This window comes from Pelomonas sp. Root405, assembly GCF_001425165.1.
GTDB lineage: Bacteria > Pseudomonadota > Gammaproteobacteria > Burkholderiales > Burkholderiaceae_C > Pelomonas.
In genome coordinates this window covers 1-114,801 of sequence record NZ_LMDU01000004.1, presented here as the reverse complement: position 1 = coordinate 114,801, position 114,801 = coordinate 1, and the positions used below count along the sequence as shown (strand labels likewise).

Genomic DNA, 114,801 nt, shown 5'->3' with positions numbered 1-114,801 from the left:
CTACAGACTCCGTCCGCCTAGTCATATTCACAGTCCTACTCCTATCCTCAAAGATAAGCGATGGACCGTGTCCGGTCATTCAGGGGGCTAGCTCAGCCGTGTGGAAGGCTCCCAGACTGACCATGAGCAGACAGGCGGATAGGGTCGTGGTCTTCATGCATGTCTTCCTGTGGTGCGCTCAGTTGAGGCAGCGCCGTTTTGGATCGACCATCGAAGCCAGCTGTCAGCCGCCCCCGTCGTCAGGTGGCGCAATGCCTCGCAACGCCTGGGTCATGTGGTGGTGGACAGCGTCGGGCCCGAGTAGTTTGCGGCCGTGCGCCACGACGCGTTCTGCCTCTGCATCCCGCTGGCTCTTGGCAAGCACGAGCACGACGCGGGCGAGTCGAACATCGAGATAGCGTTGGCTCGCGCGCGTCATCAGTGCCCGTTCAGCGTCCGACAGCTTGCGTGGCATTTGCTGCATCGATTGATACACGCGTTCCAACCGGTCGAGCACGGCGTCGGTGTCGAGGTGACGTGCTGCCAGTTCGAACTCATTCAGCTTGATCAGCGCGGGCAGTGCATCAAGGGCCTGGTCTTCAGCCAGCGCGGGGTCACGTTGGGCGAATCGCGTGAACGCTTCGCGGGTGGATTCAGGTTGGCCCAGATACGCGTTGATGCGGAGGACATCGCTCAGTGCCCGCTGGCCACGACTTCCTCCGGCTTCGACCTGTTCGACCGCACGGTCGCGCACGGCAAGGAGCTGCGCCATGGCCGGTGGATGACGCTGCGCCAGGGCTACCCAGTCATGCAGTGCGAAGGACACGCGCACCCCGACCAGCGCCGGGTCTCGCGCAAGTGCATGCTCGTGGAACCACAGGTGCTTCTCCGCTGCCTGGTCAAGCCGGCCTTCAGCGGCGTCCTTGCGCGCATCCCGCAGCACCTGATGCGCTTCGGCATCCGGATGCGGCTCCCAGGCCATGGCAGCTGGCAGGGTGGCGATCAATGCGGCGGCAAGCCAGCCGGCGCGCAAGTGGCGATCAAGCATCGTCGATTTCTCCCTGTCAAAGCCCGGTGAGGGTGCCAGTTCAGTTTAGGCTTCGGTCCGCCGGAACCTGCCCGACCGCGAGGGGAATAGGCACCTGATGACTGAACTGAACGCGACCTATCTGCTGCATCTGCTCTGGCTCGCCTCGCCCGCGCTGCCAGTGGGCGGCTTCAGCTACTCAGAAGGGCTGGAAGCGGCCGTCGATGCCGGCGTCGTGCATGACGAGGCAAGCGCTGGCGACTGGCTGCTGAACCAGCTCGAACTTGTGCAGGCGCGCGCAGAGCTGCCGGTGGCGGCGGCCGCGCATGCGGCGACGCTGGCCCTCGACGGCGCGCGGCTGGCCGAACTGAACGCCTGGGTGCTGCAGACGCGCGAGACCAGCGAGAGCCTTCAGCAGGCCCAGCAGATGGGCCGCAGCCTGCTCATCTGGATGCAGGGCCTGATGCCCGAGGCGACAGTGTTGCCGCTGCTCAAAGCCCTCAAGCCGGCGCCTACCTGGCCTGTCGTCATGGGCGCCGCTGCGGCGTCCCGCGGCGCGGCGCTGGAGCCGGCGCTGCAGGCCATCGCCTTCGGCTGGGCCGAGAACCTGATGCAGGCCGCCATCAGGGGCGTGCCGCTCGGCCAGACCGCTGGCCAGCGGCTGCTGGCAGGCCTCGTGCACGCGATTCCACAAGCCGTGGCCGCCGCCATGGCCGCACCCGAACCGATGGCCTTCGCGCCCTTGCTGGGCATCCACGGCGCCCGCCACGAAACCCAATATTCGAGACTGTTCCGCTCATGACCGCACCCCTGCACGCCATTCCGAATCGAACGAAAAAACTGCCGCCGCTGCGTGTCGGCGTCGGCGGCCCCGTCGGCTCGGGCAAGACCACCCTGGTCGAGATGCTCTGCAAGACGATGCGCGAGCGCTGGGACCTCGTCGTCGTCACCAACGACATCTACACGAAGGAAGATCAGCGCCTGCTGACCGTGGCGGGCGCCCTTCAACCCGAACGCATCATGGGCGTGGAGACCGGCGGCTGCCCGCACACCGCCATCCGCGAGGACTGCTCGATCAACCTCGAAGCCGTCGACCGCATGTTGGACAAGTTCCCCGACGCCGACATCGTCTTCGTCGAGAGCGGTGGCGACAACCTGGCGGCGACCTTCAGCCCCGAGCTGAGTGATCTGACCATCTACGTCATCGACGTGGCGGCCGGCGAGAAGATCCCGCGCAAGGGCGGCCCCGGCATCACCAAGAGCGACCTCTTCGTCATCAACAAGATCGACCTGGCGCCGCACGTTGGCGCCGATCTCGACGTGATGCGCAGCGACACCGCGCGCATGCGCCCCGTCAAGCCCTGGGTGATGACCAACCTCAAGACCCGCGAGGGCCTGGCCGAGGTGGTCGCTTTCATCGAGAAGAAGGGCCTGCTTGTCGGCTGACCCCATACGCTGGCCCGCCCGGCTGGTTCTGACGGCGGCGCGGGACGGCGCGAACGCGACGCGCGTGCATGCCCGCCACGACGGCCCACTGCGCCTGCTGAAGACGCTCTATCCGGAAGGTGCCGGCATCGCGCATGCGGTGCTGGTTCACCCACCCGGCGGGCTGGTCGGCGGGGACAGGCTCGACATCACGCTGGACCTGCAGGCGGGCAGCCATCTGCTGGTGACGACACCGGCAGCGACGCGCTTCTACCGTTCCAACGCCGGCGAGGCCGCCCAGGTGGTCCACGCCAGCGTGGGCGAAGGCGCGCGGCTGGAGTGGCTGCCGCAAGAGACGCTGGCCTATCCGGGTTGCCTGGCCCGCAACGAGGTCAAGCTCAGCCTGGCAGCGGGCGCCAGCGTGTTCGCCACCGAGGTGCTGGGCCTCGGCCTGCCCGCAGCGGGCCAGCCCTTCGACACGGGTCGGCTGCTTCAGCATCTGGAGGTGGAAGGCCTGTGGCTGGACCGCGGCTGGATTGATGCCGCCGACACGGCCTTGCTCGACGGGCCCTGCGGCCTGGCAGGCCAGCGTGTGCTGGGCACGCTGGTCTATGCGCAAAGAGCGGCGCTGGCAGAGGTCGAGACGCTTCTGACCGACAGCCGCGCCTTGCTGGACGGCGTACCGCGCTGTGGCATCACCCATCTCGCGAGCCCGCGCGGAGCCGTGCTGCTGGCACGCGTCGTCGGCGACGAGGTCGAGGGCGTGACACTGGCGCTTCGACGCGTCAGCGCGTTGTGGCGCGAGCGGTTTTGGGGGCTTCCCGCCAGCGCCCCGCGCATCTGGGCCACCTGAGCAGCCTTGCGCTGCCCAGGTGCCGCCTGGTGCCTCAGTCGTCGCCGCCGGGGATCTGCTGGCGCAGCTTGATCTTGGTTTCGGAGTTCTTGCGCAGCTTGATGTTGATCATCTCGACGCCCAGCGAGAAGGCCATCGCGAAGTAGATGTAGCCCTTCGGCACATGGTGGCCAAAGCCTTCGGCGACCAGGACCACACCGACGACGACCAGGAAGGCCAGCGCCAGCATCTTGATGGTGGGATGCGCGGACACGAAACGACCGATGGGACCGGCGAACAGCATCATCAGGGCGACCGAGGCGATGACCGCGCAGATCATGATGCGCACGTCGTCGACCATGCCGACGGCGGTGATGATGGAGTCCAGCGAGAAAACAAGGTCGATGACCATGATCTGCAGGATGACGGCGGTGAAGGCGGCCTTGGCCTTGCCGCCGATGCCGTCGTGGCTCTCGTCTTCGCCCTCCAGCGAGCCGTGGATCTCGGCCGTGCTCTTCCAGATCAGGAACAGACCGCCGCCGATGAGGATGAGGTCTCGCCCGGAGATGGGCTTGTCGATGACCGGCAGCGTGAACAGCGGCTCCACCAACCCGACGATCCACGCCAGCACCAGCAGCAGGCCGATGCGCATGAACATGGCCATGAACAGGCCCAGGCGCCGCGCCACTTCCTGGCGAGCCTTCGGCAGCTTGTCCACCAGGATGCTGATGAAGATGATGTTGTCGATGCCCAGCACCAGTTCCAGCGCGGTCAGCGTGGCAAGGGCGATCCAGGTCTGTGGGTCGGACAGAAGTTCGAGCATGGCAGGGGCGCTTATTTTTTGATAACTCGGCATTGTCGCCAGTTCGCCCCGAAGGCCAATGCCCCGCGGTGCCTGAACGACAGTTCGGTTTTACTTGCGGTATGCAAGGGGCGCAAGTCCTACCCCGGCCGGTCAAGCGCCTAAGCCGACTTCCGTGCGGCGAGCTGCCGACGGTGTGCCCGGCCAGCCCGCCGCCGCCCAGGCCCGGCGCAATTGCAGCTCGGAGTTGAAGCCGGCTGCCTCGCTGGCGGCGCCAACGCTGGCGCCGGCCTCCAGCGCTCGTTTGGCCACGGCCAGCCGCACGCCGCGCAGGTAGGCCTGCGGGCTGGTGCAGGCGTGCTGCGCAAACAGGCGGCTCAGCGTGCGCGGCGTCGTGGCCGCCAGCGCGGCCATGCGCGCCAGCGGCCAGTCCTCCGCCGGGCCGACGCTCAGAGCATCTTGAACGCGGTGCAGCCGCGCGTTCAGGTGCTGGCGGTGGGCCAGCAGCGGTGACAGCTCGGGGTCGGCCGGGCCGCGTCGCAGCGCCACGGCCATCTGTTCAGCCACACGGGCAGCCACCAGTTCACCGGCGTGTTCAGCAACGAGATGCAGGGCGAGGTCGATGCCAGCCGTCACGCCGGCGCTGGTGAACACCTCGCCGTCGCACACGAAAACGCGGTCCTGGAGCACCGTCGCGCGCGGTGCGAGGCGGGCGAGGTCGTCCAGATGCTGGTGGTGGGTCGTCGCCCGCCGGCCGTCGAGCAGCCCCGCCTGGGCGGCCAGCAGGGCGCCAGAACAAACGGTGACGAGGCGCAGCCCCGGCCGGCCGGGTGCCAGGCGGGACAGCCAAGCAACGAGCTCGCGCTGTTGTCGGGGCTGCCGTGCCTCGGCGGCCGAGGTGCGGCCGACGAGGAGGATCCAGCTGCCATCGGGCAAGGCCGACGGCAGTGGCTCCAGCGCCTGCAGCCGGATGCCGACGGAGCCGGTCGCCTCGGTGCGTGGGGCAACGAAGCGCAGCTCGAAGGGCGCGACCGCCAGCTTCAACGCGGCGATCTCCAGGCTGGCCAGCCGCAGCGCCTCGGCGGGGCCGGCCCAGTCGAGGACGAGGCTGTCGTCCTGCAGGACGAAGAGGACCTGTTTGGGTTCAGGCAATCGCGGCTTCCTGTTCAGTGACGGCTTGCAGCGCCGCCTCTGCGTCCATGACGCGCGCGAAGCGGCCATCCAGCACGGCGGCCGTGCGGGCGCGGAGCTGGGCGGGTGTCAGCGGGCTGCCGTCGGGGTGCTGCATCGTGAAGGTGAGTGTCGCCTCGGGCACGTAGATGACGTCCCAGCCGAGGTCGCTGGCATGCCGCGTCGTCGTCTCGCAACATTGCTCGGTGCGGATGCCGCTGATGACGAGCTGGCGGATGCCGCGGCTGACCAGCCACACGTCCAGGCCGCTGCCGACGAGGGCGCTGTGGCGGGTCTTGTGGACGGTGGTGTCTGCCTTGAAGTCGCGCAGGCCTTCGAGCGGGCGTACGTGGCCGCTCTCCAGGCTGAAGGGGTCAGCGCCGGTCGCATCAGGCTGCACATGGAAGACGCGCACGATCGGCAGGCCGGCGGCTTCGAAACCTTCGATGAGGCGGTTCTGCGCGGCGAGATAGGCGGGCAGGCCGTCGATTTCGAAACTGGGGCGCTGGGTGAAGGAGTGCTGGACGTCGATGACGATCAGGGCGGTGGTCATGCTGGGCCTCGTTGCGTTGTTGAGGCCGCCAGTGTTCCGCTGCCAAGCGTCTGTCGCCACGCGCTGGCAGACGGAGATGGATCAATTCAGGACAAGCCGATGGCCTGAAGCAGGTCGTCGGGCGAATAGGGCTGTTGGCGCTTGGGCCAGTCGCGCACCAGGCCTTGCATGCGCAGGTTCAGCGGTGCGCCGCGCCCCTGGGCGCGCCCCAGGCGCACGACCTCGCCGCAGAGCGCATCGATCTCGGTCGGGCGGCCGGCCGCCAGGTCGTCGGCCATGCTGGAGCGGGCCTTGGCGTCGATGCGCAGCATGCGCGACGCGGCCATGCGGAAGACGAAGGTCGGCATGCGCAGCAGGGCCAGCAGCCGCCGCGGCGGCAATGGCGTGAGCTGGGCGACCGGGCGGTGGGCGGCATCCAGCAAGTCCAGCGCTTCTTGCTGCAAGGCGGCCAGCACGCGCCGGTAGCCGCGTAGCAAGAGCTGCTCGCGCAGCGGCAGCCCGGACAGCGCATTGACCGGGTTGTTCAGGTTGAGCAGCAGCTTGCCCCATTGCACCGGCGCCAGGTCGGCGTGCAGCGTCAGCCCCATGCCGACGCCGGCCAGTGCGGTCTGCCAGGCGGCCAGCGTCAGGTCCCCGGCCGAACCCTCGGCGGCCAAGGCCCCGCCGGTGCCGCGGTGGTAGTGCCCGGGGCCGATCTCGGCGATGTTGTACGGCACCATGCCCGCATGCCAGTGCAGCTGCGGCGCCGCCTGGCGCGCCGCGGCGGCATTGCCGATGCCGTTCTGCAGGCTGACGACGGCGCTGCCCAGCGGCAGCGTCAGGCCCAGCGCCGTCGCTGCCTCCACCGTGGCACCCGACTTCACGCACAGCAGCACCAGGTCCGGCTTGAGTGTTGCCGGCGGCTGCTCGTGCAGGCGCAGCGCCAGCGGCGGAATGCGGCGGTCCAGCCCGTCGAGGTCGGTCAGACGCAGGCCGTGCTTGCGAAGATTGGCCAGCACGCGTGGCCGGCCGACGAAGTGCACTGGCACACCGGCCAGTTGCGTCAGGCCGCCGACAAAGCAGCCGACGGCGCCGGCGCCCATGACGAGAACGCCGGTCATCGCCCGAGACGTTCAGTGGCGGTCGTCGTGACTGTTGCGGGATGAGCGCCGGGCCGCTCCCAGGCCAGCTCGCGCTGGCGATGTGCGAGCGGTTTGACGCCGCGAGCACCGCCGTCCCCGCGGGGGACAGGCCGAGGTACGCCTTGGACGAGGGGCGTCACGTTCTAGACGGGGTGGGCCAGATCGCGCAGATGCGTCGGGCCGACGCGGCGTTCGATCTCTTCGAGCAGCGGGCGGCCCCAGCCGAGCATGAACATGGCCTCGCCGACGACGAACATCGGGCCGACCAGCAGGCCGACGAGGTCGTCGACGAAGGCGGGCTTCTTGCCCTCGTAGTAGTGGCCGATGAACTGGAATACCCAGCCGACGACAAAGCTGCCGATGCCGATGACCAGCCAGCTCGTCATCGACCCCTGGGCTGCGGTCATGGCCAACGCCGTCAGCACACCATTGACGATGGCGGTGGCCGCGCCGAGCACGAGGTTGCCGCGGGTCAGGTACCAAAGCGCCGTGATGCCCCACAGCAGGATGGCGGCGTTCATCGGCGTGTCGGTGAGCGTGAATTCGACGCGCGCCAGCAGCACGCTGATGGCGAACACGATGAGGGGAATGCCCACGAAGTGCGTCGCGATGTTGCGGCGGTCGCGGTGGTAGGCGGCGTATTGCGCCATCAGGTCAAGGGCGGGGCGGAACAGGCTGGCCATGCGGGGGCTCCGTTGAGGAGGATGTGGCTATGCTAGTCCAGCCCGGCGCAGCAGCGCCGTGCGCCGCCGGACAAAACCCTCCTGAAAACCCCTGACTTGCACCCGCAACCCACGGCAACCCGCCGCTTGCTGCTGCTGACGGCGACGGCCGTGCTGGTCGGCTGCGCGGTCGTGCCGCAGCCGGTCACCCCGGCTGCAGAAGCCGCTGGCAATGCGTTGCGCATTCTGGTCTTCCGCGGCGGCACGGCGGCGCGGTTGGGACACAACCATGTGCTGGCAGCAGGCGACCTGCGCGTGGAATGGCCGGCCGCCGGGCCGGTGCTGCGCTTCCGGCTCGATGCATTGGACGTCGACCCGCCCGCCTTGCGCGAGCGCCTCGGCCGGGCTTTTGCCAGCGCCGTCGACGACGCGGCCCGCGCCGGCACGCGCAGCAATCTGCTGAAGGCGCTGGATGCTGCAACGTACCCCGAGGTGAGCGTGCGCACGCTGCAGCAGGTCGGCGAAGGCGGGCGGCGCGCGGTGGAAGCCGAGATCGCGCTGCATGGCACCACGCGGCGGCAGTGGTTCGCGGTCCAGGTCGAGGGCGGACGCGCGCGCGGCGAGGTCGTCATCCGGCAAAGCGACTTCGGCATCCAGCCCTTCACGGCGCTGGGTGGACTGCTGGCCGTGCAGGACGCCCTGGTGGTGCAGTTCGACCTAATCCAGCCTTAGCAGCATCAGGGCCTTCTCTAGACGCCGGCCGTCCGGCAACCGGATCGCATCCGGCAGGCGGCCATAGCGCACAAAGCCCTGGCTTTCGTAGAGGCCGATGGCGGCGCGATTGCCGGCGGTCACGGTCAGGGTGACCTGGGCCAGGCCCGGCATGGCCCGGAGCTGGGCGATGGCCGCCATGAGCAGAGCCCGGCCGATACCGCGACCACGGTGGGTGTCGGCCACCATCATGCCGATCAGGTGGGCGATGTGCTGCACCTTGCGGCGCGGTTCGCGTTCGCAGGTCAGCGCGCCGACTAGGCGGGCGCCATGCAGCGCCACCAGTGTGAACAGCGTGCCGCCATTGGCGCCGCCGGCCAGGCGGTTGCGGTAGCTGGCCAGGTCGCGCTGGCCTTCGGTCTCGGCGTCGGACGTGAAGGCCTCGGGGTGGCCGGCCAGCATCGCGTCGCGCAAGGCCTTGTAGGCGAGCAAATCGGTCTCGGCCATGGCGCGCAACTGGATATCAACCATGCAGCTGCGCCAGGTCGGCCGGATGGTTGAGGTTGGCGAAGGCCACTTCGTCATCGAAGCGGGCCACGCCGTGAGGCTGGGACCGCATCCAGCCCAGCACGGCGCGTGCGCCGGCCTGCAGGTGAGCCGCCAGCGGGCCGCGCAGCCGCGGGTGCAGCAGCGCGTGGGTGGGATGTTCGCGCGCCGCCTGGGCGAAGGCGAGGCCATGGGGGCGCGCGGCTTCAAGCAGGCGCTCTGCCAGGTCCAGCGGCAGGCGAGGGCAGTCGCAGGGCGCGGTCAGCAGCCAGGCGTCGTCGGGGATGGCGTGGAGGCCGGCCAGCATGCCGGCAAGCGGGCCGGCGAATTCGAGCCCGGCCGGGTCGGCCAGCACCTCGTGGCCCAGGGCGGCATAGGCATCGAGGTTGCGGTTGGCGCTGATCCGCAGCACGCGCGCCTGCGGTGCCAGGCGCGCGATGACGTGGGCGACCAGGGGCTGGTCGCCCAGCAGCTGCAAGCCCTTGTCCACGCCACCCATGCGGCTGCCGCGGCCGCCAGCGAGGACGAGGGCGTGGAGTTCAGCCACCGATGTAATGCATCTCGACGCGGGCCTCGGTCACCGCGCCGGCCGTGCCACGCAACTGCGAATAGCGGTCGTCGCGGCCGCTCCAGACACCGGCCACGGCGCCGGCCAACTGGGCGTCGCTGACCGGCTCGGTCCCGCGCAGCAGCCCGCGCAGGTCGTGCCCGCGGTGGGCGAACAAGCAGGTGTAGAGCCGCCCCTCGGTCGACAGCCGGGCGCGGTTGCAGTCGCCGCAGAAGGCCTGCGTCACGCTGGAGATGAAGCCCACTTCGCCGCCGCCGTCGGCATAGGCCCAGCGCTCGGCCGTCTCGCCCGGGGCGCTGTGGGACAGCGGCGTCAGCGGGAACTCGGCCGCGATGCGGCGCTGCACTTCGGCAGACGGCAGTACCTGGTCCATGCGCCAACCATTGGTCGCGCCGACGTCCATGTATTCGATGAAGCGCAGCACGACGCCGCTGTGCCTGAAGTGGCGCGCCATGGCCAGGATCTGGTCGTCATTGACGCCGCGCTGCACCACCATGTTGACCTTGATGGGCCCGAGGCCCGCGGCCTGCGCGGCGCGAATGCCGTCCAGCACCTCGGCCACGGGGAAGCCGACGTCGTTCATGCGCTGGAAGACCGCGTCGTCCAGCCCGTCCAGGCTGACCGTCAGGCGGTTCAGCCCCGCAGCCTTCAGGGCGGCGGCTTTCTTTACCAGCGTCGAGCCGTTGGTGGTCAGCGTCAGGTCGAGTTCGCGGCCGTCGGGCGTGCGCAGCCGGGCCAGCATCTCGATCAGGGTTTCGAGGTGGCGGCGCAGCGTCGGCTCGCCGCCCGTGATGCGCAGTTTTTCGACGCCCAGGCCGACGAAGACGCTGGCCAGCCGCGTGATCTCCTCAAAACTGAGGAGGTCGGCATGGGGCAGGAACTCATGGTGCTTGTCGAACACCTGCTTGGGCATGCAGTAGCCGCAGCGGAAGTTGCAGCGGTCGGTCACCGAGATGCGCAGGTCGCGCAGCGGACGCCCTAGCGCATCAGCCAGCGGGAAGCCCGGCAGCCCAGTGGGCAGCGGCGCGATGCGCAGCGGGCGGGCGTCATGCAGGGGGATCACACGGGCGGGCATGGCGCAATTGTGTCAGCCGCCGAAAGTCCAGGGGCTTGCGGTGGAAGTGCGCTCGCGCTTGAATCAGCGCGACATGAGCCAGATCCTGCATCCCGACCTGCCGCACTTCGTCGCCTTCGGTGAAGCGCTGACGGACCTGATCCGCATTGGCCCCGACCGCTGGCGCAGTGCCTGTGGCGGCTCGCCCTGGAATGTGGCGGTGGCGATGTCCACGTTGGGCCAGCTGAGCGCCTTTGGCGGCGCCATCAGCCAGGATCACTTCGGCGCCGAGATCTGGCAGTGCAGCCAGGAGGCCAACCTCGACATGCGCTTCATCCAGCAACTGCCGCGGCCGCCGCTGCTGGCCGTCGTGCACGAGGTCGACCCGCCGCGGTATTTCTTCATCGGCCAGGACAGCGCCGACCTGCATTTCCGCCCCGAGGGCCTGCCGATGGGCTGGGCGCGATCCGTGCGCTGGGCCCATTTCGGCAGCCTGGGCCTGGTGCGTGAGCCGCTGGCCGGCCGGCTGCTGGCGCTGGCGCAAGCGCTGAAGGCCGAGGGTCGTCTCATCAGCTACGACCCCAACTTCCGCGCGCCGCCGATGGATGCCAGCTACGACGACACGCTGGAGCAGATGTGCCGGCTGGCGGATGTCATCAAGGTGTCCGATGAAGACCTGCGTGGCCTGTTCCGCCTGCCGGACCACCGTTCCGGCCTGGCCCAGATTGCGGCATGGAACCCTGGAGCCTGGCTGTTGCTGACCCGCGGGGAGGCGGGGGCGACGCTGTATCACGGCGTGGAGGAATGCAGTGGCCTGCCGCCGCGCGTCGAGGTGGTCGACACGGTCGGCGCGGGCGATTCGGCGATGGCCGGGCTGCTGGACAGCCTGATGCGCAACGCCGGCGCGTCCGCCGAGCACCACCTGCGCGCGGCCCTGGCCGCCGGGGCGGCTGCCTGCACGGCACCGGGCTTCTCGCCGCCCAAGCCCGAGCTCGTCGCTGCCCTGGCCGACGGGGTGGAAATCGTCAAGGGCTAGGGTTTTCCCGCCTGCGGCTTGCTGTTCGCCCCGGCCGCCCGTACGATTAACCGACCGGTCGGTAGAGGAATTCCATGACTGAGCCATTGATCCAGATCGAACAGCACGGCGGCGTGCGCCTGCTGCGGCTCAACCGCCCCGAGGCGCTGAATGCGTTCACGGCGGCGATGCTGGGCCAACTGCGCCATGCGCTGGAGGCGGCGGCTGAGGACGGACAGACGCGCTGTGTACTGATCACGGGCGCCGGCCGTGCCTTCAGTGCGGGACAGGACCTGGCCGACCCACAGGTGGCGCCGAGCCGCGAGGTGGGCGCAGCGCCGAAGGACATTGGCCACATGCTGGACCATTACTACATCCCCCTGGCGCTGCGCCTGCGCAGCATGCCGGTGCCGGTGGTGGCGGCCGTCAATGGCGTGGCAGCGGGCGCCGGGGCCAACCTGGCTTTTGGGTGCGACCTGGTGCTGGCGGCCGAAAGCGCGAGCTTCATCCAGGCCTTCTCCAAGATCGGGTTGTTGCCGGACTGCGGCGGCACCTGGCTGCTGCCCCGCCTGGTCGGCCGCGCCAAGGCGCTGGAACTGGCGCTGCTGGGCGACAAGCTGCAGGCGGCCGAGGCCGAGCGGCTGGGGCTGATTTCGCGGGTGGTGCCCGACGCCGAATTGCAGGACACGGCCATGTCCATCGCGCAGAAGCTGGCCGGCATGCCGACGCGGGCCTTGGTGGAAACGCGCCGGGCGCTGGATGAGGCGATGAAGCTCGATTACGAGCCGGCTCTCAAGCGCGAAGCGGTGCTGCAGAGCCAGCTCGGCTTTGCCTACGACTACCTGGAAGGCGTGGCGGCTTTCATGGACAAGCGCAAGCCCGAGTTCAAGGACCGTTGATGGACGCCCAAGCTGTTGCCGATAAGGTCCGCGACGTCATGCTCGCGGACGATGCCGCTACCAAGATGCTGGGCATGCAGATCGCCGATGTCTCGCCCGGCCGCGCGGTGGCGACGATGACGGTGCGGGCCGACATGCTGAATGGGTTCGCCATCTGCCATGGTGGCCTGATCGCGACGCTGGCCGACTCGGCCTTTGCCTTTGCCTGCAACGCCCGCAACGCGCTGACGGTAGCGTCGGGCTTCGGCATCGACATCCTGAAGAGCGCCAAGCTGGGCGACGTGCTTACCGCGACGGCCGAGGAAACCTCGCTGGCGGGCCGCACCGGCCTGTACGACATTGCGGTACGGAACCAGCACGGCGACCTGATCGCGATGTTCCGCGGCCGCTCCTACCGTTTGGGTGAACGAAAGGTGTTCGAAGCATGACCGTCAAGACACCCGCTCCCGGCGACCTCGAACCCATCGAAACGGCCAGCCGCGACGAGCTGCAGGCGTTGCAGCTCGACCGCCTGCGCTGGAGCCTGCAGCACGCCTACGACCACGTGCCGCACTACAAGGCGAAGTTCGATGGGGCTGGCGTGCATCCGTCCGACCTGAAGACGCTCGCCGACCTGGCGAAGTTCCCGTTCACGACCAAGCACGACCTGCGCGCCAACTACCCGTTCGGCATGTTCGCGATGCCACGCCAGCAGTTGGCGCGCATCCATGCGTCGTCAGGCACCACCGGCAAGCCCACGGTGGTCGGCTACACGCTGAAGGACATCGACCACTGGGCCAACCTGGTGGCACGCTCCATCCGCGCCGCCGGCGGCCGTGCGGGTGACCTTGTGCACGTGGCCTATGGCTACGGCCTGTTCACCGGCGGCCTGGGCGCGCATTACGGCGCCGAGCGCCTGGGCTGCACGGTCATCCCGATGAGCGGCGGCCAGACCGAAAAGCAGGTGCAGCTGATCACCGACTTCAAGCCCGACATCATCATGGTGACGCCGAGCTATATGCAGGTGCTGGTGGAGGAGTTCACCCGCCAGGGGCTGGACGCGCGCGAGTCGTCGCTGAAGGTCGGCATCTTCGGCGCCGAGCCCTGGACCGAGGCGATGCGCCGCGACATCGAGGCCAGCGCCGGCATCGACGCGGTGGACATCTACGGCCTGTCCGAGGTGATGGGCCCGGGTGTCGCCAGCGAATGCATCGAGAGCAAGGACGGCCCGGTCATCTGGGAAGACCATTTCTACCCGGAGATCATCGACCCCGAGACCGGCGAAGTGCTGCCCGATGGATCGGAAGGCGAACTGGTGTTCACGTCGCTCACCAAGGAGGCGATGCCCGTCATCCGCTACCGCACCCGCGACCTGACACGGCTGCTGCCGCCCACCTCGCGCAGCATGCGCCGCATGGGCAAGATCGTCGGCCGCAGCGACGACATGCTGATCATCCGCGGCGTCAACCTGTTCCCGACCCAGGTCGAGGAGCTGGTCCTGCAGGAAAAGGGCCTGGGCGGGCAGTACCAGCTCGTCGTCAGCCGCAACGGGCCGCTGGACGAGCTGCTGATCCGCTGCGAGCTGGCACTGGGGGCGACTGATGACGGCATCGGCAGGCGACTCTCGGAGCGCATCAAAAACCTGATCGGCGTGACCGCGACCATTCAGGTCGAGCCGAACAACTCCATCGAACGCACGCTGGTCGGTAAGGCCCGGCGCGTGGTCGATCAACGCAAAAAGTAAGGAGCCCGCCATGTATACCCAAGCCATGGATCTGATGGCGCGGGAAGCCAAGCCCAAGGTCGTCAAAAGCGCCGAGGAACTGGCCCGCGAGGAAGCCTTTGAAGCCCGCATCGACGCCGGCGAATTCATCGAGGCGAAGGACTGGATGCCCGAGCATTACCGCAAGACGCTGGTGCGCCAGATCAGCCAGCATGCGCACAGCGAGATCGTCGGCATGCTGCCCGAGGGCAACTGGATCACGCGGGCGCCGACGCTCAAGCGCAAGGCCATCCTGCTGGCCAAGGTGCAGGACGAGGGCGGCCACGGCCTCTACCTCTACGCCGCCGCCGAGACCCTCGGCACCAGCCGCGACGAGATGACCGAGGCGCTGCTGTCGGGCAAAGCCAAGTACAGCTCCATCTTCAACTACCCGACGCTGACCTGGGCCGACATCGGCGTCATCGGCTGGCTGGTGGATGGGGCGGCCATCATGAACCAGGTGCCGCTGTGCCGGTGTTCATATGCGCCTTATGCGCGGGCCATGATTCGCGTCTGCCGCGAGGAGAGCTTCCACCAGCGCCAGGGCTATGAGAGCCTGCTGACGATGATGACCCACGGCAGCGCCGCGCAAAAGGCGATGGTGCAGGACGCCGTGAACCGCTGGTGGTGGCCGTCGCTGATGATGTTCGGCCCGGCGGACAAGGACTCGCCGAACTCCGAGCAGAGCATGCGCTGGGGCATCAAGCGCGTCACCAACGACCAGCTGCGCCAGAAGTTCGTTGACGCGACCATTCCTCAGGCCGACATCCTCGGCGTGACCGTGCCCGACCCGGCGCTGAAGTGGAACGCCGAGCGCGATTCGTACGACTTCGGCGAGATCGACTGGCCCGAGTTCTGGCGCGTCGTCGGCGGGGAAGGCCCCTGCAACCGCGAGCGCCTGGCCGCCCGCAACAAGGCCTGGGACGACGGCGCCTGGGTTCGCGATGCGGCGCTGGCGCATGCGCGCAAGCAAGCCGTCAAACAAGAGGCAGCGTGATGAGCAATCCGAAGAACGAATGGCCGCTGTGGGAAGTGTTCGTCCGCAGCAAGGCGGGCCTGGACCACAAGCACTGCGGCAGCCTGCACGCGCCCGACTCGGCCATGGCCATCCAGATGGCGCGCGACGTCTATACGCGCCGCCAGGAAGGCACCAGCATCTGGGTCGTGCGCTCCGAGCAGATCGCCGCCAGCGACCCGACCGAGAAGGGCAGCCTGTTCGACCCGGCCGACGACAAGGTCTACCGCCATCCGACGTTCTATGAACTGCCGGACGAACTGAACCACATGTGATGGACGCCAAGACCACCTACGTCCTGCGCCTGGCGGACACCTGCCTCATCCACAGCCAGCGCCTGTCCGAATGGGCTGGCCATGCGCCGGTGCTGGAGGAAGACCTCGCGCTGTCCAACATTGCGCTGGACCTGCTGGGTCAGGCGCGTGCGCTGCTGACCCATGCGGGCCAGCTCGAGGGCGCCGGCCGCGATGAGGACCAGCTCGCCTTCCTGCGCGAGGAGCGCGACTACCGCAACGTCGTGCTTGTCGAATTGCCCAACGCGGCGGCCAGCCCGAGCGACGGCGGCGGCGGGCGCGACTTCGCGCTGACGACCCTGCGCAATGCGGCCATGGCGATCTGGCTGGAGCTGCTGTTTGATCGGCTGCAGGCGAGCTCGGACACCGAGATCGCCGGCATTGCCGCCAAGTCGCTGAAGGAGGTGCGCTATCACCGCCAGCATTCCAGCGACTGGCTTGTCCGGTTGGGCGACGGCACCGACGAGTCGAAGGCGCGCATGCAGGTCGCGCTGAACGTGCTGTGGCCTTACTTCAACGAGCTGTTCGCCGCCGAAGGCGCCGATGGCGTCGGCCCGGCGTGGAACGAGCTGGAGCCCGAATGGCGCGAACGCTGGGCCACGCTGATGCAGGAGGCCGGCTTGAACTTGCCCCGCGACAGCGCCATGCAGCCGCGCGGCATCGACGGCATCCACAGCGAGCACATGGGCCACATGCTGGGCACGATGCAGCACCTGCAGCGCATGTATCCAGGCGGCGTGTGGTGATGAACCTCGTTGCAGCCCGCGAGCGCCTCGCTGCCGTGCCCGACCCGGAAATCCCGGCCGTCAGCCTGGTGGAGCTGGGCATCGTGCGCGACCTGCGCGAGACGGCGTCCGGCGTTGAGGTCGTGCTGACGCCCACCTACAGCGGCTGCCCGGCCACCGAGCTGATTGCCGACGACGTGCGCGCGGCGCTGGCCGAGTTTGGCGACGTGACCGTGACCATGCAGCGCGCGCCCGCGTGGAGCACCGACTGGATCACGCCCGAGGGCCGCGAGAAGCTGCAGCAGTACGGCATCGTGCCGCCGCAGTGCAGCGGCGAGCAGGCCATCCGTATCGTGCCGCGGCTGCGTTGCCCGCGTTGCGACAGTGGCCGCACAGAACAGTTATCCCGCTTCGGCTCCACCGCGTGCAAGTCCACGTGGCGCTGCATCGAGTGCCTCGAACCCTTCGAATACTTCAAACCCATCTGAGATGGCACTCCACTTCCACCCCTTGCGCGTGAGCAGCGTCGAACGCGACACCGACGACGCGATGGTCGTCGGCTTCGAAGCGCCCGCCGACAGTTTCGGCTTCGAGCCCGGCCAGTACCTGACGCTGCGCGCCAGCGTCGGCGGCCAAGAGCTGCGACGCAGCTACTCCATCTGCTCCGACCGTCAATTGCGCGTCGGCATCCGCCGCGTCGACGGCGGTGCGTTCTCGAGCTGGGTTCATGAGCAGCTCAAGGCGGGCGACGTCATCGAGTCCTATCCGCCGCAAGGCCGTTTCGTCCTGCCCAAGTCCGAGGCCGGGCGCCATGTCCTCTTCATCGCTGGCGGCTCGGGCATCACGCCCATCATTGCCATCCTGACGGCGCTGCTGGAGCGGGAGCCGAGTGCCCGAGCGACGCTGATCTACTCGAACCGCCGTACCGCGTCGACGATGTTCAAGGAAGAACTCGAAGACCTGAAGAATCGTTTCATGACGCGGCTGTCGCTGCACCTGATCTTCAGCCGCGAAGTCGTGGACGCACCGCTGTACGGCGGGCGGCTCGACGCCGGCAAGCTCAGCGCCTTCCTGGCCGGCCCGGTGCCGGCCAGCAGCATCGACGAGGTGTTCGTCTGCGGCCCTTTCGAGATGAACGACCAGGCCGAGGCCGCGCTGCTGGGCTCGGGCATCCCGGCCGAGCGCATCCACATCGAGCGCTTCGGCACACCGGAGACGCTGTCGGGCAGGCCGGTGCCGCACGAGGTCAAGCCGGGTGATGCGCCGCAGGCCCGCGTGACCGTCATCCGCGACGGCCTGTCGCGCGAGATCGAGTTCCATGCCAGCGACCCCAGCCTCCTCGACGCTGCCGCGCGTGAGGGCATGGATGTGCCGTTCTCCTGCAAGAGCGGCGTGTGCTCGACCTGCCGTTGCAAGCTCATCGAGGGCGAGGTTCGCATGGACAAGAACTTCGCGCTCGACAAGGCGGAAGTCGCCAATGGCTTCATCCTCAGCTGCCAGGCTCATCCGCTGACCGAGCGAGTGGTCATCAGCTTCGACGAGCGATGAAACTTCCAATGCAACCACAGAGGCACGGAGACACAGAGCAAATGCAACGACTTTTGAATTCCTCTGTGCCTCTGTGCCTCTGTGGTTGCATCTCTGCTTGCTGCGTTCCGGTCTGACATGGCCCGCAAACGCGCCCCCGGCTTCGAAGCCCAACGCGAGGACATCCTCGCCGCCGCCGCCGACCTGTTCGCTGAGCAAGGCTTCAGCGCCACGTCCATGAACCAGGTCGCCGAGGCCTGCGGCGTCGCCAAGCCGACGCTGTACCACTACTTCCAGGACAAGCAGGACCTCCTCGCGCAGATCTGCGATGCGCACGTGCATGCACTGCTGGCCTTGGTCGAAGAGGTCAAGGCGCAGCAGCTGGCGCCGGACGCGCAACTGCGCGCGCTCATCGAGCGCTTCACCCGGTCCTATGCCGACGCCCAGGCCCAGCACCGCGTGTTGACCAGCGAGATCAAGTTCCTGGCTGACGCCGAGCGCGAGCGCCTGCTGGACGTGGAGCGTCGCGTCGTCAGCGAGTTCGCGGCTGCCGTCAGCCGCGTGCGGCCCGAGCTGCGCGAGGCCAATCTGCACAAGCCGCTGACCATGCTGCTCTTTGGCATGATCAACTGGACCTTCACCTGGTTGCGGCCGGAGGGCGAGCTCTCTCACGAGGCGCTTGCCACCCTGGTCAGCGATCTGTTCTTTGGCGGTCTCGGTGCAGTGCAGCTGCGCCAGCCGGCCCTCATCCAATAACCCCCGAGGAGACGACCCATGAAGCCATTCAAGCAACTCGCCCTGGCCATCGCTGCCACCCTGAGCCTTGCAGCCCAGGCCGACATCAACGTCGGCGTCACGGTCTCGGCCACCGGCCCGGCCGCCTCGCTCGGCATCCCCGAGAAGAACACCGTCGCGCTGATGCCGACGACCCTCGGCGGCCAGAAGGTCAACTACATCGTGCTGGACGATGCGTCTGACACGACGACGGCCGTGGCCAACACGCGCAAGTTCATCACCGAGAACAAGGTCGACATCATCATCGGCTCGACCGTCACGCCCAACTCGCTGGCGATGATCGACGCGGTGTCGGAGGCGCAGACGCCGATGATCTCGATGGCCGCGTCGGCCCGCATCGTCGAGCCTATCGATGCCAAGAAGCGCTGGGTCTTCAAGACCCCGCAGAACGACATCATGATGGCCCTGGCCATCGTGACCCACATGGTCGACAACGGCATCAAAACGGCCGGCTTCATCGGCTTTGCCGACGCCTACGGCGAGGGCTGGTGGGGCGAGTTCAACAAGATCGCTGCGACCAAGAACCTCAATATCGTCGCGAGCGAGCGCTACAACCGCACTGACACGTCGGTCACCGGCCAGGTGCTCAAGCTGGTCTCGGCCAGGCCCGACGCCATCCTGATCGCCGGCTCGGGCACGCCCGCCGCGCTGCCGCAGAAGGCGCTGAAGGAGCGCGGCTACGCGGGCAAGATCTACCAGACCCACGGCGTGGCCAACAACGATTTCCTGCGCGTGGGTGGCAAGGACGTCGAGGGCACGTTGCTGCCGTCGGGCCCGGTGCTGGTCGCTGCCCAGTTGCCTGCCGACCACCCGGTCAGGAAGAGCGCGCTGGACTACATCTCGAAGTACGAAGCGGCGCACGGCAAGGGCTCGGTGTCGACCTTCGGCGGCCACGCCTGGGACGCCGGCCTGCTGCTGGCCGCCGCCGCGCCCGAGGCACTGAAGAAGGCCCAGCCCGGCACGCCCGCCTTCCGCGCAGCGCTGCGCGATGCGCTGGAGAACGTCAAGAACGTGGCCGGTGCGCATGGCGTGTTCAACATGTCGGCCGGCGACCACCTCGGCCTGGACCAGCGTGCCCGCGTGATGGTGCAGATCAAGAACGGCGCCTGGGTGCTGATCAAGTAACGGCAGGCCTTTGCGGATGTCCTTCATGGGGCCGGTCATGCCCGGCCCCGTGGCGACCGCTGGATGAACGGCCTGCGCGTGGCGCGGCCCAGAGGATTTGAAATGGCAGTTTCCACACTCCAGAGCTACATCGCCGGCCGCTGGGTCGGCGAGCGCGCGGCCAAGCCGATGGCCAGCGCCATCAACGGCCGCGTCGTGGCCTACACGCACGAGGAGTCGCTCGACTTCTCCGAGGCCATGGCGTTTGCGCGCGGCACGGCGCTGCCGGGCCTGCTGCGCACCCACTTCCAGGACCGTGCCCGCGTGCTGAAGGCGCTCGCCGCCTACCTCATGGAGCGCAAGGAAGAGCTTTACGCGATCAGCGCCCACACGGGCGCGACGCGCAGCGACTCCTGGATCGACATCGAAGGCGGCATCGGCACGCTGTTCGCGTACGCCTCCATCGGCGGCAAGGACCTGCCGAGCAGCAACGTGCTGCACGAGGGCCCGCCAATGCGTCTGGGTGCCAACAACCACTTCATCGGCAGCCATGTGATGGTGCCCAAGCGGGGCGTGGCGCTGCACATCAATGCCTTTAATTTCCCGATGTGGGGCATGTTGGAGAAGTTCGCGCCGAGCTTCCTGGCCGGCATGCCTTGCTTGGTCAAGCCAGCCACAGCGACCAGCTACGTCGCCGAAGCCTGCGTGCGCATGGTGGTCGACTCGGGCCTGGTGCAGGTCGGCGCGCTGCAGCTCATCATCGGCGGTACGGGTGATCTGTTCGAGCGCCTCGATGAATCAGACGTCGTCACCTTCACTGGCAGCGCCGACACCGCGCTGATGCTGAAGGCGCACCCCAACCTGTTGAAGAAGAGCATCCCCTTCAACGCCGAGGCCGACAGCCTGAACTGCGCCATCCTCGCGCCCGACGTGACGCCGGACGACCCGGAATTCGCCCTCTTCATCAAGGAGGTCGCGCGAGAGATGACGGCCAAGGCCGGCCAGAAGTGCACGGCCATCCGCCGCACCATCGTCCCGGCCCATCGAGTCGATGCGGTCGCGGCTGCGTTGAAGGCGCGGCTGAGCAAGACGGTCGTCGGCGACCCGGCCGTCGAAGGCGTGCGCATGGGCGCGCTGTCCAGCAAGGCGCAGCAGGCCGACGTGGCCGAGCGGGTGGCCCAGCTGGCGAAGAACTGCGAGCTGCTGCTGTCCGAGCGTGACGGCTTTGCGCCCAAGGGCGAGGGCGTTGCCGAGGGTTCGTTCTTCGCGCCGACGCTGCTGCTGGCACGCGACTCGGCCGGCAGCGACGCCCATCACCTGGAAGCTTTCGGCCCCGTCACGACGCTGATGCCCTATGGCGATTTCGACGAGGCGCTGCATCTGGCGACGCTCGGCCGCGGCAGCCTTGTCGGCACGATCTGCACCAAGACCCCGGCGCTGGCGGCCCAGGCCGTGCCGACCTTTGCGGCCTGGCACGGCCGCATGCTCGTGCTGGACCGTGAGGCTGCGCTGGAGAACACCGGCCACGGTTCGCCGCTGCCCAAGCTCAAGCACGGCGGCCCCGGCCGCGCGGGCGGCGGTGAGGAACTGGGCGGCCTGCGCGCCGTCAAGCACTACCTGCAGCGCTGCGCAGTGCAGGGCTCGCCGACGATGATCTCGGCCATCACCGGCGAGTACCAGCGCGGCGGCACGGTCACCGAGAGCGACATCCATCCCTTCCGCCGCTACTTCGAGGACGTCGAGGTCGGCATGAGCCTGCTGACGCACCGCCGCACCGTCGGCGAGGCGGACATCGTCGCGTTCGGCGGCCTGTCGGGCGACTACTTCTACATGCACTTCGACGAGGTCGCCGCAAAGGCATCGCCCTTCGGCCAGCGCATCGCCCACGGCTACTTCGTGCTGTCGGCCGCGGCTGGCCTGTTCGTCAGCCCGGCGCCCGGTCCGGTGCTGGCCAACTACGGCCTGGAGAACCTGCGCTTCGTCACGCCGGTGGCGATGGGCGACACCATCCAGGCGCGCCTGACCGCCAAGCGCAAGATCGACCGGCCGCCGCGCGACGACCAACCCGCGCAGGGCGTCATCGGCTGGGATGTGGCGGTGACCAACCAGCGTGGCGAGCTTTGCGCGAGCTACGAAATCCTGACGCTCGTCGCCAAGCGGGTCGCAGGCTGATGGATGCCGCCAGGGCCCGCGAACTTGCGCTGGCCTTGTCGGGTGCGGTCGAGAAACCGCATCACGAGCTGACGTCCTTTCGCCTGCCTGGTGCCAAAGGCAGGATCTTCGCGACCATGACGCCCGATGGCGCGGAGTTGCGGGTCTTCATCAAGGACGAAGCAGCCCGCGACGCATGGATCGCGCGCGAAGCTGGCGCGGTCGAACCACTGTTCTGGGGCGCCAAGCGCTGCGGCGTGAAGGTGTTGCTCGTGAAAGCCAGGCCGGCCTGGGTCAAGGAGTTGCTCGCGCAATCCTGGCGCGACAACGGTGGCGCGGTCAGCGGGTGACGGGCGCTTCGGCCGCAGCCTTCAGATCCGCGCGCCGCGCGCCGGTGAAGCGCTTGGCCCAGTAGGAATCGCGCATGTCCTCCACACGCACGGCGCTGCCGGTGCGCGGGGCGTGGATGAACTTGCCCTCGCCGACATAGATGCCCACGTGGCTGAAGGTGCGCTTCATGGTGTTGAAGAACACCAGGTCGCCGGGTTTCAGCTCGTCACGCTTGATGGACAGCAGGCTGCTGTCCTTGGCCTGCTCGTCGGCACGGCGCGGCAGCACGAGGCCCACGCTCATCTCGAAGATGTGGCGCGTGAAGCCGCTGCAGTCGAAGCCGTTCTCGACCGAATTGCCGCCGCGCGTGTAGCGCACGCCAAGGAAGTTCATGGCCGACAGCACCAGGTCCGATGCGGTGTCGCGGACGCTGGCCAAAAGGCGAGATGACCCGCCCACTTCGCCGACCTGCATCGTCAGGCCGCGCTCGCTCAGGAAGCGGCTGACGGCATCGCTGGCATTGCCCGGCTGGGCCGGCTTGCCGGCTGCCGGCGCGGCCTTGTCGATGGCGGCTTGCTGTTGCAGGCTCTGCCCATAGGCGCCGGTCATCGTGCCCGGCGGGGGCGTCGTCGTGGCCGCCTGGGCCACACCCTGCGCATGCGCGGCACAGCTGGCGACCAGAACGGCGGCAGCAGCAAGGCGATTCAGCGGGGCAGTGGACAAAGGCATTCAGGACTGGGAGAACCGGGGCAGACCGCGGGCGGTCGCGATAGCGGAGAAGGGACAGCGGCGCGGAGGGTAGAAGTGCGACCCGGCACCGTCAACCGCAGCAGGCGCAAAGGGCGCGATTTTCAGGGCAAACCCCGGCATGGGCGACGGCAAACTCCGTAAAAACCCTGCAATTGATCACGACAAGGTGTTGCGAAAGGTCAGATTGCCGTCAGTGCCTCGGACGCACACTGCCCGCATGACGCAGACCTATGCCGACTTCCATCAGCGCTCCCTGACCGAGCGCGACGCCTTCTGGGCCGAGCAGGCCAAGCGCATCGACTGGCAGACGCCGCCCCAGCAGATCTGCGACGCCAGCCGGCCGCCGTTCGCGCGTTGGTTTGTCGGCGGCACGACCAACCTTTGTCACAACGCGGTGGACCGGCATGCGGCCGTGCAACCCGGGGGCCGCGCGCTGATCTGGGTGTCGACCGAGGTGGGCGAGGAAAAGGTCTACAGCTTTGCTGAACTGCTGGCCGAGGTGGAGGCTTTTGCCGCCATGCTCGTCGCGCAGGGCGTGGGTGTTGGCGACCGCGTGCTGATCTATATGCCCATGATCCCCGAGGCGGCTTTCGCGATGCTGGCCTGCGCCCGCATCGGCGCAATCCACTCGGTGGTGTTCGGCGGCTTCGCATCGGTGAGCCTGGCCAGCCGCATCGAGGATGCGAGCCCGAAGCTCATCGTCAGCGCCGACGCCGGCAGCCGCGCGGGCAAGCGCATCGCCTACAAGCCGCTGCTGGACGAGGCCATCGGCTTGTCCACGCACAAACCCGCCAGCGTGCTGATGGTGGACCGCGGCCTCGTGGCGTTCGAGCGGGTGGCCGGGCGCGACCTGGACTACGCTGAACTGCGCCGTCAGCACTGGGGCCAGCAGGTGCCCTGCGCCTGGCTGGAGTCCAACAGCATCAGCTACACCCTCTACACCAGCGGCACCACGGGCAAGCCCAAGGGCGTACAGCGCGATGTCGGCGGCTATGCGGTGGCCCTGGCGGCCAGCATGGACTGGATCTTCGGCGGCAAGCCGGGCGAGACCTATTTCTCGACCAGTGACATCGGCTGGGTCGTCGGCCACAGCTACATCGTCTACGGCCCCCTCATCCATGGCATGGCGACGCTGATGTACGAAGGCACGCCGGTCAACCCTGACGCCGCCGTGCTGTGGAGCCTGGTGGAGAAATACCAGGTGACGGTCATGTTCAGCGCACCCACGGCCGTGCGCGTCTTGAAGAAGCACGATGCCGCGCTGCTGAAGCGCCATGACCTGTCGTCGCTGCGCGCGTTGTTCCTGGCTGGCGAGCCGCTGGACGAGCCGACCGCGCACTGGATCGCCGAGGCCTTGAACGTGCCCATCATCGACAACTACTGGCAGACCGAGACCGGCTGGCCGCTGCTGACCGTGGCCCATCACATCCCGGGTGTGGAAGCCGTGCCGACGCGTCTGGGCTCGCCGGGCGTGCCGATGTATGGCTATGACCTGAAGCTGCTGGACGAGGCCACCGGCGCGACGCTCGAAGGCCCGGATCAGAAGGGTGTGCTGGTCATCGAGCACCCGCTGCCGCCGGGCGCACTGCAGACGGTGTGGGGCGACGACCAGCGCTTCGTCAGCACCTACTGGGGCAGCGTTCCGGGCCGGCAGGTTTACTCCACCTTCGACTGGGCCACGCGGGACGCGGAGGGCTACACCTTCATCCTCGGCCGCACCGACGACGTCATCAACGTGGCCGGCCACCGGCTGGGCACGCGCGAGATCGAGGAGTGCATCTCCGGCCATGCCGCTGTCGCCGAGGTCGCCGTCGTCGGCGTGGCCGATCAGTTGAAGGGTCAGGTCGCGCTGGCCTTCGTCGTGCCGCGCGAGATGCCCGACACGCCCGAGGCGGCGCTGGCGCTGGAGGGCCAGATCATGAAGCGTGTCGACGGGCAGCTTGGCGCTGTCGCGCGGCCCTCGCGCGTGCTGTGTGTCAGCCTGTTGCCCAAGACACGCTCGGGCAAGCTGCTGCGCCGCGCACTGCAAGCCGTGGCCGAAGGCCGCGACCCTGGCGACCTCACGACGTTGGATGACCCGGGTGCCTTGATGCAGGTACGAGCCTTGCTGCAGAAATAGGGCATGGCGAATGGCTGGGTGCCCGCCCGGCCGAGAGAATCGCGGCCTTCCCACAAGGAGACGCGATGAAACCCGTCCTGACGACCCTGGCCGTGCTGGCGCTGAATGCCGCCGCCGTCCAAGCTCAAGCCCAACCCCAGCTTCCCGCACCCAATCTGCCGACCTATAGCAGTGCGGCCGATGTGCAGACCCGCTGCGACAGCGGCCTCAAAGGCGCCAAACAGCGCGTCGGCCAGCTTGAAAAACGCAAAGTCGATATCGGCTGGCTGGCCGCCTATGACGACCTGACCGTCTATCTGGAAGACCACCAGGCCCCCAACGACTTCATCCTCAATGTCCATCCGGTCAAGGTCATCCGCGACGCGGCCCAGGCCTGCTCGCTGCGCTGGGCCGACTTCGCATCGAGCCTGGGCCAGAACGAAAAGCTCTACCGTGCGCTGCAGAAGGCGCCCAAGCAGGACGGCATCGATGCCGAACTGGTGCGGCTGGCCTCCGGCCAGTTCGAAGACAGCGGCGTGGCCCTGCCCGCGCCCAAGCGCGCCCGCGCCAAGCAGATCCTCAACAAGCTGACCGAGCTGGACCAGCAGTTCAACAAGAACATCCGCGACGCCGGCACCCGCGTGGCCTTCACCGAGGCCGAGCTGAAGGGCGTGCCGCCCAGCGTCTGGGAGAAGGCGAAGCGCGACGAGCAAGGCCGCGTCCTGCTGGGCGTGGATTACCCGAGCTATGTGCCGGTCATGCGCAGCGCCGAAAGCGCCCAAGCCCGTCAGCGGATGTGGCTGGCCAAGGTCAACGAGGGCGGCCCCGCCAACCTCGACCTGCTGGCGCAGATCGTGACGCTGCGCGGCGAGTACGCCCGGCTGTTCGGCTTCGACAATTACGTCGACTTCAACCTGCGCCGCCGCATGGCCAAGGACGGCGCGACGGCCACGCGCTTCCTCGACTCGGTGACCGGGGCCGTCACCGCCCGCGAGAAGGATGAACTGCAGGAGCTGCGCGCCGCCAAGGCCCAGCACCTGGGCACGCCTGCCGAGCAGACCCAGGTCGAACGCTGGGACGCCACCTTCTACAGCGAGCGCGTCAAGCTGCAGAAGTTCAGCGTCGACCAGAACGCCTTCCGCCCCTATTTCCCGCCCCAGGCCAGCCTGGAGTTGTCGATGCGCATCATCGAGAAACTGATGGGCGTGAAGTACCAGCGCATCGACAACAAGCTGTGGCACGAGGAAGCACAGACCTATGTCGTCAGCGACGCGGCCACCGGCAAGCCCATCGCACAGATGTATGTCGACCTCTACCCGCGCGATGGCAAGTACAACCACGCGGCGGTGTGGCCGCTGCGTGGCAGCGCGACGCGCATCGGCCGTGCGCCGGTGGCGTCTCTCGTCGTCAACTTCGACCGCAACGGGCTCACGCTGGACGAAGTCGAGACGCTGCTGCATGAGCTGGGTCATGCGGTGCACGTGAACCTGTCAAACACGCGCTACGCGGCGACCGCCGGCACGACGGTCATGCATGACTTCGTCGAGGCGCCGTCGCAAATGCTGGAGGACTGGGTCTACGACAAGCAGGTGCTCAAGCTCATGCAGGAGGTCTGCCCAACCTGCAAGCCGGTGCCCGATGCGATGGTCGAGCAGGCCCAGGCCGCCAAGCACTATGGCAAGGGCGGTCAGTTCGGCCGCCAGCACCTCTACGCCAGCTACGACATCGCGCTGCACCGCGCGACCAAGCCCGAGCCCCTGCCGCTATGGGCGCGGATGGAAGGCGCCACGCCGCTGGGCCATGTGCAGGGCACGATGTTCCCGGCCGGCTTTGCCCACATCGCGGGCGGCTACGGCTCGGGCTACTACGGCTATCTGTGGAGCCTGGTCGTGGCGATGGACCTGCGCAAGGCCTTCGAGACCGACAAGCTCGGCGCCGACGTCGGCAAGCGCTACCGCGAGCAGGTGCTGGGGCAGGGCGCGCAGAAGCCCGCGCCGGAGCTGGTCGAGGACTTCCTGGGACGTGAGTCGAATTCGCAGGCGTTCTTCGAGTACCTGAAAAAGTAATCAGCCGCAGCTGCCCGAGCCACAGCCGTGGCTCGCGGCGGCCTCAAGCGCCACGTCACGGCACTCGCCCGTCACCGGGTCGAAACCGCGCTGCTCCATCGTCCAGACCAGGGCCGCATCCATCATCTCGGCATGCTGCGGAAACCACCCCGCCAGCTCCGTGCGCAGGATGTTCAGCGGCTCGCGGTCATTCAGCTCGTTGGCATAGCGCAGCGCCTCGCGCATCACGTTCAGCACCATCGCGTGCTGGCTGCTGTGGCAGTTCTGCGCCTCGAAGCCGCAGCGCGCCATCCAGTCCTCTTCCATCGCGAAGTGGGCCTCGGTGTGGGCCAGCAGCGCCTGGTAGGCGGGCAGGGCGTCGCCGCCGCCTTCCAGCGCGGCGCCGAAGGCATTCAGCAGGCCGACGAACTCCTCGTGCGTGGTGTCCAGCGTCGGCTGGTTCAGGACCAGCTTGTCGGTCCAGGCCAGCGTACTCATGCCAGACGGGCGCGGTGCCGCGCCACCTGCGCCCGCACCTGGGCCGGCGCCGTGCCGCCCAGCACGTTGCGTGCGTTCAGCGAGCCTTCCAGCGACAGCACCTCGAACACATCGGCCTCGATGCGGGCATCGAAGGCCCTCAGTTCTTCCAGCGACAGCGCCGCCAGGTCCACGCCCTTGGCAGTTGCCGTCTTGACCGCATGCGCCACGACCTCGTGCGCGTCGCGGAAGGCAGCGCCCTTCTTGACGAGGTAGTCGGCCAGGTCGGTCGCCGTGGCATGGCCGCGCAAGGCAGCGGCGCGCATGGCCTCGGGCTTGGGGGTCAGGCCGGCCAGCATGTCGGCAAAGATGCGCAGCGTGTCCTTCAAGGTGTCGACCGTGTCGAACAAGGGCTCCTTGTCCTCCTGGTTGTCCTTGTTGTAGGCCAGCGGCTGGCCCTTCATCAGCGTGACGAGGCCGACCAGGTGGCCGACCACGCGGCCCGTCTTGCCGCGCGCCAGCTCGGGCACGTCGGGGTTCTTCTTCTGCGGCATGATCGACGAGCCGGTGCAGAAGGCGTCAGGCAGCGCGATGAAGCCGAAGTTCTGGCTCATCCAGAGAATCAGCTCCTCGGACAGCCGCGAAATGTGCAACATGACGAGGGTCGCAGCCGACGAGAACTCGATGGCGAAGTCGCGGTCACTCACCGCGTCCAGGCTGTTCTGGCAGACGCCCTCCATGCCGAGCGTCTTGGCCACGCGCTCGCGGTCCAGCGGGTAGCTGGTGCCGGCCAGCGCGGCGGCACCCAGCGGCAGGCGGTTGACGCGCTTGCGGGCATCCAGCAGCCGCTCGGCGTCGCGGGCGAACATCTCGACGTAAGCCAGCAGGTGGTGGCCGAAGCTGACCGGCTGGGCGACCTGCAGGTGCGTGAAGCCGGGCAGGATCACATCGGCATGCTCGCTGGCCTTCTCGACCATGACGGTCTGCAGCGCCTTGAGCAGGCCGGTGATCTCGTCGATCTCGCCGCGCAGCCACAGCCGCACATCGGTGGCGACCTGGTCGTTGCGGCTGCGGCCGGTGTGCAGGCGCTTGCCTGCGATGCCCACGCGTTCGGTCAGCCGCGCCTCGATGTTGAGGTGCACATCTTCCAGGTCCAGCTTCCACTCGAAGTTGCCGGCGTCGATCTCGGCCGCGATCTCGTTCAGGCCGCGCTGGATGGCTTCGTGATCTTCCGCTGACAAGATGCCCTGGCTGCAGAGCATCTCCGCGTGCGCCAGACTGCCGGCAATGTCCGCTCGCCACAGGCGCTTGTCGAAGCCGACGCTGGCCGTGTAGCGCTTGACCAGGTCGCTCATCGGCTCGGAAAACAGGGCGGACCAGGCTTGGGATTTGTTGGCGAGTTGGTTGTCTGACATGGGGCAGGCGTGAAATTCAGCGCGCAGAATGCGCCGCAGCCCGGGATTATCGAGCCCCTCGTCCAAGGCGTACCTTGGCCGGTCCCCCGAGGGCACGGCGATGCTTGCGGCATCTAGTCGCAAGCACATCGCCAACGCGGGCCGGCTTGGGAGCGGCCCGGCGCTCGGCCCGCAGAACAGAGTGCGCCATGGAAACCTGATATGCCCTTCTTCAAACGCCGCGCCCCGGCGCGCCACAGCGTCTGGCACGAGTCCATGCAGCTCAGTCAGTGGCTGGGCTTCGCGCCCAACGAGCTGCCCGAGCTGCCAGAGCTGAACACGCCGCCGCTGCTGGACCCGACGCGTGCCTTCGATGTCTGTCATGTTGGCCTGGTGCTGCGCGCCGTGCTTGGCGTGCAGCTGCTGCTGGCCCTGGGTACAGGCCTCGTGGCGGTGGATGCCGCGCAGTGGCTGACGCTGACCGCCAACGGCACGGTGGTGACGATGTTTGCCGTGCTGTCGTGGTTGCTCGCCGTGTGCGCGGCCAGGCGCCTGTGGCCGCGTCTCGCCGAGCCGGTGCAATGGCTGGCGCTGATGACGCTGGGGGCCGTCAGTGCACTCGCCGGCTATGGCCTGCTCAGCCTGACCAGCGAAGATCCCGTCAGTTCGTGGCGTGTCGCCAGCATTGCCGCCTGCGGTGCCAGCGGCGCGGCCCTGCTGCTGGCCTGGCTCAAGCTGCGCGAGCACACCCAGCGCCCGGCCGACGCGCTGGCCCAGCTCGTCGAGCTGCAGTCGCGCATCCGGCCGCACTTCCTGTTCAACACGCTGAACAGTGCCATTGCGCTGGTGCAGGTGGACCCGGCACGTGCCGAGAACGTGCTGGAGGACTTGGCCGAGCTGTTCCGCGTCGCGCTCGCCGATGCCAGCGCCTCGGTCACGCTGGTCGAGGAGGTCGAACTGGCGCGGCGCTACCTCGCCATCGAGCAGATCCGCTTTGGCAAGCGGCTGCGCATCGTCTGGCATCTCGACCCCGAGGCCGGCGCGGCGCGCGTGCCGCCGCTGCTGCTGCAGCCACTGGTGGAGAACGCCGTGCGCCATGGCGTCGAGCCCAACGAGGATGGCGGTGAACTTGAAGTCAGCACGATGCGCCGCGGTGCCGAGGTCGAGATCCGCATCGTCAACACGGTGGGTGCACCGGCCCGCACCGTCGGACACGGCCTGGCGCTGCGCAATGTGCGCCAGCGCCTGAAACTGATGCACGATGTCGCCGCTCGCTTCGAGCTGGAATCTACCGAGCAGCGGTTTGCGCTGCGCATCCTGGTGCCGTTATGAGCAGTGCATTGCGTGTCCTTGTCGTCGACGATGAGCCCTTGGCCCGGTTGCGCCTGCGTGGCCTGGTTGACGCCATCCAGGAGCCGCGCTGCGAGGTCATCGCCGAGGCGGCCACCGGCTCGCAGGCCGCGAGCTGGCTGCGCGAGCATGGCTGCGACATCGTTCTGCTGGACGTGCAGATGCCGGGCGTCGACGGCCTGCAGTTCGCCGATGCCTTGATGCAGCGCCAGCAGGGCGTGCCCGCGCCGCTGATCATCTTCGTCACGGCGCATGCCATGCATGCGCTGCGCGCCTTCGAGCTTGATGCGCTGGACTACCTGACCAAGCCGGTGCGCCGCGAGCGCCTGCAGGCCGCCTTGGCCCGCGCCGCCCAGCGCCTGTCCGAGCGCGCCGCCGTGCAGGCCGCGCTGCCGCCCGATGCACCGAGTGCGCCCGACCATGCCGACTTCATCACGCTGACCGACCGCGGCCGCCTGCTGCGCATTCCCATTGGCGAGGTGCTGTACTTCAAGGCGGAGCTGAAGTACCTGACGCTGCGCACTGCCAGCGAGAGTCATGTGATGGATGGCGCGCTGTCCGACCTGGAACAGCGCCTGGGCGAGCGCTTCCTGCGCGTGCACCGCAACGCGCTGGTGGCCCGCTGGGCGGTGCGCGAACTGGAGCGCCATGCGCCGACTTCGTTCGGCGACCTGGACAGCGGCGACCCTGCCGAGGCGGTCGACAGCTGGGCCGTGCGCATCGTCCATGTCGACGAGTGGCTGGCCGTGTCGCGCCGGCAGGTGGCGGCGGTGCGGGAGGCACTGGCGGGCCTGGGACGGTAAGTCGATGAAATGGGGATGAGCCGCCAGCGCTGGGTGATGGGTCTTGCCGTGGTCCTGGCCGTGGCAGCCCTGGGCGGCGCGGCCCGGCGTCATCTGGGGGAACGCGCGCTTGTTGTAGGCGGCGAGGTCTCCGCTGCGGTGACTGCGGCGCCGATAGATGCCGCGGCATCCACGAACGCCGAAGCCTCCACTCCGCCTCGCCTGGCTGCCGCTGCTTCGGGTACGCAGGACCGCCTGCGCGCGCCCGCGACCGCTGCATCAGCCTTGGCGCAGGGCATGGAGATCTGCGGTGTGGGCGTCATCAGCGAGGCCGTCATGCAGCGCGTGGAAGCCGGCTCGGCACCTGGCCAGGCCGGGCCGAAGGAGATCGAGGCGCAGGTGCAGCGCCGTGTGGACGCCAGCCTTGCGCGGATCGCGGCGCGTTTGGCCGCCGGCACGGATCGGCAGCAGGTTGCAGCGCGACTGTTGATGCAGGACCGCGATGGCGCTGCCATGCTGGCGGAGCGCAGTTCCGACGCGCAGGCCTACCAGTTGGCGCTGACGGCCTGCGGCGCCGCGAGCGCAGACGTCCCCCACTGCGCGCGGCTGAACCCGCGCCGTTGGGCCGAGCTGGACCCGTCGGACGCCCGGCCCTGGCTGCGCATGATGGAAGCAGCGCGGCGGCGCAAGGATGCGGCCGGTGCGGACGCGGCGCTGGCTCAGGCAGCCGCGCGGCCCGGCTTGTCGCGTGGGTCCTTCCTGCTGGAGGCACAGGCCGCGGCGGTGGCGGACGTCATCCCCGATGCCGACGAACTCGGGCTGGCGCTGGTCGCCGTCATCGGCATGGACGCTGCGATGCCGGGCATCGACATGGGTGCGCCGGCGAGTGCCTGCAGAGGCGACGCATTGCGTGACCCGGTGCGGCTGGGGCATTGCCGCGCGCTGGCCCGCCAGTCGCTCGCGAATGCCAGCGACCTTCTCGATGCGACGCTGGCGCAGCGGCTGGCCGAACGCGTTGGCGTGCCGCGCGAGCAGCAGGCGTACGACGCAGCGACGTTGAAGGCTGCGGAAGGTCGATTCGCCGAGCGCGCAACCAACGACGTCGGCATGGGCTGCGCGGCCTTGCGGCGGATCAAGCAGCTCTCCACCAAACGCGCCGCCAGTGGCGAGCTCGCCATGGCGCTGGCCTTGCTGCCGCCGCACGAGCCGGCCTCGGGCCCTTCACGATGAGCCGAAGCAGCGCGCGCCGGTTGGGCGCCATGGTGCTCGCACTGCTGCTGGTATGGGCGGGCTGGCGTTGGGCACGACCGCAGGCTGCGACGGCGCCGGAAAGGGGCATACCAGAGCCGGCCGTCCCCGCAGTGGCGGCCCCGGCGGCGTCGACTGCACCGCATCCCCAGCGGCACATCACGACCGACGTCCCGCCGCCCAATCCCCGCGCCGAGCTGGCACAGCGCATGAAGGCGGACTGGTGCGGCTTTGGCGCCGCCGAGCACGACCGGCAGATCCAGGCGGTGTTCGACAAGGCAGCCGCCAGCACGGGAACAGTCGGCGGGGATGAGGTCGCCGAGCTGCGCGAGACGGTGGCGGGCCGCTTGATGGAGGAGGCCGAGGCCGAGGTGCGGCGCCGTTGGGTGGCGGCGCTGGTGCAGCGCGGCGATGTGCGCTCCCTGGCCGTGGCTGACTATCTCGAAGGCGGCAAGGTCGGGGACGCGTCGACCGCCGCCCGCGCCCGCCTGCAGGCCCGGGCTCGGACGTCTGGCGACCCGATGGTGACGGCGCTGGCGCTGCTGCGCCCATGCGCTGGCGACGCCTGCATCAACATCGAGGCGTCGCAGTGGTCGCGGCTGGAGCCGGCCAATCTGCAGGCCTGGCTGGCGATGGTGTCCGGCGCGGCGGGCGCCGCTCGGCAAACCCACGCGTCGTATGTGCTGGATCGGCTGGCGCAAGAGGCGCAGTTCTCGCGGAACTACCAGCGTGAGTTGCTGGCCCTATTGCAGAGCCTGCCGCAGACCGACACACCGGGCCTTCAGAACGAGGCCGAGATCCAGCTGCTGGAAGGCATCGCGGGAGCCTGGCCGATGTCCATGATGAGGCCGGTCCTCGACCTCTGCAGGGGCGGTCTCATGGAACCGGGGACGGCTTCGCAGTGCGAGGCGGTGGCCAGGCTGCTTTGGCGACAGGACGATCTCTTGAACCGTGCATTCGGCCTCGGCATCGCGCGGTCGCTGGTGGCCGCACGGCCGGCGCTGCGGCAGCAGTGGGAGGCGCAGGCGCTTGAGTACGAGGCGGTCAGCGAGTGGAGCAGCGGCGCGGCGATTCGCGCTGCCGAGCGGCTGGTGCAGCAGTCGACCGAGTCGCGCTGTGGCTGGCAGCCCGAGATGCGCAGGATGCAGCAGGACCACCTGTCGCTGACGGAATGGGACAGGCTGCGCGCCGGGATGCCCGAGGCGCGCGCGGACCAAGCCGCGCTGTCGACCCGCTGGCGCGAGCGCGAGAGGCGCAGCGTGCTGGACCCGCTGCCCGCGCACAGGCCGGCCTCGGCGCCGGCCACGGGCGGCTGAACTCAGCCTGCGGGCACGCGCTGCATCGCGCCCAGGCTCTGCAGGATCAACGCATTGACACGCCCCGCTTCGGTCATTGGCGCCATATGCCCGGCGCCCTCCAGCATCTGCAGCGTCACGCGTGGCAGCCTTGCCGTGAGGGTTTGTGCCACGCGCCGGGCGCTGGCTCGCGTCGCGCTGCCGCAGATCAACTCCACGGGCATGCGCAGCAGGTCAAGCTGGCTGTCGGTCCAGCGAGCCGACATCAGCGACTCGAAATGGCGCCGCACCGTTGGCATGGCCTCGGCCACGCGCAGTTGCTGGCCGACGTCCATCTCGGGCCAGACATCGCGACCCTGCCAGTAGGCGCAGAAGCCACGTGCGGCGCCGAAGTCGTCGCCACGGTCCAAGGCGTCGGCCAGCGTGGTGGCGACTTCGGTGATCTCCGACCATGCCGGCTCGTCGGCACCGGGGCTGGGCAGCAGGCCAAAGGCGACGGGTTCGTAGAGCGTCAGTGACAGCACGCGTTGCGGCTGCTGCAGCGCAATCTGCAGGGCGACCGCACCGCCATAGCTGTGCCCGACCAGGTGGAAGTCCTGCTCGGCACCGAACGGCAGGCCGGCCAGCACACCGTTCGCTTCAACGCCCAACTGGCTGGGCATCAGCTCCGGCCAATCGGGCCGGCCGCCATGGCCGTAGAGGTCAGGCGCGTGCCATTGCCATGCCGCGCCGCCGTCGGCCATGAGGCGCCGCCACTGGCGACCGCTGGCCGCGCTGGAGTGCAGGCAGACGACGGGGGGGGCGGCGTGCGGGTAGGGCATGGAGGTCTCCTGGGTGTGGCAGGCATCCTCCGAGGGCCGCGTTTCAAGCGCGCTGCAAGGCACCGTCGCTTTGTTTCAATCGTTGCGGCTGCCCCCGCGCGGTCGTTGACGCCTGTAGGTTGCTGCCTACCCCTGGCCGGGCCGCCAGCCGATGCCCCCACAGCCGCTTGACCCATAGGCTGGTGTTCCCGAATCCAAGGAGCGCGTATGAAACAAGCGATGCATTTTTCTGCGACGGCGCTGGCCTGCGCGCTCGCGGTGGGCGCACCCATGTGGTCGGCCACGGTTGAAGCCCAGAGCAACAGCCGTGTGGCCAACGCGCCGTTGCGCGTGACTGGTTTTGATGTCGAACAAGTCGACCGGCTTGAGCCGGGCGCCGAGTTGAACTTCACCGTATGGGGTACGGCCGGTGCGACGGTGCTGTTGCAGATCGACGGCAGTCGACGCACCGTGCGTCTCGACGAAGTTCAACCGGGCCGCTACCAGGGCAGCTATGTGATCGGCCGCTCGGATCGAATCGGGCAGGATTCGCGCGTGCATGCCAATCTGCGCCGCAACAACCGCGTGACGACGGCGCTGCTGGGCGAGGCGCTGCAGGTCGGCTGGCCAGTGCCGGGCGACACGGCGTTGGCGCCTGAAATCGAGTCCGTTGCCGTCGCGCGCGAAGCCGGCCGCGGCCGCGCCGAGGCGCTGCGCTACACGGTGCGTGGCACGCCGGGCGGACATGCGTCGGTGCTGCTGCAGGGCAGCGAATCCCGCAACGTCGTGCTGGATGAAGTGCGCCGCGGTGAATACGTCGGCACCTATGTGCTGCCGCAGCGATCCTGGGTGGACACGCAGCAGCCGCTGGTGGCCCAGCTGCGTATCGGCGACCGCACTGTGCGCAGCAGCGTGCCCAATGCCTATGCGGGGGTGAACCTGACCTCGCGCCGCGCGGAGGCTGCCTGCTATGACTGCGCCACGGTGCAGGCCATCAACCAGGTCACGGTGGACGGCGAGGGCCGCGTGCTGGGCACGGTGGCCGGCGGCGTGCTGGGTGCGGTGGTCGGCAGTCAGTTCGGCAAGGGCGATGGCCGCACCGCCGCAGGTGTGGCCGGGGCGGTGGGCGGCGCGCTGCTGGGCCGTGAGATCCAGAAGCGCCACAACGAGCGCACGCAGTACGAGGTCGTGGTGCGCATGCACGATGGCCAGCAGCGCACGGTGGTCTATGCCGAGCCGCCGAACTTCCGCGTCGGCGACCGCGTGCGCATCAACGGCGACATGCTGGAGCTGCAGCGCTAAGGCGCCTTCAGCAAGGGATGACGCGGTCAGCCGGTGTTGCGCAGGCCGGCCGCAATACCGTTGATGGACAGGTGGATGCCGCGCTGCACGCGCTCCATCGCCGGGTCGTCCGCCGAGATGCGGCGATAGCGCCTCATCAGCTCGACCTGCAGGTGGTTGAGCGGGTCGATGTAGGGGAAGCGGTGCTCGATGGAGCGGGCCAGCGACGGGTTAGCCGCCAGGCGCTTGTCGTCGCCGGTGATGAGGCTCAGCGCGGCTTGCGTGCGCTCGAACTCGGCGCTGATGGCCGTGAAGATGCGCTTGCCGAGCTTCTTGTCTTCGACCAGCTCGACATAGCGCTCGGCCAGGGCCAGGTCGGTCTTGGCCAGCACCATGTCGAGGTTGCTCAGCACGGCGCGGAAGAAGGGCCAGCCCTTGAGCATGCGCTTGAGCAGGGCCAGGTTCTTGGCGCGCTGGGCCGGCTCCTCGCCGAGGAAGGCCTCGACGCCCGAGCCGAAGCCGCACCAACCTGGCAGCGCCACGCGGGCCTGGCCCCAGGAGAAGCCCCAGGGGATGGCGCGCAGGTCTTCGATGGCGCGAGTGGCTTTGCGTGAGGCCGGGCGTGAGCCGATGTTGAGCTCGGCAATCTCGCGGATGGGCGTGGACGCGAAGAAGTAGTCGGCAAAGCCGGGCGTGCCGTAGACCAGGCCGCGGTAGGCCTTGAAGCTGGCGTCGGAAAGCGCCTGTGCGGCCTGCAGGAAGCCCCTGGGCGCGCTCTGGGTCGGGTGCAGCAGGGTGGCTTCCAGCGTGGCGGCCACCAGTGTCTCCAGGTTGCGCCGGCCGATCTCGGGGTGGGCGTACTTGGAGGCGATGACCTCGCCTTGCTCGGTCAGGCGGATCTGGCCGTTCACGGTGCCCGGGGGCTGGGCCAGGATGGCCTGGTAGCTGGGGCCGCCGCCGCGGCCGACCGTGCCGCCGCGGCCGTGGAAAAGGCGCAGCGTGATGGGGCCGACGCGCTTGAGTTCATCGAACAGCTCGACCAGCGCGATCTCGGCGCGGTACAGCTCCCAGGACGACGTGAACATGCCACCGTCCTTGTTGCTGTCCGAGTAGCCCAGCATGATGTCCTGCTCGCCGCCGCTGCGGTCGATGAGGCCGCGCACGCCGGGCAGGGCGTAGAACTCGCGCATGATGTCCGGCGCGACGCGCAGGTCGCCGATGGTCTCGAACAGCGGCACGATGATGAGGTCGCTGACTGCGTACTCGGACAGCACGCCGCGGAGCAGGCCGGTCTCCTTCAGCAGCAGGGCGACTTCGAGCAGGTCGCTCACCGACTCGGTGTGCGAAATGATGTAGTGGCGCAGGGCCTCGCGGCCGAAGCGGGCCAGCGCCTCGCGGGCGGCCTCGAAGGTGGCGAGTTCGAAGAGCGTCTTGTCGGTGTAGCTGGCGCCAATGACGCGCAGCGGGCGGGCATCGTTGAGCAGCTTCAGCAGCAGCGTGCGCTTGGCGGCTTCGTCGAGCGCCGAGTAGTCGGCCTCGATGCGCGCGGTGGCCAGCAGTTCGGCCAGCACCAGTTCGTGCTGGTCGCTGCTCTGGCGCAGGTCCAGCGTCGCAAGGTGGAAGCCAAAAACCTGCACCGCGCGAATCAGCGGGCTCAGGCGCGGCGCGATCAAGGCCTCGGCGTGATGGCTCTTCAAAGATGCCTCGATGGTGCGCAGGTCGGTCAGCAGATCGTCGGGTGAGCCGTAGGGGTCCTGGGGCGCGATGGCGTGGCGCAGCGCCTCGGTGCCGGTCAGCGCATGCAGCGTGGCGGCCAAGCGCGCGTACATGCCGGTCAGCGCGCGGCGGTAGGGCTCGTCGAGTCGGTGTGCGTTCTGGTCGGGGCTGCGCTCGGCCAGGGCCTGCATGGCCGGCGACACCCCGGTCAGGCGCAGCGAGATGGAGAGCTCGGCGCCCAGTTCGTGCAGTTCGGTGAGGTAGTGGCGCAGCGCCACTTCGCTCTGGCGCTGCATCGCGCGCTTCAGCGTGGCGGCACCGACATTGGGATTGCCGTCGCGGTCGCCACCGATCCAGTGGCCCATGCGCAGGAAGCTCGGCAGCGTCTCGCCGGGCAGGTGCTCCTCCAGCTCGGCGTACAGCTTGGGAATCTGGCGCAGGAAGGTTGACTGGTAGTAGGACAGCGCGTTCTCGATCTCGTCGGCCACCGTCAGCTTGGAGTAGCGCAGCATGCGCGTCTGCCAGAGCTGGGTGATGCGGGCGCGCAGCAGGGCTTCGGTGTCTCGCAGCTCACGCTCCGTGTTGGCGCGGTCCCGCGCTTCTAGCAGGCCGGCGACGGCGCGCTCGGCGTCCAAGATGCTCTTGCGTTGCACTTCGGTCGGGTGAGCCGTCAGCACTGGCGAAATGAAGCCCCGCTGCAGGACTTCGGCAATCTCCGTCGGGCGGATGCCGGCCTGATGCAGGTGCTCCAGGCAATAGGCGAGCGATCCGGGCTGCAAGCTGCCGGCGCGCTCGTGCACATCGCGGCGGCGGATGTGATGGCGGTCTTCGGCGATGTTGGCCAGGTGCGAGAAGTAGCTGAAAGCGCGGATGACGCTGACCGCTTGCTCGCCCGACAGACCTTTCAACAGCTTGTCGAAGCGTTTGCCTGCTTCCTTGTCGTGTTTGTGACGGTAGGCCACCGACAGCTGCCGGATGCGCTCGACCAATTCGTAAGCCGTGCGGCCCTCTTGCTCGCGGATGACGTCGCCAAGAATGCGTCCCAGCAGCCGGATGTCGGCGAGCAGGGGCTCGTTCTTGTCGCCCTTCTTGTCGAATTCGGGGCGGGCGGGGGCGGCTCGTGAGGGCATGGCGGGGCGTCCGAGAAAGATGCACTGGCAGAAAAGGTAACCAAGTTACCTGAATGTGACTCTAGCAGTTTCTTCCTGGAGACGCCTCACCGCTGGGCCGTGCGTGCAGCGGCAATTCGTCTGTGAGGCGGGGGAGCAAGCGGGGAGGCGCGCGGGCTTTCTTGATATGGAATCCGTGGCTGGTCCTTGTACGAAGGCGCGCGTCGCGGGCGTCTCGGCAGCGGTCGCGTGGCTCCTTCGGAAGTACGGACGCGGCACGTGAAGGTCGCCGTGTGGGTCCCTCGGCCGACACGAGACGTTTGTTTCTACGCAACGCTGCAGCAAGGCTATCGCACGTGCGGATCCGCTGCGCGGTTCAGTGGGCCGCCGGGAGCGGCCACTCTGTCCGAAGCCTTTCAGCTGCGCGCACCACGAGCGCCAGTGGCGAAGCGTTGTTGGTGCGCACCGCACCGTGTGCGGGAAAACCACAGAGGACTAAGTGTTGAATCTAAACGCCGAATCGCTTAACATAGACAACGTTGTCAATTTCGGTTTGGCGCCGATTTTTCGACCGAAAGCAACGTTTGTGAGACCGCTACCAGTGGCGTCGTATGGCTCGGCCGGTGGAGGGCTGCGCCGACGGTTCTACAGGGCTGGGCGCCTAGTTGTGGCGGTTGCGCAAATGTCACAGCTTGCGGGCGTAAACCCTAGATCAAAAGGCGCCCGTCGAAAAATACAGTTAGGTCGATGTTGTGGGGTGGTTTTTAGAACAAGTTGGTATCGCTAACATTGCGGCAACCCCACCATAAAAGTTCGTCACTCGGCTCGAACAGAGCCGTCAGAGCAAGTAAGGAGACAAATGAAGCATTCCCAGATTTCCACCGCGCGTCACAGGGCACGCACGCCTGGCCGACTCCATCCGGTCGCTTGGGCGTCGACGATCGCACTGCTCACTGGCACGGCCGCTGTGCAGGCGCAGGAAGCCGGTTCAACGACTGCTGCGGCGACATCGCTGGAGACTGTTGTCGTCACGGGCATCCGCAGGGCACTTGACAGCGCTGTCACGTTGAAGCGCGAATCGCGCGGCTTGGTTGACGGCATCGTTGCTGAAGACATCGGCAAGTTTCCCGACACCAACCTCGCCGAATCGATGCAGCGCATCGCCGGTGTGTCGATCGACCGCAACGCCAGCGGCGAAGGTTCGCGCGTCACCGTTCGCGGTGTCGGCCCTGACTTCAACATGGTGCTGCTGAATGGCCGCCAGATGCCCACGTCGGTCATCAACCAGTTGAACAACGGCGCCAGCGGCTCCCGAGCGTTCGACTTCGCGAATCTCTCGTCGGATTCGATCTCGGCTCTTGAGGTCTACAAGACCGCGCGCGCCGAATCGCCCACGGGCGGCATCGGTGCCACGATCAATGTCAAGACGGCTCGTCCGCTCGACATGCGCGAGCGCGTCGCCAGCATCGGCATCAAGGCCAACTACGACGGGTCCGTCTCCCGCCTGCCCGACGAGATCAAGGGCGACAAGGCCACGCCCGAAATCTCCGGCATCTACAGCGACACCTTCGGCAACCGGACGCTCGGCATCGCGATCAGCGGTAGCTACTCCAAGCGCAGCTCGGGCTCCAACAACGCGTACACCCAGAACGGCTGGCTTTCTGAGGCATACAACGCCACTGGTGGCGCTTTCGCGGGCGTGCCGGCGAGCAACCTGAAGAACTTCCCAACTAGCGGCTTCTACACGCACACCAATGACATGCGTTATTCGGTGACCGCTCTGGATCGTGAGCGCCTGAACGGCCAGGCGGTGTTGCAGTTCGCGCCGACGAAGGACCTGAAGTTCACAGTCGATCACACGATGGCTGTCAATACCGTCAAGTCGAAGAACCTCGAGAACTCGGCCTGGTTCGGCCCGTCGTTCTCTGGCGCTCTGAACGGCGCTCCGCCAAATACGTTCACATCGGGCCCGGTCGCAACCCCCATCATCCAGACCGCCACCTGGGACGGCACGCACGACTACAGCTTGAACGCCGGCCAGTTCGCTCAGAAGACCAAGCTGAACTCCACCGGCTTCAATGCGGCCTGGAAGGTCAACGACGCCCTGAGCTTCGATCTGGATGTGCACTCATCCAAGTCCAAGACCACTCCGGACAGCCCGTACGGCACTTACGCGACCATGTCGCTGGCGCTGTTCACCCAAGGCAATACGACCGCCTACTACGACAAAGACCTGCCGATCATGGAGTCGAAGGGCATGGTCTACGACCCTGCCAAGACGAATGTGACGGGTTCGCAGTTCTACAACAACCTGTCTGATCAAACCGTCGACCAAGGTCAACTGCGCGGAACCTATCGCCTGGGCACCGACGACAAGCTGATTGTCGGCCTGGGTTTCACCAAGCTCAAAAACCGCGCCGCCAGCGCCAACAATTTCCACGGCGACTGGAGCGGCATCGGCCCTGCGGGCGGGTTCAAGAACCTGGCCGTGGGTCAGTATGGTCTGGGCAGCTTGTTTAACCGCATCCCGGGTCACGACGATCCGCGTCTGTTCCCGACGTTCTTTGCGCAGGATTTCGAGGCTCAGCGCAAGCAGGCGGTCGCCAATGCGATGCAGTTCGGCTCGTCGAGCACGGGTAATGTGCCGATGTCGCAGGCCGTCGCTGAAGCCTATTTCGCGGCCCCGACCGACTTCAGCCAACCTGGTGCCAGCGACTGGCGGACGACGGAAAAGTCCACATCGGCATACGGACAGTGGGATCACTCCTTCGACACGGCCATTCCGATGAACCTGTCGGTTGGCATGCGGTACGAAAGTACCAAGGTCGAATCGTCCTCTCAAGTCACTGCCTACACCGGCACAGATTGGTATGCCCAAAATGAAGTGAGGCTGACGGGTGGCACCAGCACCTTCGGAACCAAGTCGGGCAAGTACTCGTATTGGCTCCCGAGCATCGACTGGGATGCTGATCTGGCCGACAACCTCAAGGTGCGTGCAAGCTACGGTGTGAACATCGGTCGACCTGGCTTCGACCAGATGCTCGGCGGCACGGCGCTGAACGCCGACTCGGCTCGCTATAACGTCCCGGGGTCTGGTTCGGCTGGCGATCCGGCTTTGAAGCCGCTGAAGTCCAAGAATCTGGATCTTTCGGCTGAGTACTACTACGCCAAGTCGTCTTATCTGGCGCTCGGTGCCTTCTACAAGAAGGTGAGCGACTTCATTACCTCGACTGTCGTTCAGCAGACTTTCACGGGCTTGAACCAGCCGGCAAGCGGCACGTATCACCAAGCTGCACTGGCCTCCGGCATTCCGGCCGACAGGCCGGACCTGATCCGGAAGTTCATTTTCGACAACTACGCCGGCCAGCCCGGTGTCACGGTCACGAATGCCGCTTTGGTCCAGGGCAACATCCTTGGCTCGGTTCCGGGTACACAGCCGCTGCAGTTCAACATCACCAGCTTCGCCAACGCCGCCGGCGACAACATCAAGGGCCTGGAATTCAACTTCCAGCACATGTTCGGCAACAGTGGCTTCGGTGTTTCGGGCAACTACACCATGGTGAAGAGTGGCCTGAAGTTCAACAACAACACGGACAGCAATGCGCAGCAATCTCCATTGCTCGGCATCAGCGATTCCGCGAACTTGGTGGGCTTCTACGAAAACGACGTGTGGTCGATTCGCGCTGCCTACAACTGGCGTGATGAGTTCCTTGCACGCCGTAGCGATGGCGGCGGTAACAACCCGGTTTACACCGAAGCGTATGGCCAGGTGGATGCCTCCATCGGCTTCAAGATCGGCAAGAACCTGACGCTGCAGGCCGACCTGCTGAATCTGAACGATGGCTATATCCGCCAGCACGGTCGCACGAAAGACCAGGTGGTGTCAGCAATGCAGACCGGCCGTCGCTACCTGATCGGTGCTCGCTATCGCTTCTGAGCGATGAGCACCACCGCTCGGCAACCGCCTTTCAGGCGGTCCGCCTAGCGGTTCATGTTGGCCGGGGCGGGCGCGCAAACGCCCGCCCCGGCCAAATTTCTTTGCAGAATTCCCTGGGTTGCGCGGTCCCGCATCCGCACGGCCCATACTTTTCCGGAATGAACTCCGAGTTGACGACAGCCGTTCGACGCATCGTGGTGCTGGGAGGCGGTTCTGCCGGCTGGCTGACTGCAGCGACGCTGGCCGCTGAACTGGGCGGCACTGCGCCTGACGCGCTTGAGATCACGTTGATCGAATCGCCCGACGTGCCGTCCATCGGCGTCGGCGAGGGCACCTGGCCGACGATGCGCGCGACGCTGCATCGCATCGGTCTTCGCGAGGTCGACCTGATCCGCGAATGCGACGCCGCGTTCAAGCAGGGGTCATGTTTTGACGGCTGGTTGCACGGCGGTGAGGGTGATCGCTACTACCACCCCTTCACGCTGCCACACGGCCACGGCCATGGCCAGGTCGACCTGGCCGGCGCCTGGCTGCAAGCTGGCAGTGAGCAGGCGTTTGCCGAGAGCGTGGGTGCCCAGCCGCATGTCTGCGATGCGCGCCTCGCACCCAAGCAGACGACGACGCCGGACTTCGGTGGCGTCATGAACTACGGCTATCACTTCGACGCCGTCAAGCTGGGCCACCTGCTGCGCCGGCATGCGACGACGGTGCTCGGCGTCCGCCACGTGGTGGACCACTTCACCGCCGTGCGCTCACAGGAGAACGGTGACATCGCGGCACTGGCAACCCGCGAGCACGGCGACATTGAAGGCGATCTCTTCGTCGACTGCTCGGGTCTGGCCAGCCTGTTGCTGGGCCAGCACTACGGCGTCGCTTTTCGTTCCGAAGAAGGCGTCCTCTTCAACGACAGCGCGCTGGCCGTGCAGGTGCCGCATGCTGACGCTCAGGCGCCGTTGGCATCGGCCACCATCTCCACGGCCCATGCCGAGGGCTGGACGTGGGATATCGGCCTGCCCACGCGCCGTGGCATCGGTCTGGTCTATTCCAGCGGCCACACCGACGACGCTGCTGCGGAGCGGGCGTTGCTGGCCTACCTCCAGCGCAGCGGGCTGGCGCATGCGGACGTCTCGCCGCGTCGCCTTCGCTTCAGCCCGGGGTACCGCGAGCATTTCTGGCACCGCAACTGCGTCGCTGTCGGGCTGTCGGCCGGCTTCATCGAGCCGCTGGAGGCGTCCGCGCTGGCGCTGGTCGAGCTGTCGGCAGCGATGATCCGCGACGAGATGCCCGCCAACCGGGCCGACATGGACCTTGTGGCCAAGCGCTTCAACGAGGCTTTCGCGTACCGCTGGTCTCGCATCATCGAATTCCTGAAACTTCACTACGCGCTCAGCCGACGTGATGATGCCGACTATTGGCGCGAGCACCGCAACGCTGCGACGCAGCCCGAGTCGTTGCGCGAACTGCTGCAGCTCTGGGCCCACCGTGCGCCGTCGCGCAACGACTTCTATCGCAACGAGGAGGTCTTCCCGGCGGCGAGCTATCAGTACGTGCTGTACGGCATGCGGTTCAAGCCCGTGCTGCGGGCCCTTCGTGCCGACCAACGTGCTGCAGCCGACGCCGGCCTGAAAGACGTGGCGACAATCACCCGACGGTTGCTGAGCGCCTTGCCCCGCCACCGCAACCTCATCCAACACATCCGCGAGCACGGCATGCCGCCTGCCGCCTGACCCAGAGCCAACCCATGCTGCAACTGCTCAACAACATCCAGCACAAGGACCTGCGCATCGTCACTCAGCGCGGCGCGAAGTGGGGCGACGATTTCATGTCGGCCCCCGCCACGCCCGACGAGTTCCGCAAGCTTCAAGCGCATTACCCCATCGTCTTCCAGCCCGATGGCAAGGGCGGCTTCCTGCCGACCGTGCTGTTCGGCCTCCAGGAGGGCGAGAACCTCTTCCTGACAGAAGACGGCTGGGACGCCGACTACGTGCCGCTGTCGGTGCAGCGCATGCCGTTTTCCATCGGTGTGGCCGATGAGGAACTGCGCATGATGGTCGACATGTCCAGCAAGCGCATCAGCCACGGTGCCGAGGGCGAGGCCGTGTTCCTGCCTCACGGCGGCACGACCGATTTCACCGAGAACGCCAACTCGGTGCTGCATACGCTGCATGAAGGCCTGCAGGCCACGCCGGCGTTCATCGAGACGCTGGTGGCGCAAGAACTGCTGGAGTCCTTCGTGCTGGACGTGCAGCGGCCCGACGGCTCGCATGGCCAGTTGGTGGGCTTCTACATGATTCACGAGGAGCGTCTGGCGGCGCTGGATGCGGCCACCATCAGCCTGTTGCATCAGGCGGACTACCTGCAGCCGATCTACATGGCGATCGCGTCGCTGTCCAACTTCCCCAAGCTGATCCGCCGCCATCTCGCCCGCGAAGCCTGAGCCATGCTGGAGCGCAGTGACGTGAGGGCTGAAGCGATCCCGGCGGACGTGCTCCGGTCGACCGAGCCCGTGCTGCTGCGCGGCCTTGTGCGGCACTGGCCGCTGGTGCAGGCGGCGCAGCAGTCCAACGTTGCCTTTTGCGACTACCTGCGCGCGTTCGGCCCCGAGACGCGCCTGGCGCTGTGGCGCGGCGGGCCGCAGATCAACGGGCGCTTCTTCTACGACACCAACTTCACGGGCTTCAACTTCGAGCACCAAGTCAACACCTTCGGCGCCTTGCTGGACGAGTTGCTGGCCGCCTCGCCCGACGCCCTCTATCTCGGCTCGACGGAACTCGACACGGCCTTCCCCGGCCTGCGCCAGCAGAACGACTTGCCGGTTCTGGCGGATTTCAACCCGCTCGTCAGCCTGTGGCTGGGCAATCGCACCCAGGTGGCGCCGCACTTCGACCTGCCTGACAACATCGCCTGCGTCGTGGCCGGCCAGCGGCGCTTCACATTGTTCCCACCGGAGCAGGTCGGCAACCTCTACGTCGGCCCGCTGGACCTGACCCCGGCCGGTCAGCCGATCAGCCTCGTCGACGTGAAGCAGCCCGACCTGGCGCGCTTCCCGCGCTACGCGCAGGCGTTGGAGCAGGCGCAGGTTTTCGAGCTGCAGGCGGGTGATGCCCTCTTCATCCCCAGCCAGTGGTGGCATGGCGTGGAGTCGCTCGCGCCCATCAACGCGCTCGTCAATTTCTGGTGGCGGCAATCTCCCTCCTTCATGGACACGCCGCTCAACACGCTGATGATGGCGCTGCTGTCGCTGCGCGACCTGCCGCCGGCCCAGCGTGATGCCTGGCGTGCGCTTTTCGACCACTACGTCTTCGACGCCAACGAGCAGACGGCGGCGCACATTCCCGCGGCCGCTCGCGGCATCCTCGGGCCAATGGATGACCACAGTGCCCGCCAGCTTCGCACGGCACTGCGCAACCGACTCAACCGATAACGCCCATGAACTCCGCTCCCAAACCCGTTCGACGCGTCGTTATCGCCGGCGGCGGCACTGCCGGCTGGATGGTCGCCGCCGGTCTGTCCAAGTGCCTGGGCAAGCAGATCGACATCCGCCTTGTCGAGTCCGAGGAGATCGGCACGGTCGGCGTCGGCGAGGCCACCATCCCGACCTTGCACCTGCTGCACGAAGTCCTCGACCTGGACGAGAAGGAGTTCATCCAGGCGACGCAGGCCACCTTCAAGCTCGGCATCAACTTCGAGAACTGGCGCAATGTCGGTGAGGACTACTTCCACTCCTTCGGCAAGACCGGAAAGGGGCACTGGACCGCCGGTTTTCATCACTTCTGGCTGGAAGGCCGCAAGCGCGGCCTGGCCAGCAGCTACGGCGACTACTGCCTGGAGCTGCGCGCCGCGATGGACAACCGCTTCGCGCTGCTGCCCGACAACGGCATCAACTACGCCTACCACTTCGACGCGACGCTGTACGGCAAGTACCTGCGCCGCTTCTCCGAGAACCTCGGCGTCCAGCGCATCGAGGGCAAGATTGCCAAGGTCCACACCGACGCCGCCAGTGGTGACATCACGGGCCTTCAGCTCGACGGTGGCGCGCTGATCGAAGGTGACTTCTTCATCGACTGCACCGGCATGCGCTCGCTGCTGCTGGGCGAGACGCTGGGGGTGCCCTACGAAAGCTGGGCGCAATGGCTGCCCTGCGACAGCGCGCTGGCCGTGCAGACCACGCTTGTCGGCGAGCCCGTGCCCTACACCCGCTCCATCGCCCACCCCTGGGGCTGGCAATGGCGCATCCCGCTGCAGCACCGCGTCGGCAACGGCGTCGTGTTCAGCAGCAAGCACATCAGCGAAGACGAGGCCAAGGCCGCGCTGCTCGCCAACGTGCAGGGCGAGGTGCTGCGCCAGCCGCGCGTCATCAAGTTCACGCCGGGCCAGCGTGAGCAGGTCTGGAAGAAGAACTGCGTCGCCATCGGCCTGGCCAGCGGTTTCCTGGAGCCGCTGGAGTCGACCAGCATCCACCTGATCCAGAAGGGCCTGACCCGCCTCGTCGAACTGTTCCCGACCGACGGCGTCCGACAGAGCGACATCGACGAATACAACCTGCAGACGCGCGAGCAGATCGAGATCATTCGCGACTTCATCATCCTGCACTACCACGTCACCAACCGCGACGACTCGCCCTTCTGGCGCCAGTGCCGCGAGATGGACGTGCCGCCGCTGCTCAAGCACCGCATCCAGCATTTCCGCGACACCGCACGCATCATGCTGCGCCAGGGCGAGCTGTTCGCCGAGAACTCGTGGGTGCAGGTCATGATGGGGCAGGGCATCCAGCCCGCCAGCCACCACCCCATCACGCGCAACATGGACAACCGCAACCTGGCGGACTTCCTCGGCGAGATCCGCAAGGATGTGGCGCGCACCTTGATGAAGCTGCCCAGGCACCAGCAGTTCATCAGCCAGTTCTGCCCTGCGCCCAGGATTGATGTGGCCGGCGCCAAGCCGATGGCCGGCCCTGCGCTGCGCATCAATCCTCTGGCCAGGCTGGACGTCGTCGAGCTGGCCGACGGTGCCAAGGTCTACGTCGTCGACGATTTCGTGCAGGACCCCGACGCCCTGGTAGCGCTGGTGCAGGCGAATGCGGACAAGTTCGAGACGCCGGCCGGCCATCCGTATCCAGGCCCGCAGCTCCATCTCCCCGACGTCATGGCTGCCGAGCTGGACGGGTTCTTCCGGCAGGAACTGGCCGCGCCGCTGCGGCTTGGCGCGCCGCTGGGCATGTTCGGCCGTTTTTCGCGTGTCGTGCAGGACCCGGCGACGCTCGATGCCCGGCAGCGCATCTGCCACCGTGACGATTCCGGTCTCGACCCGAACCACCTGATGTCGGCCTGCGTGCACTACCTGTTCCGGGATGAGCAGCTTGGCGGCACCGTCTTCTTCCGCTCGCTGATGTCCGAGGCCGACACGGCGAAATTCCGCCTCGATGCCAACACCCTCGACGCGAGCGCCTTCGGTGACAAGTACGGCCTCGCCCCCGGCTACATGACCGAGAGCAACCGCTACTTCGAAGTCATTGGCCGCGTGCCCGCCAAATGGAACCGCGCCATCTTCTACAGCGGCGGCATCTTTCATTCCGGCGACATCCAGTGGGCAGGCCGCAAGGCCGGCTACGTGCAAGGGCTCGGCCGGCTGACCATCAATGCCTTCTTCAAGAGCCAGCGGCCAGGCGTTTGACAACCCGCCTCGATAATCGGAGCCCTATGACCACTCCGATCATCATCGCCACTCGCGAAAGCCGCCTGGCGCTGTGGCAGGCCGAGCATGTGCAGGCCCGCCTCGCCGAGGAACTCGGCATCACCGCCACGTTGCTCGGCATGACAACGCGCGGCGACCAGATCCTGGACCGCACGCTGTCCAAGGTCGGCGGCAAGGGCCTGTTCGTGAAGGAGTTGGAGGCCGCGCTCGCTGAAGGCCGCGCCCAGCTTGCCGTGCATTCGCTCAAGGACGTGCCGATGGAGCTGCCAGACGGCTTCATGCTGGCCGCCGTGCTGGAACGCGAAGACCCGCGCGATGCCTTTGTCTCCAACCACTATGCGAACCTGGTGGACCTGCCGGAGGGCGCGGTGGTCGGCAGCTCCAGCCTGCGCCGCGTGACGCAGCTGCTGAGCCGGCGACCCGATCTGCGGGTCGAGCCACTGCGCGGCAACCTCGACACGCGCCTGCGCAAGCTAGACGAAGGTGGCTATGACGCCATCGTGCTGGCGGCTGCCGGCCTCAAGCGCCTTGGCCTTGCCAACCGCGTACGAGGCGTGTTCGAAATCGATCAGATGCTGCCCTGCGCTGGGCAGGGCGCGCTGGGCATCGAGATCCGTTCCGACGATGCGGCGCTGTCCGCGGCCCTGGCCGGGCTGACCCACATGCCGACGCTGCTGGCCTGCGAGGCCGAGCGTGCCGTGTCTCGGGCGCTGGGCGGCAGCTGCAGCTTGCCCTTGGCGGCTCACGCTCGCTGGGAGGGCACGACCCTCTGTCTCGATGCGGCCGTTGGCCATGCCGAGATCCATATCTCGCCGCTGCTGCGCGCGAGCGTCACGGCCAATGTGGGCGACGTCGTCGCCGCGCAAGCCCTTGGCCAACAGGCCGCCGCTCGCCTGCGCGAGCTGGGCGCCGGCTCCTACCTGCCTGGATGAGCCCCACGCTGCTTGTCACCAGGCCGCGGCCCCAGTGCGCGGCATGGCTGGCGCGTCTCGAGGCGCTTGGCGTCAAGGCCGCCGCCCTGCCACTGATCGAGATCCTGCCGGCGCGTGATCCTGGTCCGGTTCTAGGCGCTTGGGCTGGGCTGACTGCCGTGGACCTGGCCGTCTTCGTCAGCCCGAACGCCGTTGAGCATTTTTTTGCCCACGGCAGCGCCTGGCCCGCGCATACGCTTGCGGCCTGCGTCGGTCCCGGCAGTGCTCAGGTACTCATCGAGCGTGGCGTGCCTGCCGCACTGATCGTCCAACCGGCCGCTGATGCCGCCAGCCTGGATTCCGAACACCTTTGGGAGCAGCTGTCGTCGCGTCGCGACTGGGCCGGCGCCCGCGTTCTGCTGCTGCGTGGGGATGGTGGCCGCGAATGGCTGGCCGAGCGGTTGATCGAAGCCGGGGCCAGCGTCGAGGCGATCACGGTCTACCACCGTAGCAGCCCACGATTCCAAGACGCTGAGCGCGACCTGCTGAGCCAGGCTCTGGGAGATCCAAAAGCTTTCGTCTGGCTGTTCAGCAGCGCTGAAGCGGTGGGTCACCTGCAGGGATTGGCGCTGATCGGCCAGCGCGCTGTAGCCACTCACCCGCGCATCGCCGAAGCTGCGCGCACGGCCGGTTTTGCGCCTGTGGTTTTAGCGCGACCGGACCCTGAAGCGGTGACTCGGGCCTTCCGGGGGCTCTGACAGAATCTGCCGCACTGTGACCGAGCCGCTTCCCGTCGTACCTGTAACCGAGCCGGCGGCCCCGCCGCCGCTGCCGCCTAACGCCACCGTCATGCCGACCTGGCTGCCCTGGCTGCTCGCCCTGCTGGGCGCAGCGGTGCTGCTGTGCATCGTGCTGGCCTGGCAAAGCCTTTCGCGTCAGCAATCGCTTGAGCAGGAATTGGTGCGCCGTCAGGAGGCCAGCCAGGCCCAGGCCACCGAAGCCCGGCTCGCAGCCAAGCAGTCAACTGAATTGGTGCGCGACACGGCCGCCAAGGTCTCACTGCTGGAGGCCCGGCTTGCCGAGGTCGCGCTGCAGCGTGGCCAGTTGGAGGAGCTGATCCAGTCCATGTCCCGCTCGCGCGACGAGAACGTCGTCGGCGACATCGAGGCTGCCATTCGCGTGGCCATGCAGCAGACGCAGATCACCGGCAGCGCCGAACCGCTGGTTGCAACGCTCAAGCAGGCGGATGAGCGCCTGTTGCGCTACAAGCAGCCGCGTATGGAAGGCGTGCGCCGCGCCGTCGCCCGCGACCTTGATCGCGTCAAGGCGGTCTCCGTTGTCGATGTATCGACACTGACGATCAAGCTCGACGAAGTGGTGCGCGTGGCCGACGAGTTGCCGCTGGTGTCCAGCAGTGAAGCAGCGCCCCGGTCGCGCGACGAGCGCAGTGGTGACGCAGCCAAGGACCGCGAGCGCGCGCTGAAGCTGCAACGCGAGCAGGCCGCTGCGGCGGGCGACGGCAAGGTGTCCCTGTGGTGGTGGCAGGCCAGGCAGCAGCTGTCGAACTGGACTGGCGTGATCTGGGGTGAGGCACGCACGCTGCTGCGCGTCACGCGCATCGACCACCCAGAGGCGGCGTTGGTCTCGCCCGACCAAAGTTTTTTCCTGCGGGAGAACCTGAAGCTGCGGCTGCTCAACGCTCGCCTCGCGCTGCTGAGTCGCCAGTTCGACACCGCTCAGTCCGATCTGCGCGACTGCCAGGAGATGCTGAACCGCTACTTCGACACGCGCTCGCGCAAGGTCAGCAGCGTGACGGAACTGCTGCGCCAAGTCGCTGGCCAGGCGCGCCAGGTCAGCGTGCCGCGGCCGGATGACACGCTGGCTGCCTTGACAGCGGCCGCTGCCGGACGCTGATCATGCGCTTGGTGATCTGGCTGGTTCTGCTGTTCATCGTCGCGGTGGTCGCAGCGCTGACCCTGGGCAACAACGACGGTCTCGCCAGCTTCTACTGGGCTGGTTGGCGTGTCGACATCTCGCTCAATCTCTTCCTGCTGCTGCTCGTGGCCAGTTGCTTTGCGCTCGTCACGGCCATCCAGGCCGTCGAGGCGCTGACCACCTTGCCCAAGCGCGCCCGCGAGTGGCGGCTGTCCCAGCGTGAGCGCAGTGCCCAGCTCGCGCTGCGGGAAGCCCTGGTCGAGCTCTTCGGTGCCCGCTTCAGCCGCGCACAGAAGGCGGCGCAGAAAGCGCTCAACATTCAGTCCGCCACGCCCGAGCTGGCGGCCGACCAGTCTTTCATGGCACTGGCTCATCTGCTTGCCGCGGCCAGCGCCCATCGCTTGCAGGACCGCCGCCATCGTGACGAACAGCTGACCCGCGCGCTGGAGCTGGCCCGCCGCGCCGGAGGTGCCCGCGCGCAGGAGGATGGCGCGCGGCTGCTGGCGGCGGAATGGGCGCTGGATGATCGCGACGCGACGCGTGCGCTGAGCGTCCTGGGTGAGCTTGCGCCCGGCGTTGCCCGCCGCACCCAGGCGCTGCGACTGCGCTTGCAGGCTTCACGCCTGGCCCAGCAACCCCTGGATGCGCTGCGCACCGCGCGTCTGCTGGCCAAGCACCAGGCCTTCTCGAAGGTCGCCGCTCAGGGCCTGCTGCGCTCGCTGGCGTTTGAGGCGCTCGATGGCGCGCGCGATGTCGACCAGCTGCGGTCGATCTGGCATCAACTCGACCCGGCCGACCGTCGGGATCCGCTTGTCGCTGCCCGTGCTGCGCAATGCGCCGGCCAGCTTGGTGCGCCTGATGACGGCCGCGGCTGGCTGCGTCCGTTCTTCGACGATCTTGCGGAGGTGCAATCTGACGAGCGCGCCGCGCTTGCCAACGCCCTCGTGCCGGTGCTGGCTGGCTGTGGGCCGGACTGGCTGCAGCGCCTGGAGTCAGCGCAGTCGCGCTTCCCGCGCGAGCGGTCGTTGGCCTATGCGCTAGGCCATGCGCTGGCCGAACGGCAGCTCTGGGGCAAGGCGCGGCTGATGCTGGAAACCGTGGCTGAAGACACGGCGATGCCCAGCTCCGCGCGCCGGCGCAGCTGGCTGGCGCTGGCTTCGCTGTCAGAACAGGAAGGCGACGAGAGTCGGCGTGCGCGCTGCTACGAGGCCGCTGCTCGGCTTCCTTGATTGCGGTTGATATTTTCAAGAAACTCAACCAACTCTTGCCGGTACTTGAAAAAGCTGGTTATACTGTGAGGCTTCAGCGGCTGTAGCTCAGTTGGATAGAGTACTTGGCTACGAACCAAGGGGTCGTGGGTTCGAATCCTGCCAGCCGCACCAAAAATAAGAAGAGAACACGGGTTAGACGTTTAGGCGTCTAGCCCGTTTTCCTTTGTAGCTCGCAACTGCCTCCTGGTCGGCAGGTTCGGTACGCTCGGCCATCCAAAGAACATCCAAGGAGACCGACCGATGAAATGCCTTGCCTGGCTCGCATGCCTTGTCGCCATGACCTGCGGCCTCGTCACCGAAGCCCTCGCTGCCCCACCGAAGAAGCTGCTCGTCGTCACGACGACACTCGGCTATCGCCACGCCTCCATCGAGACGGCCGAGCGCGTGCTGGCCTCGCTTGGCCAGTCGTCCGGCGTCTACGAGGTTGAGCTGGCCGCCGTCACGCCCGTGGAAGGCATGGCGCCGGCCGCCTACGCCGAGCAGGTCAAGGCCATGCTGGCGAGCACGCTGAACCCGGCGGCGCTCAAGCGTTACGACGGCATCGTCTTCGCCAGCACCACCGGCGATCTGCCGCTGCCCGACCAGGCCGCCTTCATGCAGTGGGTTCAGGACGGCGGTGCCTTCATCGGCATCCACAGCGCCTCCGACACCCTGCACGCCTACCGGCCCTACATCGACATGCTGGGCGGCGAGTTCGACTATCACCGCGAGCAGGTGCGCATCAAAGCCATCAACCGCGATGCCGCCCACCCGGCAAACGGCCACCTGGGCGCCACCTGGAACCTCGACGATCAGCTGGAAGAGATCTACGTCTTCAAGAACTACCAGCCCGAGCGCGTGCATGAGCTGCTCACGCTGGACCGGCATCCCAACACCGGCGCGCCGGGCAATTACCCCCTTTCATGGAGCCGCGAGGTTGGCAAGGGGAGGGTGTTCTACACGGCGCTCGGGCACAACGAGGTCGTGTGGCGCATGCCGACCTTCCAGCAGCATGTGCTCGGCGGCATCCAGTGGGCGCTGAAGTTGCGGTGAAAGCCGTGCTTTCACGCCGGATCATCAGCGGGCGCTGATCGCCAGCGCCACGAGTCCAGCGCCGAGCTGGCGAGCGAGAGGACTGACCCGCTTGAAGACAAACCGACACCGTGGCTCAATCCGGCCTCGGGAGACAAGACGGGGGCTATTCGCGCGCTGACGCATGGCCGGGGACCCGTACGCGGACGCATCACCAGATGCCGGCCGGGGGACTCTCGCGGGGAAACCATGGACACAAGTGAAAGCGCCTCACGTCCCGCTGGCGCCCCGCGGCGCGGCTCGGGGCTCGCCCGCCGCACCTACCTGCCTCGCACGGTGGGCCTGGGCATCGGTTCACTCTGCGCAGGCGCCGGGCTGCATCAGGCCGGCGCACCGGCCTGGGTCTGGGGCGTCATGCTCGTCTATTGCTTTGCCTGGCCGCACGTCGCCTTGCGCATCAGCCTGCGTTCGGCCTCACCCTATGCCGCTGAACGCCGCAACCTGATGGTGGACTCGTTCGCGGGCGGTGTCTGGCCGGTGGCGATGGCCTTCAACCTGCTGCCCAGCGTGCTGCTGCTGGCCGCACTGGCGATGAACAACTTTGCGACCGGCGGCGCCAAGCTATTTGGCAAAGGCGTGCTCGCTCACCTGGCGGGCGCGGCCATGGCGCTGCTGCTCGTGGGGCCGAAGTTCCTGCCGGAAACGAGCTTCATGACCGTGCTGCTGTGCGTGCCCTTCCTGCTGAGCTACCCGCTCGTGCTGGGTGTGGTGATGTACCGCCTGTCCATCGAGTTGAGTCGGCGCAAGGACGAGCTGGTGCTGGAAAAGCGCCGGGCCGATGAAGCCAACCTCACGCAGACCCGCGTGCTGGCGGAGCTGGCCGCGCGCGACGCGCTCACCGGGCTGTTCAACCGCCGCCACATGAGCGAGCTGCTGGCGCAGCATTGCGCGGCCAGCCAGCGTTCGGGCGGCGGCTTTGCGGTGGCGCTGGTCGACCTGGACCACTTCAAGCGCATCAACGACAGCCATGGCCATGCGGTGGGCGACAGCGTGCTGCGCGCCTTCGCCGAGCAGGCGGGCGCGGCGATGCGCGGCACCGACACCGTCGGCCGCTGGGGCGGCGAGGAGTTCCTCGTCATCTACCCATGTAGCAGCGCAGACGAAGCGGCCCAGGGAGCGGCCCGGCTGCTTGAACAGGTGGCCGCTGCGGCCGTGACCATTCCGGGCGGCGAGACGCTGACGTTCACGGTATCGATCGGGCTGACCGGGCACGCGCCGCCCGAGTCCGTCGATGCGCTGGTCGAACGCGCCGACCGCGCCATGTACCAGGCCAAGTCGCAGGGTCGCAACCGCGTGGTCACGCTGCCGGAAGGGGCGGGCAAGGCCTGACGCAGCATGGATTGCGGCGCCACTCTCAGCCTTTCGCGCTACGCTGCCGGTGACCCCAACGGCAAGGGATGCCCCATGAGTGAACTGGCCGGCCAGCGTCAACGGCTCACCAGGCCAGGCCTGCTCCTGGCGTTGGCGCTGTTCACGTCGCCGCCGCCCGTTCTCGCGGTCCACCCGCCGCTGCAGATCGCCCAATACGCGCACACCTCGTGGACGGCCCGGGACGGGGCACCGCTCGACCGCGTATTCGCGACGGCACAGACGCCTGACGGCTATCTCTGGGTCGCGACCTCGTTAGGACTCCTTCGCTTCGACGGCCTTCGGTTCGTGCCTTGGCAGCCGCCGGTCGGGCAGTCGCTGCCGGCGGGGCCTTACAGCCTGTTGGTGTCGCGCGATGGCACGTTGTGGATCGGCACCTTCTGGGGCCTGTCCAGCTGGAATGGACGGCAATTGACCCAGTATCCGGAGATCGACGAGAAGTTCGTCACGTCGCTGTTTGAAGACCGCGACGGCACCGTCTGGGCGGGCGTGCTTTCGGACAAGGGGCAACTGTGCGCCATTCGCGCAGGGCAGGTGCAATGCGCCATACCGGATGGCGGGTTCGGCAAGTTCGTCTGGAGCCTGGCTCAGGACAGCGCCGGCGTGCTGTGGGCCGGTGCCGATTCAGGCGTCTGGCGATGGGCCCCTGGGGCGCCCAGGCAGTACCCGATGCCTGGCCTGCGCGTGGGCGACCTGACCACGACCGTCGATGGACAGGTACTGGTCGGCGTTCAGCGCGGCGGGCTGAAGGAGGTGGCCGGCGACCACCTCGTGCCCCATTCGTTTCGGCGCGACGCCGGCCCTGATGGCTGGATTGCCGACCGCGACATCCGGTCCAACAAGCTGCTGCGCGACCGCGACGGCGGGCTGTGGATCGGCACCGACGGCCTGGGCCTCATGCATGTGAAGGACGGCCGGGCGGACACCTTCAACCGAATAGCGGGCCTCTCGGGCAATGTCGCCTGCAGCTTGTTCGAGGACCGCGAGGGCAACATCTGGTACGGCAGCGAGAAGGGCATTGACCGTTTCCGCAAGCTGCCGGTCACGGCGATTTCAACGCAACAGGGCCTGCCCGACGAGGTCTCCAGGGCGGTCCTGACCGCCAGGGACGGCAGTGTCTGGGTGTCCACGGAGGATGGGCTGGCGCGGTGGCGGGGCGGAAAGCCCACCACCTACAGGGAGCGGGACGGCCTGCCCGCTTCGCGCGTGCGGTCCCTGTACCAGGACGTCGACGGCCGCCTGTGGGTCAGCACCGCCGGCGGCCTCGCCTACTTCGCGGAAGGTCGATTCATCGCGGTCGACAGCGGTCCAGGGCACCAGGTCCACGCCATGACGGGGGATGCGCAAGGCAACCTCTGGCTGGCGACCGACCAGGGCCTTGCAAGGCTGCACCAGAGCCGTTTCGTCGAGAACATTTCCTGGGCCGCGGTCGACGTCGAGCAGCGGGGCCAGGTCGTCCATCGCGGCCAGGTTCTCATCGCCGATCAAGGCGGCCTGTGGGTGTCGTTCTGGCAGGACAACTCGGTCGTCTACTTCAAGGACGGCAAGGTCCAGGCAACCTACAGGCCCACGCAAGGGCGGGACGACAGTTTCCTGGCCGACATCCGGCTGGATGCCGAAGGGGCGGTATGGGCGGCCACCAGCGGGAGCGGCCTCAGCCGGATCAAGGAAGGCCGTGTCACGACGCTCTCGGTCGATAGCGGCCTGCCCTGCAAGTCAGTTCACTGGTCCACGGTGGACGACCACGGGGCGATGTGGATGTACACCGTCTGCGGGCTTGTGCGGGTGCTGCGGGACGACCTGGCGGCCTGGATCGCCGACCCGGGCCACAAGATCTCCCCGACGCTCTGGGGCGCCGCAGATGGCGTTCCGCTCAGGCCCGACACGCCGGCCTATTTCAATCCTCCGGTGGCCAAAGGCCCGGACGGAAAACTGTGGTTCATTTCGAACGCCGAGGTCCAGGTGGTCGATCCCAAGCACCTGTCGTTCAACCCGGTGCCTCCGCCGGTCCATATCGACGCGCTCGTCGCCGACCGCAAGTCCTACCCGGTCTCGAATGACCTTCGCCTGCCCCCGCTGGTGCGCGACATGACGATCGAGTTCGTGGCACTGACCTTTGCGGAGCCGAAGACCACGCGTTTCCGCTACCGGCTGGACGGGCACGACACCGATTGGCGAGAGGTCGTCGATCGGCGGCAGGTCAGCTACACCAACCTGCCGCCGGGCAACTACCGCTTCCACGTCAAGGCCGCCAACAACAGCGGCGTGTGGAACGAGGAGGGCGCGCAGTTGGCCTTCGCCATCGCGCCGGCCTTCTATCAGACGGCCTGGTTCCGCTTCGCCGCCGTGATCATGCTTTTGGCACTGGCATGGAGCGGCGTGCGGCTCTGGCTGCACCTGCGCATCCGGCGGCTGCACCGGCAGTTCGAGGCGCGGCTGGAGGCCCGCTTGGCTGAGCGCACGCGCATCGCGCGCGCCCTGCACGACACCTTGCTGCAGCATTTCCACGGCCTGCTGCTGCAGTTCCAGGCCGCGTTCAATCTGCTGCCCGACCGGCCGCGCGAATCCAGGCAGATCCTTGCCGGCGCCATCGACCGCGCGGCCGAGGCCATCACCGAAGGCCGCAGTACCGTGGAAGGTCTGCGGACCTCGTCGCTGGACACACACGACCTGGCCGGCGCCTTGCGCGCGCTGGTCGAGGAGCTCGCGAACGAGCCCGGCCTCGCGGCATCCGCCCATGTGGAAGTGCAGGGCCGGCCGCAGGCCCTGCACCCCGTCATGCGCGACGAGGCCTTCCGCATCGCCGGCGAGGCGCTGCGCAACGCCTTCCATCACGCCGATGCGAAGCGGATCCACATCGAGATCCGCTACGACCCGCAGCAACTGTCGGTCCGCATTCGCGACGACGGCCGGGGCGTCGACCCCGAGGTGCTGCGCGCCGGCGAGAAGCAGGGTCACTTCGGGCTGAGCGGCATGCGCGAGCGCGCCGAACTCGTCGGGGGCAAGCTCACCCTCCGCAGCGACGTGCATGCGGGCACGGATGTGGAATTCACAGCGCCTGCATCCCGGGCGTACAGCGCGCCTTCATCGACGCCTTGGTGGCTGCCATTCAAGAAGTTCGCGTCCGGCCAGGTTGCCGAATGACCAGGCGCAAGACGCGCGGCTTTTCGCGCTACGCTGCCCCGTGCTCCAGCAGCGAAGGGACTTGCGGTGAGTGAACTCGAAGGCCGGCGCCGAGGACGCCTCCTGCCAGGGCTGCTGCTGGCCGCGGCGCTGCTCACCTCGCCGGCCACTGCCCGCGCGGGCGATCCGGCCCTGCAGGCATCCCAGTACGCGCACACCTCCTGGACAGCCCGGGACGGGGCCTTGCTCGGGCTCGTCTTCTCCATGGCACAGACGCCCGACGGCTATCTCTGGGTCGGCGGGTCATTTGGCCTGTTCCGCTTCGATGGCCTGCGCTTCGTTCCCTGGCAGCCACCGGCGGGCCAGTCGCTGCCGGACAACCCCTATGCCCTGATGGTGTCCCGCGACGGGACGCTCTGGATCGGCACCTTCGACGGCCTGGCCAGCTGGAATGGCGCCGAGCTGACGCGCTATCCACAGCTTGGCGGGGGCTTCGTGACGTCGTTGCTGGAAGATCGCGACGGCACGGTCTGGGCCGGCGTGCTCGCGAACCCGGGGCGGCTGTGTGCCGTTCGTGCCGGGCAGGTGGAATGCACCACGCACGGCGGCGGCTTCGGCTCCTTCGTCTGGAGCCTGGCCGAGGATGGCGACGGGGCGCTGTGGGCCGGGGCGGAGTCCGGCCTGTGGCGCTGGAAGCCCGGCCCACCGCAACGATTCGACGCCCCCGGCGCGCGCGTGGGCGACCTGAGCACGACCGTCGATGGGCAGCTGCTGGTCGGCATCCGCGGCGCCGGGATCAAGCGCGTCGCCGGTGACAAGCTGCTGCCCTATCCGATGCGAAGCGCCGCCGATCCTCGCGAGTGGCTCGATGACAGCCAGATCAAATCGAACAAGCTGCTGCGCGCCCGTGACGGCGGCCTGTGGATAGGCACCGAAGGCCTGGGGCTGGTTCACCTGCAGGATGGCAAGGCGGACACGTTCAACCGCGCCGACGGCCTGTCGGGCAATATCGCCTGCAGTCTTTTCGAGGACCGCGAGGGCAACATCTGGTACGGCAGCGAGAAGGGCATCGACCGCTTCCGCAAGCTGCCGGTCACGACCCTCTCCATGGCGCAGGGCCTGCCCAACGGGGCCACCAAGGCCGTGCTGACCACCACGGACGGCAGCGTCTGGGTGGCGACGAATGACGGACTGGCACGCTGGAAGGACGCGACGCTGACCGTCTACAAGCAGCGCGACGGGCTGCCGAATGCGGCCGTGCAGTCCCTGTACCAGGACGCCGACGGGCGGCTGTGGGTGAGCACGGGCGGTGGCCTCGTCTACTTCGCGGACGACCGCTTCGTGCCGGTCAGCGGCGTGCCCGGCACGGAGGTCTTCTCCATCACGGGCGACGAGGCGGGCAACCTCTGGCTGTCGGTCAAGGATGGCCTGGTGCGGCTGCACAAGGGCCGGTTTGCCGAAACCATCCCCTGGGCCACCTTCGGGCGCCGGCAGCAGGCCAAGGTCATCGTCGCCGACCGCGGTGGGGTGTGGCTGTCCTTCTGGCAGGACGGCGGGATGTTGTACTTCAAGGACGGCGAGGTCGAGGTGCGCCTGGTGCCCGGGCAGGGGCTGGGCGCGGGTCATGTCGCAGGCCTGCGGCTCGATGCCGAGGGCGCGGTGTGGGCGGCCACGGAGAAGGGCGGCCTGAGCCGCATCAAGGAGGGCCGCATCGCCACGCTGGACGTCGGCAACGGCCTGCCTTGCAACACGGTCCACTGGTCGACGCTGGACGACGACGGGTCGCTGTGGGTCTATGCCGCCTGCGGGCTGGTGCGGGTCCTGCGCGACGACGTCGCGGCCTGGATCGCCGACGCCAGCCACCGCATCGTCCCGAAGGTCTGGGGCGCGGCAGACGGCGTCCCGCTGCTGGCCTTCTCGCCGGCCTACTTCAATCCCCCGGTGGCGAAAGGGCCGGATGGCAAGCTCTGGATGGTGTCGGGCGCTGACCTCCAGGTGATTGACCCCAATCACCTGCCGGTGAATCCGCTGCCGCCGCCGGTGCACATCGAGACGCTGGTGGCCGACCAGAAGCCCTATGCCGTTGCCGACGGCCTGCGCCTGCCCCCCCGGGTGCGGGACATGCGCATCGAGTTCGCCGCCCTGAGCCTGGTCGACCCGAAGAGCACCCGCTTTCGCTACCGCCTGGAAGGGCACGACAACGACTGGCAGGAGGTGGTCGACCGGCGCCAGGTCAGCTACACCAACCTGCCGCCGGGCAGCTACCGCTTCCATGTCAAGGCCGCCAACAACAGCGGCGTGTGGAACGAGCAGGGCGCGCAGCTGGCCTTCGCCATTGCGCCGGCCTTCTACCAGACCACCTGGTTCCGCTTCGCCGCCGGGATCGTGCTGCTGGGCCTGGCCTGGAGCGGCTTCCAGCTCTGGCTGCATATGCGCATCCGGCGCCTGCAGCGCCAGTTCGAGGCAAAGCTGGAGGCGCGCGTGGCCGAGCGAACGCGCATCGCCCGCGACCTGCACGACACGCTGCTGCAGCATTTCCACGGCCTGCTGCTGCAGTTCCAGGCGGCGTTGAACCTGCTGCCCGACCGGCCGCGCGAATCCAAGCAGGTGCTCGCCAGCGCCATCGACCGCGCCGCCGAGGCCATCACGGAGGGCCGCGACACCGTGGAAGGCTTGCGGGCCTCGACGCTGGAGACCAACAACCTCGCGGACGCCTTGCGGGCGCTCGCCGAGGATCTCGCGAATGAGAGCGGCCATGCGGCATCGGCCCATGTCGAAGTGCAGGGACGGCCGCAACATCTGCACCCCATCGTGCGCGACGAGACCTTCCGCATCGCCGGCGAGGCGCTGCGCAACGCCTTCCACCATGCCGAAGCGACGCACATCGAAGTCGAGATCCTGTATGACCCAAGGCAGCTGCGCGTGCGCGTGCGCGACGACGGCAAGGGCATTCCCCCCGGGGTGCTGCGCGCCGGCGAGAAGGAGGGGCATTTCGGCTTGAGCGGCATGCGCGAGCGCGCCGAACTCGTCGGCGGCACGCTCAGCCTTACCAGCCTGGACAAGGGCACGCAAGTGGAGTTCTGCGCTCCCGGGTCGCGGGCGTACAGTCAACCGTCACCCACCAGGTCGTGGTTCCTTCAACGGAAACCGGCGGCCAGCGAGACCGGCGAATGAGCGAAGAACAGACCCGCATCCAGGTTCTCTGCGTCGACGACCATCCCATCGTGCGGCAGGGCATCGCCACGCTGCTCGGCGTGGAGCCGGACATGGCGCTCGTCGCCGAAGCGGCGAACGGGCGCGAGGCGATCCAGCAGTTCCGCAGCCACCGCCCGGACGTCACGCTGATGGACCTGCAGATGCCCGGCATGAGCGGGCTCGATGCCATCGGTGCGATTCGGGCCGAGTTTCCCGCCGCGCGCATCATCGTGCTCACCACCTATGCCGGCGACGCCCAGGCGCAGCGCGCCCTGCAGGCCGGCGCCTGCGGTTATCTTCTGAAGAACGCGCTGCACAAAGAGCTGCTTGACGCCATCCGCGCCGTGCACGCCGGTCGCCTGGCGCTGCCGTCCGAGGGCTCGTTCGAGCTGGCGGGTCAAATCACGGACAGGCCCATCACGGCGGCCGAGATCAGCGTGCTGCGATTCATCGCGCAGGGCAATGCCTACCCCGAGATCGCGCGGGCACTGGCCCTCAGCGAGGACGCCGTCGAGAGTCAGGTGAGGAGCCTGCTGGCCAAGCTCGAAACGCAGGACGGCACGCAGACGGCGGCGGCCGAAACCGAGGGTGAGCTGCTTCAGGCCGAGCGTGCCGCGCGGCATGCCGCCGAGGCGGCCAACCGCGCGAAGAGCGAGTTCCTCGCCGGCATGAGCCACGAGCTGCGCACGCCGCTGAACGCCGTCCTCGGCTACGCGCAACTGCTGACCATGGAGGGCGGCTTGAGCGCGCGCCAGGCGCGTGGCCTGGACACCATCCACCAGAGCGGGCAGCACCTGCTGGCGCTGATCAACGACATCCTCGACCTGGCGCGCATCGAGGCCGGCCACACCGACCTCAACCCCGAGCCGGTCGATCTGCGCGGCCTGCTGCAGACGGTCGTCAACCTGATGCGTGTGAAGGCCGACGAGAAGCGCCTGGCCTTCGTGTTCGACGCGGCCGCGGACCTCCCTGCGGCCGTGCTGGCCGACGAGCGCCGGCTGCGCCAGGTCCTGCTGAACCTGCTGGGCAACGCGATCAAGTTCACCGACACCGGCATGGTCACCCTGCGCGCCAGTGCGACGGCCCGGGGCCCGGCCCAGGTGCTGATGCAGCTGGATGTCGAGGACACCGGCGTTGGCATGCGCCCCGAAGACATGGCGCGCATCTTCAAGCCCTTCGAGCAGGTCGGCGACGTGCAGCGCCGCAGCGGTGGCACCGGGCTGGGCTTGGCGATCACCCGGGCCCTTGTCAACGACATGGGCGGACAAGTGCAGGTGAGCAGCGAATTCGGCCGCGGCACACGCTTCAGCGTCGAGCTGCCGTTGCCGGTGGCGCCGCCGCTGCAGGCGGCGCCGCAGAAGGCGCCCGGCCTGGCTCGCTATCTGGGCCCGCGGCGGCGGGTGCTGGTCGTCGACGACGTGGCGGCGAACCGCGCGCTGCTCTGCGACTTCCTTGGCGACGCCGGCTTCGAGGTGGCACAGGCCGCCGACGGCAGCGAGCTGCTGACCGCCGCACGGCGCTTCCGACCCGACCTGATCTTGATGGACAGCGTGATGCCATCGGTCGGCGGCGTCGAAGCCACGCGCCGTCTGCGGGCGAACGCCGAGTTCGCTGCGGTGCCCGTGATCGCCGTGTCGGCGACGGCGACCGCCGAGCACCGGGCGGCCTGCCTGCAGGCCGGCGTCAATGTCTTCCTGACCAAGCCGGTGTCCCTGGAGGCGCTGCAGGTGCACATCGCCGAGCAGCTCGGCATGCGGCTCGCGGGGAGCGCAGGCGCTGAATGACGCTCGCGCTGCCCGGGATGGTGGCCGTTCGCGTCTGTCGATGCCGGCGGCTACCTTTTCTCTGCGTTGCCACCCATGCTGCTGGCCGGCTGCTGCGTCCGGTCCTGCTGCTCCTGGAGTGTCTTGAGCAAGGGTTCCGCGGCTTCCATGCCATGAGCGCGTGCCACCTGCTGCATCACGCTCTCCTTGTCGATGGTCCATTCCTTGGACGACGTTTCGGGCGCGGGGCTGCGGCGCATCTCTGCGAGGATGGCGCCCCGCGTCACGCCGGTTTCGAGCCGGCTCTGCCACTGCCTGGCCCATCGCGCCGTCGGTTCGTCGCGCAGGTCCTGCGCCAGCGAAGCCAATGTTCGGTGGGCCTCGTCGGCATGGCCGGCGTAGGCATGGGCCAATGCCGCGAATCGCGCCAGCGCGTTGACTTCGCGCGCCGACTGCCCCGCCGAGATGGCCGCCTCCACCGCTGCACCGTCCGGCTCAGCCGTTGCGGCCACGTCGGCCTGGACGTGCGCGAAGGCGGCTTGCGGTGACTGGGGCTTCAGTCCGCGTGCAAGCTCAAGGTGGCGCTGCGCGGCCTGCAGGAACGACCGCCTGGCTTCGCCGCCATGGCGTTCGGCCAGTCGCAGGTTCGCCAGGCCCAGCAGATACCGGGCCTCGAAGTGCTCGTCGTCGACTTGCAGGAGGGCATTCAGTCTGGGCAGGGCGTCCTGCGGATCGCCCCAGTCGATCTGCGCCCGGCTGAGGGTCAGGCGCGCGGCATCTTCGTTCGGGAACCGGGCCGCCAGAGCGGTCACCTTGCGCAGCAGCGCCTCGCCGGCTTGCCGGCTCGGGCATGACTTCAAGGCGGCATCCGCCAGCACAAACTCGCCCGTTGCACGGGGCAGGTTGCGAAAGCTCACGCGTGCGGCGGGCAGGGACGGGTGCGCCACCCGCAGGGTTTCGGTGCCCCGAAGGCCATACCGCCACATCACCTGGCTGATGTCGGAAGTCTTCAGGTCGAAGGCGCGCTCGAACGCCGTCGTCGGCGCAACGCCGCGGCCGGCCAGCGCCAGGTGCTGGCTCAGCCGCCTGCGCCTGTCTTCCGACGCCAGCGCGTAGTGCATCAGCAGCCAGGACTTGGCCTCGAACTCCAGGCGCACGCCGGCGGGGCCGGCATAGTTGCGCGCGTCGGCGAGCTTGTGCAGCAGGACGTCGTCGTACTCCAGGCTGTAGCGTCGGCCTTCGCCGAGGAAGTGCAGGTAGCTGGCGATAGCTTTCGGGGTCCGGCCGACCACCATCTGTCCTTCCGAGAACCGCACGCTGGAAAAGTACTGAGCGAAGCCCTCGATGAACCAGGCCGGACTGCGGATGTCCGTGTGGCGATACAGGAAGTGCCGCGCATACGCCTCGAAGACATGGGACAGGGTTTCGTTCAACGGGGCCTTGTCCAGCTGTTCGTCACCGAGCGTGGGAATGCGGTCCAGCTGCACCCCGAAACCCTGGACGCCGGCTGTGCAGCTGCTGTACAGGCCGATGGCATCGGCCGGCCCGCTGGCGTCGATGTCGAGCAGGTCGGCGGCGCCGCGGTGGTGGTACAGCGTCAGCTTGGCGTCCTGCTGATCGACCCGCTGCGTGGTTTGGTAGCCAGGCAGCGTGTAGATGCGCAACAGGTGATCGAGTTTTTCCAGGTTGTCCAGCAGCTGGCTGACATCTTCCTCGCGGGCATCCGAGTAGACGACGAAGTGCTGGCTCTCGGCGCGGACCCACTGGGACACCTCGCCTTTGCGGCCCGCCACCTCCACGCGCTCCAGGTTGGCCGCATCGGCTGGCTGGGCGCCGGCTGAAAAGGCAGTTAGGCAGAGGGCGGCTGCGAGCGCGTGCGTTGAAAGTCTGAGCATCGCTGCGGCCTCAGCGGAACAGCTGCTGTGCAAAGTGGAAGAGGTTCTCGGCCCAGCTGTCGCGGTCGTGGCCGTGCTCGTCGACATGCCACACATGCGGGATGTCACTGGTCTTCAGCGCACGGTGCACGCCTTGCGAGACATTGATCAGCCCGTCCTTGTTGCCGCAGGACAGGTAGAGCAGCGCCAACTGGCGGCGCGCGGCGGCGGGGTCGGCCAGCAGCTCGGCGGCCGGCTTGGTGTTGGGCGCGGACGAAAACCCGCCGACCCAGGCGAAGGTGTCGAGATGGGCCAGGCCGAAGTTCAGCGCCTGGCCGCCGCCCATGGACAGCCCCGCCAGTGCGCGCTGGCGGCGGTCACCCAGGGTCGGGTACTTGGCCTCGACGCCCGGGATCAGAAAGTCCAGCAGGTCGCGCTCGAACTTCGCGAAGCCGGCGGCATGCTCGGCCGTGAACACGCGGTCGGCCGGCGGCGATCGGTCGTCGGGCAACGCGCGGCCATTGGGCGTGACGACGATCATCGGCAGCGCCTTGCCGTCGGCGATGAGGTTGTCCAGCACCTGCGGCGCCCGCACATAGCCGCGCCATTCGTGCTCGTTGCCGCCGATGCCGTGCAGCAGGTAGAGCACCGGGTAGCGCTTCTCGGCCGAATAGCCCGCCGGCAGGTAGACGCTGGCCGAGCGCCGCGTGCCCGTGACGCCCGAGGCATAACTGAACTCCTCGACGCGCCCGGCCGCCACGCCGGGCCGGGCATCGGCAAAGCCGGTGGGCGGCGCGGGGAAGGCGCGCACGTCATCCGCCGCGAGCGTGATGGGGCGGGCGAAGTTGGCGCGCGCGCGGTCGGGCGTGACGGTCTCGACGCCTTGTGCCGAGGCGGCAGCGGCGAGTGCCAGGAGGGCCATGGTGGCCAGTGTCTTGGTGGGTTGCATGGGGCGTGATGGTGTCAGGTTTGATCACCCTTTGCGCGCGCGTCGCGAGGCGTCGACGATCTGCGTGGTCAGCGCGTCGGCCTCGCGTTGCTGCACGGCGGTCAGCGGCGCCGGCGAACCCATCTGTGCAACCGCATCGATGATCTTTGCCATCGCCTTGCCCATGCCCGGCATGCGCTCGTCCTGGATCTGCACGTAGGCATTCCGGTAGGCGTTGCGTTGTATCGGCGTGATGCCCAGATCGCGCGCCAGATCGCCGGATGCCATGGCAAGCGGCATCAGCGTGTCGGGGTCGCCCGCATCGGCGGCCTTGCGCACATTGGCCTGCAGGCTGGCGATCAAGGCCGGGTCCGCCTTGCCTTTGGCATCGGGCGCCTGCAGCGATTGCAGATAGGCCATCGCCGCGCCTGCGGCCTTGCCGTCATGGGCCTTTTGAAACAGCTCGCCGCTGCGCGCCATCGTGGCGGCGTCGAAGACCTGGCAGCGCCGCTGCTCGCTCTGGGCGCGGGCGAGGGTCTCGTTGCTCACGCGCTCCTCGCCGCCCATGTCCTTGATCGCCTTCCTGACATTGGCCGGCATCAGTTCTGGTTGATCGCGGACGGAGAACAGGGCTTCCGGGGCCTTGGCCATCATGGCGCAATGCTGCAGCGTCCGGGCCGCCGTCAGGGCATCCTCTGCAGTCCCGCCATTCAGGCCCAGCTGCACCTTGCGCAGGGACTCGGTCGGTGATTCGACGTCAGGCAGCCCGGCGACCTTCGGGCGGCCGGGCACCGCGGGCATGCTTGCTGCTGACTGGGCCGCGACGGCCGGCGCGCTGGCCACGACGGCCGGCACCGTGAGCACCGCGGGCAACACGTGCATGGCGGGCGCCGCAGCCTGCGCGGCAACCGGCGCGTCAGCAGCCGGCTTGTCGCCAAACCGCCAGACAGCGGCGCCGCCGGCCAGCAGCAGCACCGCTGCGGCCACCGTATACAGCCCTCGGTGGCTGGCTTGGTCATTCTGAGTTCGCTTCATCTTTTGTGCTCCCTGAAATCGCCGGATGTCGGCGTGTCTATGGCGCGGCCGCGGCCGCCGCCGGTGGACGGCCCAGCAGCCGGCGGGGGATGTACTGGTAGTCCTTGCCGTCCGGTTTCTTCCAACCCAGCATCAGCGCGAGGCCAAAGCCCGGCCCCTGGAAGTAGCGCACACGGAAGTTGCGCGGGCCCTTGGCCAGCTTCACCGTTTCCATCAGCGGGCTGGCCGCATGAATGCCGTCGTTGTTGATCACCTCCACGTCGTCGATGGTGAGGATGGCGCCGTCGTCGGACAGCAGCATGACGTCCATCGTGATGTCCTGCGGCATGTTGACGGTGAAGCGGATGTCGAGCCCGAACCATTCGTTCATGTCCAGGCCAGGGAAACCGTCGCGGTGGTCGCGCGGCGTGATGTCGAGCTGGGCCAGGCACACGGTCTTGATGGGCTTGCGCCGGCGCATTTCGCTGACCGACGTGGTGCCGTTGCGCAAGCGGTAGACCTCGGCCACGATCGGCCGGTCCGGCGAGTCGGCGCATTCCTCGAACAGCTTGGGCGGCTCCGCGCTGCTGGCGGCCGGCGCCGCGGCCACCACGACCGGCGGTGGCGGAGGCGGCGCGACGACGGGCGGGGGCACCGGCGGCGGGACGACTTTGGGCGGGGGTTCGACCTTGGGCGTCTCGATGGGCGGCAGCTCGGGCATCAGCGGCATGTTCGGCGGAGGCGGCTCCGTCAACTTCGGTGTCGGCAGAGGGGGCGGCTCGGGGGCCGCCGGCGGCTGCTTGCCCTCCACGATGCTGACTGCGGAGCCGCGCGGCTTGGGCGGCGGCGGCGCCTTGGCGCGCCACGACAGCACGGCTGCCAGCAGCAGGATGTGGATGATCACTGCGACGGTCAGCGCATAGCCGCTGTGGCGGCGCTGCCATCGCAGCGGTTGGGGTTCGACCGGCTTGTCTGGCTCTGGGGATGTCGGGTTCATGTCGTTCTTCTGGGTTCTTGCAGCACCTGCGCCAGAAAGGCGTCGTGTGAGGGCAGTCGCGCCACCGACTGCGCAATGGCCTGGCGCCGCTGCAGCAGCGCCTGCCGCGCCTGCTCGGGCGCGAGTTCTTCGAGAACCGGGTCAGTGCGCTCCGGCCAGTGCTGCAGGCCGGTCAGGACGGCCAGCCAGCTGTGCTCGTCAAAGCCCTCGTCACCCTGCAGGTGCAGCAGGCCCAGGCGGCGCCAGGCTTCGAGCTTGAAGGCCAGCGTGTCGGGCAGCTCCAGCGCCGCCATGTCGCGCCACAGCGCGCTGTCGCGACGGGCGGTCAGGCAGTAGTGCAGGACGATGAAGTCGCGGATGCGACTGAACTCGCGCACCGCGCGGCTGTTGTAGTCGTCGACGCTGGCGTCATCGACGGGCTGGCCGCTGGTGAGCCGCTCCATGAGATGACCCAGGCCGCTCTGGATCAGGAAGATGCTGGTCGATTCCAGCGGCTCCAGGAAGCCCGAGGACAGGCCCAGCGCCACGACGTTGTGCACCCAGAAGCGCTCGCGGTGGCCGGTGGTGAAGCGCAGCAGGCGCGGCTCGGCCAGCGGCTTGCCGTCGAGCTGCTGCAGCAGCTGCTCGCGGGCACGGTCGGCATCGATGTGGCGGCTGCTGAACACATGGCCATGCCCCGTGCGGTTCTGCAGCGGGATGCGCCAGGCCCAGCCGCCTTCGAGTGCGGTGGAGCGCGTGTAGGGCGTGAGCTCTGAACCGCTTCGCTCGCAGGGGCAGGCCCAGGCGCTGTCCACCGGCAGCCAGCGGCTGAAGTCGACGAAGGGCTCGGCCAGCACTTTGCCCAGCAGCAGCGAGCCAAAGCCCGAGCAGTCGATGAAGAGGTCGCCGGTGACCTCGCGGCCGTCGGCCAGCTTCAGGCTCTGCACGCCGCCATCGGCGCGGCGCGTCACGTCGACGATGCGGCCCTCGGTGCGGCGCGCGCCGCGCTTGAGTGCCAGCTCGCGCAGGAAGGCGGCATAGAGCGTGGCGTCGAAGTGGTAGGCGTATTTGTAGGGCTCGTGGCCGTCGTCCGCCGCCGGCACGACAAAGCGGCCCTGCTGGGCCATCACGGTCGGCAGGCATTGCTCGCCGAGGGCGCCCAGCGCCGGGTCGGCCAGGCGCCGGTGCTGGCCCCACAGCGCGCGCGGGCCGGTCAGCGCGCCGAAGTCGCCGAAGGTGTGGAAGTAGCCCTCGCCCTGCACGCGCCAGTCGCGGAACTCGATGCCGAGCTTGTAGGTGCCGTGGGTGGCGCGCAGGAAGTCGGCCTCATCGATGCCCACCAGCCGGTGGTAGTTGCGGATGGACGGAAAGGTGGCCTCGCCGACACCGACGATGGCGATCTCCTCGGACTCCACCACCTCCACGCTGCTGCGCCCGCGCAGCGCGGTGGCCACCGCCGTCGCGGCCATCCAGCCGGCGGTGCCGCCGCCGACGATGACGATGCGCTGGAAGGCCTGGCTCATTGCGGTTTCACGTCGGCCGCGCTGCTCGCGTCCAGCGAGCGCAGGAAGCTGGCCAGTGCGCTGCGGTCCGCCGCAGACAGGGCCTGCGCGCCGCCGTGCCCGGCCGCGAACACGTCCTGCAGCGTCGCGGCCTGGCCGTTGTGGAAGAAGGACGGCGCGGCCCACAGCCCCTGCAGCGGCGGCGTGTGAAAGCCCGCACCGGCCAGCGCCTGCTTCGACCCCTTGCCCGACGACGCCTGCACGGTGCCGACATCGTGGCGCAGGCCATCCTTGCGCGTCGTGCCGGCATGGCAGGTCGCGCACTGCATGCTGCCGAACAGCTGCTGGCCGCGCAGCGCCTCCACGGTCAGGCTGCCATCGGCCTGGCGCTCGGGGCTGCGGCCGTGCTTGGACAAAGAGGTCATGTAGGCGGCCAGGTCGTCGAGGTCGCGGCTGCGCCCGGTCTTGGGCGCGCCGAGCGGGTCGGAGGTGGCCCAGAAATCGCGGTCGCTGAGGAAGCCGGTGCCGCCGAACGCGCCGCGGATGTCGTTCTCGAAATCCTGCAGCTCGTCGAAGTTGGCCGTCCAGTGCACGCGGCCGTGGCCGAGACCTGCGCGCCCATTCAGGCTGATGGTGCGGCGCAGACCCTCGCCGCGCTGCGTGAAGTCCCAGACCATGCCGTCGTCGCCGCCGTCGGCGTGGCAACTGGCGCAGGACATGTAGTTGTCGCGGCTCATGCGCCGGTCGGCGGCGTTGTAGAACAGCCGCTTGCCGCGCAGCACCGCCGGCGCCAGCGGCTCGACGGTCACCGCCGCCACGTTGGCCAGCGGCCGGGCCGAGAAGGACTCCGCCGACAGCACCGGGCCGATGTCGTAGACGCCGACCGAGCGGCCCAGGAAATTGTTGACGTAAAGGCGCTGGCGCTTCTCGTCTACATACAGGCCGTGCGGCGCGCGGTCGGTCTCGATCTCGCCGCGCACCGAGCGGTTGTAGGCATCGACGACGGCGATGCGGTTGCCCTCCATCTGCGCGACGAACAGGTAGTCGCCATTGGGCGAATAGGCCGCGGCGCGGGCGGGGGCGCGGTCGTTGAAGTCCAGCTGCTCGGCAAACACCTCGTGGGCGCCGGGCACCAACGCGAGCTGCGACACGATGGAGCGCACGGTGGTCTCGTGCGCCAGCGGCCGGCCATCGCGGAAGGTGCCGCCGACGATGTTGTCCTTCTTGGACGGCAACGCGGCACGCAGGCCGTCCGGCGAGATGACGACCTGGTGCAGATAGTTCGGCACGCCGCGCGCGCGGTTCTCGGCGTCGATGGTCGCCGTGTCGACGCGCAGGGTGACGGTCTGGTACAGGGCCAGCTTTTTGTCCAGCCCCACGCGGTACACCTCGCCGCCGTCCATGCGCGAGCGGAAGCGCGTCACCAGCGCCTCGGATGAATTCGCGTTGACGGCGATGCCGCGCACGTCGCCGGTCAGCTTGAGGGATGCACGCGCTGCGCCGTTGGCCGGGTCGAAGCTCATCAGCGTGCTGCTGCCCTCCAGCGTGACGAGGCCCATGCGCTGGTCCGGCGTGAACACGACGCCATGCGGCGCGCTGCCGTAGGGCAGCTGCACCGTGGCAGACACGCTGCCGTCCTGCGGGTTCAGTGCGACGAGCTTGTCCTCGCCCTGCACGGTGACCCACACGCGCCCGTCCGGGGCTATGGCCAGCGTGCGCGGCTCATCGCCGACGCGGGCCTCCCAGGCCTTGGCCAGCGTGTCGGCAGCGATCGCCGTGACCGTGCCGCTGTCGGGGTTGACGCTGAAGACCTGCGTGCCGTCGCCGACGATGTTGCTGCTCTGCGCGGGCGCCTTGGCGGTGCGCGGGTTGACGACGGTGCGGTGCAGCGCGTGGGTGTGCTCCGCGCCGTCGGCCGTGCGCACCGTCAGCACCACGTTGTAGTGGCCCGCCACGGTGAACCGATGCGATGCCGCCAGCGTGCGCGAGAACGCGGTGTGTGGTGAGCCGTCGCCGAAGTTCCAGCGGTACTGGGCGCCGCTGCGCGCCAGCATGCTGGGGTTGAATTCGGCCCGGCTGCCGACGACGAGGGTCTCGCTGCCGACCGCGCCGGCGATGCGCACGGCGGCCTGGCGCCGCAGCGCTGCGGCCTCGGCGTCGCCCAGCACACGGTTGTAGACGCGCACGTCCGCCAGCCGGCCGCGGAAGAAGTCGGCGCTGCCCTGGATCTGGCCCAGCATCTGCGGTTGGGCGGGCGGGTTCAGCTGACCCGCTGGGCCCTTGCCGCTGCGCTTGGCGCCATCGACCTGCAGCGTCAGCGCACCGCTGGCCGCGTCACGCGTCAGCACGACGGCATGCCACTGGCCGTCGTTGACTGCGCGGGCCGACGCGAGGCCCGGGTTGGCAGGGGAGGGCTCGCCGACCGACAGCCGCAGCCGGCCCTGCTCGTCGATCCAGCCCCAGAGCACGCCCGCCGGGCCCTGCCCGAAGATGCCGGGCGCTTCGGCCGCGCGGGCATGGCCGCGCTGCGTGGTCCTCATGTGGAAGCTGAACGTGGCGGTGCCACCGGCCAGGTTGGCGCTGTCGGGCTTGCCCAGCACCACGCCGGCGCTGCGGCCGGCAAAGTTCAGCCCGCCGTCGCGGAAGCTGTCGCTGGGCGTCGTCCGGCCATCGTTGCCGGCGACGATGTCCTGCAGGCCGCGCACCAGTGGCCAGTGGTGGGCCAGGCCGGTGATCGCGGCGGTGTCGATGTCGGCCTGCTGGCTGCGGTCGCCGGTGGTGAACTGCGCGCTGAAGGCCGTGGCGATGGCGTTGCCCGCGTAGTCCTTCAGGCCGCCGGCCGGCAGCAGCACCTCGTACGTGGTATTCGGTGCCAGGTCTTGCGCCGGCGCGAAGTTGACGATGCCGAGTTGGACGCTGTAGGTGCCGGCGAGTGCCGCGCCGCCGCGCGGGCGCACGATGAAGCTGGCGGCATGGAGGCTTTCCGGCAGGATGTTGTCGGTCAGCGCGATGCCGATGCGCGAGGTCGTCGCCTGCTTGAGCGCGCCGGGCCGCGGCGACATCTGGCGCACCTTCGGCGGCGTCGCGTCGGGATTGCGGTCATGGACGATGAAGCCGCTGCCCTGGCCGTGGTCGTTGCCGATGTAGACCAGATTGCCCATAGGCGTGACCTGGCCATGGTCCGAGTGGCTGGCCTTGTCCGAGCCCTCGGGGTAGAGGCCGCCCTGGGCGACGTGCCGGTGATTGAGCGGGTCGCTGACATCGACCTTGTGCATCCGCACCTGCGCGCCCTGGAAGACGAACTGGTCCTGCGTACTGCAATAGAGCTGCTCGTCCATCAGCAGCCGGTCGTCCCTGGGCACGAAGCGGGCGGGGTCGTCCAGGTCGAAGGAGAACATGCGCCCGTCGCGGCCACGGCCACGCGCCGAGCCGTAGACGTTGTGGCCGTCAAAACAGATCGAATAGAAAAAGGGCACATTGCCGACGCTGTCCAGCAGGCGCGGGTTCAGCGGGTCGGAGATGTCCAGGCTGGCCAGCCCGGCGTAGGTGTCCATCGAACTCAGCACGAGGTGGTTGCCCATCGTGAAGATGGGCCCGACGCGGAAGCCGCCCAGTTCGCCGGTGGGCACCGGGTTGGGCCGGCCGCCGCCGCGGTTGGCCAGCACCGGGTTGGCCGGGTCGCGCGCGTCGACGATGTACATGCCGTCATCGGCCGACGCGACGTACAGGTAGGGCGCCTGCCACCACAGCTGCCAGGTGACCCTGGAGTAGTCGCCGCCGTCGACCGTCGGCAGCGCCAGCTTGGCGACCTGGCGGATGTCGTTGACGTCGCTGAAGTCCCAGAACTTGACGCCCTTGGTGCTGGGCACGACGAGGTATTGCCGGCCGTTGACCGTCGCGTGCCCGATGGCGTGCGGCTCGCGGAACTGCGCGGTTCGGCCTTCGGGTTCGTAGATCTTCTTGACCAGCCGCATGCTGCGCGGGTTGGAGACGTCGTAGACGAGGAAGCCGCCGGTCGACTGCCCGCTGTCCGGCGCGAACATGACGACGAGGTAGCCGTTGAGCATCAGCGCGACGTTGGTGCCGTACTCCTGGCGGCCCGGATAGCGGAAGGGGATGTCGCCGTCGCCCGCGCCCGGTGCGGTCTCGGTCTTGATCACCGAGACCGGCTTGAACAGCTCGGCCTCGGTGTAGCTGAGGTTGCCCAGGCCGGGGCCCTGCTTCGGCTCCGCCGCCAGCAAGGCGGTCAGCGCAGCCATCAGGGTCAAGGGGCTCGTGCCGGTGATTGCGGCATGCGCCAGGAAGGCGGCGCCCAGGCTGAGCAGCGCAATCGCCGTGGTTCGGAACTTCATCATGTCTCTTCCTGCTGATTCGCGCGGCCGCTTCTTCGCGGCCTGTTCATGGCAGCGTGGCTCCGCTGGTGTTGTCGTGCTCTGGCTTTGCGGTGGATCAGTGGTGCTGGCCTCGGTAGCTGAAGCGGTGCAGCCGCACCTCGCCGTCGCCGGCGGCGAAGACCGCCAGCTTCAGGCTGTGAAGGCCGCCGAAGACGTTCTGGTGCAGCGCCGAAACGGCCTGCAGCCAGGGGTTGGGCACCCAGGGGCCCTCGCCGCTGGCGTGTTCGAAGCTGATGAGGTGACGGTGGTTCGTCAGGCGCAGGCGATGTCGGCGGCCCGGCACCGGCTGTTGCATCCAGCGATGCGCCTGGCCATAGCTGTAGGTATGCATGCGGCCGTCACCGATGCCGATGCCGACAAAGCCGCGCGCATCGTGGAACAGCGCGAGCCCGCCTTGCACGTTGCCGACCAGCTCGAACTCCAGCTCGGCCTCGTAGCTGTGGTCGGCCACCACGCAGGTCAGCGGCGAGCAGTCGGCCAGGCCCGTGCCCTTGCCGCGCAGCACCAGGCCGCGGCCATCGTCGCGGGCGCGCTGGAACTCATCCGCCGCCGCGTCGAAGAAGCGCCACTGCAGGCCCAGGCGCTTCAGCGTCAGCTCGTCGGCGGGACCCGGCGCGGCGGGGCTCGCCTGGCCACCGCCGGGCTTGCGCTGGCGTCGGTCCAGCGGTTCGCCACTGACGCGGAACCAGCCGTCGCGTGTCCAGTCCACCGGCTGCAGCAGGGCCTGTCGGCCGAGCGTGCGGTAGCCGTCCTCGTAGCCATGGCAAACCATCCACCAGTCGCCCGCCGGGCCTTCGGCCAGGCTGGGATGCCCGCCCGTGCGCCACGCCTGGCCGCTGCTGGCGATGCCGGCCATCGGGTCGAACGGGCAGTCCTCCCAGGGGCCGAGTACAGACGTCGAGCGCGCCACGGCCAGCACATGGCTGTCGGCGCCGGGGCTGCTGACGGCGCTCAGCATGTAGAAGAAGCCACCGCGGCGCAGCAGCCGCGGGCCTTCGGCGGCGAGCGAGTCCGGCTCGGCATCGCAGGAGCCCGGCCGGAGCCGGTGCACCGCCTCCAGGCTGCCGATGGTGGCCAGGCCGTCATCGCTGAGGGCGATGCGCCGCACGCCATTGACGAAGAGGTGGCGCCGGCCATCCTCGCCCACTGCATGGGCGGGGTCGAGGCAGCCGTCCAGCTTCAGGTCGACCGGGTCGCTCCACGGCCCGCGGATGTCGTCGGCATGGATGACGTAGAGGGCCACGCGCTTGTGGCGCAGCACGGGCAGGTAGATGAAGTAGCGCCCACCGTGCTTGACCAGGTCCATGGCCCAGACGCTGCCCAGCGGCTGGGTCAGCGCGGCGGTGATGGGGGCCCAGTTCACCAGGTCGCGCGAATGCCAGATCACCGCGGCCGGGCTGGACTGCAGCGCCGAGAAGCTCATGTAGTAGTCGGCGCCGTCCTTGAGGACGGTCGGATCGGGATGGTCGCCCGCCACGATGGGGTTGCGGAAGCTGCCATCGCCCTGGTCGGCACGCCGCGGGGTGACGACACCGGGCCGGTATCGCCAATCCGCTGCGGTCGGGGCGACGGCGTCGTTCATGTCGCAGCAGTGAACTGCTCACCGCCCAGCCGGGCGTGGCCGCGCGCATCGAGCTTGATCGCCAGCCGCTGGCCGCGGTAGCGCAGCGCGACGCTCGCCTGGGCCGGGCCGCGCAGGCGCACCCGCGTCAGGCGGCCGGCCTGCCAGTCGACATCCAGTTCGACACCGCCATGCGCGCGCGCGCCGTGAAGGCGGCCGTCGGGCCAGGCCTTGGGCAGGGCGGCCAGCAGGTGCACCTCGCCGCCCCAGGACTGCACGATCATGTCCAGGATGGCGGCGGCACCACCGAAGTTGCCGTCGATCTGGAAGGGCGGATGCGCGTCGAACAGGTTGGGGTAGGTGCGCGCCGGCCCGAGCAGGCCCTGCAGGATCTTGTAGGCCCGCTCGCCGTCGCCCAGGCGCGTCCACAGCGCCAGCCGCCAGGCGGTGGCCCAGCCTGTGCTCTCGTCGCCGCGGGCGTTGAGCGTCACGCGTGCGGCCTGCGCCAGCGCGGGCGTGTCGCGCACGTTGACCTGCTCGCTCGGGTAGACGGCGTAGAGGTGGGAGACATGGCGGTGCTGCTGGTCGGTGGCCGAGGCATCCCAGTCCCCCAGCCATTCCTGCAGCTGGCCCTGCGCGCCGATGCGGTCGGCCGGCAGGCGGGCGCGCGCCTTGCGGACGGCGGCGGTGAAGGCCGGGTCGTCCTGGCCAAGCTGTGCCTGTGCCGCAAGGGCCGCGTCGAACAGGTCGCGCAGGATCTGGCGGTCCATGGCCGGCCCGGCGCACAGGGCGATGTCGGCATGGTGGTTGTTCTCGGGCGACGACGAGGGCGACGTGACGAGGCCACGGCCCTTGGGGTCTTCGATCAGCGTGTCGAGGAAGAACAGCGAGGCACCCTTGAACAGCGGCACCAGCCGGCGCAGCAGGGCCGGGCTCGGGTTGAACTGGTAGTGCTGCCACAGCGTCGTGCACAGCCAGGCGCCACCCGTGGGCCACATGCCCCACAGCGGGCCGTCGATGGGCGCGGTGGCGCGCCACAGGTCGGTGTTGTGATGCGCGACCCAGCCGCGCGCGCCGTAGCTGTTGCGCGCGGTGCGGGCGCCGGTGACGGCGAGGTCTTCCACCATTTTCAGCAGTGGCTCGACGCACTCGTCCAGGTTGGCCGGCCCGGCGGGCCAGTAGTTCATCTCGGTGTTGATGTTGATCGTGTACTTGCCCTCCCACGGCGGGTGCAGCACCTCGTTCCACACGCCTTGCAGGTTGGCCGGCTGGCTGCCCGGCCGCGACGACGACAGCAGCAGGTAGCGCGCGTACTGCACGTACATCGCCGTCAGCGCCGCGTCGGGTTCGCGCGGCACGCCGGCGATGCGGGCGTGCGTGGGGCGGGCATTGGCCGCGTGGCCGCCGAGGTCGATGTGCAGGCGGCGGAACAGCGCGCGGTGGGCCTTCAGATGGTCGTCGCGCAGCTTGGCGAAGGGCTTGCGCGCGGCGGCGGCGATGCGCTGGCGAACCGCGGCCACGGGGTCGCCGCTGGTGTCCTGCCAGTTCACATAGCTGGTCTCGCCGGACACGAGCAGCGTCAGCTGGCGCGCGCCGCGCACGCGCAGCCGGTCGCCTGCCGCCTCGATGCGACCGTCGCCGATGGCCTGTACGCGCAGTGCATAGCGCAGCTGGCCGGGGATGCCGAAGGCCTGCACGTTGCGGCCCTCGATCAGCAGCGCGTCGCTGCCGTCGGCGCGGACCGTCAGCGTCGACGGGCGCTTCTCCGCATAGTGTGATTCACGGTGGTCCCAGGGCGCGCCGACGAAGACGACGCCGTGCTGGTCGTACTTGGTGTCGCCGAAGCCGCCATAGGGCTGGTAGTCGGGGTGGCGGTAGCCGAGGTCGAGGTCGATCGTGCCGTCGCCCTCGATCTCCAGGCGGATCACGGTCACCTGGTCCGGCACGCTGCAGAAGGCCTCGCGCCGGTGGCGACCGCCGCCGTCGATGAAGGTGGTGGTGGCGATGGCGCTGTCGAGGTCCAGGCTGCGGCGATAGCGTGCCGCGGCCTTCACGCTAGGGAAGTCCAGCAGCAGGTCGCCGGCGCCGCTGAAGGGCATCTGCTTGATCGGTTTGCCCATCAGCGAGTCGGAGACCAGCGCGTTGGCCTCCTTCCAGCGTTCCTCGTCGATGAGGGCGCGGACCTTGGGCAGGGCCTCGCTGAACTTCGGGTTGTCCTGGACGTAGGGGCCGCCGCCGTAGAGCGTGTCGATGTTGAACTGCAGCCGCTCCTGCGCAGGGCGGCCGAAGACCATGGTGCCCAGGCGGCCGCTGCCGATGGGCAGCGCCTCGATCCACGGGCCGGCGGCGCGGTCGTACCAGAGCGTCAGCGAATCGTCGGCCAGCTGGGCCGCACCGCTGCGGGCGAAGGCCGGCAGCGCGGCGAGGGTGCTGGCCAGCGTGGTGCCGGCGACGAAGCTGCGGCGGGTCGGATTGAAATCGGTCATCGGGGCGTGGCCAGCAGCTTGTCCAGCGTCGGCGCCATCGCGCGCTGCCAGAGGCCGTAGCCTTTCTCGTTGGGGTGGAGCAGGTCGGGCATGACGTCCTTGCCCAGCGTGCCGTCGGCGTTCAGCAGCGCGTCGTTGATGTTCAGGAAGTGCACGGTCTTGCCATCGGCAAAGCCGGCGATCAGCTGGTTGACGCGCTCGTTGATGCCGCGCAAGAAATCGTCGGGCTTCTCGCCGCGCGGAAAGACGGCCAGCAGCAGCACCTGCGTCTGCGGCAGCCGCTGGCGGATCTCGTCGACCAGGCGCTTGATGCCGGCGGCCGTCGTGGCCGGGTTTTCGGCGCGGTGGCCGGTGTTGTTGGTGCCGATCATCAGCACGGCCACCTTGGGTGCGATGCCGTCGATCTCGCCCTGCTGCAGCCGCCACAGCACGTTCTCCGTGCGGTCGCCGCCAAAGCCCAGCGCCAGGCCGTTCAACCGGGCGTAGTGGCGTTGCCAGACCTCGCGGCCTTCCTTCTCCCAGCCCTGGGTGATGGAGTCGCCGATGAAGACGATCTGCGGCGGCGTGCCGGCGTCGACGAGCTTGCGCTTCTCCGCGAGCTTTTCCTTGTGGCGGGGCAGCCACCAGTCGACGGCCCAGGACTCGTCGAGCATCGCGGGCGTGACGGACTCCGTGCGGTAGTCCGGGCAGGCAAGACCTGGCCTGGCCTCGCGCGTGATGCGCACATTGGCCACGCTGACGCGGCCCGTGCCCGTGGTGTCGAGTGCAAACGGCAGCCTGACCTTGGAGAAGTCGGCGCCCTCGCGCACGAAGCAGCTCAGCGGCAGGGCGATGCGCTGCCAGCCCTTGCCGGTGGCGGCGCGTGCCGGTGCGATGAGGTTGACGCCGCGCTCGCAGCCGTCACCGCAGGCCAGCTTGGCGCGCACGCCGCCCTGGCCCAACTCGGCCACGTCGAGGTCGAACTCCAGCGTGCCGCCCAGGTAGGGTCGCAGGTCCAGCGGCTGGCGCGACTCGAAGCGCAGCGTCGCCGACCACAGCTGCTTCCAGTCCAGCAGCACGGCTTCGCGTTTGCCGCCGCTGCCGAGCGCGCTGGCGCCCAGCGTGCTGGCGCGGGCGTACTCGGCGGTGGGCGCGGGCAGGACGACGCTGTCACCGCTCAGCTCGGCCTGCGTCTCCCAGTGGCCGACGACGGTGCGCCAGGCGCTTGCCGGTGCGGGCAGGATGGTGATGTCCGGCGCGGCTTGAGCCTGGGCGCTGAAGACCGACGTCGTCAGCAGCGCGGTAAGGACGGTCTCGCGGACAGCGCTCACTTGTAGCGCCCCATCTTGACCTTGATGACGCGCGGGTTGGCGACGAAGTTCAGGCCCCAGTCGACCTGGTCGCCGTTCCAGCGGCGCTCCATGACCCATTTGCCGTTGGCGTCATAACGGCCTTCCTCGACGTGGTCGATCAGCGCGCGGCCGCTGCCCTCGATGTCGTCGATGCGCACGCGCGCCTGCTGGCCCACCAGCAGGAACTCGTCGTCGCCGATCTGCGCGATGGACACGCCGCCGACCAGCTTGTCGGCATGGGCCGGCTTCTCCTTCTGGTTGCTGGGCCATTCACGCTCGCCGAACTGCCATTGGCCGAAGGTGACGTGGGCCTTCCAGCCTTTCATCGTCACATGCTGGTCGGCATGGTCGTCGGGCTCGGCCACGCCGTAGGTGCGGCCGTCGAAGGCCCATTGCGCCCACTGGCGCAGCATGGGCTTGAAGGCGGCATAGATCCTGGCGAAGGGTTCCAGCGTGGCCTTGTCGTTGGTCTTGGCGCCCAGCGGATGGTTGGCGTAGTCGAAGTAGTCGACACCGAACGGCGCGATGCCGATGGCCCCGCGGCCGAGGATGGGGTACAGGTAGCGCGCATACAGCTCGGTGGTGCCGATCTCGGGCACGAACAAGGCGTTGTCGGTGCGCTTGAACTTGTCCAGGTTGGCATCGAGCTTGGCCGACTCGGTGTTGTAGATGTCGGGCGCGACGATGTCGATGGCGGGCGCGGCGGCCTTGTAGATGTCGATGACGTCGTAGGTCGGGCCGCCGCTGGCGAAGTTCTTGTTCCACGGCTTGGGCGGCTGCTCCAGCGGGTCGCGCAGCGCGTTGTTGACATACATCGGCAGGTCGTAGACGGCGCGGCCGGCCTTGGCAATCTCGCCGATGTAGCGGGCCTTGGCCCAGGCATGGAAGTACTCGTCGGCATAGTCGCCATAGACGGCGCGCCAGTTGCCCTTGGCCGCGCCCGGCACTGGCGCCTTCTTGCGCGCCAGCACGGCGGCCGGCACGTCCTGTTCGAACAAGGCCTGGGCGCGCTTGCCGAAGTCACGCACCAGGCCGAAGGTGCCCACCTCGTTTTCCACCTGCACCATCAGCACGGTGCGGTCCTTCTCGTCGACCTTCTTCAGGTGCGTCATCAGTGCGACGAAGGCACGCTTGTCGGCCTTGAGAGTCTCCTCGCCCAGCGGCGAGAGGCAGTAGCTGTTCTTGCCGTCCGGCTCGACCATGCGGGGGAAGCGCTGGTTGTTGAACTTGACCCAGGCCGGCGTGTATTGCGGGCTGGTGTTCTTCCAGGTGCCGAACCACAACAGCACCACGCGCACCTTGCGCTCTCGTGCCTGCTTGAGCAGGGTGTCGACGAAGGAGAAGTCGAAGCGGCCCTCGACCGGCTCCACCTGCTCCCAGGCCACCGGCACTTCGACGGTGTTCGCATTGATGTCGGCCACGGCGGGCCAGACCTTCTTCAGCGCCTCGGGGTAGCTGCTGGAGTTGTGAACCTGCGCGCCGAGGATGGTGAAGGGCGCGCCGTCGACGATGAGCGCATGGCGGCCGTCACGTTCAACGAGACGGGGCGGTTGTGCCGCGATGGCGGCCAGGGGCAGGGCAGCGGCCATTGCCACCAGGGCGAGGCGGCTCAACAGGAGATTCATCATGATGTGCGGAACGAGCCGGAGACGCGCTCGCGCCGACCGGCATGGGATCGTGGTCTGGTGTGGAGTGGACCTTGAAAGTGGATACGGATGGTCCGACCGCCTTCGGTCAAACCAATTTGGTCATGCCACTTTGCCATAGGCTGCTTTTGGTCTTACCGGTAGATACCCGCACCTCGTGACGCCCGGCCGAGCCGACCAGGGGTTTTCAGCATGAGGTGAAAATTTGCAGCTTGTGAGCGCTAGCATTGTGGTCAGTCCAATTAATGCCAGGGAAGCATGGCCCATCCTCCTCGCAGCGGTGAAGCGCGCCGCCAGTACCAGCTCGTCGCCGACCGTATCCGTGCGCTGATCGAGACCGACGCCATGGCCGCGGGTGCGCGGCTGCCGGCCGAGCGCGACCTGGCCGCTCAGCTGGGGGTGTCCCGGCCATCGCTGCGCGAGGCGCTCATCGCGCTGGAGATCGACGGCCGGGTCGAGATCCGTGGCGGCTCGGGCGTCTATGTCTGTGCCAGCCCGGAGCGGGGCGACGAGGCCACCTCGGCGCTGGGCGAGAGCCCGGGTGAGTTGATGCAGGCCCGCGTCGTGCTCGAAACCGCGGTCATCACGCTGGCGGCGGCCCGCGTCACGCCAGCCGGCCTTCAACGCGTCGCCGAGGCGCTGGCCGCCATGCGCGAAGACCATGCCTTCGGACGCAAGCCGGTCGATGCGGACCGGCGCTTCCACATGGGCATTGCCGAGATGTGCGGCAACCAGGTACTGCTCAGCATGGTGGGCAGCCTGTTCGACGGTCGCCACAGCCCGATCTCCTCGCACATGAGTGGACGGTTCGAATCGCCGCTCGGCTGGCACGTTGCGCTGGCCGAGCACCAGGCCATCCTCGACGCGCTGGAGGCGCGCAATCCGCAGGCCGCCGCCGCCGCCATGGGCAGCCATCTGCTGGCGTCGCACGGCCGCTGGCATGCCGAGCCGGCGGAAGCCCATGCCGTGAATGCCATGCCGGTTTGACGGCTCGGTGACAAGGGTTTTCGTGATGCCGGCGGACGGCGCTGAGAGCGCTAGCATTTGGTCAGTCCAGTGACCACTTCTTATCCAACATGCCCAATGCCACCCGCGGTAGCGAGACGCGCCGCCAATACCAACTCGTCGCCGACCGCGTCCGCGCGCTGATCGCGTCGGAAGGGCTCGCGGCCGGTGTCCGCCTGCCCGCCGAGCGCGAGCTTGCGCTGCAGCTCGGCGTGTCCCGGCCTTCGCTGCGCGAGGCCCTGATCGCGTTGGAAATCGACGGCCGCATCGAGATCCGCGGCGGCTCGGGCATCTACGTGACCGCCGGTCAGCAGCCTGGCGGTACGGCGACCTCTGCGCTGGGGGACAGCCCGGCCGAGCTGATGCAGGCACGGGTCGTGCTGGAAAGCGCCGTCATCACGCTCGCCGCGGCGCGGGTCACCAAGGCGGGGTTGCGACGCGTCGAGGAGGCGCTGGACGCCATGCGCGAAGACCATGCCCACGGCCGCAAGCCGGTCGACGCCGACCGCCGCTTTCACATCAGCATCGCGGAGATGGGCGGCAACTCGGTGCTGGTCGACATGGTGGGCACGCTGTTCGACGGGCGCCACAGCCCACTGTCGTCGCGGATGAGCGGGCATGTGGAATCGGTGCACACCTGGCAGACGGCGCTGGCCGAGCACGAGGCCATCCTGCAGGCGCTGGAAGCGCGCAACCCGCAGGCCGCCGCCGCTGCCATGTGCAGCCACCTGATCGCGTCGCATGGTCGCTGGACGGGCGACCCCGTGGAAGCTGCCGTCAAGGCAGCCGCCAACGCCGCTTGATGCGCGCCGCCGTCGGGCGGCCTGCTACATCACCGCACCCAGCTGCCAGGGCACGAACTCGTTGTCGCCCAGGCCGTGCTGCTCGCTGAGCGTGGCGCGGCCTGAGGCGGTGTCGAGCATCAGGCGGAACAGCGCCTCGCCGGCCTCGGCCACCGTCTGCGTGCCGTCGACGATGCCGCCGGCGTTGAAATCCATGTCCAGTGGCATGCGCTCGAACAACCGCGTGTTCGTCGCCAGCTTCAGTGATGGCGTGGGCTTGCAGCCATAGGTCGAACCGCGGCCGGTGGTAAAGCAGATCAGGTTGGCGCCGCCGGCCACCTGGCCGGTGGCGGACACCGGGTCATAGCCCGGCGTGTCCATGAAGACCAGGCCCTTCGCGCTGACAGGCTGCGCGTACTCGACCACGTCGTTGAGCGTGCTGCTGCCGCCCTTGGCGACGGCGCCGAGCGACTTTTCCAGGATGGTGGTGATGCCGCCGGCCTTGTTGCCCGGCGAAGGGTTGTTGTCGAGCTGCGCGCCATGCTGCGCGGCATAGGCCTCCCACCAGCGGATGCGGGCCAGCAGCCCCTCGGCCACGTCGGGCGACGCGGCCCGTGCGGTAAGCAGGTGCTCGGCGCCATAGATTTCGGGCGTCTCCGACAGGATGGCGGTGCCGCCGTGGCGCACCAGCAGGTCCACAGCCGCGCCGAGCGCCGGGTTGGCGCTGATGCCCGAGTAGCCGTCGGAGCCACCGCATTGCAGGCCGACGACGAGATGCGACAGCGCCACCGGGCTGCGCCGGGCGGTGCCGGCCTGCAGCGCCAGCTCGCGCACCAGCTGCTTGCCGAATTCGACGGCCTCGCGCGTGCCGCCGGCCTGCTGCACCGTCAGTGTGTGGATGCGAGCGCGCGCGTCGGCGGGCAAGCCCTGCACCAGCGGGTCGACCTGGTTCACCTCGCAGCCCAGTCCGATCAGCACCACGCCGGCAAAGTTGGGGTGGGTCGCATAGCCGCGCAGCGTGCGCCGCAGCACCTCCAGGCCTTCGCCCTCGGCACTCATGCCGCAGCCGCTGCCGTGGGTGATGGCGACCACGCCGTCCACACCGGGGCAGGCGGCCAGCGCGTCGCCGCTGAAGGCCTGGGCGATGGCCTTGCAGACGGTGGCGGAGCAATTGACGCTGGACAGCACACCGATGTAGTTGCGCGTGCCGACGCGACCGTCGGCGCGCAGATAGCCCTCGAAGGTCAGGTGCTCGCTCGGCGCGGAGGGCATCGGGCGTGCCGTTTGGCCGGTCGGTGCCGGCTCGGCGCGCGCCATGGCCAGGTTGTGCGAATGCACGTGCTCGCCGACCGAGATGTTCCGACTGGCCACGCCGATGGGCTGGCCGTACTTCAACACGACCTCGCCGCCCGCGATGTCGCGCAGCGCGATCTTGTGGCCGGCGGCGATGGCGTTGCGCACGAGCAGCTGGGGGAGTGCTTCGTCTGCGGTCAGCGCCACGCGCGCGACGGCGACGTTGTCGCTGTGGTGCAGCACGATGAGGGCTGCTGCGGCGTCAGTCGACATGGAAGACGCACTCCATCGCCGCCCAGTGCTCGCCGTTGGCGCGGCTGTCCAGCGGTCGCTGGCAGGGGCTGCAGAAGGTCCACCAGCGCCGGGTTTCGACGTCGGCCGCGATCGCCGCCATGTCGGCCGCGTAGTCGCTGCCGTGGTACTCCCAGTAGCCGAACAGCAGGTTCTCCGGCTCGCGCAGGAAGATGCTGTAGTTGCGGATGTTCGACGCGGCGAGGCGCGCCAGCACGGCGGGCCAGACGGCCGCGTGCAGGCGCTTGTACTCGGCGATGTGCTCCGGCGCGATGCCGATCACCACGCCCATGCGTTGCATTGCGTGTTCCTTTTGAGCGTCGATCAGTTATCCATGCCGCGTACGCGGTACCCGCGATGCATGAGTAGTGGCGTCGCGGGCCGAGCGCCGGGCCGCTCCCAAGCCGGCCCGTCTGGCGATGTGCTTGCGGCTCAATGCCGCAAGCATCGCCGTCCCCTCGGGGGCTGAGGCCGGACACGGCCAGTCCAGTGGACTGGCCGTCCCTGCCGAAGCGCTGCGGCGCAAGCGGCAGCGCGGTCCCAGACCAGACTCGCTCGCGTTCAGCGAAGCGAGCATGGGCGAGGGGCTCACTTTCATGCCAGTGCGGCCAGCAGCAGCGGCTGGCGCAGGCCGGGCAGGTGCTGGCGTGCGAGGTCGACCACGGGCTGCAGGCGGCGCGCCTTCTTCAGCGCGTGGTTCTGCGCGATGTCGGCCAGGCGATGCGCTAGGAAGGGGTTGAGCAGCCGGTCGCGCAGGCCGACCAGGTAGCTGCGCGCCTCGTCGCCCTGGCCGAGGGCGTCGAACACCGGCAGCACCTCCTGCTGCCAGGCGGCTTCGAGCGGGTCGCGCAGGGCGGGGGCCTGCATGGCCTGCAGCACCGTCATGTCGGCGGGCAGGTGGCCCTTCATCCACAGCTCGGCCAGCAGGGTGTGGCCAAGGTTGAGCAGGAAGAGCTTGAGTCGTTCATGGCGGCCCAGGTCGTCGGTGATGACGATGGCCGGGTGCCGGCAGGGCAGCTGTAGCCGGGGCTGCGTCTCGACGGCCCACAGCGCATACGGCTCGGCCACCGCACCGACAGGCTCCAGCGCCTCGGACACGATGCGGTCCACGAGCGAGTTGGCCCAGACCGGCCCGGTCTGCAGCCAGGCTATGAAGGCGGGCGCGCATTGCCATTGACAGGCGAGCGTCAAGACGAGGTTGCGCAGCGCGTCGCCGTTGCGCGACACCAGCTCGCAGGGCAGCAGCGTCAAGCCGGCATGCGGCTGCGCCTGCCAGCGGCCGTGCAGCAGCACCAGCAGCTTGGCGGGAAAGGATGCAGGCGCCGTGGCGTCGGGCGCCAGCAGCGGCGCTGCGTCGCCGGCGTCGAGCGTCCAACCGCCGTCGCCAGTGTTGGAGACGATCACCTGCACCGGACCGCGCACGCGCTCGCGAACGGCCGGCCAGTCGCTGGCGGCATGGAAGGCTTCGCGCACGGCGCGGCAGGTCTTGCGCGACTCCAGCGGCTGCCCGCCGACCAGGCCGCGCACGATGACGTCGAAACCCTCGGCGCGCGCGAGCGCCTGCGTGCGCCTTGTGCTGGCGGGGTTGCCCGTGCTCTGCACGACGGTGATGCCACCCAGCGCCTCGCCGGTCTCGGCAGCCTCGCTGACGAACAGATCGACATGCGCCTGCAGGAAGCGGCTGGTGCCGAACTGCAGGATGGGATGGCCGGCCGCCGTCAGCATTCGACGATGGCCTTGATGACGCCCTCTGCAGGGTCCAGCAAACGCGAGAAGCCCGTGGGCACATCGGCCAGCGCCAGCCGGTGCGTGGCCAGCGCCGCGTCGGGCACCAGGCCGTCGCGCATCGCTTTCATGACGGTCTCGAAATCTTCCGTCGTGGCGTTGCGGCTGCTCAGCAGCGTGGCCTCGCGCTTGTGGAACTCGGGGTCGGAGAAGCGGATGTCGCCCTGCACGATGGACACCAGCACATAGCGTCCGCCGTGGGCGAGGAAGCGAAAGCCGCGCTCCATGGCCGCCGCGTTGCCGGTGCAGTCGAACACCACGTCGAAGAACTCGCCCTCGGTGAGGCGGGACAGCGCCGCCTCGTCGCCCTCACCAAGCGGCACGGCCGCGGCCACGCCGGCATGGCGGCGCGAGAAGTCGAGGCGGTCCTGGCGGCCGTCGATGGCGGTGACGGTGGCGCCGCGCAGCGACGCGAACAGCATCGCGCCGATGCCGATGGGCCCGGCGCCCACCACCAGCACGCGCTGCCCTGCCGCGACGTCGCCGCGCCGCACGGCATGCGCGCCGATGGCGAGGAACTCCACCATGGCCGCCTGGTCCAGCGTGATGCCGTCGGCCTTGCCGACGAAGCGCTGCGGCACGCTGACGTACTCGGCGAAGGCGCCGTCGCGGTGCACGCCCAGCACCTGGATGCGCACGCAGCAGTTGGTCTTGCCCTGTCGGCAGGCGATGCAGTGGCCGCAGGACAGATAGGGCATCACGTAGACGGCGTCGCCGTGCTGGAAGCCGCTGTCGGCGTCAGCCTGTTCGACGATGCCGGACAGCTCATGCCCCATGACGCGCGGGTAGCTGAGATAGGGCTGGTGGCCGGTGAAGATGTGCAGGTCGGTGCCGCAGACGCCGACGCGCTTGACGCGCAACAGCACCTCGCCAGGGGCACGTTGCGGCAGCGGTCGTTCTTGGGAGAGGAGAACGCCGGGGGATTCACAGCTGACGGTCAACATGATTCAAGTCGGTAAAGGCGGACAGCATTGGCCCCGAACAGCGCACGTAGGTCGTCGGCATCGGGAGGGGGGTGGAACTGGGCGGCCAACTGGTGGGCAAGGGCCCACCAGTCGGCGTAATCGTTATGGGCGGCAGCCAGGCGCAGCACTGGCCAGTCGCTGCCCCAGAGCAGGCGCTGCGGGCCGAACAAGGCCCAGAGCGTCTGAACATAGGGTTGCAGGGCCGCTGCGTCGCAGCGCTCGCCGGCCTCGGTCAGCAGGCCCGAGAGCTTGCAATGCACCTGGGGCATGACGGCCAGCGAGGCGAGGTCGCCGAGCCAGGGCTCGACGGTGCCGCGCGCGATCAGCGGCTTGGCGGCGTGGTCGATGACCATGCGCAGCCGCGGGTGGCGGGCGGCGAAGCGGCGCAGCGCCGGCAGCTGGCGCGGCAGCACCAGCGCGTCGAACACCAGGTCGTGGCGCTGCATCGCCTCGGCCGCAGGCCCGCAGGCCGGGTCGGCGATCCAGTCGTCGTCGGGCAGGTCCTGCAGCATCGGCCGCAGGCCCTTGAGCAGCGGGTGGCGGGCCAGCGCGTCGATTTGGTCGGCCGCGTCGGGCGCCTTGAAGTCGACCCAGCCGACGACGCCGCGCACCCAGGGCGTCGCCTCGGCCACCGCCAGCATCCAATGCGTGTCGGCGACGCTCGGCAGCGACTGCACCAGCACGGTGGCGTCGATGCCGACGGCCTGCCGATGCGGTTCGAGATCCTGCGGGCCGAAGTCCCGATGGATGGTTTCGAGCGAAGCCGGCGGCCACTGGCCCTGGCGGTCGGCCAGGCGCCAGAAGTGTTGATGCGCGTCGACCTTCATGCGTCGTCCTTGGCGCCGTCGTCCGGCAAGGAGGCGTCGGCGTGGACAAGGCCACGCTCGCGCAGCGCCAGCCAGAACTCGCGCGGGACGCGGCTGCGCGCCCACGCGGCATTGGCCGCCACCTGCTCGGGCGAGCCCATGCCCGCGAGCACGCTGGACACGGCCGGATGCGCAAGCGGGAACTGCAGCGCGGCGGCCTGCAGCGGCACGCCGAACTCGGCGCAGACGGCCTCCAGCGCCTGGGCTTGCCGCAGGACATCGGGCGGCACGCTGCCGTAGTCGTACTTGGCCTGGCCGGCCAGCAGGCCCGAGTTGAAGGGGCCGCCGATGATGACGCTGACCCCCGCCGACGAGCATTGGTTCATGAATGCCAGGCTGCCTTGTTCCAGCAGCGTGTAGCGGCCGGCCAGCAGCACGCAGTCCAGCGGTGCGACCGCCAGCGCCGCCTGGGCGACTTCCCATTCGTTCACGCCCAGGCCGATGGCGCGCACGGCGCCCTCGTTGCGCAGTTCCTCCAGCGCCCGGAAACCGCCGCCGTCGATCAGTGCGCGCCAGTGCAGCTCATGGCGATCACCGTGGGTGAGGCGGCCGATGTCGTGCACCAGCAGGATGTCGATGCGCGTCAGGCCCAGGCGCTGCAGGCTGTCGTCGAAGGAGCGGCGCACGCCGCTGTAGCTGTAGTCGTATGCCGGGCGATAGGGCAGGGGGTCGGCCCAACCGTCGCTGCCGGCCTGCACCGTGGGATCGGCGTGCATGAGCCGTCCGACCTTGGTGGACAGCACAAAGTTGTCACGCGGTTGGCACGCCAGGAACTCGCCGACGCGGCGCTCGCTGCGCGTGTAGCCATAGAACGGCGCCGTGTCGAAGTAGCGCACGCCGGCGTCCCAGGCGGCCTGCAGCGTTGCGGCGGCGGTGGCGTTGTCCACCGCTTCGTACAGGCCCGCGAGCGCGGCCGCGCCGAGGCCCAGCGTTGTCAGCCGGAGTTCGGTGCTGAGGATGGATCTGCCGGGAAGTCGGTCCATGGATCGCGTCACGTCAATACAGCACGGCCTTGGATTCGGGAGAGCGCAGGTTGTCCTTGGTGACCCAGACCACACCGGTGTCGCGGAACTTGGCCACGGGCTTCTTCTGCAGCACGTCGGCGATGGTCTTGACGCCCAGGTAGCCCATCTGGAACGAGCCCTGTACGGCGATGCCGGCCAGCGTGCCGTCGTCGACGAACTTCTGCAGGTCCTGGTTGCCGTCGAAGCCGATGGCCAACAGCTTGCCCGCGCGGCCGCTCTGCACCAGCGCGCGGCCCATGCCGACGGCGGTGGGTTCGTTGGCGCCGAAGATGGCCTTGAGGTCGCCGTGGGCGGCCAGCACGTCGGTGGTCTGGTTCATGGCCGTGGCCATCTGCGACTGGGAATAGAAAGGCCCGACGATCTGCAGCTTGGAATTCGCCTTCAGGTAGTTGGTGAAGGCGCCGACGCGGCCGACTTCGGAGCCGGCCCCGGCCACGAAGGACATGACGGCCACCTTGCCGGTGGTGCCGATCTTGTCGATCAGCTGTTTGGCGCACAGCTCGCCGGCGGCACGGTTGTCGGTGGTCAGGAAGGACTGGTAGTAGGGCTTGCCGGCCTCGGAGACGTGGGAGTCGATCAGCACGACGGGGATGCGCGCCTGCCAGGCCTTCTTGATCACGGGCACCAGGGCGTCGGGGTCCGACGGGCCGAGCACGATGCCGGCCACGCGACGGTTGATGGCGTTCTCGACGAGGTTGACCTGGTCGGCGATGGCCGACTCGCTGGCCGGCCCGGCGAAGGTTAGCGTGTGGCCGGCCGTCTCCTTGATCGCCGTCTCGGCGCCCTTGTTGACGTTCTGCCAATAGGTGGAGTTGGTGGTCTTGACGATCACGGCGATCTCGCCGGCCTGGGCGGCCGCGCCGAGCAGGGTCAGGCAGGCGCCGAGCAGCGTGAGGCGAAAGGGAAGGGGCATCAATGTCTCCTGTTGTGTGGGAACCGGTCTTCAGCGCCGGTTGCGAAGCTGGTCGATCCAGACGGTGAGCAGGATGACCAGGCCGATGATGATTTGCTGCGTGAAGGACGAGACGCCGTTCATGTTCAGTCCGTTGCGCAGGATGCCGATCACGAAGGCGCCGATGACGGTGCCCGAGATCGTGCCCACGCCGCCCAGCAGCGAGGTGCCGCCGATGACGGCGGCCGCGATGGCGTCCAGCTCGTACATCACGCCCTCGTTGGGCTGGGCCGTGACCAGGCGCGACATCAGCACGCAGCCGGTCAGGCCGGCCAGCGCGCCCGAGGTGACGTAGGCAAACATCGTGACGCCGGCCACGTCCACGCCCGACAGGCGCGCGGCCTCGGTGTTGGAGCCCACCGCGTGCAGGTGACGGCCGAGCGTCGTCTTGCGCAGCAGCAGGCCGGCCGCCACGGCCAGCAGCACCATCAGCAGCACGGGGTAGGGGATGCCGGGAAAGATGACGTTGGGGAAGCCGTGCTCGTCGATCTCCTCGATGCGCCACAGCGCTCCGTTGCCGAGGGCGCCGAAGGCCTCGCCCAGGCCCGAGATGGCGCGCGCGTCGGTGAGCTGCAGCGCGACGCCGCGGGCCACCAGCATCATGCCCAGCGTGGCGATGAAGGGCGGCAGGCGCAGCCGCGTGACGCACAGGCCGTTGACGGCGCCGCACAGCGCGCCGACGACGATGCCGGCCGACATCGCCAGCGGCACCGGCATGCCGCTCTTGACCAGCATGCCCGCGACGACGCCCGACAGCGCCAGCACCGAGCCCACCGACAGGTCGATGCCGCCGGTCAGGATGACCAGGGTCGCGCCGATGCCGAGGTAGACGATGGTCGTCACCTGCAGCGACACCGTCATCGCATTGCCGACCGACATGAAGGCATTGCTCGTCAGCGAGAACACCAACACCAGGAGGAGCAGCCCTGCCAGCGCGGTGAATTTCTGGATGAGGTCTTTCTGGCGATCGTTCATAGCGCAGGTTCAAGGGCTGCCGGCGACGGCTGGGAGGGTTCGGCCGAACTGTTCGACCCGACGGAGGCGTGGTGCATGACCTGCTGCTGGCTGCAGTCGCGCGCATCCAGCACCGCGGCCAGCTGTCCCTGGCGGAACACCGCCACGCGGTCGCTCAGACCGAGGATCTCGGGCAGCTCCGAGCTGATCAGGATGACGCCGACGCCCTGCGCAGCGAGCTGGTCCATCAGCTCGTAGATGGCGTACTTGGCGCCCACGTCGATGCCGCGCGTCGGTTCGTCGAACAGGATGACGCGGGCCTGGCGGAACAGCCATTTGGCGATGACCACCTTTTGCTGGTTGCCGCCCGATAGCAGCCGGGCGATCTGCTCAGGCGACGGCGTGCGGATGCCGAGCTGCTGGATGAAGCGCTCGGCGGTGCTGCGCTCGGCGGCGGCGTCGATGACGCCCAGCTTGCTGGCCAGCGCGCCAAGGTTGGCCAGCGTGATGTTGTGGGCCACGCTCATCTTCACCGCCAGGCCATGGGCCTTGCGGTCCTCCGACACGTAGGCGATGCCGGCGGCAATCGCGTCGCGTGGCGAGCGGATGGCGAGGACTTGGCCGGCCAGCTCGATCTCGCCGCCGTCGACCGGGTCGGCCCCGAAGATGGCCCGCGCGACCTCGGTGCGGCCCGCGCCGACCAGCCCGGCGAAGCCGAGGATCTCGCCACGCCGCAGTTCGAAGTCCAGCGGGCCGAACATGCCCTCGCGCCGCAGCCCGTTCACGCGCAGCAGCACCTCGCTGCCCGGTTGGCGCGTGGGCGTCGGGAACTGCTGGTTCAGCTCGCGGCCGACCATCAGGCTGACGATCTCGTCGATGGAGGTCTCGGCCCAGCGGCGCGTGGTGATGTAGTGGCCGTCGCGCAGCACGGTCACGCGGTCGACGATCTCGTCGAGTTCATCGAGCCGGTGCGAGATGTAGACGATGCCGACACCGGCGCGCTTGAGCTCGTTGACGACGGCCAGCAGGCGCGCCGAGTCGGCCTCGCCCAGCGAGGAGGTCGGCTCGTCCATGATCAGCAGCCGGGCGTCCATCGACAGGGCCTTGGCGATCTCGACCATCTGCTGCTGCGCAATGGACAGCGCCGATACCTGGGTGTCGGGGTCGATGGCCACGCCCAGGCGCTGCAGGCAGGCGCGTGCACTGTCGCGTTGCCGGCGTTGGTCGACGAACCAGCCGCGCCGCGGCTCGCGGCCGAGCCAGATGTTCTCGGCCACCGTCAGGTGCGGCACCAGGTTGAGTTCCTGGTGGATCATGACGATGCCCAGCGCCTGGGCGTGGCGCAGGCCCTGGATGCGCAGGGGCTCGCCGTCGATGCGGATCTCGCCCTCGTCGGGCGTGTAGACGCCGCTCAGGATCTTCATCAGCGTCGACTTGCCGGCACCGTTCTCGCCGCAGATGGCATGCACCTCGCCGCGGCAGACCTGCAGGGCAACGCCCGCCAGCGCCACGACGTTGTCGAAGCGCTTGCAGACGCCTTGCATGCTGAGCAGCGGAAGGGGCGGGGAAGGAGAGAGTTCTGTCGGTGGCGCGCTCATCGCAGCGTCATGTCGGAGGTTGGTAATGCCACTTTGCCACGTCTGATAATTTGGTCAGACCGGATTTACCCGGGCTTTTTGAAACGAAGGTCCAGTTCGGACGGCCGCTCAACGGTATCGGTTCAGCAGCCGGTCCAGCGTGCCGTCCGCAATCATGCGTTCGATGGCTTGGTTCAGGGTTGGCAACAGCTCGGCCCGGTGAGGCGATAGCGCGCAGCCCAACTGGTAGGGCTCGACCTCCATCAGCTCGCGCAGGCCGGCGGCGGGATGGGCCCTGAGGTAGTAGGTGAGCGCGGCCCTCTCGGTGACGGCATAGCGGATGCGTCCCAGGGCCAGGCGGCGGAGGTTGGTTTCCGCGTCGGCGACGTCCTCGCGCCTGACGGCCTGCTCGAAGGCCTGGTCGAGGACCGGATAGCGGTAGCCCAGCACGGTGCCCAGCGCCTCATCGCGCAGGTCCTGCAGCCGCGACACCCCGGGCGCGTCGGGCCCCGCTGCGATGACGCCCGCGCCAGACAGGAAGGGCTGCGTCCACAGCAGCTTGCCGCCCAACCATTCCGCCTTGGCGTGGCACAGCAGGTCGGCGGCGCCCGAGACGAGTGCGGCCGTCACACGCTTGCTGGGCAGGGCCACGAAGACCGGGCTCAGCCCCAGGCGGCGGGCCAGCGCTTCACCCAGGTCTTTGAGGATGCCGTCCACCGGCCGGTGGTCCTCCATCCGCAGCAGCGGCATGGACTGACTGGTGGGCGTGACGATGCGCAGGGGTGGCGGCTCGGCGGCGCTGGCCTGCGCCAGCACCAGTGCAGGCGCGGCCAGGGCCAGCCGGGCACGCATGAGCCAGGCAGGGCGCTCGCGCCGCTGAGATCCTTGCGTCATCGCGTCGGTGTCGGCCTTGACCGCTCAGCCCTTGCGCCGGTTGTAGACGTCGAAGACGACGGCGGCCAGCAGGACCGTGCCCTTGATGACCTGCTGCCACTCGATGCCGATGCCCAGGATGGACATGCCGTTGTTCATGACGCCCATGATGAAGGCACCGATCACCGCGCCGATGACCTTGCCCACGCCGCCCGACGCAGACGCGCCGCCGATGAAGCAGGCGGCGATGACATCCAGTTCGAAGCCGAGGCCCGCCTTGGGCGTGGCGGTGTTCAGCCGGGCGGCGAACACCAGGCCGGCCAAGGCGGCCAGCACGCCCATGTTGACGAAGCACAGCAGCGTCAGCCGCTCGGTCGGAACGCCCGACAGGCGCGCGGCGCGCTCATTGCCGCCCAGCGCGTATACGCGACGACCCAGTGTGGTGCGCTGGGTCAGGAAGGCATAGGCGGCGATCAGCGCCGTCATCATCAGCAGCACGTTCGGAAAGCCCTTGTAGGAAGCCATCAGCCAGACCAGGCCCGCCAGCGCTCCCGACTGCGCAGCCAGCCGCAGGCCGAAGAGCACGACGGGCTCGGACGCGATGCCCAGCGCGGCCGACCTGCGGAGTGTGGCCAGTTCCCGCAGCGCCAGCACGACGATGAGCAGCAAGCCGGCGCCCAGCGAGGTGAGGTGATGCTCGTCGCCCGCCGGCCAGTCCGGCAGGAAGCCGCTGCTGAGGGTCTGGAAGCTCTCGGGGAAGGGGCCGAGCGATTGGCCGCCCAGCAAGGCCAGCGCCAACCCCTTGAACACCAGCATGCCGGCGAGGGTGACGATGAAGGACGGGATCTTCAGGTAGGCGACGAACCAGCCCTGCAGCCCGCCGATGACGGCGCCGGCCAGCAGGCACAGCGCGAAGGCCGGCAGGACCGGCCAGCCCATCTCGACCATCAGCACCGCCGCCAGTGCGCCGACGAAGCCGCACACCGAGCCCACGGAGAGGTCGATGTGGCCCGCCACGATGACCAGCAGCATGCCCAGGGCCATCACGACGATGTAGCTGTTCTGCAGGAACAGATTGGTCAGGTTCAACGGCTGCAACAGCGTGCCGTCGGTGACCACCTGAAAGAAAGCCATGATGCCGACGAGCGTCAGCAGCATGCCGTAGTCGCGCAGGTGCGCGGACAGGAAGGTGCGCAGTGAATTGGGAAGCATGGGGTCGGTTCAGTGGGCGCCCAGCAGGGCATGCATGACGGTTTCCTGGGTGGCACCCGCGGCCGGCATTTCGCCGACGAGTTCACCCTCGTTCATCAGATAGAGGCGGTCGCACATGCCGAGCAGTTCGGGCAGTTCCGACGAAATCATCAAGATCCCGCGTCCTTCTGCGGCGAGGCTGGCGATGAGGCTGTAGATCTCGAACTTGGCGCCGACGTCGATGCCGCGTGTGGGTTCGTCCAGGATCAGCAGGTCGGGCTCGGTGAACAGCCACTTGGCCAGCACCACCTTCTGCTGGTTGCCGCCTGAAAGCTCGCCGACCTTTTGCGCGACGCCCGAACAGCGCGTGCCCAGCCGTTGGCGGAAATCGCTCGCCACCGCGTGCTCTGCGGCGTCGTCGATGACGCCCAGGCGCGAGACGCCTTCGAGGCGACACAGGCTGGTGTTGCGGGCGATGCTGTCGTGCAGCACCAGGCCCAGGGCCTTGCGGTCCTCGGTCACATAGGCCATGCCGGCCTTCACGGCGCGCCGCACGTTCGACACGTCGACCTGGTGGCCAGCCATCCACGCGGAGCCGCGGATGCGCCGCCCCCAGGAACGGCCGAAAACGCTCATCGCCAGTTCGGTGCGGCCGGCGCCCATCAGCCCGGCGATGCCGACGATCTCGCCGCGGCGCACGTTCAGGTTGACGCCCTTGATGGCCTCGCGCCCCACGTGCAGCGGATGCTCGACCCACCAGTCGCGCAACTCGAAGAGCGGCTCGCCGGGGCTGGATGCGCGCTTCGGATAGCGGTCCTTCATCTCGCGCCCGACCATCGCCCGGATGATGCTGGCCTCGTCCGGCGGGGCCTCGCGGCAGTCCATCGTCGCGATGCTGGCGCCATCGCGCAGCACCGTGATGGCGTCAGCGACGGCGGCGATCTCGTTGAGCTTGTGCGAGATCAGCACGCAGGTCACGCCGCGCTCGCGCAGCCGCTTGAGGAGGTCGAGCAGCGCCTTGCTGTCGTCCTCGTTGAGGCTGGCCGTCGGCTCGTCCAGGATCAGCAGCCTGACGTCCTTGGCCAGCGCCTTGGCGATCTCGACCAGCTGCTGCTTGCCGACGCCGATGTCGCCGACCCGCGTGTTGGGCGACTCGCTCAGGCCGACCTGGCGGAGCAGTTCAACGGCGCGTTCGTGCGTGCGGCTCCAGTCGATGACGCCGTGCCGCGCCTGTTCATGGCCGAGGAACAGGTTCTCGGCAATCGACAGCTGCGGGATCAGCGCCAGCTCCTGATGAATGATGACGATGCCCAACTGCTCGCTGTGCCGGATGCCGTTGAAGCGGCGCAACTCGCCGTCGAACCAGATCTCGCCCTCGTACTCCGGGTGCGGGTAGACGCCCGACAACACCTTCATCAGCGTGGACTTGCCCGCGCCGTTCTCGCCGATGACCGCGTGGATCTCGCCGTGCTGGATGGCCAGGTCCACATGGCGCAGCGCCACCACTCCATGGAACTTCTTGCTGATCGCGCGCATCTCCAGCAGCGCGGTCGACTCTTCGATTGCCATCTTTCTATCCATTCGGGTGCTCGATCCCGTAAGCGGGCCGAGCGCCGGGCCGCTCCCAAGCCGGCCCGCCTTGGGCGATGTGCTTGTCGGTCAACCCGGCAAGCATCGCCGTCCCCTCGGGGGACCGACCAGAATTGCCCGCGTTCAGCAGGCAAGGTTGGGCGAGGGGCGTCACTTGAGCTGACTTTCCTTGTAGTAGCCGCTGTCCACCAGCACCGGTTTCCAGTTCGTGGCATCGACCGCCACGGGCTTGAGCAGGTATGAGGGCACGACCTTGACGCCGTTGTTGTAGGTCTTGGTGTCGTTCACCGTCGGCGTTCGGCCGCTGAGCGCGGCATCCACCAGATCGGCCGTCACCTTGGCCAGCTGGCGCGTGTCCTTGAACACCGTGGACGCCTGGTCGCCGCGCAGGATCGCCTTGACAGACGACAGGTCGGCGTCCTGGCCGGTGATCACCGGCATCGGCTGGCTGGCGCTGCCGTAGCCCACGCCCTTGAGCGACGAGATGATGCCGATGGACAGCACGTCGGCGGGCGCCAGCACGGCGTGCAGCTTGTCCTTGCCGTAGAAGGCGGACATCAGGTTGTCCATTCGCGCCTGGGCGGTGGCGCCGTCCCAGCGCAGGATGCCCACCTTCATCGCGCCGACCTGCTTGCTGCGGATGACGAGCTTGCCGCTGTCCAGATAGGGCTTGAGCACGCTCATCGCGCCCTCGTAGAAGAAGCCGGAGTTGTTGTCGTCGGGCGAGCCGGCGAAGACCTCGATGTTGAACGGCCCCTTGCCCTGCTTCAGGCCGAGCCTGTCGACGATGGACTGCGCCTGCAGCACGCCGACCTGGAAGTTGTCGAAGGTGGCGTAGTAGTCGACATGCTTGGTGCCGCGGATCAGGCGGTCATAGGCCACCACCTTCACGCCCTTCTCGGCCGCCTTCTGCAACATGCCCGACAGCGTGCTGCCGTCGATGGAAGCGATGACCAGGGCCTTGGCGCCCTTGGTCACCATGTTCTCGATCTGGGCGAGCTGGTTGGGAATCTCGTCGTCGGCGTACTGCAGATCGACCTGGTAGCCCAGCGCCTTCAGGCTGCCCACCATGTTGTCGCCATCGGCGATCCAGCGCTGGGAACTCTTGGTCGGCATCGCGATGCCGACGAGGCCCTTGCCCTGTGCCCAGGCGGGCGCGCAAGGTGCGAGCGCCAGCGCGAGGCCGAGCGCGAGGAAGCGGTTGCGACGCATGGTCTTGTCTCCGTGTAGTGGTTTCGAGAGCAGGTGGCAGGGCGAGGCCATCAGACGGTTCCCCGGCGCGCTTCGAGGCCCAGGCGAATCTCGTTCAGGCGCGCCTCGGTGAGCTGGAAGCGCAGGATGACCACCAGGGCCACCAGCAGGCCGATGGTCGGGATGCCGGACAGCAGCACGCGGATCATGAACAGCGATTCCTCGTCCTGCACGGGCAGCTTGGCATCGAAGCCGGTGAACTGCAGGATCCACCCCGAGGCGCCGTTGCCCAGGGCCAGGCCCACCTTGCTGATCCATGACTGGCACGCGGCGAAGGAGCCCTCGCGGCGCTGGCCGGTCTCCAGCTCGTCATGGTCGATCACGTCAGCCATGGCCGAGCCGTAGATGGTCCAGAAGCCGGCGCCGGTGAAGGCCACGCAGCCGCTGGCGAGCAACTGCAGCCAGGGCAGCTCGGGGTTGTAGAAGAACCAGTCACCGATGAAGGCGCAGATGGCCAGCGACAGCACGGTGATCAACGCATTGCGCTTGCCCCAGCGGTGTGCCACCCAGCCAGCGAATGGAATGCCGGCCAGGCCCATCACCATGCCCGACACGCCCATGGCCGAGTTCCACTGCGTGCCCAGGGCCACATCGCCGCGGCAGACGTAATACAGCGTCGTGTAATAGCCCAGCAGGCCCACCATGGCGGTGGCCATGCCATAGGCCAGCATGGTGCCCAGCAGCTTGCGGAACGGCCGGTTGCGCAGCGTGCGGTAGAGCGTGTCCTTGAAGGGCACCTTGAAGGTCTGGGTCACCACCACCTTCTCGTAGTAACGCTCCTTGACCAGGAAGAACATCGCCAGCGAGATCGCCACCATGATGGCGCCGAGGATGGACGTGTAGACCTGGGCGCCCAGCAGGATGTCGGGCTTGCCATCCGCGCCTTTGAAGAAGTGCAGCGTCGTGAATTGAGCCGCCACGAACATGCCCAGCTCGGGGATCTTCTGGATCGCGTTCTTGATCGCCATCACGCTGGTGCGCTCGTGATAGTCGGGCGTCATCTCCGAGCCCAGGCTCACCCACGGCATGTTGAAGCAGGCCATCACGGGCACGTAGATGGCCAGCGACACCAGGATGAAGATGAAGTATTCGGTGTCGCTCCAGCCCCGGCCGACGGCGAACATCAGCGGCAGGCCGATGCCGGCCAGCACGCCGCCCACCAGCATGAAGGGCCGCCGTCGCCCCCAGCGTGTGCGGGTGTTGTCCGACAGCCAGCCGAAGAAGGCGTCGGAGGCGGCGTCGATGAAGATCTTGATGCCCAGCGCCGTCGAAATCAGGCCCGGCGCGACGCCCAGGCCGACATTGAATACGTGAAAGGCCAGTGACTGATAGAGCCAGTGCCCCCACATGTCCAGGAAGGAACCCAGGCCATAGCCCATCTTCTGCGGCAGGGGGACACGGTCCCGAACGACGGTGGTGGTCATGGCGTCCGTCCGGCTCACAGGATGGTGCGCGTGCGCATCACATCGGCGTAATAGCGGGCCGACAGCTTGGGCGTGCGCAACTGCGTGGCGTAATCGCAATGCACGATGCCGAAGCGGCGCTGGTAGCCGTCTTCCCACTCGTAGTTGTCGATGAACGACCACAGGAAGTAGCCCTTCAGCGGCACGCCGTCGGCAATCGCGCGGTGGGCCTCGCGCAGGTGACTTGCCGGCGCGCACATAGGTCCCTGTGTAGATGTTCAGCCCGAGGTGGTCAGTCGGCAGGCTGATGAGGTCGAAATCGCCCGGCCGCACATCGGGCGCATCCGGGCCGACGCGTTCGAGGTACTCCGCGGGATAACGGCCGGCATGCATGGCGCCCAGCACATGCGCGTTCATCTGCAGGAACCAGGCCTTGGCCGCGGCGATGTCGGCCGGCGTTTCGGTCACGGGAATGCAGACATCGAGGTTGTCCGTCAGGCCGACGACCGCGCCGGCGCCGCCGAACTCGCGCACGGCCCGCACGCCATGGCCGTGGCACAGCAGCGCATGGTGGAAGGTCTGGTTGACGACGGCGGCGCTCTCAGTGCGGCCGGGCGCCTTGGTGCCGTARCCATAAGCCAGCTGCGTGAARCAGCGGATCTCGTTCATCGTGATCCAGTGCTTCACCTCGCCGGCGAAGGCCTTGACGATGGTGTCGGCATAGCGCGCGAACGCGTCCACCGTCACSCGCGACGCCCAGCCGCCGCGGTCTTCCAGCGCCTGCGGCAGGTCCCAGTGGAACATCGTCACCCAGGGCTCGATGCCGTGCTTCTTCATGCTGGCAAACAGGCGGTGATARAAGTCCAGGCCGGCGGGGTTCAGCTCACCGTCGCCGTTCGGGTAGATGCGCGGCCAGGCCAGGGACAGGCGGTAGTACTTCAGGCCCAGCGAGGCCATCAGCGCGAAGTCCTCGTCGAAGCGGTTGTAGTGGTCGCAGGCGACGTCGAGGGTGTCGCCGTCRTGCACCTTGCCGGGTGTGCGGCAGAAGCGGTCCCAGATGGATTCGCCCTTGCCGTCGGTGAAGGCGGCACCCTCGATCTGCGGTGCGGCGGCGGCAACGCCGAAGACGAAGTCGGCGGGGAAGGGGCTGGAGTAGGTCAGTGCAGTCATGAGGTCAGGGGCGCGGCGCCGTCAGGGCGCCAGAAGGGGAGCAAGGGGAGCTTCCAGGCTGCGGGCCCAGATCTCGTAGCCCTGCGGACTGAGGTGCAGCCAGTCCGGCAGGATGTCCTTGGACAGCGTGCCGTCCGGGTTGGAGAGTTGCTTGCCGATGTCGAGGAAGACAACCTGCTTGCCATCGGCAAGCGTCGGCAGCAATGCATTGATCCTGGCGTTATGGCGGCGTGTCGGGTCGTCGGGCTTCTCGCCGCGCGGAAAGAGTGCCAGCAGCAGCACCTTGGCCTGCGGCTGGCGCTTCTTGATCTCTTCGAGGTTGGCGCGGGTGCCGGCCACCGTCAGCGCCGGTTCTTCCATCCGTTCACCGGTGTTGTTGGTGCCGATCATCACGACGATGACCTTCGGCGCCATGCCGTCCAACTCGCCGTTCTGCAGGCGCCACAACAGGTTCTCGGTGCGGTCGCCGCCAAAGCCGAGGGCGACGGCGTTGTGCTTGGCGAAGTGCGTCGCCCAGGCGGCCTTGCCTTCGTTCTCCCAGCCCTGGGTGATGGAGTCACCAACGAAGACGAGGTCCACGCGCCGGCCGGCCTCGCGGTGCGCCTTGATCTCTGCCAGCTTCTGTTCATGGCGAGGCAGCCACCAGTCGACGGCCCAGGACTCCTGCAGTCGCTGCGGCGTGACGGACTGGGTGCGGTAGTCGGGGCAGGCAGTCGCCGCCTTGCCCTGCTTGCTGATGCGCAGCCTGCTGATCTGCACTTCACCGCTGCCGGTGCCTTCCAGCGCGAAAGGTACGGGGACCGCGGAGAAGTCGTCGCCGTCGCGCCAGAAGCATTTCAGCGCGAAGGACAGGTGCTGGCGGCCTTTGCCAGCAAGCTCGCGGCCGGCGAACAGGAAAGGGATCTTGCGCTCGCAGTCCTGGCCGCAGCCAAGCTTGAACTTCATGCCGCCGTGGGCCAGGTCGACGACGTTCAGGTCGAACTCGATGGTGCCTTCGGCGAGGTAGGGCCGCAGGTCCAGCGGCGGGCCGTCTTGCCAGCGCAGCTGCGCGATCCAGCTGTTGCTGAACTGCAGCGTCAGTGCGCCGTCGTCGCCGCGCCGTGCGGCGACATGGCTGTTGGGCACGCGCGGGTTGGCCGGCTTGGGCACTGTGACGCGGTCGCCAACCAGCTTGGCCTCGCCTTCGAAGTCGGTGACAGCGATCTGCCAGTCCTTGAGATCCAGGGCCGATGCGCCCAGGGGCAGCAGCGCGAGCAGGGCGATCAAGAGGAGGCTCTTCATGGCGTTCACTGCAAGGTGCGCGACTGGCCAGGCTTGAGCTTCAGCTCGACGACGCGCTCGCCGATGCGCACGCGCCCGCCGCCCGCACCGGCGACCGAGCGCACGGTGGCACGCTTGAGCTTGCCTGCCGCCCAGGCGATGTCGACCTCGAAACCGCCGCGGGCGCGCAGGCCCTTCACTGCGCCGTCGGACCAGGCGGCGGGCAGCGCGGGCAGCAGATGGATGGTGCCATCGTGCGACTGCAGCAGCATCTCGGCGATGGCCGCCGTGGCGCCGAAGTTGCCGTCGATCTGGAACGGCGGATGCGTGTCGAAAAGGTTGGGATAGGTGCCGCCCTGGTTGACTTCGCCGCCAGCGCGCGCCGCGCGGGCGCCGGGCTGGGACAGCAGGCCGTGCAGCAGGCGGTGGGCGCGGTCGCCGTCGTGCAGGCGCGCCCAGAAGGCGATCTTCCACGCCATCGACCAGCCGGTGCTCACATCCCCGCGTGCCTCCAGCGTCTTGCGCGCCGCGGCTGCGAGCTCGGGCGTGTGCATCGGCGAGATCCGGCGGCCGGGGTAGAGGGCGTAGAGGTGGGAGATGTGGCGGTGCGTGTCCCGCGGCGTGTCGAGCACGGGATCCTTCAGCTCCGCCTGCCACTCCAGCAGCTGCCCCCAGCTGCCGATGCGCGGGCCGGCGAGGCGGTCGCGCAGCGCGATGGCGCGGTCACGCGCAGCATGCTCGCCGAGCACCTCAGCGGCGCGCGCCATGTTGTCGAAGTGGTCCCACAGGATCTGCTGGTCATAGGCCACGCCGTCCTGGATGGGCCCATGCTCGGGCGACCAGCCATTCGGCGCGACCAGCTGGCCGTCGGCGTTCTCCTTGAGCCGGTCTTCCCAGAACTCGCCCACTTCCTTGAGCACCGGCCAGGCCTGTTCGCGCAGGAAGCGCTTGTCCTGCGTGAAGGCGTAGTGCTCCCAGAAGTGGCGCGCGTACCAGGCGTTGCCGGTCATGTTCCAGAGGTAGGTCTGGGCGCCGAAAGGATTGGTGGCCGTGCGCAGCGCCCAGCCGCGCATGGGCTGGCCTTGCGCGTTCAGGAAGGTCTCGACCGGGGGTTGCACCGAGTGGTCCCACGGCGGCGTCTCGGGCGGCAGGGCGGTCGCGTCCTTGCGGGCCAGCGCCGCGCGTTCGGCCACGGGGCGGCGCCACATCGGCACCAGGTCCTGCACGAAGGCGTGGAAGGGCCGCGCGGCCTCGGCCAGGTTGGTCGGCTCGGCCGGCCAGTAGTTCATCTGCAGGTTGATGTTGGAGTGGTAGTCGCTGTTCCACGGCGGCTGCAGGTGATCGTTCCACAAACCTTGCAAATTGGCCGGCAATGAGCCGCGCGAGCTGCTGACGAGCAGGTAGCGGCCGAACTGGAAGTACAGCGCCTCCAGTTCGGGGTCACCGCCGCTCTTTGTGTACGCGGCCAGTCGGGCGTCAGTGGTCAGCGCGCGGCGCTCGGTCGGGCTGGCGCCCAGGCTGAGCTCCACGCGGCCAAGCAGCGCCCGCACGTCGCTCTCATGTGCGGCCTGCAACTGGTCCCACGCCTGGGCGGCAGCCTCGGCCACCTGAGCCTGAACGCGCGGCAGCGGCGCCGCGCCGTTGACCCGCCCGTGCGCGTAGCTGGTGCCGGCGCCCAGCACCAGCGTCAGTGCGTTGACGCCACGCAGCACCAGGTGATTGCCGTCGACGCTGACGCTGCCGCCTTCGTGCACGACCCGCAGCTGGCTGGCATAGGCCAGCCCGTTGGGCAGCCGGCCCACGGCGGTCAAGGTGCTGCCGGCCGCGGACAGCGCGGCGCCATGGCGGTCGGTCAGCGCGATACGGCCGTTGTAGCGGCCCGGCTGGTCGGCGCTGAGCCGCCAGGCGATGACCTGCGCCGGGTGGCTGGCGATGGTCTGGCGCTCGAAGCGAACGCCGGCCTGCGTGTAGCTCAGGCGGTGCTCTGCGCGGGCCAGGTCCAGCTCGCGGCGGTAGTTGGTCACCGGTGTCGCGGCACCGTCGAGTTCGAGCACGACGTCGCCGAACGGCTGGAAGGCGCCGAGCACACGCTCGTCGCCCGTCCACAGCGTGATGTCGTTGAACTGCAGGCGGTCGCGCGCGACCTGGCCGAACAGCATCGCGCCGAGGCGGCCGTTGCCGATGGGTAATGCGCGTTGCTCCCAGCCCTGCGCCGTGTCGGGCGCCGGCGCGTCATAGCGCAGCACCAGGTCCGCGGCCTGCACCGGCAGGACCAGGCCCAGCGACAGCGACAGAGACAGCAGGAGGCGGCGCAGCATCGCTCAGCGGGGGCGGCCCATGGTGATGCGCAGCATCACCGGTTCGGCCGGCAGGTTCAGGCCGTAGTCGACCTGGTCGCCGTTCCATACGCGGCGCATCTGCCAGCGGCCCTGGGCGTCGAACTCGCCCTCCTCGGCGCGCAGCATCATGCCGCTGGTGCCGGCGGCGGGCTCCATGCGCACACGCACGCGGTGGCCGATGAGGATGAACTGGTCCGGCGCGATCTGGGCCAGTGCGGCGCCGCCGCCGGGCTCCTCCGTGCCCGGCGCGGGCTTGGCGAACTCGCCGCCCCAGCTCGCCTCGCCGAAGCGGCCCAGCCGGTAGGTCAGCTTGGCCGTCCAGCCGGGGAAGTCGAGCTGCTGGGGCTGGCGGTCGTCGCCCTCGGCGACGCCCTGCGTGCGGCCCTCGAAGGCCCACTGCGCCCATTGGCGCTGGATGGGCGCGAACATGCGGTAGACGCGCTCGAAGGGTTCGACCAGCGTCTTGTCGGTGGCCAGCGTGCCCAGCGGGTGGTTGCTGTAGTTGAAGTAGTCGGTGCCGAAGGGCGACACGCCGATGGCGCCGCGGCCCAGGATGGCGTAGATGAAGCGTGCATAGCCCGGCTTGGTTCCCATCTCCGGCACCCACAGCGCGTTGTCCGGGCGCTGGAACAGGCGCAGGTTGGCGTTCACCTGGGCCGACTCGATGTTGTAGATGTCAGGGCCGACGATGTCGATGGCGGGCGCGGCGGCCTTGTAAATGTCGATGACGTCATGCGTCGGGCCGCCGCTGGCGAAGTTGCTCTTCCAGGGCTTGGGCGGCTGCTCCAGCGGGTCGCGCAGCGCGTTGTTAACGTACATCGGCAGGTCGTAGACGGCGCGGCCGGCGACGGCGATGTCGTTGATGTATCGGGCGATGGCCCAGGCGTGGAAGTACTCGTCGGCATAGTCGCCGTAGACCTGGCGCCAGGTCCCTGATGCCGCAGCGACGGGCTTCTTGCGCGCCAGCACCGCGGCCGGCACCGGCTGCTCGAAGGCTGCCTGCGCGGCCTTGCCGAAGTCACGCACCAGCCCGTAGGTGCCCACCTCGTTCTGCACCTGCACCATCAGCACGGTGCGCTGCTTATCGTCGATCTTCTTCAGGTGCGTCATGAAGGCAACGAAGGCGCGCTTGTCGTGCTTCAGCGTCTCGGCACCGAAGGGGCTCAGGCTGTAGTTGGGCTTGCCTTCGGGATCAACGTTGGCGGGAAAGCGCTTGGTGTCCAGCTTGACCCAGGCGGGCGTGTACTGGGCGCTGGTGTTCTTCCAGGTGGCGAACCACAGGATGATGAGGCGCTTGTTCTGCTCGCGCGCCTGCTTGACGAGCACGTCGACAAAGCTGAAGTCGAACTTGCCCTCCTCGGGTTCGACCTGCTCCCAGGCGACCGGCATCAGCACGGTGTTGGCCCGCAGGTCGTTGGCGGCGGCCCACACGGGACCCAGCCCGGCGGGGTAGTTGCTGGAGTTGTGCGCCTGCGCGCCCAGGATCAGGAAGGGTTTGCCGTCGACGAGCAGCGCGTGGCGGCCGTCCTTTGCCACGAGGCGGGGAGCCTCGGTGGCATGTGCTGTGGAGATCAGGCAGGCGAGCGCCGCCGCCAGGAGGAGTTGTTTGGTCTTCATCGGACTTCCGAAAAGCGTCCGGCGACCCGAAGGTCGCCGGACCATTGCCATGCTCAGAACGAGTAGCTGGCCTGCACCGAGTAGCGGCGACCGGTGTAGTTGACCGCACGGGTCATCATGCCGATGTTCTGCTGCATCAACTGGCGGGCCAGCGCGTTGTTCAGGTTCTGGCCCTCGACGCTCAGGCTGAACTTGTCGTTGAAGCGGTAGCTGATGCCGGCGTCGACCTGGCCGTAGTCGTCGCTCCAGGTCGGCAGCGCATAGGCCACGGCCGTGCCGTTGGTCAGCCGGCCGTCGCCGCTGCGCGTGCCGTTGACGTTGACGCCCTGCAGGTACTTGGAACGCCAGCTGTAGGCCACGCGTGCCGAGATCGGGCCGTAGTCATACAGCAGCGCCAGGTTGTAGGCGTTCTTGGACAGGTTGGTCAGCGGCAGGTTGCCGAAGGTGCGGCCATCGGTGTCGCAACCGTTGATGTTCAGGTTCAGGTTGGCCGCATCGGTGCTGGTGCCGGCGCAGAAGGGCGTGGTGACGGGGTCGTAGGGTTTGGTCTTGCTGGTCACGTAGGTGTAGTTGGCCTGCACCCCGATGCCCGACATCCAGCCCGGCAGCATGTCGAAGTAGCGCTGGAAGGCGAGCTCGAAGCCGCGGGCGTGGCCCTTGCTGCCATTGACCGGCGAGGTGACCGTGAAGTTCAGCGGGTTGTTGGCCGCATCGCGCAGCACGGTCGTCGCCGACTGCTTGACGATGATGTCCGACAGCTGCTTGTTGAACACCGCCAGCGTCACCGAGCCGTTCTTGGCGAAGTACCACTCGGCCGTCAGATCGACCTGTGTGGACTTGACGGGCTTGAGCAGCGGGTTGCCGCTGGCCGAACCGCTCAGGTTGACGCCGTCGATGACCAGCACCGTGTCGTTGTTCTCGGTGTGCTTGGTCGTCGTCAGTTCCATCGACGTGTAGGCCTGCATGTCCGCGAAGTCCGGACGCGAGACGCCCTTGGCGACGGCGGCGCGGAACTGCAGCTTGTCGCTGGCCTTGAAACGCATGTTCAGGCTGGGCAGCACATCGACATAGCTTTGCTCGGCGCTGATCGGTGTGGTGAAGCTGGCGATGATCGGCACCGGCACGCCGGTCACGGTCTGGCCCGGGGTTGGCGTGATGCCCGGGTTGTAGTTGAAGACCGTGTAGCCGCTGGCCTTCATGTCCGTGCGCACGGCGCGCAGGCCGACGTTGCCGTCGATCGGCGCACCAGCGTCGGTGAAGTCGAAGCGAAGCTGGGCGTAGGCGGCCTGCGTGCGCTCATGCTGCTCGTTGGTGCCCGCCGGGTTGGTGCCGAAGCTGGCCGGCGACCACGTCGCGCAGCCGCTGCCCCAGCCCTGTGCGGCCGTCTGCTCGGCGCACAGGATGTCGTGGTACTTGTGCAGCGCGGCGTAGCTGGTCGGGTAGTCCTTGGCCAAGGACACGGCAGGCACGTAGATCGGGGGCACGCTCTGGCCGCCGAAGAAGTTCTTGAACTCGTGCAGGCGGGTGGGCGCGTTGAAGCGCGGGTCGTTCAGGTAGGCCAGGCCGCTGATGTCCCAGCCACGCTGCCAGGTCTGCGTGATGGCCGACCAGTTGTAGTCGGGCACCGTCTTGGTGGTGGTCGCGTCGCGGTCGGTCAGGCGGATGCCGAAGGTCAGGTCCTGCAGCACGGCGTGGTCGAAGTTGAACTTGGCGTCCGCGCGCCAGGCCTTCTGCTCGGCCTTGCTGCGGTCCAGGTGTTCCATCGTGAACGCCCAGTAGTAGTTGGCCTTGTTCTGGAGGGCGGCCAGGTCGCTGGCATCGAAGACAACGCGCGGCGTCGAGCCCGTCAGATCCAGCGTCTCCTTGGGCATCAGCAGGCCGGTGGCGACGGTGGAGTCGAAGGCGTTGGTGTCGGACTTGACCAGTTGCAGGTCGGTGCTGAAGCTCCAGCGGTCATTGGCCTTCCACGCCAGGTTCCAGCCCAGGTCCTTCGTCTTGGAGTTGCGCGTCATGTAGCGCGTGTCGGCGCCGAAGTTGACGCCGCCGTCGACTGGCGAGGTCAGCGTGCCGCTGACGAAGACGTTGTTGGCGTTGTATTTGGCGTCGCTGCCGATGACGAGGTTCCAGGGCGTGGTCTGCGCGAACAGTGCGTTCTCGTCCCACTGCATCTTGTACTTGGACTGGAAGTAGGTGAGCGAACTGCTGATGTCGTTCTTCTTCCACTGCAGCGCGCCGTAGAGGCCGTTGCGCGCCCGCTCGAAATTGGAGTCGCGCCATTGCGCGCCCTTGGGCACCCAATGCGTGCCGTCGATGTTGTAGTAGGGCTCAACCTGCCACAGGTCGGTGCGCGTCGAGCTCTTGCTGTGCGCCAGGCTCAGCAGCACGCCGACGTCGCCGACGTCGGTCTTCCAGCGGTTGGACAGCAGGCCGGACGCCGAGGGGCTGAACTTGCCCTGCAGCTCGTTGTACTTTCCGACGGCGGTGATGTGGCCCTTGAAACCGGGGTTGTCGAAGGGCATGGCGGTACGCAGGTTCACCAAGCCGCCGATGGAGCCTTCGATCTGGGCGGCCGACGGGTTCTTGAACACGTCCACCGCAGCCAGCAGTTCGGGCGGCACGTCCTCGAAGTTCAGCGCACGGCCGCCGTTGGCCGAGAAGGTGTCGCGGCCGTTCACTTCCGAGCGCACATAGCTCAGGCCGCGGATGTTGACGCTGGAGCCTTCGACCGAGTAGTGCTCGGGGTCGCCCTTGGACATGGTGCGGTCGATGGTCACGCCGACGATGCGCTGCAGCACCTCGGTGACGGACTGGTCAGGCAGCTTGCCGATGTCGTCGGCGACGATGGAGTCGACGATCTCGTCGGAGTTCTGCTTGATTCTCTGTGCCGATTCCAGTGCCGCGCGGCGGCCCGAGACGACGACGGTCTCGACCTTCTGGACGGGCGCGGACGCCGCGGGCGCGGGGGCGGCGGGCGGCGTCTGCGCAAAGGCGATGCCGCTGCTGAGCAGGGCGGCCTGGGCGGCGGCAATGGAGATGGCGGTGCGGCGGGGGTGATGGTGTTTCACTGTGTCTCCTGTCGTTGTTGTGGGGCGTTTGCCCTGTGTCTTACAGCTGGTTCGGCGGGTGAAAGAAAGGTGGAATCAACATCGCCTGGGTCGGAGGACCCATGGCATTCGCTGCGACTGATCGAGGGTGTTTGACATTGGCAGCGTTGTTGGTCGGGGTGACGGGGGGTGCGGTCGGTGAAGGTGTCGTCAGCGGGCCGTCAACCGCAAAACCGATTGACCAGGTTCTCCAGCACTTCCTGTCGGCCCGAGACCGGCGCGACGTCGGTGTTCCTGGCGAGCACCTCTTCAGCCAGCTCGGCCAGCGAGCGGCGGCCTTGCAGGATGTCCTGGCCGGCSGGCTGGTCCCAACCCGCATAGCGCGTGTCGACGGCAGCCTTGAGCCGCCCGTCCACGACCATCTTCTCGGCGATCAGCAGCGCCTGCGCGCACACATCCATGCCGCCGATRTGACCGTGGAACAGGTCCGCCGCATCAATGCTCTGCCGGCGCACCTTCGAATCAAARTTCAGCCCGCCCGAGCCCAGGCCGCCCGCCTGCAGCACGTGGTACAGCGCCAGCGCCGTCTCCGGCACGTTGTTGGGGAACTGGTCGGTGTCCCAGCCCNTCTTTCCAGTTCAGGAAGACCCAACCGCAAAACCGATTGACCAGGTTYTCCAGCACTTCCTGTCGGCCCGAGACCGGCGCGACGTCGGTGTTCCTGGCGAGCACCTCTTCAGCCAGCTCGGCCAGCGAGCGGCGGCCTTGCAGGATGTCCTGGCCGGCGGGCTGGTCCCAACCCGCGTAGCGCGTGTCGACGGCAGCTTTCAGCCGCCCGTCCACGACCATCTTCTCGGCGATCAGCAGCGCCTGCGCGCACACATCCATGCCGCCGATGTGACCGTGGAACAGGTCCGCCGCATCAATGCTCTGCCGGCGCACCTTCGAATCAAARTTCAGCCCGCCCGAGCCCAGGCCGCCCGCCTGCAGCACGTGGTACAGCGCCAGCGCCGTCTCCGGCACGTTGTTGGGGAACTGGTCGGTGTCCCAGCCCAGCTGCGGGTCRCCSCGGTTCATGTCCAGGCTGCCCAGGATGCCCAGGGCCCCKGCGGTCGCGATCTCRTGCTCGAAGCTGTGGCCCGACAGCGTGGCGTGGTTGGCCTCGATGTTGACCTTGACCTCCTTCTCCAGCCCGTAGCGCACGAGGAAGCCGTAGACCGTGGCGGTGTCGAAGTCGTACTGGTGCTTGGACGGCTCGCGCGGCTTGGGCTCGATGAGGATGGCGCCCTTGAAACCGATCTTGTGCTTGTACTCGACCACCATGTTCAGGAAGCGRCCCAGCTGGTCCATCTCCTGGCCCAGMCGCGTGTTCAAGAGCGTCTCGTAGCCCTCGCGGCCGCCCCACAGCACATAGTTCTCGCCGCCCAGCTTAAGCGTGGCGTCCATCGCGTCGCGCACCTGCAGCGCGGCCATCTTGAAGATCTCSGGGTCCGGGTTGCTGGCYGCACCGCTCATGAAACGGCGGTGGCTGAACARATTGGCCGTGCCCCAYAGCAGCTTGCGGCCCGTGGCCTGYTGCTTCTCGCCCAGCACGTCGACCATGCGCTGGAAGTTCTCCTGGCTCTCGCGCGGCGTGGCGCCTTCCGGGGCGACGTCACGGTCATGGAAGCAGTAGTANCCTGTTGCTTCTCGCCCAGCACGTCGACCATGCGCTGGAAGTTCTCCTGGCTCTCGCGCGGCGTGGCGCCTTCCGGGGCGACGTCACGGTCATGGAAGCAGTAGTARGGCGCGCCCAGCTTGGCGAAGAATTCGAAGGCTGCGTCGGCCTTGAGCTTGGCCAGCTCCATCGGGCTGCCGCCCTGGAACCAGGGCCGCTCGAAGGTTGCGCCGCCAAACGGGTCCAGCCCCGTCCAGACGAAGTTGTGCCAGTAGCAGACCGCAAAACGCAGGTGGTCTTCCATGCGCTGGCCCAGCACGATGCGGTCGGCGTCGTAGTGCTTGAAGGCCAGCTCGGTCTGGCTGTCGGCGCCCTCGAAACGGATNCGCAGGTGGTCTTCCATGCGCTGGCCCAGCACGATGCGGTCGGCGTCGTAGTGCTTGAAGGCCAGCTCGGTCTGGCTGTCGGCGCCCTCGAAACGGATGGACGGGATGTGTTCGAAATAGCTCATGGCAGGGTCAGGTCATGCGCCACGCAGGCGCTGGTAGAGATCACGAAAGCGCGCCAGGCGAGGAGCCAGGCGGGCATGGCGTTCGGGGTTGGCAGAAAAACGAGCGGCGATGGCAGGGCGGGTGCAGACGGCNGTAGAGATCACGAAAGCGCGCCAGGCGAGGAGCCAGGCGGGCATGGCGTTCGGGGTTGGCAGAAAAACGAGCGGCGATGGCAGGGCGGGTGCAGACGGCGTCAACCTCGCCGCCAGCGGCCAGCCAGCCCAGCCGCGCCGCGCCGAGGGCGCCGCCGGCTTCGCTGCCGGYGTGCACGACGATCTCGACAYCCAGCGCGTCGGCGATCAGCTGCGCCCAGTACGCGCTGCGCGAGCCGCCGCCGACGAGSGACAGCTGCTGCACTTCGGTGCCSGCCGCACGCAAGGCATCCAGCCCATCGGCCAGGCCGAAGGCCACGCCTTCGAGCACGGCATAGGTGCAGTCCGCGCGCGTCGTGTTGGCCTTCAGGCCGTGGAAGACGCCGGGGGCGAAGGGGTCGTTGTGCGGTGTGCGCTCGCCGGCCAGATAGGGCAGGAAGATGGGCGCATTGACTGCGTTGAAAGCTCAGCCAGCAGCGTGGCCTCGTCGGCACCGACTAACGTGCAGAACCAGCGCAAGCAGCTTGCCGCCGACAGCATCACGCTCATCTGGTGCCAGCGCTGCGGCAGGGCATGGCAGAAGGCATGCACGGCCGACGCCGGGTTGGGTCGGTAGCGGTCGTTGACGACRAAGAGCACGCCSGAGGTGCCCAGCGAGATGAAGCCGTCGCCCGGCGCGGTGGCACCAATGCCGATGGCGCTGGCGGCGTTGTCGCCGGCGCCGCCGGCCACGATGACTTCGGCACCCAGGCCCCAGGCCTTGGCCAGCGCGGGCAGCAGCACRSCGCTGGGCTGGTTGCTCTCCACCAGGCGCGGCATCTGCGCGCGCGTCAGGCCGCAGGCGGCCAGCAGCTCGTCGGACCAGTCGCGGCGCGCCACGTCCAGCCACAGCGTGCCGGCGGCGTCGGACGGYTCGGAGACCTTGTCGCCGGTCAGCTGCAGGCGCAGCCAGTCCTTGGGCAGCAGCACGCTGGCCACGCGGGCGAACAGTTCGGGCTCGTGCTGGCGAACCCACAGCAGCTTGGGCGCGGTGAAGCCGGGCATGGCGAGGTTGCCGGCGATGTCGTGCAAGCGCGGTGCGGCAGCGGTGAGCTGATCGCACTCGGCATGGCTGCGGCCGTCGTTCCACAGGATGGCGGGACGCAGGATGGCATCGCTGTCATCGAGCAGCACCGCGCCGTGCATCTGGCCGGACAGGCCGATGGCGCGCACGGCGGCGAAGGCCAGCGGGTGGGCGGTGCGCAGTTGCGCCACCGCGGTGCCGGTGGCCCGCCACCAGTCGGCGGGGTTCTGCTCGGACCACAGGGGTTCGGGGCTNCTGGCCACGCGGGCGAACAGTTCGGGCTCGTGCTGGCGAACCCACAGCAGCTTGGGCGCGGTGAAGCCGGGCATGGCGAGGTTGCCGGCGATGTCGTGCAGGCGCGGCGCGGCAGCGGTGAGCTGATCGCACTCGGCATGGCTGCGGCCGTCGTTCCACAGGATGGCGGGACGCAGGACGGCATCGTTGTCATCGAGCAGCACGGCACCGTGCATCTGGCCGGACAGGCCGATGGCGCGCACGGCGGCGAAGGCCAGCGGGTGGGCGGTGCGCAGTTGCGCCACCGCGGTGCCGGTGGCCCGCCACCAGTCGGCGGGGTTCTGCTCGGACCACAGGGGTTCGGGGCTKGACAGGCTCAGGGCGCTGCCGGCCGTGCCGACGATGCGACCCTCGCCGTCAAGCAGCAGCAGCTTGACTTCGGAGGTGCCGAGATCGATGCCGAGGTACATCAGGTCACCGCCTCGCTGATACCTTCTCCGAGGGCCATGACCGCGCCGCTGTCGGCTAGCGGCAGGGCAGGGCGGGTCAGGCGATAACGCGCCAATGCAGCGGCGCCGACGGCGACGGCGTTCGCGCCGAACAGCGATGTGCGCACGGTGGGCGGTGGCAGGCCGGCCGCAGCGGCGTAGTCATTGAGCATGTCGCTTGCCGGCTTCAGGAAGGGCGTGCCGAGCTCGACCACCGAGCCGCCCAGCACGATGCAGGCGGGGTCGTAGGCGGTGGCCAGGTTCTGCAGCAGCACGCCGAGGTAGCGGCCCGCAGAGGTGACGGCCTTCAGCGTCTCGGGGTCTTCATCGACGAGATGGGCGCGCACCTCGGCCAGCGACCGCAGCACGGTGCCGTCGCCGCTGCCGCCGAGCATGGCGCGCGTGGCAATAAGCGCCTCGGCGCAGCCCAGGCGGCCGCAGGAGCAGCGCGGGCCATTGATCTGCAGCACCATGTGGCCCACCTCGCCGGCAAAGCCGCGGCTGCCCGTCAGCAGGCGGTCACCGACGATGACGCCGGCACCCAGACCCTGGTTGATGGAGACATACAGCAGCGGGTCGGACGCCGGCGCGGGGTTGAACTCCATCTCGCCCAGCGCCGCGACATCGGCTTCGTTCTGTATGAAGAGGGGAACGCCGGCGAGCGAAGTGTCCTGCAGCTTGTCGGCAAGCAGCGCACCCACGGGGACGTCACGCCAACCGAGGTTGGGCGCAAAGTGCAGCACGCCGCGCGCTTCGTTGACACCGCCCGGCAGGCCCACGCCGATGCCAAGGATCTGCTGGCTGGCATCGAGCTGCTTGCGCAGCTTCAGCAGCGCCGTGGCAAGGCTGCCGATGCAGGCCTTGGCCGTGCGGCTGGCGCCGTAGTTGGCAACGGTGCAGGCTTTGACTTCGCCGGTCAACGAGGTGGCGACGACGCGCACCGACTCGATGCCGACCTCGGCACCGAGCAGCAGCAGGCGGCCCGGGTCGATGAACAGCGGAGTGGGGCGGCGGCCGAGGTCGCCGGTCGCGACGACCTCGCGTTCGGCCAGCCAGCCTTCCAGGATCAGCTCGCGCACCAGCAAGCTGACGGTGGACTTCGTCAAGCCGACGGCAACGGCGAGGTCGGCGCGCGACAGCCCCGGATGGGCACAGAGGTGCCTGACCAGCGCCATGCGATTGATGACCTTGAGCAGCTGTTGGCTGCCTGCGGCTTCGGCCTGCATTTGTCTCCTAAGGGTGCCCATGCTTTGAGGGGCTTGGATGCCATATTAGTTCGGCCATCGAACGAAGTAAATACGGTGAAAGCCCCTAGCGCGTCGCCGCCCGACTCGCCGAAGATCGCGCCGCCCGCCGGTCCCGCGGCGAGGCTCAAAAAAATCTTGGCCCAGAGACAGCCATGTCCGATCCTTCCATCCGCAAGATCGTCATCGTTGGCGGCGGCACCGCCGGCTGGATGGCGGCCGCGCCGCTGGCGCAGCGCTTTGCGGCGGCAGGACCGGGCCGCTGCGAGATCGCGCTCGTCGAGTCACCCGACATCGGCACCATCGGCGTCGGCGAAGCGACGCTGCCGCCCATCCGCGCCTACAACCGCACCCTGGGCCTGGACGGCGCGGACTTCGTTAAGCGCACCCAGGGCAGCTTCAAGCTCGGCATCGAGTTCCGCGACTGGGGCCGTGTCGGCCACCGCTTCTTCCACGGCTTCGGCGACTTCGGCCCGGCCATCGAGGGTCGCTCGCCGTGGCAGCACTGGCTGCGCCTGCAGCGCGAGGTGGCCCAGTTGCCGACCTACGAGGACTGGTCGACGTCCACCGTGATGGCCAGGGGCAATCGCTTCACGCCACCCGAGAACGGGGCGCCATCGGCGGCCAACGCCTATTCCTTTGCCTATCACTTCGACGCCGGCCTCTACGCGGCCTATCTGCGCGAGTACGCGTTGCAGCGCGGGGTGCAGCGTATCGAAGGGCTGATCGTCGATGTCGAACTGCGGCCTGAGGACGGCTTCGTCGCCGCAGTCAAGCTGGCTGACGGGCGCCGCATCGACGGCGATCTCTTCATCGATTGCTCCGGCTTTCGTGCCCTGCTGATCGGCGGCGCCATGCAGAGCCCTTACGAAGACTGGAGCGCGCTGCTGCCCTGCAACAGCGCCCAGGCCGTCCCGAGCGAGCGCATCGAACCTTTGACGCCGTACACAACGTCGACCGCCAAGGCGGCCGGCTGGCAATGGCGCATTCCGCTGCAGCACCGCACCGGCAATGGCCATGTCTATTGCAGCCACTTCATCAGCGACGACGAGGCGGCCGCAACGCTGCTTGCCGGCCTGGACAGCAAGGCGCTGGACACGCCGCGACAACTGCGCTTCACGACCGGCCGCCGCCAGCAGGGATGGGTCAAGAACGTGGTCGCCATCGGGCTGGCTTCGGGCTTCCTGGAGCCGCTGGAGTCGACCAGCATCCAGCTCATCATGGATGGCGTCGGCCGCCTCATCCAGTTCTTCCCGGACCGGCATTTCAAGCCCCACCTCGCAGCGGAGTTCAACCGGCTGATGGGCCAGCAGTACGAGTCGACGCGCGACTTCATCGTGCTGCACTACAAGCTCACCGAGCGGCGTGACAGCGAGCTGTGGCGCTATTGCGCGGCCATGCCGATTCCCGACAACCTGGCGCACCAGATCGAGTTGTTCCGCACGACCGGCCGCGTCGCCATCCTGGACCGCGACAGCTTTGCCGAGCCGTCCTGGGTGTCGCTGTTCCTCGGCCTCGGCCTCACACCCGAGGGTTACGACCCGTTCGTCGACCACGTCGACGCCCAGGCCCTGCTGCAGCACTTCGTGCGCCTGCGCCAGGCCATCGCCCAGACCGTGAACGGCATGCCGGCTCACGCTGACTACATCGCCAGCCATGTGAAGGCAGCCCCAGCCTAGGAGACCGGCGCACCCACAGACGATAAGCAAAAGACGCTGGCACCGCTGCCGGCCCACCCGAGACAACCAGGACCCCCACCCACCATGAAGTTCACTGACGGACAGTGGATGCTTCAACCGGGCGTCGCCGCGCACTACGCGGCCGAGGCCTGACTGTCGTGCAGGGCCTGGCGGGCAGACAGGTTCGCGG

Annotated in this window: 85 protein-coding genes, 1 tRNA gene and 5 pseudogenes; 42 read left to right on the top strand and 49 right to left on the bottom strand. The window is 68.3% G+C overall.

The genetic code is table 11. The annotated features are described in order from the left end of the window. Positions 1–223: 223 nt before the first annotated feature. Positions 224–1,027, bottom strand: coding sequence for a hypothetical protein (locus ASC81_RS08495; RefSeq protein WP_056265235.1), 804 nt, complete (start codon positions 1,025–1,027; stop codon positions 224–226). A 97-nt stretch (positions 1,028–1,124) separates the two neighbouring features. On the opposite strand from ASC81_RS08495, the gene ASC81_RS08490 reads away from it, so the two are divergent. The 3 genes from ASC81_RS08490 to ASC81_RS08480 are packed head-to-tail and all read left to right on the top strand — an operon-like array spanning position 1,125 to position 3,284. Next, entirely contained in the window at positions 1,125–1,808 is a 684-nt protein-coding gene (locus ASC81_RS08490; RefSeq protein WP_056265233.1) for an urease accessory protein UreF, read from the top strand. After that, positions 1,805–2,452, top strand: coding sequence for an urease accessory protein UreG (ureG, locus tag ASC81_RS08485; RefSeq protein WP_056265231.1), 648 nt, complete (start codon positions 1,805–1,807; stop codon positions 2,450–2,452). Before ASC81_RS08490 ends, ureG begins: the two co-directional genes overlap by 4 nt. Further along, positions 2,442–3,284 carry an urease accessory protein UreD gene (locus tag ASC81_RS08480; RefSeq protein ID WP_235533602.1) on the top strand — a complete coding sequence of 281 codons (843 nt, stop codon included), beginning with the start codon at positions 2,442–2,444 and terminating at the stop codon, positions 3,282–3,284. The genes ureG and ASC81_RS08480 overlap by 11 nt, the downstream gene beginning before the upstream one ends. Before the next feature lie 34 nt (positions 3,285–3,318). Here the strand turns inward: ASC81_RS08480 and ASC81_RS08475 are convergent, their stop codons facing one another. The 5 genes from ASC81_RS08475 to ASC81_RS08455 all read right to left on the bottom strand — a co-directional run bounded on the left by ASC81_RS08475 (position 3,319) and on the right by ASC81_RS08455 (position 7,592). Continuing rightward, entirely contained in the window at positions 3,319–4,086 is a 768-nt protein-coding gene (locus ASC81_RS08475) for a TerC family protein (RefSeq protein WP_056265230.1), read from the bottom strand. 132 nt (positions 4,087–4,218) lie between these two features. Beyond that, a complete protein-coding gene (locus ASC81_RS08470) occupies positions 4,219–5,217 on the bottom strand; it encodes a GlxA family transcriptional regulator (RefSeq protein ID WP_235533601.1) in 999 nt (332 codons plus the stop codon). Next, entirely contained in the window at positions 5,210–5,788 is a 579-nt protein-coding gene (locus ASC81_RS08465; protein ID WP_056265250.1) for a cysteine hydrolase family protein, read from the bottom strand. Before ASC81_RS08465 ends, ASC81_RS08470 begins: the two co-directional genes overlap by 8 nt. 86 nt (positions 5,789–5,874) lie before the next feature. Next, a complete protein-coding gene (locus tag ASC81_RS08460) occupies positions 5,875–6,888 on the bottom strand; it encodes a 2-dehydropantoate 2-reductase (protein ID WP_056265226.1) in 1,014 nt (337 codons plus the stop codon). A gap of 164 nt (positions 6,889–7,052) precedes the next feature. Beyond that, a complete protein-coding gene (locus ASC81_RS08455) occupies positions 7,053–7,592 on the bottom strand; it encodes a DUF962 domain-containing protein (RefSeq protein WP_056265221.1) in 540 nt (179 codons plus the stop codon). A gap of 96 nt (positions 7,593–7,688) precedes the next feature. Here ASC81_RS08455 and ASC81_RS08450 point away from each other — a divergent pair, with 96 nt between their 5' ends. Beyond that, positions 7,689–8,303 (top strand): YceI family protein, encoded by a 615-nt coding sequence (locus tag ASC81_RS08450; RefSeq protein ID WP_162245874.1) that lies wholly within the window; start codon positions 7,689–7,691, stop codon positions 8,301–8,303. Here ASC81_RS08450 and ASC81_RS08445 read toward each other — a convergent pair. The 3 genes from ASC81_RS08445 to moaA are packed head-to-tail and all read right to left on the bottom strand — an operon-like array spanning position 8,289 to position 10,471. Further along, complete coding sequence (locus ASC81_RS08445; RefSeq protein ID WP_162245873.1) at positions 8,289–8,813, bottom strand: GNAT family N-acetyltransferase; 525 nt, start codon at positions 8,811–8,813, stop codon at positions 8,289–8,291. The genes ASC81_RS08450 and ASC81_RS08445 overlap by 15 nt on opposite strands. Then, on the bottom strand, positions 8,806–9,375 hold the full coding sequence (gene mobA / locus ASC81_RS08440) for a molybdenum cofactor guanylyltransferase MobA (RefSeq protein WP_235533600.1): 570 nt from the start codon (positions 9,373–9,375) through the stop codon (positions 8,806–8,808). Before mobA ends, ASC81_RS08445 begins: the two co-directional genes overlap by 8 nt. Further along, the gene (moaA, locus tag ASC81_RS08435) at positions 9,368–10,471 is read right to left on the bottom strand and encodes a GTP 3',8-cyclase MoaA (RefSeq protein ID WP_056265212.1); all 1,104 of its coding nucleotides are present in this window, start codon (positions 10,469–10,471) and stop codon (positions 9,368–9,370) included. Before moaA ends, mobA begins: the two co-directional genes overlap by 8 nt. 73 nt (positions 10,472–10,544) lie before the next feature. On the opposite strand from moaA, the gene ASC81_RS08430 reads away from it, so the two are divergent. The 13 genes from ASC81_RS08430 to ASC81_RS08370 all read left to right on the top strand — a co-directional run bounded on the left by ASC81_RS08430 (position 10,545) and on the right by ASC81_RS08370 (position 22,065). Beyond that, positions 10,545–11,486, top strand: coding sequence for a carbohydrate kinase (locus tag ASC81_RS08430; RefSeq protein WP_056265208.1), 942 nt, complete (start codon positions 10,545–10,547; stop codon positions 11,484–11,486). Positions 11,487–11,560: 74 nt separating this feature from the next. After that, the gene (locus ASC81_RS08425; protein WP_056265205.1) at positions 11,561–12,364 is read left to right on the top strand and encodes an enoyl-CoA hydratase-related protein; all 804 of its coding nucleotides are present in this window, start codon (positions 11,561–11,563) and stop codon (positions 12,362–12,364) included. Next, on the top strand, positions 12,364–12,792 hold the full coding sequence (paaI, locus tag ASC81_RS08420; protein WP_056265202.1) for a hydroxyphenylacetyl-CoA thioesterase PaaI: 429 nt from the start codon (positions 12,364–12,366) through the stop codon (positions 12,790–12,792). Before ASC81_RS08425 ends, paaI begins: the two co-directional genes overlap by 1 nt. Then, complete coding sequence (gene paaK / locus ASC81_RS08415; protein ID WP_056265199.1) at positions 12,789–14,087, top strand: phenylacetate--CoA ligase PaaK; 1,299 nt, start codon at positions 12,789–12,791, stop codon at positions 14,085–14,087. The genes paaI and paaK overlap by 4 nt, the downstream gene beginning before the upstream one ends. A gap of 10 nt (positions 14,088–14,097) precedes the next feature. Continuing rightward, positions 14,098–15,102: a 1,2-phenylacetyl-CoA epoxidase subunit PaaA gene (paaA, locus tag ASC81_RS08410; protein WP_056265195.1), complete on the top strand. Its 1,005-nt coding sequence runs from the start codon at positions 14,098–14,100 to the stop codon at positions 15,100–15,102. Continuing rightward, on the top strand, positions 15,102–15,395 hold the full coding sequence (gene paaB / locus ASC81_RS08405) for a 1,2-phenylacetyl-CoA epoxidase subunit PaaB (RefSeq protein WP_056265192.1): 294 nt from the start codon (positions 15,102–15,104) through the stop codon (positions 15,393–15,395). Before paaA ends, paaB begins: the two co-directional genes overlap by 1 nt. Then, a complete protein-coding gene (gene paaC / locus ASC81_RS08400) occupies positions 15,395–16,159 on the top strand; it encodes a 1,2-phenylacetyl-CoA epoxidase subunit PaaC (RefSeq protein ID WP_056265189.1) in 765 nt (254 codons plus the stop codon). Before paaB ends, paaC begins: the two co-directional genes overlap by 1 nt. Beyond that, positions 16,159–16,626 (top strand): 1,2-phenylacetyl-CoA epoxidase subunit PaaD, encoded by a 468-nt coding sequence (paaD, locus tag ASC81_RS08395; RefSeq protein ID WP_056265186.1) that lies wholly within the window; start codon positions 16,159–16,161, stop codon positions 16,624–16,626. The genes paaC and paaD overlap by 1 nt, the downstream gene beginning before the upstream one ends. Position 16,627: 1 nt before the next feature. Further along, the gene (gene paaE / locus ASC81_RS08390) at positions 16,628–17,686 is read left to right on the top strand and encodes a 1,2-phenylacetyl-CoA epoxidase subunit PaaE (RefSeq protein WP_056265183.1); all 1,059 of its coding nucleotides are present in this window, start codon (positions 16,628–16,630) and stop codon (positions 17,684–17,686) included. Between the two features lie 117 nt (positions 17,687–17,803). After that, positions 17,804–18,421: a TetR/AcrR family transcriptional regulator gene (locus ASC81_RS08385; protein ID WP_056265180.1), complete on the top strand. Its 618-nt coding sequence runs from the start codon at positions 17,804–17,806 to the stop codon at positions 18,419–18,421. Positions 18,422–18,439: 18 nt separating this feature from the next. Further along, entirely contained in the window at positions 18,440–19,585 is a 1,146-nt protein-coding gene (locus ASC81_RS08380) for an ABC transporter substrate-binding protein (protein WP_056265177.1), read from the top strand. A gap of 102 nt (positions 19,586–19,687) precedes the next feature. After that, on the top strand, positions 19,688–21,736 hold the full coding sequence (gene paaZ, locus ASC81_RS08375; protein WP_056265175.1) for a phenylacetic acid degradation bifunctional protein PaaZ: 2,049 nt from the start codon (positions 19,688–19,690) through the stop codon (positions 21,734–21,736). 35 nt (positions 21,737–21,771) lie between these two features. Beyond that, positions 21,772–22,065, top strand: coding sequence for an MmcQ/YjbR family DNA-binding protein (locus ASC81_RS08370; RefSeq protein ID WP_156391906.1), 294 nt, complete (start codon positions 21,772–21,774; stop codon positions 22,063–22,065). Here the strand turns inward: ASC81_RS08370 and ASC81_RS28180 are convergent. Then, entirely contained in the window at positions 22,055–22,774 is a 720-nt protein-coding gene (locus ASC81_RS28180; RefSeq protein WP_156391904.1) for a C40 family peptidase, read from the bottom strand. The two genes, ASC81_RS08370 and ASC81_RS28180, sit on opposite strands and share 11 nt — an antisense overlap. 238 nt (positions 22,775–23,012) lie before the next feature. Here ASC81_RS28180 and ASC81_RS08360 point away from each other — a divergent pair, with 238 nt between their 5' ends. Together ASC81_RS08360 and ASC81_RS08355 are read left to right on the top strand one after the other, a co-directional pair. Next, positions 23,013–24,914: a propionate--CoA ligase gene (locus ASC81_RS08360; RefSeq protein ID WP_056265165.1), complete on the top strand. Its 1,902-nt coding sequence runs from the start codon at positions 23,013–23,015 to the stop codon at positions 24,912–24,914. Between the two features lie 65 nt (positions 24,915–24,979). Further along, entirely contained in the window at positions 24,980–26,959 is a 1,980-nt protein-coding gene (locus tag ASC81_RS08355; RefSeq protein WP_056265162.1) for a M3 family metallopeptidase, read from the top strand. Here the strand turns inward: ASC81_RS08355 and ASC81_RS08350 are convergent, their stop codons facing one another. Both ASC81_RS08350 and argH read right to left on the bottom strand, forming a co-directional pair. Then, complete coding sequence (locus ASC81_RS08350; RefSeq protein ID WP_056265160.1) at positions 26,960–27,436, bottom strand: hemerythrin domain-containing protein; 477 nt, start codon at positions 27,434–27,436, stop codon at positions 26,960–26,962. It lies immediately after the preceding gene. Continuing rightward, on the bottom strand, positions 27,433–28,830 hold the full coding sequence (gene argH / locus ASC81_RS08345) for an argininosuccinate lyase (protein WP_056265158.1): 1,398 nt from the start codon (positions 28,828–28,830) through the stop codon (positions 27,433–27,435). Before argH ends, ASC81_RS08350 begins: the two co-directional genes overlap by 4 nt. A 201-nt stretch (positions 28,831–29,031) precedes the next feature. Here argH and ASC81_RS08340 point away from each other — a divergent pair, with 201 nt between their 5' ends. The 4 genes from ASC81_RS08340 to ASC81_RS08325 are packed head-to-tail and all read left to right on the top strand — an operon-like array spanning position 29,032 to position 33,505. Further along, positions 29,032–30,141, top strand: coding sequence for a sensor histidine kinase (locus tag ASC81_RS08340; RefSeq protein WP_056265154.1), 1,110 nt, complete (start codon positions 29,032–29,034; stop codon positions 30,139–30,141). After that, on the top strand, positions 30,138–30,962 hold the full coding sequence (locus ASC81_RS08335; RefSeq protein WP_056265150.1) for a LytTR family DNA-binding domain-containing protein: 825 nt from the start codon (positions 30,138–30,140) through the stop codon (positions 30,960–30,962). Before ASC81_RS08340 ends, ASC81_RS08335 begins: the two co-directional genes overlap by 4 nt. A 15-nt stretch (positions 30,963–30,977) precedes the next feature. Further along, positions 30,978–32,171, top strand: coding sequence for a hypothetical protein (locus ASC81_RS08330; protein WP_056265149.1), 1,194 nt, complete (start codon positions 30,978–30,980; stop codon positions 32,169–32,171). Beyond that, positions 32,168–33,505 (top strand): hypothetical protein, encoded by a 1,338-nt coding sequence (locus ASC81_RS08325; RefSeq protein ID WP_156391902.1) that lies wholly within the window; start codon positions 32,168–32,170, stop codon positions 33,503–33,505. Before ASC81_RS08330 ends, ASC81_RS08325 begins: the two co-directional genes overlap by 4 nt. Before the next feature lie 2 nt (positions 33,506–33,507). Here ASC81_RS08325 and ASC81_RS08320 read toward each other — a convergent pair whose 3' ends face one another. Further along, a complete protein-coding gene (locus tag ASC81_RS08320; RefSeq protein ID WP_056265143.1) occupies positions 33,508–34,305 on the bottom strand; it encodes an alpha/beta fold hydrolase in 798 nt (265 codons plus the stop codon). 207 nt (positions 34,306–34,512) lie between these two features. On the opposite strand from ASC81_RS08320, the gene ASC81_RS08315 reads away from it, so the two are divergent. Then, complete coding sequence (locus tag ASC81_RS08315) at positions 34,513–35,586, top strand: glycine zipper 2TM domain-containing protein (RefSeq protein WP_082536370.1); 1,074 nt, start codon at positions 34,513–34,515, stop codon at positions 35,584–35,586. A gap of 26 nt (positions 35,587–35,612) precedes the next feature. Here the strand turns inward: ASC81_RS08315 and ppc are convergent, their stop codons facing one another. Next, positions 35,613–38,411 carry a phosphoenolpyruvate carboxylase gene (gene ppc / locus ASC81_RS08310; RefSeq protein WP_056265138.1) on the bottom strand — a complete coding sequence of 933 codons (2,799 nt, stop codon included), beginning with the start codon at positions 38,409–38,411 and terminating at the stop codon, positions 35,613–35,615. An 838-nt stretch (positions 38,412–39,249) separates the two neighbouring features. Here ppc and ASC81_RS08305 point away from each other — a divergent pair. From ASC81_RS08305 to ASC81_RS08235, 15 genes are all read left to right on the top strand, one after another. Beyond that, entirely contained in the window at positions 39,250–42,327 is a 3,078-nt protein-coding gene (locus ASC81_RS08305) for a TonB-dependent receptor (RefSeq protein ID WP_082536369.1), read from the top strand. A gap of 158 nt (positions 42,328–42,485) precedes the next feature. Next, positions 42,486–44,054: a tryptophan halogenase family protein gene (locus tag ASC81_RS08300; protein ID WP_056265131.1), complete on the top strand. Its 1,569-nt coding sequence runs from the start codon at positions 42,486–42,488 to the stop codon at positions 44,052–44,054. A gap of 14 nt (positions 44,055–44,068) precedes the next feature. After that, a complete protein-coding gene (locus ASC81_RS08295; protein ID WP_056265128.1) occupies positions 44,069–44,764 on the top strand; it encodes a SapC family protein in 696 nt (231 codons plus the stop codon). Positions 44,765–44,767: 3 nt separating this feature from the next. Continuing rightward, positions 44,768–45,751: a cupin-like domain-containing protein gene (locus ASC81_RS08290; protein WP_056265125.1), complete on the top strand. Its 984-nt coding sequence runs from the start codon at positions 44,768–44,770 to the stop codon at positions 45,749–45,751. Between the two features lie 5 nt (positions 45,752–45,756). Then, a complete protein-coding gene (locus ASC81_RS08285) occupies positions 45,757–48,000 on the top strand; it encodes a DUF6445 family protein (RefSeq protein WP_082536368.1) in 2,244 nt (747 codons plus the stop codon). Positions 48,001–48,026: 26 nt separating this feature from the next. After that, a complete protein-coding gene (hemC, locus tag ASC81_RS08280; protein ID WP_056265123.1) occupies positions 48,027–48,953 on the top strand; it encodes a hydroxymethylbilane synthase in 927 nt (308 codons plus the stop codon). After that, complete coding sequence (locus ASC81_RS08275) at positions 48,950–49,690, top strand: uroporphyrinogen-III synthase (RefSeq protein WP_056265120.1); 741 nt, start codon at positions 48,950–48,952, stop codon at positions 49,688–49,690. The genes hemC and ASC81_RS08275 overlap by 4 nt, the downstream gene beginning before the upstream one ends. Positions 49,691–49,781: 91 nt before the next feature. Beyond that, positions 49,782–50,846 (top strand): uroporphyrinogen-III C-methyltransferase, encoded by a 1,065-nt coding sequence (locus ASC81_RS08270; protein WP_082536367.1) that lies wholly within the window; start codon positions 49,782–49,784, stop codon positions 50,844–50,846. Between the two features lie 2 nt (positions 50,847–50,848). Further along, positions 50,849–52,096, top strand: a complete 1,248-nt coding sequence (locus tag ASC81_RS08265) for a heme biosynthesis HemY N-terminal domain-containing protein (protein WP_056265119.1) — start codon at positions 50,849–50,851, stop codon at positions 52,094–52,096. 76 nt (positions 52,097–52,172) lie between these two features. Beyond that, positions 52,173–52,249 (top strand) — tRNA-Arg (locus ASC81_RS08260). Between the two features lie 129 nt (positions 52,250–52,378). Continuing rightward, complete coding sequence (locus ASC81_RS08255) at positions 52,379–53,170, top strand: ThuA domain-containing protein (RefSeq protein ID WP_056265116.1); 792 nt, start codon at positions 52,379–52,381, stop codon at positions 53,168–53,170. A 228-nt stretch (positions 53,171–53,398) separates the two neighbouring features. Further along, on the top strand, positions 53,399–54,538 hold the full coding sequence (locus tag ASC81_RS08250; protein ID WP_056265114.1) for a sensor domain-containing diguanylate cyclase: 1,140 nt from the start codon (positions 53,399–53,401) through the stop codon (positions 54,536–54,538). A 132-nt stretch (positions 54,539–54,670) separates the two neighbouring features. Further along, positions 54,671–57,721, top strand: a complete 3,051-nt coding sequence (locus ASC81_RS08245) for a sensor histidine kinase (RefSeq protein ID WP_162245872.1) — start codon at positions 54,671–54,673, stop codon at positions 57,719–57,721. 66 nt (positions 57,722–57,787) lie between these two features. Further along, a complete protein-coding gene (locus tag ASC81_RS08240) occupies positions 57,788–60,874 on the top strand; it encodes a two-component regulator propeller domain-containing protein (RefSeq protein ID WP_156391900.1) in 3,087 nt (1,028 codons plus the stop codon). Next, complete coding sequence (locus ASC81_RS08235; protein ID WP_056265106.1) at positions 60,871–62,679, top strand: response regulator; 1,809 nt, start codon at positions 60,871–60,873, stop codon at positions 62,677–62,679. The genes ASC81_RS08240 and ASC81_RS08235 overlap by 4 nt, the downstream gene beginning before the upstream one ends. A 50-nt stretch (positions 62,680–62,729) precedes the next feature. Here the strand turns inward: ASC81_RS08235 and ASC81_RS08230 are convergent, their stop codons facing one another. The 10 genes from ASC81_RS08230 to ASC81_RS08185 all read right to left on the bottom strand — a co-directional run bounded on the left by ASC81_RS08230 (position 62,730) and on the right by ASC81_RS08185 (position 80,337). Then, positions 62,730–64,553 carry a hypothetical protein gene (locus tag ASC81_RS08230; protein ID WP_056265104.1) on the bottom strand — a complete coding sequence of 608 codons (1,824 nt, stop codon included), beginning with the start codon at positions 64,551–64,553 and terminating at the stop codon, positions 62,730–62,732. Between the two features lie 10 nt (positions 64,554–64,563). Further along, positions 64,564–65,481: an esterase family protein gene (locus ASC81_RS08225; protein WP_056265102.1), complete on the bottom strand. Its 918-nt coding sequence runs from the start codon at positions 65,479–65,481 to the stop codon at positions 64,564–64,566. Positions 65,482–65,505: 24 nt separating this feature from the next. After that, the gene (locus ASC81_RS08220; protein WP_156391898.1) at positions 65,506–66,435 is read right to left on the bottom strand and encodes a hypothetical protein; all 930 of its coding nucleotides are present in this window, start codon (positions 66,433–66,435) and stop codon (positions 65,506–65,508) included. Positions 66,436–66,532: 97 nt separating this feature from the next. Next, a complete protein-coding gene (locus ASC81_RS08215; RefSeq protein ID WP_056265098.1) occupies positions 66,533–67,471 on the bottom strand; it encodes a PA14 domain-containing protein in 939 nt (312 codons plus the stop codon). Further along, a complete protein-coding gene (locus ASC81_RS08210; protein WP_056265096.1) occupies positions 67,468–68,973 on the bottom strand; it encodes a tryptophan halogenase family protein in 1,506 nt (501 codons plus the stop codon). The genes ASC81_RS08215 and ASC81_RS08210 overlap by 4 nt, the downstream gene beginning before the upstream one ends. After that, on the bottom strand, positions 68,970–73,304 hold the full coding sequence (locus ASC81_RS08205) for an Ig-like domain-containing protein (protein WP_082536375.1): 4,335 nt from the start codon (positions 73,302–73,304) through the stop codon (positions 68,970–68,972). Before ASC81_RS08205 ends, ASC81_RS08210 begins: the two co-directional genes overlap by 4 nt. A 97-nt stretch (positions 73,305–73,401) precedes the next feature. Next, positions 73,402–74,928, bottom strand: a complete 1,527-nt coding sequence (locus ASC81_RS08200) for a family 43 glycosylhydrolase (protein ID WP_056265091.1) — start codon at positions 74,926–74,928, stop codon at positions 73,402–73,404. Next, positions 74,925–77,393: a glycoside hydrolase N-terminal domain-containing protein gene (locus tag ASC81_RS08195; protein ID WP_056265087.1), complete on the bottom strand. Its 2,469-nt coding sequence runs from the start codon at positions 77,391–77,393 to the stop codon at positions 74,925–74,927. Before ASC81_RS08195 ends, ASC81_RS08200 begins: the two co-directional genes overlap by 4 nt. Next, on the bottom strand, positions 77,390–78,703 hold the full coding sequence (locus ASC81_RS08190; RefSeq protein WP_235533599.1) for a GDSL-type esterase/lipase family protein: 1,314 nt from the start codon (positions 78,701–78,703) through the stop codon (positions 77,390–77,392). Before ASC81_RS08190 ends, ASC81_RS08195 begins: the two co-directional genes overlap by 4 nt. Further along, positions 78,700–80,337: a DUF5597 domain-containing protein gene (locus ASC81_RS08185; RefSeq protein ID WP_235533598.1), complete on the bottom strand. Its 1,638-nt coding sequence runs from the start codon at positions 80,335–80,337 to the stop codon at positions 78,700–78,702. The genes ASC81_RS08190 and ASC81_RS08185 overlap by 4 nt, the downstream gene beginning before the upstream one ends. Positions 80,338–80,628: 291 nt before the next feature. Between ASC81_RS08185 and ASC81_RS08180 the strand changes: the two genes are divergently transcribed. Together ASC81_RS08180 and ASC81_RS08175 are read left to right on the top strand one after the other, a co-directional pair. Next, positions 80,629–81,357: a FadR/GntR family transcriptional regulator gene (locus ASC81_RS08180; RefSeq protein WP_056265082.1), complete on the top strand. Its 729-nt coding sequence runs from the start codon at positions 80,629–80,631 to the stop codon at positions 81,355–81,357. An 89-nt stretch (positions 81,358–81,446) separates the two neighbouring features. Continuing rightward, on the top strand, positions 81,447–82,178 hold the full coding sequence (locus ASC81_RS08175) for a FadR/GntR family transcriptional regulator (protein ID WP_056265079.1): 732 nt from the start codon (positions 81,447–81,449) through the stop codon (positions 82,176–82,178). Positions 82,179–82,202: 24 nt separating this feature from the next. On the opposite strand, the gene ASC81_RS08170 is transcribed toward ASC81_RS08175, so the two are convergent. From ASC81_RS08170 to ASC81_RS08060, 25 genes and pseudogenes are all read right to left on the bottom strand, one after another. Beyond that, positions 82,203–83,723 (bottom strand): UxaA family hydrolase, encoded by a 1,521-nt coding sequence (locus ASC81_RS08170; protein WP_056265076.1) that lies wholly within the window; start codon positions 83,721–83,723, stop codon positions 82,203–82,205. Beyond that, positions 83,713–84,042, bottom strand: a complete 330-nt coding sequence (locus tag ASC81_RS08165) for an L-rhamnose mutarotase (protein WP_056265075.1) — start codon at positions 84,040–84,042, stop codon at positions 83,713–83,715. Before ASC81_RS08165 ends, ASC81_RS08170 begins: the two co-directional genes overlap by 11 nt. A 293-nt stretch (positions 84,043–84,335) precedes the next feature. Then, positions 84,336–85,466, bottom strand: coding sequence for a D-mannonate oxidoreductase (locus ASC81_RS08160; protein WP_056265072.1), 1,131 nt, complete (start codon positions 85,464–85,466; stop codon positions 84,336–84,338). Then, positions 85,460–86,470 carry a zinc-binding alcohol dehydrogenase family protein gene (locus tag ASC81_RS08155; RefSeq protein ID WP_056265070.1) on the bottom strand — a complete coding sequence of 337 codons (1,011 nt, stop codon included), beginning with the start codon at positions 86,468–86,470 and terminating at the stop codon, positions 85,460–85,462. Before ASC81_RS08155 ends, ASC81_RS08160 begins: the two co-directional genes overlap by 7 nt. Further along, a complete protein-coding gene (locus tag ASC81_RS08150; protein WP_056265067.1) occupies positions 86,464–87,318 on the bottom strand; it encodes an amidohydrolase in 855 nt (284 codons plus the stop codon). The genes ASC81_RS08155 and ASC81_RS08150 overlap by 7 nt, the downstream gene beginning before the upstream one ends. Beyond that, positions 87,315–88,340: an aldo/keto reductase gene (locus tag ASC81_RS08145; protein ID WP_056265064.1), complete on the bottom strand. Its 1,026-nt coding sequence runs from the start codon at positions 88,338–88,340 to the stop codon at positions 87,315–87,317. Before ASC81_RS08145 ends, ASC81_RS08150 begins: the two co-directional genes overlap by 4 nt. Before the next feature lie 13 nt (positions 88,341–88,353). Further along, on the bottom strand, positions 88,354–89,295 hold the full coding sequence (locus ASC81_RS08140) for an ABC transporter substrate-binding protein (protein WP_056265062.1): 942 nt from the start codon (positions 89,293–89,295) through the stop codon (positions 88,354–88,356). A gap of 30 nt (positions 89,296–89,325) precedes the next feature. Then, a complete protein-coding gene (locus tag ASC81_RS08135; RefSeq protein ID WP_056265060.1) occupies positions 89,326–90,309 on the bottom strand; it encodes an ABC transporter permease in 984 nt (327 codons plus the stop codon). Continuing rightward, a complete protein-coding gene (locus tag ASC81_RS08130; RefSeq protein WP_369820845.1) occupies positions 90,306–91,832 on the bottom strand; it encodes a sugar ABC transporter ATP-binding protein in 1,527 nt (508 codons plus the stop codon). The genes ASC81_RS08135 and ASC81_RS08130 overlap by 4 nt, the downstream gene beginning before the upstream one ends. Positions 91,833–91,994: 162 nt before the next feature. Continuing rightward, positions 91,995–92,759 (bottom strand): ABC transporter substrate-binding protein, encoded by a 765-nt coding sequence (locus ASC81_RS08125; RefSeq protein WP_082536364.1) that lies wholly within the window; start codon positions 92,757–92,759, stop codon positions 91,995–91,997. Between the two features lie 24 nt (positions 92,760–92,783). After that, complete coding sequence (mmsB, locus tag ASC81_RS08120) at positions 92,784–93,950, bottom strand: multiple monosaccharide ABC transporter permease (protein ID WP_056265051.1); 1,167 nt, start codon at positions 93,948–93,950, stop codon at positions 92,784–92,786. Between the two features lie 9 nt (positions 93,951–93,959). Then, complete coding sequence (gene mmsA, locus ASC81_RS08115) at positions 93,960–95,498, bottom strand: multiple monosaccharide ABC transporter ATP-binding protein (protein ID WP_056265049.1); 1,539 nt, start codon at positions 95,496–95,498, stop codon at positions 93,960–93,962. A gap of 171 nt (positions 95,499–95,669) precedes the next feature. Then, positions 95,670–96,731, bottom strand: a complete 1,062-nt coding sequence (chvE, locus tag ASC81_RS08110; RefSeq protein ID WP_056265046.1) for a multiple monosaccharide ABC transporter substrate-binding protein — start codon at positions 96,729–96,731, stop codon at positions 95,670–95,672. A gap of 50 nt (positions 96,732–96,781) precedes the next feature. Further along, positions 96,782–98,125 (bottom strand): annotated as a pseudogene (locus tag ASC81_RS28265) (MFS transporter); the annotation flags it as partial. Between the two features lie 83 nt (positions 98,126–98,208). After that, entirely contained in the window at positions 98,209–98,433 is a 225-nt protein-coding gene (locus ASC81_RS28260; RefSeq protein ID WP_369820846.1) for a family 1 glycosylhydrolase, read from the bottom strand. 45 nt (positions 98,434–98,478) lie between these two features. Next, positions 98,479–99,343: pseudogene (locus tag ASC81_RS28255) on the bottom strand (glycoside hydrolase family 1 protein); the annotation flags it as partial. A gap of 21 nt (positions 99,344–99,364) precedes the next feature. Beyond that, the gene (locus tag ASC81_RS08095; RefSeq protein WP_056265040.1) at positions 99,365–100,624 is read right to left on the bottom strand and encodes a GDSL-type esterase/lipase family protein; all 1,260 of its coding nucleotides are present in this window, start codon (positions 100,622–100,624) and stop codon (positions 99,365–99,367) included. Positions 100,625–100,629: 5 nt separating this feature from the next. After that, positions 100,630–102,921, bottom strand: a complete 2,292-nt coding sequence (locus ASC81_RS08090) for a glycoside hydrolase N-terminal domain-containing protein (protein ID WP_056265038.1) — start codon at positions 102,919–102,921, stop codon at positions 100,630–100,632. A 3-nt stretch (positions 102,922–102,924) separates the two neighbouring features. Next, the gene (locus ASC81_RS08085; protein WP_056265035.1) at positions 102,925–104,559 is read right to left on the bottom strand and encodes a DUF5597 domain-containing protein; all 1,635 of its coding nucleotides are present in this window, start codon (positions 104,557–104,559) and stop codon (positions 102,925–102,927) included. Between the two features lie 53 nt (positions 104,560–104,612). After that, a complete protein-coding gene (locus tag ASC81_RS08080; RefSeq protein WP_056265032.1) occupies positions 104,613–107,624 on the bottom strand; it encodes a TonB-dependent receptor in 3,012 nt (1,003 codons plus the stop codon). A gap of 607 nt (positions 107,625–108,231) precedes the next feature. Further along, a pseudogene (locus tag ASC81_RS08070) lies at positions 108,232–109,280 on the bottom strand (xylose isomerase); the annotation flags it as partial. A gap of 1 nt (position 109,281) precedes the next feature. After that, a pseudogene (locus ASC81_RS27795) lies at positions 109,282–109,612 on the bottom strand (xylose isomerase); the annotation flags it as partial. 292 nt (positions 109,613–109,904) lie between these two features. Further along, positions 109,905–111,220 (bottom strand): annotated as a pseudogene (gene xylB, locus ASC81_RS27790) (xylulokinase); the annotation flags it as partial. A 1-nt stretch (position 111,221) separates the two neighbouring features. Further along, a partial coding sequence (locus ASC81_RS26925; protein WP_255354405.1) for an FGGY family carbohydrate kinase occupies positions 111,222–111,670 on the bottom strand: 449 nt, incomplete at its 3' end. Further along, the gene (locus ASC81_RS08060; RefSeq protein ID WP_056265026.1) at positions 111,670–112,914 is read right to left on the bottom strand and encodes an ROK family transcriptional regulator; all 1,245 of its coding nucleotides are present in this window, start codon (positions 112,912–112,914) and stop codon (positions 111,670–111,672) included. The genes ASC81_RS08060 and ASC81_RS26925, both read right to left, overlap by 1 nt. Before the next feature lie 173 nt (positions 112,915–113,087). On the opposite strand from ASC81_RS08060, the gene ASC81_RS08055 reads away from it, so the two are divergent. Further along, positions 113,088–114,611, top strand: a complete 1,524-nt coding sequence (locus tag ASC81_RS08055; RefSeq protein ID WP_056265023.1) for a tryptophan halogenase family protein — start codon at positions 113,088–113,090, stop codon at positions 114,609–114,611. Positions 114,612–114,801: the final 190 nt, after the last annotated feature.

Coding starts and splice junctions, on each gene's coding strand:
- ASC81_RS08495 (WP_056265235.1), bottom strand. CDS start 1,027: ATGCTTGATCGCCACTTGCGCGCCGGCTGGCTTGCCGCCGCATTGATC.
- ASC81_RS08490 (WP_056265233.1), top strand. CDS start 1,125: ATGACTGAACTGAACGCGACCTATCTGCTGCATCTGCTCTGGCTCGCC.
- ureG (WP_056265231.1), top strand. CDS start 1,805: ATGACCGCACCCCTGCACGCCATTCCGAATCGAACGAAAAAACTGCCG.
- ASC81_RS08475 (WP_056265230.1), bottom strand. CDS start 4,086: ATGCTCGAACTTCTGTCCGACCCACAGACCTGGATCGCCCTTGCCACG.
- ASC81_RS08465 (WP_056265250.1), bottom strand. CDS start 5,788: ATGACCACCGCCCTGATCGTCATCGACGTCCAGCACTCCTTCACCCAG.
- ASC81_RS08460 (WP_056265226.1), bottom strand. CDS start 6,888: ATGACCGGCGTTCTCGTCATGGGCGCCGGCGCCGTCGGCTGCTTTGTC.
- ASC81_RS08455 (WP_056265221.1), bottom strand. CDS start 7,592: ATGGCCAGCCTGTTCCGCCCCGCCCTTGACCTGATGGCGCAATACGCC.
- ASC81_RS08445 (WP_162245873.1), bottom strand. CDS start 8,813: ATGGTTGATATCCAGTTGCGCGCCATGGCCGAGACCGATTTGCTCGCC.
- moaA (WP_056265212.1), bottom strand. CDS start 10,471: ATGCCCGCCCGTGTGATCCCCCTGCATGACGCCCGCCCGCTGCGCATC.
- ASC81_RS08430 (WP_056265208.1), top strand. CDS start 10,545: ATGAGCCAGATCCTGCATCCCGACCTGCCGCACTTCGTCGCCTTCGGT.
- ASC81_RS08425 (WP_056265205.1), top strand. CDS start 11,561: ATGACTGAGCCATTGATCCAGATCGAACAGCACGGCGGCGTGCGCCTG.
- paaI (WP_056265202.1), top strand. CDS start 12,364: ATGGACGCCCAAGCTGTTGCCGATAAGGTCCGCGACGTCATGCTCGCG.
- paaK (WP_056265199.1), top strand. CDS start 12,789: ATGACCGTCAAGACACCCGCTCCCGGCGACCTCGAACCCATCGAAACG.
- paaA (WP_056265195.1), top strand. CDS start 14,098: ATGTATACCCAAGCCATGGATCTGATGGCGCGGGAAGCCAAGCCCAAG.
- paaB (WP_056265192.1), top strand. CDS start 15,102: ATGAGCAATCCGAAGAACGAATGGCCGCTGTGGGAAGTGTTCGTCCGC.
- paaC (WP_056265189.1), top strand. CDS start 15,395: ATGGACGCCAAGACCACCTACGTCCTGCGCCTGGCGGACACCTGCCTC.
- paaD (WP_056265186.1), top strand. CDS start 16,159: ATGAACCTCGTTGCAGCCCGCGAGCGCCTCGCTGCCGTGCCCGACCCG.
- paaE (WP_056265183.1), top strand. CDS start 16,628: ATGGCACTCCACTTCCACCCCTTGCGCGTGAGCAGCGTCGAACGCGAC.
- ASC81_RS08385 (WP_056265180.1), top strand. CDS start 17,804: ATGGCCCGCAAACGCGCCCCCGGCTTCGAAGCCCAACGCGAGGACATC.
- ASC81_RS08380 (WP_056265177.1), top strand. CDS start 18,440: ATGAAGCCATTCAAGCAACTCGCCCTGGCCATCGCTGCCACCCTGAGC.
- paaZ (WP_056265175.1), top strand. CDS start 19,688: ATGGCAGTTTCCACACTCCAGAGCTACATCGCCGGCCGCTGGGTCGGC.
- ASC81_RS28180 (WP_156391904.1), bottom strand. CDS start 22,774: ATGCCTTTGTCCACTGCCCCGCTGAATCGCCTTGCTGCTGCCGCCGTT.
- ASC81_RS08360 (WP_056265165.1), top strand. CDS start 23,013: ATGACGCAGACCTATGCCGACTTCCATCAGCGCTCCCTGACCGAGCGC.
- ASC81_RS08355 (WP_056265162.1), top strand. CDS start 24,980: ATGAAACCCGTCCTGACGACCCTGGCCGTGCTGGCGCTGAATGCCGCC.
- ASC81_RS08350 (WP_056265160.1), bottom strand. CDS start 27,436: ATGAGTACGCTGGCCTGGACCGACAAGCTGGTCCTGAACCAGCCGACG.
- argH (WP_056265158.1), bottom strand. CDS start 28,830: ATGTCAGACAACCAACTCGCCAACAAATCCCAAGCCTGGTCCGCCCTG.
- ASC81_RS08340 (WP_056265154.1), top strand. CDS start 29,032: ATGCCCTTCTTCAAACGCCGCGCCCCGGCGCGCCACAGCGTCTGGCAC.
- ASC81_RS08335 (WP_056265150.1), top strand. CDS start 30,138: ATGAGCAGTGCATTGCGTGTCCTTGTCGTCGACGATGAGCCCTTGGCC.
- ASC81_RS08330 (WP_056265149.1), top strand. CDS start 30,978: ATGAGCCGCCAGCGCTGGGTGATGGGTCTTGCCGTGGTCCTGGCCGTG.
- ASC81_RS08325 (WP_156391902.1), top strand. CDS start 32,168: ATGAGCCGAAGCAGCGCGCGCCGGTTGGGCGCCATGGTGCTCGCACTG.
- ASC81_RS08320 (WP_056265143.1), bottom strand. CDS start 34,305: ATGCCCTACCCGCACGCCGCCCCCCCCGTCGTCTGCCTGCACTCCAGC.
- ASC81_RS08315 (WP_082536370.1), top strand. CDS start 34,513: ATGAAACAAGCGATGCATTTTTCTGCGACGGCGCTGGCCTGCGCGCTC.
- ppc (WP_056265138.1), bottom strand. CDS start 38,411: ATGCCCTCACGAGCCGCCCCCGCCCGCCCCGAATTCGACAAGAAGGGC.
- ASC81_RS08305 (WP_082536369.1), top strand. CDS start 39,250: ATGAAGCATTCCCAGATTTCCACCGCGCGTCACAGGGCACGCACGCCT.
- ASC81_RS08300 (WP_056265131.1), top strand. CDS start 42,486: ATGAACTCCGAGTTGACGACAGCCGTTCGACGCATCGTGGTGCTGGGA.
- ASC81_RS08295 (WP_056265128.1), top strand. CDS start 44,069: ATGCTGCAACTGCTCAACAACATCCAGCACAAGGACCTGCGCATCGTC.
- ASC81_RS08290 (WP_056265125.1), top strand. CDS start 44,768: ATGCTGGAGCGCAGTGACGTGAGGGCTGAAGCGATCCCGGCGGACGTG.
- ASC81_RS08285 (WP_082536368.1), top strand. CDS start 45,757: ATGAACTCCGCTCCCAAACCCGTTCGACGCGTCGTTATCGCCGGCGGC.
- hemC (WP_056265123.1), top strand. CDS start 48,027: ATGACCACTCCGATCATCATCGCCACTCGCGAAAGCCGCCTGGCGCTG.
- ASC81_RS08275 (WP_056265120.1), top strand. CDS start 48,950: ATGAGCCCCACGCTGCTTGTCACCAGGCCGCGGCCCCAGTGCGCGGCA.
- ASC81_RS08270 (WP_082536367.1), top strand. CDS start 49,782: ATGCCGACCTGGCTGCCCTGGCTGCTCGCCCTGCTGGGCGCAGCGGTG.
- ASC81_RS08265 (WP_056265119.1), top strand. CDS start 50,849: ATGCGCTTGGTGATCTGGCTGGTTCTGCTGTTCATCGTCGCGGTGGTC.
- ASC81_RS08255 (WP_056265116.1), top strand. CDS start 52,379: ATGAAATGCCTTGCCTGGCTCGCATGCCTTGTCGCCATGACCTGCGGC.
- ASC81_RS08250 (WP_056265114.1), top strand. CDS start 53,399: ATGGACACAAGTGAAAGCGCCTCACGTCCCGCTGGCGCCCCGCGGCGC.
- ASC81_RS08235 (WP_056265106.1), top strand. CDS start 60,871: ATGAGCGAAGAACAGACCCGCATCCAGGTTCTCTGCGTCGACGACCAT.
- ASC81_RS08230 (WP_056265104.1), bottom strand. CDS start 64,553: ATGCTCAGACTTTCAACGCACGCGCTCGCAGCCGCCCTCTGCCTAACT.
- ASC81_RS08225 (WP_056265102.1), bottom strand. CDS start 65,481: ATGCAACCCACCAAGACACTGGCCACCATGGCCCTCCTGGCACTCGCC.
- ASC81_RS08215 (WP_056265098.1), bottom strand. CDS start 67,471: ATGAACCCGACATCCCCAGAGCCAGACAAGCCGGTCGAACCCCAACCG.
- ASC81_RS08210 (WP_056265096.1), bottom strand. CDS start 68,973: ATGAGCCAGGCCTTCCAGCGCATCGTCATCGTCGGCGGCGGCACCGCC.
- ASC81_RS08205 (WP_082536375.1), bottom strand. CDS start 73,304: ATGAAGTTCCGAACCACGGCGATTGCGCTGCTCAGCCTGGGCGCCGCC.
- ASC81_RS08200 (WP_056265091.1), bottom strand. CDS start 74,928: ATGAACGACGCCGTCGCCCCGACCGCAGCGGATTGGCGATACCGGCCC.
- ASC81_RS08195 (WP_056265087.1), bottom strand. CDS start 77,393: ATGACCGATTTCAATCCGACCCGCCGCAGCTTCGTCGCCGGCACCACG.
- ASC81_RS08180 (WP_056265082.1), top strand. CDS start 80,629: ATGGCCCATCCTCCTCGCAGCGGTGAAGCGCGCCGCCAGTACCAGCTC.
- ASC81_RS08175 (WP_056265079.1), top strand. CDS start 81,447: ATGCCCAATGCCACCCGCGGTAGCGAGACGCGCCGCCAATACCAACTC.
- ASC81_RS08170 (WP_056265076.1), bottom strand. CDS start 83,723: ATGTCGACTGACGCCGCAGCAGCCCTCATCGTGCTGCACCACAGCGAC.
- ASC81_RS08165 (WP_056265075.1), bottom strand. CDS start 84,042: ATGCAACGCATGGGCGTGGTGATCGGCATCGCGCCGGAGCACATCGCC.
- ASC81_RS08160 (WP_056265072.1), bottom strand. CDS start 85,466: ATGCTGACGGCGGCCGGCCATCCCATCCTGCAGTTCGGCACCAGCCGC.
- ASC81_RS08155 (WP_056265070.1), bottom strand. CDS start 86,470: ATGTTGACCGTCAGCTGTGAATCCCCCGGCGTTCTCCTCTCCCAAGAA.
- ASC81_RS08150 (WP_056265067.1), bottom strand. CDS start 87,318: ATGAAGGTCGACGCGCATCAACACTTCTGGCGCCTGGCCGACCGCCAG.
- ASC81_RS08145 (WP_056265064.1), bottom strand. CDS start 88,340: ATGGACCGACTTCCCGGCAGATCCATCCTCAGCACCGAACTCCGGCTG.
- ASC81_RS08140 (WP_056265062.1), bottom strand. CDS start 89,295: ATGCCCCTTCCCTTTCGCCTCACGCTGCTCGGCGCCTGCCTGACCCTG.
- ASC81_RS08135 (WP_056265060.1), bottom strand. CDS start 90,309: ATGAACGATCGCCAGAAAGACCTCATCCAGAAATTCACCGCGCTGGCA.
- ASC81_RS08130 (WP_369820845.1), bottom strand. CDS start 91,832: ATGCAAGGCGTCTGCAAGCGCTTCGACAACGTCGTGGCGCTGGCGGGC.
- ASC81_RS08125 (WP_082536364.1), bottom strand. CDS start 92,759: ATGACGCAAGGATCTCAGCGGCGCGAGCGCCCTGCCTGGCTCATGCGT.
- mmsB (WP_056265051.1), bottom strand. CDS start 93,950: ATGCTTCCCAATTCACTGCGCACCTTCCTGTCCGCGCACCTGCGCGAC.
- mmsA (WP_056265049.1), bottom strand. CDS start 95,498: ATGGCAATCGAAGAGTCGACCGCGCTGCTGGAGATGCGCGCGATCAGC.
- chvE (WP_056265046.1), bottom strand. CDS start 96,731: ATGCGTCGCAACCGCTTCCTCGCGCTCGGCCTCGCGCTGGCGCTCGCA.
- ASC81_RS28260 (WP_369820846.1), bottom strand. CDS start 98,433: ATGTGCGCGCCGGCAAGTCACCTGCGCGAGGCCCACCGCGCGATTGCC.
- ASC81_RS08095 (WP_056265040.1), bottom strand. CDS start 100,624: ATGAAGAGCCTCCTCTTGATCGCCCTGCTCGCGCTGCTGCCCCTGGGC.
- ASC81_RS08090 (WP_056265038.1), bottom strand. CDS start 102,921: ATGCTGCGCCGCCTCCTGCTGTCTCTGTCGCTGTCGCTGGGCCTGGTC.
- ASC81_RS08085 (WP_056265035.1), bottom strand. CDS start 104,559: ATGAAGACCAAACAACTCCTCCTGGCGGCGGCGCTCGCCTGCCTGATC.
- ASC81_RS08060 (WP_056265026.1), bottom strand. CDS start 112,914: ATGCAGGCCGAAGCCGCAGGCAGCCAACAGCTGCTCAAGGTCATCAAT.
- ASC81_RS08055 (WP_056265023.1), top strand. CDS start 113,088: ATGTCCGATCCTTCCATCCGCAAGATCGTCATCGTTGGCGGCGGCACC.